The following is a 106,798-nucleotide window of genomic DNA, read 5'->3' as shown; positions in this document are numbered from 1 at the left end:
CCGGCAGGGGGGCGTCGGCCGCCACGGCGCGGGGGGGCGGCGCCCGGCGGGGCGGCGGGGGGGTCACGCCCCCGGGGCGGGGGGGGGGCGCGGCTCCCTGACCCTTGAGCCGGGCCGCGGCGGCGCGGATCAGCATGTCGCGGGCGGTCGCGCCGAGCCGGCGCATGACCGCGTAACTCGACCGGGTCGAGAAGCTGCCGCCGGTCATGCGCAGGCCGTTCACCACGGCGTAGTCGGGGCCCGGCGGCGCGCATTCCACGACGAAGCGCGCGGGCGGCACGTCGAGCTCCTCGCCGACGATCTGCGCCATGCCGGTGGCGATGCCCTGGCCGCCTTCGACGAACGGGCTAAGCAGCTTGACGGTGCCGTCCGGGTGGATCTCCAGGAAGGCGGCGACCCGGGTGCCGGGCTTGGGCGCGATCGCGCCCGCCCCCTCCGCGGGCCCCTTCGCCGAGGCGCGGGCGCTGCGGCCCGACAGGGCCACGCTGAGCACCAGGGCGCTGCCGGCGGCCGCGAGGAAGCCGCGTCGCGACGCCCCGGGGGGTTCGACCACGGTCACGGCGTCCGCGCGGGCCGGTGCGAGAAGCGGGTCCATGCCGGTCTCCTCAAGCTGCAGCCTGCCGCACGGCGGCGGCGATGGCGTTGTAGGTCCCGCAGCGGCACAGGTTGGTCATCGCGTCGGCGATGTCGGCATCGGTGAGGCGCGGCGTCTGCTGCAGCAGGGCGGTCGCCGCCATGACCTGGCCCGACTGGCAATAGCCGCATTGGGGCACCTGCAGCGCCACCCAGGCCGCGACGACCTTCCGGCCGACCGCGTCCTGCTCGACCGCCTCGATCGTCGCGACCGGCTGCGTGCCGACGCTCTCGATCGGGACCTGGCAGGAGCGCGTCGCCTGGCCGTCGAGCAGCACCGTGCAGGCGCCGCATTGGCCGATGCCGCACCCGTACTTGGTGCCGGTCAGGCCGAGCGTATCGCGCAGCACGAACAGTAATGGCGTATCGGGCTCGGCATCGATTGTATGCTGGCGACCGTTGATCGTCAGGTTCACCATGATTGTGTCCGTCCGAATATCGGCAATGCCCCGCGCCATGCTTACGCACGACGACGAGAGCCGCCTACGCCATAAAGGCCACGTTTTCGGACACGGGGCTGGGCGCCGGGCACGGACGCCGGGCCTGGGCGCGGCAGCGTCGCGCCGCCTCACATGACGGCGAGGGGCCCCGCGGCTTGGCGGATCCGCCGGGGGACCGCGCCGTAGACCCGGAGGAACGACCGGCGCATCCGCTCGCGGTTGGCGAAGCCGACCTCCTGGGCGATCGCCTCCAGGGGCAGCCGGCTCTCCTCCAGCATCAGCTTGGCCGCCTCGACCCGGATCGTCTCGACGGCCTTGGCCGGCGAGGTCCCGGTCTCGGCGCGGAACAGCCGCGTCAGTTGCCGCGGGCTCAGGCAGGCCACCGCCGCCAGGTCCTCGGCGGTCAGGGGCTTGCGCAGGTTGTGGCGCGCGTAGGCCAGAACGCTCTGGATCCGATCGGCGGGCGGGTCGACCTCAAGCAGGGCCGAGCGTTGCGCCTGGCCGCCGGACCGGCGCCGCTCCATGACCAGCCCGCGGGCCACCGCGGTGGCGAGATCCCGGCCGTGGTCGCGCTCGACCATGCCGACCGCGAGATCGATGGCCGCCGACATGCCCGCGGAGGTCCAAATGTTGTCGTCGGCGATGTAGATCTTGTCGACGTCGAGCTTGCAGCTGGGATAGCGCGCGCGGAACTGGGACGCGAAGTACCAGTGGGTCGTGGCGCGCCGCCCGTCGAGCAGGCCGGCATCGGCCAGGATGAAGGCCCCCAGGCACAGGCCGGCGAGCCGGCGCGTCGATTGCGCGGCGGCACGGACATAGGCGGCGAGTCCTGGCGCCGTCGTCGGGATGCCGACGCCAGCCGCGACCAGGATCGTGTCGAAGGCCTCCGGCTCGGCCAGCGGCTCGGTGGCGACGGCGCCGCCCAGGCCGGCTCGGAGCCAGCCGCCCTGTTCCGACTGGAGGCGGACGTCATAGAGCCGCTCGCCGGCGTACCAATTCGCCATCTCGAACGGCGAGGTCACGGCCAGGCCCATGAAATCGAAATCGGGGCAGAGGACGAGGCCGATGCGACGGGCCGTTGCCATGGATAGCCGCTCCGCTCCGGCCCGATATCGGTGGTTGTCTTAGCATTCCTTCGGATCGACGCGAACCACCACAGCACATCCTGCGATGCGCGGTGCGGTTTCCCGACCGGATACGGATCATCCGCCGCGCAGACAGGGTACATGACGGGGTGCGGGGCGACACTTGCTCAGGGAGCGCGCGGATCGAGTGCCCCGGCGGCGCGGAGGACGGCCCGAGGTTCGGTTCCAACCGCCTCAGAGCTTGATGCCTTCCAGATAGCCGCGGTTCCAAGTCGGACTGATCAGGATCTCGTTGACGCAAACGGTCGAGGGAAGTCGCGCGACGAACAGGATCGTCTCGGCGAGATCCTCCGATTGCAGCATGCGTCCTTTGTCCTCCGCGGTGACAGGCACGGGCCGCTTGTCGAGGATGGGGGTGGCGACCTCGCCCGGGCAGATGCAGCAGGAGCGGATGCCGTGTCCGCATTCCTCCTGGTTCAGGCTTTCGGAGAGGGCCATGAGACCGTGCTTGGCCGCGGAATAGGCTGGTCCCGTCAGCTTCGAGACGTAGCGTCCGGCCCACGAGGAGACCTGGATGATCAGACCGCCGTGCTGCGCCCGCATCGTCGGCAGCACGGCCCGGGAGGTATAGAACGGGCCGTTCAGATCCACGCCGATCACGGCATCGATGGCGGCCGGCGAGATCTCCCGCCAGCTCCGCTCGCGCACATTGAGACCTGCGGCGTTCACCAGGATGTCGCAACGCCGATAGGCCGTGTGGACCGCATCCCAGGCGCGCTGCACGGCGTCGGCCTGACTCGTGTCGGCTGGAACCACCAGGGCCTCACCGCCCGCCGCGCGAACGCGGTCCGCAGTCCGTTCCAGAGCGTCGTGCCCGCGTCCTGTGAGCGCCAGCCGAACCCCGGCCCGCGCGAGGGCCACCGATGCGGCCTGGCCGATGCCGGATCCGGCCCCGGTCACCCAGGCGACCTGCCCCTCGATATCGCGCAGCATGTGGCGGCTCCCTCTCGACTCTCCTGCATGCGGGGCAGGCTGCGATCCCCACTATCCCTTGCCGATCAACGGACAGCCGCCGTCGGCGAGGGGGCGGAACGCCTGCTCGGCGGGTATGGTGTCGAGGAGCTTGTACAGGTCCCACTCGCCCTTCGATTCTGCGGGTGCCTTGACCTCGAACAGATACATCGGGTGCAGCTTCCGGCCATCGGCCCGCACCGAGCCCCGGCCGAACAGCGGGTCGTCCGTCGGGTTGGCCTTCATCCAGGCCATCGTCGTCTGCGCGTCCTTCGATCGCGTCGCGGCGACCGCCTTGAGGTAGTGGAGCAACCCGGCATAGACGCCAGCTTGGTTCATCGTCGGCATGCTGCCGCTGTGGCGGCGCGCGAAGCGTTCCGAGAAGGCGCGCGTGCCCGGGTTGAGATCCCAGTAGAACGCCTCGGTGAGCACCAGGCCGCGGGCCGTCTGCAGGCCGAGCGAATGGACGTCGACGGCGTAGACGAGCAGGGCGGCGAGCGTCTGCCCGCTTTCGGTGAGGCCGAACTCATGCGCCTGCTTGACGGCGTTGATGGTGTCGCCGCCCGCATTGGCGAGCCCGATGACCTTCGCCTGCGAAGCCTGCGCCTGGAGCAGGAACGAGGAGAAATCCGTGGCGGGAAAGGGCACTTTGGCGGCACCGAGGACGCGGCCCCCGCCCGTCTCGACCACCGCACTGGCCTCGTTCTGCAGCGAGATTCCGAACGCATAGTCGGCGGTCAGGAAATACCAGGTCGTGCCCCCGCGCTTGAGCAGTGCACCGGCCGTCCCATGCGCCAGGGCATAGGTGTCGTAGGTCCACTGGATCGTGTTGGGCGAGCAGGCCTTGCCGGTCAGGTCTGTGGTGCCGGCGCCGGAATCGATGAAGATCTTGTTCTTGTCGCGCGTAACCTGGCTCACCGCGAGCGCCACCGAGGAAGTCGGCACGTCGAGAATCGCGTCGACGCCCTCGCGGTCGTACCATTGGCGGGCGATCGCGGCGCCGACATCGGGCTTGTTCTGGTGGTCGGCGGACACCACCTCAACCCGCACATCCGGGTGGATCTTGGCGAAGTCCTCGATCGCAAGCTGGGCGGCGACGACCGAACCCGGCCCGCCGGTATCGGAATAGACTCCGGACATGTCGTTGAGGACGCCGACCTTCACGTTGATCGACTGGGCCGCAGCCGCCCCGATCGTGGCAGCGTAAACGATCGCAGCGGAGACGACGCAGTTGCGGACCAGCGCCATGACACGATTCCCCCGCGGTGAATCTTTGTTATGGATGTCACGAGGGCACGGCATACAACCCAGCGTCAAGACTGATCGCGCGGATCGAGACCTGTAAACGGCACATCTGCCCGGCGACTTTCACGCAAAGCAACGCGCCATGGGCCGCCCGCCGCCCCAGGCGGGATGCCGAGCAGGGCGGCTGACCTGTCCTGCCGGCTCGAACCCACGGGCCAACTCCATCGGGTCACCGTCGGTGCGGATCGGATCGACCCTCAGCTGCTCGTGACAGCTTTCAGTTCGGTTCGACGGCTTCGCAGAACCAGCAGGCCGGCGACAGCGATCAGGACGAGGACGCCCTGTATGCTCAGGGCCTCCCAGCTGCCGTTGAAGCCGAGATCGCCGACGGCAGCCGGCACGCCGTCATCGTGCACCGAGACCAGCGCCTGCTCCTGGAACTCCTGGATCGCGGCCCCGACGAGCCTCAGCCCCATCACGAACAGGAAGGCCGAGGTCAGGACGAAGATGGGCCGCAGCGGCAAGCGCAGCGCCAGCCATTGCATCGCCCCATACAGGGCCACGAGGGCCAGCGCGGCGGCGCCGAGGCCGCTGAGCAGCGCCCCGTCCCAGCCGCCGGCGGTCCTGGCCAGGGCATGCAGGAACAGCACCGTCTCCGCCCCCTCCCGAAACACCGCCAGGAAGGCGATGCCGGCTAGAGACAGGATGGTGCCCGTCCCAAGCGCCCGGCCGGCCAACCGGTTGAGTTCCGCCTGCCAGGATTTGGGATCCTGCCGCAGGAACAGCCAGCCGCTCATGTAGAACATAAGTCCGGCGGCCAGCAGCATGACCCCGGCTTCGATCAGGTCGTTGTGATTGCCGTCGAAATAAGCTTCGAACACCCACGCCATGGCGAGACTGGCGAGAACGGCAGTGCCTGCGCCGAGATAGATGGGCATGATCCGGTGGGCCGCGTCGGCGCGCCGTAAAAGGGCAGCGAGCGCAGCAACCACCAACAAGGCCTCAAGACCTTCCCGGAACAGGATCGTGAAAGCCTGAATGAACGTCGACCCATCGGTCATGAAAAATCCCCTGCGACTCGTCGATCTGCAGTGAACAACTGTTCGGGATCGATCTCAATGCCCGGGGCTGCTCATTGGAATTTGAAACAATCCAATGTGATCCGGACCATGATGTCCGTGGGCGGCCATGCCCTGGCCGATCGGTGCGGGCGCCCCGCAGTCCTGCGCGCCGACCTGGTTTCCTCGCCGGATATGCCCCCGCCGCTTGACGGCAGCGCCGGTCCGGTTGCCGAAGCGGAGCCCGGTCGGCATGCTGCCGCCCGAAGCGGGCGACGGCGAGCGGTGGGCATGGGACTCTTGGACGGATTGCTGGGCCACGGCACCGAGGTCGATGCCGCATCGCTCGAGCGGCGGCTTGCCGGCATCCTGATCGATGGCGAGACGGCGCGCCTGGCGTTCAAGATCATCCGCGACGTGTTCGTCTTCACGGAACGCCGGATCATCCTGATCGACGTGCAGGGCGTCACCGGCAGCAAGGTCGCGTTCACCTCGATTCCCTACCGGGCGATCGTCCGCTTCTCGGTGGAGACGGCCGGCACCTTCGACCTCGATGCCGAGCTCAAGATCTGGGTTTTGGGCACGCCGCAACCGATCGAGCGCACCCTGAAGAAGGGCGCCGACGTGCGCGGCATCCAGCGCGCCCTGGCGGAGGGCGTGCTGCGCTAGAGCCTGGCCCCGAACGATGGACGCCAGCTCATCGGGGCGCCGCGCCGCTCCGCGATCCGACGGGGGCCATCGCCGCGAACACGCCGTCCCGGCGCACCAGGGCGTGGAACAGCGCCGCCGCGACATGGGTCAGGACCAGCGCGAAGAACGCGAAGGCGAGGTAGGAATGCGCGTTCCAGAGCAGCGTATGGAGGGCGGCGTTCTGCGGTAGGATCGCGGGCAGACGGATGTCGCCGTAGAGCACGACCGGGTAGGCGCCGGCCGACAGCATCGCCCAGCCGAGCAGCGGCATCGCGACCATGAGCCCGTAGAGCCCGTAATGGGACAGGTGTGCGGCGAGCTTCTTCGGGGCGGTGAGGTCCGCCGGCAGGGGCGGCGCCCCGCTTCGCGCCCGCACCGCCAGGCGGACGAGGGCGAGGACGAAGATCGCCACGCCCGGCGTCTTATGGGTCGCCAGCAGCGGCACGTATTTCGGCATGATCGTCGAGACCATGCCGACCCCGATGAAGAACATCGCGATGATGCACGCCGCCATCGACCAGTGCAGGAACCTTTGGACGCCGGTGAAGTGCTTCCCGTCGGCTGTCATCGTGGCGCCTCCGCTGCGGACCTAGGATAGTCCTTCGCCTCCGCGGTGCGCAGATCGTAGGATCGCGCGTAGGCCGCCGAGCGCGCCGCCGGGAACGGGTCGTCGGAGACCCGGATGCCGTCCGGCAGGATCGTCGGGTCGAAGTTGACGTCGCGGCACGGGCCGTCCGCCTCGGGCTCGATGCGCTCGACCACCAGGATGCCGGCCTCGACGCTGCGCCGTCCCTCCGGCCAGGCGCGGCTCGGATCCGCGGTCGGGTCGCCGGGCTCGGCGACGGTGAGGATCAGGCTCCAGCGCTGCGGCGCGGCCGCGACCCGCTCGATGATCTCCCGCTCCAGATAGGCCTCGCCCCGTTTGGCGAGGTCCCCGGGCGTGATCCGCTCGGCCTGCGCCTGCGGACGGAAGGACCAGCGCACCGCCTGCTCGGCGCCGGACGCGTTGATGAGCAGGAAGGCGTTGAGACCGTTGTAGGGCTCCTGCGCGTAGCTCGCGGTCCAGTCGGGGCTCTTGGCCCAGGCGCCGAACGGGGCGAATTCCGGATGCGCGGCGACGAAGGCCGCCATCGCGTTCGGCGCCTTGCTCGCGGGCACCCGCAGCAGGGCGTAGAAGGCCTCCGGGCTGGAGACCGGGAAGACCGGCGCGTTGATCATGGCGGTGCGCCACACCGCGCCGTCCTCCGCCGTGATCTGCAGGCCGAGGCCCCGCACCCGGACGGTGGCGTCCGGCGCGCCGGGATCGGGGGTGCCGAGGTTGAACCGCCCCAGGGCGGGATGGCGCCCGGTCTGGAAGGCCCGGGCCCGCGAGAGCGCGGCACCGTTGCCGTTGGCTTCGAACACGCCCGTGAAGCAGATCCCCTTGGCGTGGTTGCGCCGATACCCGGGAACCGGCCCGTTCGACGGCGCGAGGGCGTCGACGAGCTTCGTCGACGTCAGGCGGTCCGGCGAGAGCCAGCCCGCTGTGTAGGCGAGCGCGCCAATCGCGCCGGCGCAGATGGCGGCGATGACGGCGAGCGAGGCCAGGGTCGAGCGCGGCCCCGACGGAGGAAGCGGCATGCGCGGGTCTCCCTTGGACATCGCCCGGCACCGGCCGCGGACAGCGGAGACGCGGCGACGAGCAATCCCGGTTTCGGCCGTCGGCGAGACCGAATCTCCCCGCGTTCGAGGCCTCGTAGGCTGCCAGAAATTTTGAATTCAGGAAAGCAAAGCCTCGGCGCGCCGCCGAATACGGATCACGTTCGCCAAAAAGACGGCTTTTCGCCCGCGCCGCTCACCCGGCCCGCTGCGCGAGGTGCCGCGCACGCACGGTGCCGTCGATGCGCCGAAGCGCCTGGAGGACCGCGTCCGCCTCCGGCAGCTGCACCGACGCGTCCACCACGACGTAGCCGAAATCCCCGTCGGTCTGCAGGTACTGCGCATCGATGTTGAGCGTGCGGCTGGAGAAGATCGCGTTGATCTGGCCCAGGACGCCCGGCACGTTCCGGTGCACGTGGAGGAAGCGTGCCCCGGACAGGCGCGGCGGCAATTGCACCTGCGGGAAGTTGACGGCGCCGAGGGTGGAGCCGGTCTGCGCGTAATCGACCAGCTTGCGGGCGACCTCCGCGCCGATGCGGTCCTGCGCCTCCTCGGTGGACCCGCCGATATGCGGGGTGAGGATGACGTTGGGGAGCCCCTGAAGCGGCGACACGAAGCGCTCCGCGTTGGATGTCGGCTCGACCGGGAAGACGTCGATCGCCGCGCCGCCCAGGCGCCCGTCCCGCAACGCCTGCGCCAGAGCCTCCAGATCCACCACCGTCCCGCGGCTGTTGTTGATCAGGTAGGCGCCGGGCTTCATCGCCCGGATGCGCTCCGCACTCATCAGGCCGTGGGTCGCGGGCGTCTCGGGGACGTGCAGGCTGACGACGTCGCTGGCCGCGAGCAGGCTGTCCAGGCTCTCCACGGGCTCGGTGTTTCCGTGTCGCAGCTTGTCGGTCAGATCGTGGAAGATGACCCGCATGCCCATCGCCTCGGCGAGATTGGACAGCTGCGAGCCGATATTGCCGTAGCCGACGATCCCGAGCGTCTTGCCGCGGACCTCGAAGGATCCCGCGGCCGACTTGTCCCAGCCGCCCGCATGCGCGGAAGCCGAACGCGGCAGGATGCGCCGGAGCAGCATCACGATCTCGCCGATCGTGAGCTCGGCGACGCTGCGCGTGTTGGAGAACGGCGCGTTGAAGACCGGCACCCCGCGCGCCCGGGCGGCCGCGAGATCGACCTGGTTGGTGCCGACGCTGAAGCAGCCGATGGCGGTCAGCTTGGGCAGCGCGTCGAGAAGCGCGGCGGTGATCGTGGTCCGCGAGCGGATCCCGAGCACGTTGGTGTCGGCGATGCGCGGCGCGTCGGGCAAGCCGATGGCGTGCGACAGCAGCTGGACATCGTCGAGGCCCGCCTGCGCGAAGACCTGACGGGCTGTGGACGCGATATTCTCGGTCAGGACGATACGATCCGTGGGCAAAGCCGGCACCTCTGTGGACGGGAGGGCGCAGATTATCACGTTCCCGGCGCATGGCCCCGCCGGCAACCTTTTTCGATCGTCAAGAATAAACAGAGACGGCGTTATACTAGTTCGAACATCATGACGGTCATCGATTGATCCAACCGGACAAGATCGTGCGGCCCAGTTCGTGCACGGGCCAGCGTCGTGGCGGCTCGGAACGTCAGAGGCCTCTGTCGAAACGAGGATTGGGCGAACCGCTTCCTTGAGGCGGCAAACGGCCCGGGTTAGCTTACGGCTTCAGTCAACCGGCTTGTGTGAGTTGGGTGATGGCGACCTTGAAAAAGCGGCCTTCCTGGATCGATGGCTACAGCCTGACGACGGCGGAAATCCTTTATCATCTCCCCGATTATCCGCATCTGCTCCAAACCTTCATCTGGCAGCAGCTGGATCTGTTTCCCCATCTCCCCGAACTGAAGAAGTTCCTGGCGTTCTGGCAGACCACGCTGGATGGCCCCGTGCATTCGGTGACGGTCATGCATCGTCAGCTCATCAAACCGGCTGACCTGCGCACGGTATCCGGGGAGTTCCTGCTCCACTGACGGGCGCCGCGACGGATCCTGACCCAGCAAACGGGACGGCCCCACCATCCTCGCTGATCCCCGGACCGCCCCGGTCGGCCGCAGGATCCCCGCGGCCGTTCGACATCGCCGGTCCGGCTGCGCGTGCGCGTCCCATCCGAGCCGGATCCCGAACCCAAACGGGCTCGATCGCGTCGCGCAAACCCGGGAAACGGTCCCGGAGACGATCGGCATCATCAGCCGTGACGCGGCCTCCGAATCGCGGTGAGCGCCGCGGCTCAGCCGACCCGCACGGGCCGTGCCGGAACGGCTCCGGCGCAGGCCTGCGCGTAGAGCGCCTCGCAGCGGTCGAGCCAGCGGTCGCGGCTGAACAGGCGCAGGACCCGGGCCTGCGGGACCGTGCGCGGGAGGGCGAGCGCCGCGCCGATCGCCCGGGCGAGGTCCGCCGCGTCCCCGGGCGCCACGAGGCATCCGGCCTCGCCGACGATCTCCCGGGCCGCGCCGCTGGCGAAGGCGGCGACCGGCAGGCCGCAGGCCATCGCCTCGATCGCCACCAGCCCGAACGGCTCGTCCCAGCACGGGGTGAACAGGAACACGGAGGCGCGGCCGATCGCGGCGGCGAGCGCGGGGCCGTCGAGATGGCCGCCGTAGCGGATCGGGCCGCCGAGTTCCGGGGCGATCCGCTCCGCCCAGTAATCCGGCTCCTCGATCGAGCCGTACAGGGTCAGCGGGATGCCGGCCAGCCTGGCCGCCGCGATCGCGTGGTGCGCGCCCTTGATCGCCGCCAGCCGCCCGGACCAGGCGGCGGAGCCGTCGCCGCGGTCCCGGAACGGCCAGGCCGCGGGGTCGACGCCGTTGTGGAGCACCGACACCTCCGGCGGCGCGCCCTCCGGCCACCAGGTCCGAAGCTGGGCCTGCGAGGTTACGGTGATCCGATGCCCGGGGGCGGGGCTGGCGTGCACGAACCCGCGCAGGGCGTCGTAGGGCGGCACGTGCAGGGAGGTGACGGTGGGGACCCGCGCGGTGCGCCGGCGCTCCAGGGGCAGCCGGCTCAGGCTGTTGTTGTGCAGCACGTCGAACCCGCCCGCCGCGATCCGGTCGCAGGCGGCTGCGTAGCCGTCATCGACGTAGGCCCGCAGCCCCGGATCGCCGCGATGCTCGAGGCCCGGGAAGCGGCCCTCGTGATGCTCCGGGACCACGGCGTCGATCGCGAAGCGCGGATCGCTGTCGCAGGAGGCGAACAGCACGACGTCGTGGCCGCGGGCCGTCAGACCCTCGGCGAGGTGCCAGCTATGGGCCTCCATGCCCCCCGTGAAGGGCGGCGCGACCGGGTGGCGGATATGGGCGAGAAGCGCGATCCTCACGCGGTCGCCGCCGCGCCGACCCGGGATTCCAGATACTGGATGACGGAGGCGGAGTTGGTGTAGGGCTGGTGGCTCTGCTGCCCGGTCGCGGCGAGGGCGTCGGCGTCGGGCCGGCGCAGGATCCGGATCGGCCGGTCGGGCGTGTCGTCGATCAGGCCCATGACCCGGAACGCGTAGAGCCAATGGCCCATGGTCCGGTAGCCCCACTTGGCCTCGAACAGCTCGGCGTTGCGCACGACGCTGTCGAGGTGGTGGATCGGCGGCATGTGGTGCGGGTGGTACTGGTGATAGGCCAGCGCGCCCTTGATCCAGGCGATCGGCGTGCCGCTCTGGTCGAGGATCTTGCCGAAATCGGTGTCTTCGCCGCCATAGCCGGTGTAGCGCTCGTCGAAGCCGCCCAGCGCCAGGAACGTGTCCCGCCGGATCGCGAAGTTGAGCGACCAGAAGCAGCGGTAATCGTTGCACAATTCGATGCCGGAGGCCGGCGGGCCGCGGCGGTCGGAATGCCGCTCCGCGCTCGCCGCGAGGTCGGCGTAGCGCCAGGCGCCCGCGGTGGCGCGCTCGGGCAGGTGCAGGACTTCGCCCATCAGCAGGCCGTCGAGCTCGGCGAGCCCGCGTGCATAATCGGCCACGAGGTCGGGGGCCGGGATACAATCGACATCCAGGAAGACGATGCCGTCGCCGCTCGCCGCGTCCACGCCGCGGTTGCGAGCGGCCGCGAGCGGCAGCTCACGCCCCGGAACCCGGATCTGGCGGACCGGGAACGCCGTCTCGGGCAGGTCGTAGGGCTCGTCCTGCATGACGGCGACGATGAACTCGGCGGGCGCCTGCGTCTGGCGCTCCAGGCCGCGCAGCACGTTGCGCAGATGCGCCGGCCGGCCCTTGGCCAGGGTCACGACGGAAACGGTGGACATGCGACGGTCGGGCTCCGGCTGGTGGGGGGACGGGGGCGATACGGGGTTTTGTTTTCGATCGGCCCTCGCCGCGTCCCGGCAAGGGTTAGGCAAGTTCATGAAACACTACGCGTTTCCCCTCCCCCTTGCGGGGAGGGGCAGGGGTGGGGGTGGTGCAGGAGGCACCGTGACGCCCCATCCTGAACCACCCCCACCTCCAGCTCCTCCCCGCAAGGGGGAGGAGAGCGCGTTGCGCAGGCCGTAGGGGCAAGGGGCCGGTCAGGGAGGCGCGACAGGCGCCTCGGCGCCCTGCCAGAGTTCGTCGGTGAGCCCTTCGAGCCAGCCGGCGGCGCGTGCGGCAGCAGCCGGCGGGCAGAGGCCGCGCAGCTCGGACCCGTCCAGGGCGCGGGCGCGGGCCAGGAGGTCGCGCCAGCCCTGGAGGTCGCCGGGCCAGGCCGGAGCCTGGACGGCCGCGCCGAGCCGGACCAGGGCCTCGGCCTTGCGGGTCTGCTCGGCGAAGTAGCGCCATTCCGGCATCACGATCAGGCGGCCGCCGACCCGGGCGACCTCATGGACCGTATTGTCGCCGGCCGAGGCGATCACGATGTCGGCGGCCGCGAGGTAATCGGTGACGGAGGGCACCCAGCCCAGCTCGCGCAGGTTAGCGAAGTCGGTCTCGTGGCCCTCCCGGTGGGTCGGCCCGAGGGTCAGCCACAGGGCGTCGGGCTCGGCGCGCGCCGCCACGGTGAGCGGCGCGTAGGGGGTGCCGCTGCCGCCACCGCCGGTCACCGCCACGACGATCTCGCGCTGCGGGTCGAGGCCGAGCTTCGCACGCGCCTCCGTGCGGTCGGGGATGCGGTCTAGGCTGGTGCACAGGCCGCCGCTGTAGAAGGTCTTGGCGCGCAACGAGGCCGGGTAATCCGCCTGCTCCAGCCGGGCATCGAACGGTGCCAGCATCCCGACGCAGGCCTCGTAGGCGCCGACATGGCCGATATCGGAGCGGTCGCCATGCATCCGGATCTGCACCGCCGGCACGCTGGCGATCCGGGCGAGCAGTGCGATCTCGGCCGAGACGTCGACCACGAACAGGCCGACCGCGCGGTCGTCGAGATGGTCGAGGATGGTCCGCATGGTCCGGCGCATCGGGGCGAGCCCCAGCGGCACGCAATGCATCACCTGCGGGGTCGGCTCGGCGTAGAGGCGCGAGGTCGGCACGGCGGCGCCGATCATGTCGGGCAGCGGCACGATCTCGATGTCGCGGGCGAAGCCGTCGAACAGGTGCGGGCCGGCGGTCAGCACCGAGACCGGGCGGTCGCGGGCGAATTCGGCGGCGACCGCCATGGTGCGGTTGGCGTGGCCCCGGCCCTGGTGGTGGACGAAGAACGCGATCGGCTTCTTCATGGTCTGCTTCACGAGAACAGGGCGCCGGGCCGCCGGGACGCGGCGATCTCCGGGGCGGTCGGCGGGCGGATCACGCGGATCGCCGGGGCGTCGTCGTCCCAGTCGATCAGCCCGGCGGTGCGGAACTGGTCGAGCCAGTAGGTCAGGCACCAGCGACCGTGGCGGGTGCGGAAGCGCGCGGCATTGGCGAGGATCGGCGCGAAATGCTGGAGCGGTGGGACATGGACCGGGTGGTGCTGGTGGTAGGCCCGCGCTCCCGCGACCCAATAGGTCGGCAGCCCGGTGGCGGCGAGGCGGGCGGCGAAGTCGGTCTCCTCGCCACCATAGCCGGAAAAATCCTCGTCCATGCCGCCGACCGAGCGCCAGGCTCGGGCGGACAACGCGAAGGATAGCCCCCAGAGCTGGCCGGGATCGGGCTCGAGACGCAGACCCGTCTCGGGCACCGGGGGCCGGGCCGGGTGGGGGCGGCCGAGGCGGTCGAGGGCCGCGTCGTCGAGGTCGGGGCCGGCTTCCGGCGGCAGGTACAGGACCTCCCCGAGGAACAGGCCCTCCGCCCCGGAGGCGGCCGCCGCGTAGGCGCCGACCAGGCCGGCGGCCGGGATGCAATCCACGTCGAGGAAGATCAGCAGGTCGCCGGCGGCGGCCTCGGCGGCGCGGTTGCCCGCGGCGGCCAGCGGCATCGGCTCACCCGGGACATGGAGATGGCGCACCGGGCAGCCGGGATCGGGCAGGCCGGGAGCCGGCTCGGGCTGCATCCAGGCGATCACCAGCTCGCGCGGGCGCACGCTCTGCCGGGCGAGGCCGCGCATCAGGTTGCGCAGGCACCCGGTCCGGCCGCGCACCAGGGTGAGCACGCTGGTCGAGGGCGCCGGAGGGGGCCGAATGTCAGGAAGCATGGGCCAGCATCCGGCGGAAATGCGCCACGCCCTCGATGATGCCGCGGGCATGCGAGGCCCGGGCGACGTAGGAGTGCTGCAGCGCCGCGTTGCTGGCGAGGTCGTCGGAATAGTTCGCCACGATGATCGCCTGCACCCGGGCGCGCAGCATCTCGACATCGTTGCCGGAATCCCCGGCCACGAACACCGCCCGCTCGGGCAGGCCGTAGAGGGCGCGGACATGGTCCACCGCGGTGCCCTTCGAGGCCGCCGCCGGCAGGACGTCGAGGTAGCGGTCGTGGCTGTGGATCACCCGGGCGCCGAGGCCGGCCTCGGCGAGATGCGCGCTCACCCGGCGGGCGGCGGCGGCCCCGCCGAAGTAGCTCAGCTTGTACGGGCGCTGCTCCAGGGGCCCCTGGGGCAGGAGGTCGTCGATGCCGGCGAGCGCCGCGCGCAAAGCCTCCCGGTCCCAGCCGGCCGCAATGGCCGCGCGCCAGGCGGCATCGGCCGTGTAGGTCACACCGTTGGCATCGAGGTGGTAGATCTCGGAGCCGACCGAGGTGATCATTACCTGCGGCCTCGGGCTCATCTGCTGCTCCAGCACCGCCATGGCGCTGTGGAACGAGCGGCCGGTGGCGACCCCGAAAGCCAGGCCCGCCTGCTGGCTGCGCCAGCGCCGGAAGATGCCGAGGGCCGCCTCGCAGCCGACCAGGGTGTTGTCGATATCGCAGACCAGGAGCTGCCAGGGCGTCCGCAGGGGCGGCTCCGGGGCGAGCAGCGCCCGCAGCAGGGCGTGGTAGCGCGCGGCGTGCCGGTCCCAGTCGTAGGCCGCCGCGGCGCGGGCCCCGCCCGCGACGTAGCGGGCGCGCAGTGCCGGATCGGCCAGGATGCGCAGGCAGGCCCGCGCGATCGCCTCCGGGTCGCGGGGATCGACGAGCAGCCCGTTGCCGCAGGTCTCGACGATGTCGTTGGGGCCGCCGCTGTCGGTGGCGACCAACGGCAGGCCGGCCGCCGACGCCTCCAGCAGGGTCAGGCCGAAGGGCTCGTTGAGCGCCGGATTGACGAAGATGCCGCCGCGCGCGCGGGCATAGGCGTAGATCGCCGGCACGTCGTCGGGCCGGTGTGTCTTCGGGTAGGCCACACGCCCGTAGAGGTCGTAGCGGTCGATCAGCACCAGCAGGTCGCGCATCGTCGCGGCCATGTCGCCGTCGAGGGCGTCGATGTCGCCGCGTGTGCCGGCCACGATCACCAGATTGGCCCGGGCCTGGAGCTCCGGGCTCTCGCCGTAGGCCTGGACCAGGGCCGCGAGGTTCTTGCGCGCCACCGGCCGGGCCAGGGCCAGCAGCGGCGGCTTGGCGGGATCGTCGAGGAAGCGGTCGATCAGGGCGTCGACCCGGGGATGCGGCTCGGCGGCGGCGAAGCGCGCGAGGTCGCTGCCCGGCGGCACGACGCGCACGCGGCCGGGATTATAGGCGTCGTAGCCGGCATACTGGACCTCGGCCTCGTCCCGGGAGGAGGCGATGACCAGGGTGGCCTGGGCGAAGGCCGCCTCCTCGGTGGCGATCCGGCGGACGAGGTCGGGGGCCTGGGCGGCATCCCCGCCGAGCATCGCGGCCTTGACCCGCCCGAGCGAGTGGGCGGTGAACACGAACGGGATCCCGAGCCGCGCCTCCACGATCGCCGCGACCGCGGCGGCGTCGGCGTAATGGGCGTGGATCAGGTCGGGCGCGCGCTCCTGGGTGCCGATCCAGGCGACGAGGTTCTCGGCGAACCGCGCGACCTCCTCATGCATCGCCTCCTTGGACCGGTAGCCCAGCGCCGCGCTCGGGAGCCGCACCAGCCTGACCTTGTCGGAGATCCGCTCTTCGGGCACGGCGTAATCCGGGCCGGGCGGCCCGTGGAACAAGCGCGTCGCCACGACGATCTCGGCCACGCCGAAATCCTGCGCCGAGGCGGCGACGAGATCCAGCAGGTAGCGGATGTGGCCGCCGGTATCCGCGGTGAGGCCGTAGACGACATCGCGCCCGCGCAGGCAGCCCTGCAGGGCGATGTGCAGAACGAACATCAGGCGTTTGCTGAAGCTGTCAGGCGCTCCCCGAAAACTAACTTATGTGAAGAGAGCGTCGTGATCCGTGTTGCCCAGGTCGCACCGAACATTTTTCCCGTTCCCCCAAACCATCACGGCGGCACCGAGCGGGTTGTGCACGATTTGAGCACGGCGCTGCGAAGCTTGGGCGTGGAAGTAACACTGTTCGCATCCTCGGACAGTGCGACAGACTTACCGCGCGTCGGCGATTACCCGAGTCTTGCGGCTCTCGAGCAGCGCCACGGCCGGGTCGCGCCGGGGGTTCCGGCGGCCCTCGACGCGCTGCAGCTGGAGGCGCTGCGGTTGCGGCTGCCCGCGTTCGACATCGTCCATGGCCACGGCGAGTTCGCGCATGCGGCGCTGCTCGGCGCAGCCCGGCGGCGCAGCCTGACCACGGTGCATTGGCGGGTGGACGAGCTCGACCGCGCCCTGTTCTTCGCCGGCTTCCCCGACCTGCCGGTGGCGGCGATCTCGGCCGCGCAGGAAGCCGGCATCCCCGCGGCCAACCGGGCCGGGATCGTGCATCACGGCATCGCCCGGGACCGCTACGCCTTCCGGGCCGAGCCGGAGGCGCATCTCGCCTTCGTCGGGCGCATGACCGACCAGAAGCGCCCGGACACCGCGATCCGCGTCGCCCGGGCGGCCGGGATGCCGATCCGGCTGGGCGGCACCATCGATGCCGGCAACCCGGACTATTTCGACCGGCAGGTGCGCCCGCTGCTCGGGCCCGACGCGACCTATCTCGGGCCGGTCGACGACAGCCAGAAGGGTTCGCTCCTGGGTAGTGCCCGGGCGCTGCTGTTCCCGATCGACTGGCCCGAACCGTTCGGGCTGGTGATGATCGAGGCGATGGCCTGCGGCACCCCGGTCATCGCCTGGAACCGCGGCTCGGTCCCGGAAATCGTCGAGGACGGCGTGACCGGTTTCGTCGTCGCGTCCGAAGCCGAGGCGGTGACGGCGTTGCGAAGAGTCGCGGAGCTGGACCGGGCGTCCATTCGAAGGCGCTTCGAAGAGCGCTTCACCGCCGAGCGCATGGCGCGCGAATACCTGGCCATCTACCACCGCCTCCTCGCCGCCTGATGCGCACCGCCCTCCTGGCCTGGGACTACCCGCCGTCACCCAGCGGGCTCTCCACCGCGGCCCGCGAGATCGCCGAGAGCCTGGCCGAAGCGGGGGCGGACGTGACGGTGTTCACCCTGGACCGGACCGGCCGGGAGTGGGTCGGCGGCGTCACCGTGGTCGGCCTCGCCCTGCCGCCGGAGGGCGGGCTGGCGCGGCTGCGCCGGTGGGGAACGGCCGGCCATCTCGCGGCGCCCCTGGCCTTCCGCAGGGCGGTCCTGACCGAGCACGCCCGGGCGGCGTTCGACGTGGTCGAGGCGACGAACTGGTACGCCCCGGCGGTGCTGCTCGCCGGACGCCGGACCCTGCCGCTGGTGACCCGCAGCTCGACCCCCGCCGCCTTCACCCGCGACGGCACGCCCGGCCTGCGCGACCGCCTCGACGGCGCCGCCGCCGATCGCCTGGAGCGCCGGCCGCACAGGGGCAGCGCCGCGCTGATCGCCAATACGGAGGCGCATGCGGCGGTGATCGCCCGCGCCTACGGTCTGCCGGGACACCAGCCGGAGGCGGTGATCGGCCTCAGCCTGCCGCCGGCGATCGCCGCCGCCGCCCGGGCAGCCCCTTATCCGGACGCGGACGGGCCGGTGCGCCTGCTGTTCGTCGGCCGGGCCGAGGCCCGAAAGGGGTTCGACGCCCTGCTCGACGCGGCGGCGATCCTGGCCGGGGAGCAGGCGCGGGGCACCCTGCCGCCGTTCCGGCTCGATCTCGTCGGGGTACCGCCGGGCGACCTGCCGGCGGACCTGTCCGAGGCCGCCCGCAGCCGCATCCGGGCCCGCGGCCGGATCGACGCGCAGGGCCTGGCCGAGGCCTATACGGGCGCGCACATCGTGCTGGCGCCGTCGCGCTACGAGAGCTTCGGCCTCGTCTACCAAGAGGCCCTCGCCTATGGCCGGCCGGTGGTGGCCTGCGCCGAGGATGCGAGCGCCCGGGCCTTCGTGGGCGTCCCGGGGGCGGGGCCGCTGGCGCAGGCGGCCACCGGTCCAGCGCTCGCCGAGGCCCTGCGCCCGCTCCTGCGCGATCCCGTCCTGCGCTCGGCCTACCGAGCCCGCGCCCTGGAGGCGGCCGGCCGGTTCGACCGGGCGAGCCTGGCGCGCGAGACCCTCGACCTCTACCGCCGGGCGATCGCTCAGGCGCGGTAGGGCTGCAGCAGCGCGTCCCGCTCCTCGGGCCGCCCGCGCCCCGGATCCAGCGCCTCATAGCGTTGCGAGCGCGCCCGGACATGGATTCCGGTGAGCGCGTGGTCGATCGCCCCGTGGAGCGCGATGAAGCTCTGTGGCCAGCCGCTGGGCAGCACCGGCCGCTCGTGCACCAGGCCGGCATAGCGGACGGCCGTGCGGTTCAGCCGGTACTGCACGTCCGGGTAGACATCCGACAGGATGCCGTCGACGCGGTTGCGCCGGGGAAGCCCGACCGAGACGACGTCGCCGGCCTCGGCGAGCGCCGCCAGCGCGGGGAGACGCGCGCCGGTCGCGGGATCGACAGCCTCGTCGGCGTCGAGCTGCAGCATCCAGGGCGCCCGGGCGAGGTCCTGAAGGGCGTTGCGCTGGAGGGCAAAATCATCGTTCAGCGGCCGCGCCGCCACCTGTACCGCGCCGGGGGCGAAACCCGGAACCGCCACGGCCCGGGCCGGGGCAGCTGGCGCGTCGAGCAGGATCGTGACATCCGTGGCCCAGGCTGCCTGCGCCGGCAGGGCCGCCAGCACGGAGTCCCGTTCCGCCGAGCGGCAGATCACGCCGAGCGAGACCAGGCGCTGTTCCGCGCTGTCGAGATCGTACAGGGCACCTTCCGCGGCGCGCAGGCTGTGGGGCTGCAGCAGGGCGGCGCGGTCCTCCGGGCCGAGAGGGCGGATGCCGCGGCCGAGGCGAGTCGCGGCGGTGCGCAGGGTGTAGAGGTCGAGGCCGTAGCCCGCCTCCGGGTCGGGGACGAAGACCGGCGCAGCCAAGCGCCCGGCGAGATCCCACCAGCATCGTTCCGGGTCCGCATCCGGCTCGATCAGGACCCCGCAGGAGCCGCAGGCGGTCGGGAACACCCGCCGACGCCCATCCGGGAAGTCGAGCGACCGGGCGCTCGGGGCCAGCATGGCGGCCGCGCAGACGAAGCACCGGCGCGGACCGGTCACCGCCGGTTCCGGTTTGTCGCGGCGCCCTGGTGGCATGAAGCCGATGCCATACCTTGGCTGTTCCTCACGCCCCCGCCGCCCATGTCCATCGCTATCGATCCCTTGAGCGCGGCACGCGCAGACCCGCGCGCCTCCCTCGCCATCGTCGGTAACGCGCCCGGGATCCGCCCGGCAGCACGCGCCATCGACGCGGCCACGCATGTGGTGCGCTTCAACAACGCTCCCGGCTTCGGCGGGCCCACCGGCTCACGGGTCACGCATCTCGCCCTGGTCAATCGCGGCGGCCAGATGCGCGAATGGCTGGCCGACCCCGGGTTCCTCGACCGCCCGGTGGTCCGGCAGGCCGAGGCCTTCATCCTGCCGTTCCCGATGCTGCCCGCGGAGGCGAACGCGCCCGAGCCGATCTGCTGGACCCGCGAGGCTTTGGCGCTGCTGCGCCCCCTCGGCAAGCCGGTCCATATCCTGCCCGAAACCCTGCACGAAACCGCGCAGCGCCGGCTCGCACCCCATACGGAAGCACGCCCCAACCCGAGCACCGGCTTCCTGGTCAGCCTCGCGCTCCTGCTCGACCGCCCCGCGGGCTCCGGCCCGGTCGACGTTTACGGCTTCGGCTTCGCTGGCTGGCCCGGCCACCCCTGGGCAGCCGAACGGGCCTGGTTCGCCGAGGCCTCAGCGGCCGGGCGCCTGCGCCTCCACCCACCCGTTACGACGGACGCGCCATGACCACGCTGATCACCGTCCTGAAGAGCGGCGGCCGCTACGACGCGACCTGGGTCGCGCGCCTGGCCCGGGGCGTGCGCCGCCACGCGCCGGCCTTCGACCGGATCCTGTGCCTGACCGACCTGCCGCTGGCCGTGGACGGGGTCGAGCGGGTGCCGCTGCGGCACGGCTGGCCGGCCTGGTGGGCCAAGATGGAGGCGTTCCGCCCGGGGCTGGCGGAGAGCACGACCCTGCTGTGCGATCTCGACACCGTCTTCACCGACCCGGCCGACGCCCTGGCCGAGCCCGGCCTCGCCGCCATGGAGGATTATTTCCACGGGGGCCGGCTCTCCAGCGCCCTCCTGCGGTGGCACGGGGAGGAACTCGCCGACCTCTACGCGAGATTCGCGGCGAATCCAGACCACTGGATGACGCCCGGTTCCTGCGGCCCCGTGCCGAACGCGGTGCACGGCGATCAGGTCGTCATCGACCATCTCCTCCGCCGGAACGGTCAGTCTCCAGACTTCATCCAACGGATCCATCCGGGCCTGCTCGACTTCTATGATCCCCGGCGCGACGCCCATGGGCCGGTGGTCATCTTCATCGGTACCGCGAAACCGGATACGGCCGCCGGATCCGTCCACGCCGCATGGACCGATAGCTGAGTGCTGCGCCAAGGCGGTCCGCACGGCCAGGCCATCGTTCGGTGCTTCAGCCGCCGGTTTGCCCTGTTCGGGGCGGACAGGGGCCAGATCACGACGGACCCCGCCGCCGGGGGGCCGCGTCGTCTTCCCCGATGACCCGGCCTCAGGATGCCGGCTCGAAGTGGCAAGGCGATCCGAGACCAGCGGCGCCGCGGCCGCGGTCGGGAGAGCCTCGTCCACGGCCGGCCACGCTTCGATCAGAAGCGGCGGTGCCAGCCCGCGTGCCGGAACTCGCCCCACCGGTGCCCACCCCCATGCCACGCGAAGTGGCGATGCCAAGCGAAACGGCGATGCCAGCTGTAATGCCAGCGGTAGCCGCCCCACCGATGGTAGCCGAACCGGCGGTAGGCGGGGCCGTAGACGTAGGGGCGATAGGCGTAAGGCCGGACGTTCGGCCGGCACCAGCCGTAGAAGTTGCGGTGGAAGCCGGGGCCGCACCCGTCCCGGGCCTCCGCCGCCGGGGCGGCGAGCTGCACACCGGATACGAGGGCGAGGGACATGACGAACTTGCGGATCATGACGCGCTCCATGGGTGCCCGGCACGCGGCCGGACGCGTCGGGTTTCAGGAATGACGGGTTCAGTTCGGCCAGCAGCGACGGCCATAGGGGCCGATGTGGAAGCCGGCCGGGCATGAGCGGCCGCGCACGTAGCCACCCCATTGCCCCCCGGTTCGGCAGCCACCGTAGGGACCGCGGTGGCCGTAGGGGCCACAGCCGCCGTAGACCTGGATGATCTGCGCACCGTCGGACCCGGTGGACATCGCGTCCTGGACCAGCGGCAGGGCCGAGGCGGGCACGGCGAAGGCGGCCAGCAGCACGGCGGGGGCGAGGACCTTCAACATCGACGGACTCCTTCTGCTCGATGGGACCGGGATCGGCGCGATGCCGTCCCGTCCCGTGTCCCGGCAGCGGTCAAGCCGCGTCGGGTTGAGCGAAGGTTCGCGCCCGCGTTGTACCCGGATGTGACGGGTTCGCGCCGGAGCGTAACGTTATGTAACCGCCGCTTGCGCGGTGTTGCCGGCGGTCAGGCCAGGGCCGGCAGCGTCACGACGAGCCGCGCGCCGCCGGACATAGCGGTCTCGGCCACGATGGTGCCGCCATGCGCCTCCGCGATCTGCCGGGCGATGGCGAGCCCCAGCCCGGTCCCGCCGGTCCGGCGGTTCCGGGACCGCTCGACACGATAGTACGGGCTGAACACCACGGATCGCTCGGCCGCCGGAATGCCCGGTCCGTCGTCTTCGACCACGACCTGGCAGGCCGATCCCGACCGCGTCACCGCGACGGCGACAGAGGAGTGTCCGAACTTGACGGCGTTGCCGATGAGGTTGGCGACCACCCGGCGCAGGGCGACGGCGTCGCCGGCCACGGTCGCGTCCGGCACCTCCTCGCCCGTCAGGCTGATGTGGGCCCCCTGAGCGGCATGCTCGGCGACCTCGACCGCCACGATGTCGGCGAGGTCCACGGGCGAGCGCCCGACCTCGGCTGCGGTGCCGCGGGCGAAGCCCAGCGCGGTCTCGATCAGCGCCGTCATCGTGTCGAGATCCTCGACGAGCCGCGCCCGGCGCTCGGGCTCGGCGATGCCCTCGGCCCGCAGGCGCATGCGCGTCAGGTACGTCTTGAGGTCGTGCGAGATCGCGCCGATCAGCATCGAGCGTTCGCCCATGAGGCCGACGATGCGCTCCTGCATCGCCTGCACGGCTTGGGCGAGGCGCCGGATCTCGGGGGCGCCTTGCGGGGCGAGGGCAGGCTCCGCCGCGCGGCCGTCGAACCGGGAGACCGCTTCGGTCAGGCGAGGGAGCGGCGCGAGTTCGTGCCGGGCGCCAACGGTGACGAGGCCGGCGACCGCCACGCCGAGCACGGCCACCCACAGGCTGAGCGGCTGCCCGAGCAGCCACGGCATGAGTGAGTGGTGCCCCTTGATGGCCGAGATGACCAGCGTCCGCCCGTCCGGCAAGCGGTAGGTGGCCTCGGCCAGGCCGCCGATGGACCGGTGCCAGGTACCGGTCCCGGCATCGGCCGGCCCCTTGCCCCGGTAAAGCATGTCGGATTCGGTGAAGGCCCGGATGCCGTCGGTGGAATCCCCGGTGAGACGGTGCAAGCGCGCCTCGAGGACCGGCTCGCGGATCAACGCTGTCGCGTCGGGCGGCGCGTCCAAAATCTCGGCTTTCAGCGCCTCGCCGCTCACGGCGCGCAAGATGGCCGGCCGCTGCGCCGGGTCCGCGTCTTTCAGCAGGGCCATGATGCCCGCCGCCTGGTCGAGGCGGGGGAACCGCGATCCGTAGGGCCAGTGTTCCTGGCTGCGCTGCCAACGGTCGATGCCGAAAGTCGCGACGACGAGGAGCGAGAGTGCCCCCAGCAGGACCAGCATGATCCGCCCGAGAAGGCCGACGCGCCCCATCACGGCGCCCCGGACTTCACTGGCGCCGCCAGAATGTAGCCGGCGTTGCGAACGGTCTTGATCAGGCCGGCGACGGTGCTGCCCGCAGCATCGAGCCTGTGCCGCAGGCGGCTCACCTGAACGTCCATGGTGCGGTCGAAGGCGTCCGCGGTGCGGCCGCGGGTCCAATCGAGGAGTTGGTCGCGCGAGAGCACCCGTTGCGGCCGGGTGACGAAGCAATGCAGCAGGTCGTACTCGGCGCTGGTGAGCGGGATCTCGGCGGCCGGGCCGCCGGTGGTCACCCTGCGGGCGGCGAGATCGACGACGAGATCGGCGAGGCTCAGCCGTTCGGACACGGCCTCAGGGGTTGCGGCGCCGGCGCCGCCGGCCCTGCGCAGGACGGCGCGGATGCGGGCCAGCAGCACGCGGGGGCTGAACGGCTTCGACACGTAGTCGTCGGCGCCCATCTCCAGGCCGAGCACCCGGTCGATGTCCTCGTCCTTGGCGGTGAGCATGACGACGGGCGGGCCGTTCGCCGCGCGCAGACGGCGGCAGATCGAGAGGCCGTCCTCTCCCGGCAGCATCCAGTCGAGGACGATCAGATCCGGCGCGGGACCCGCCGTCAGCAATTGGTCGAGGCCGGCGCCGCCGGAAAGACCGATCACGCGAAAGCCCTCGCCGTCCAGGTAACCGGCGAGCTGGGTGCGGATGTCGTCGTCGTCCTCGACGATGGCGATGGTCGTGCCGTCGGTCATGCCGCGAGGATAGACCGACGCGACGGCGCGGCAACGCGAAAACGACCGCTGTCACAAAACGTTACAAGCTGCCGGCATCGCGCCACATCCGGGAATTGGGCCGACCCGATGGTTCCGCACATCACAGCGGGGTCCCGATGGGCCGTGAGGAAGACGGGCAAAGACGCTGGGTGGAATCCGATCTCGGTCCCCGTTCTGGCCCGGTGTAACCACGCTTCCCGGACAACGTCCGGTCTGGCTCCGGCAAAGGCATGGATCTCAGCCTGCGCAGATGAGATCGACGCGGATCGGATCGGGATCCTCTGCCCCTCCGGAGACGGATCCGACGCCGCGCTGTCGCAACCGCCGACACGGACCGCATCGGCATCGTTGCCGTGTCAGGGGAGTGCTGCCGTCGTGGCTGCCGGGTCGACCGGAGGATGGGCAGATCCAGACTTTGATCAGGTCGCCTGCTCGAGCTTCTCGCGCAGAGCGCTGGGTAACGCGGCGAGCCACTGCTCCTCCTCGCCTGGTTCCGGCAGCACATGGCCGAATTCGAGGACACCGAGGGCCGGGATGTCCGAGATGTAGACCCAGACGTCCTGGTCCGAGATGCCGAGGATCCCGCTGGTCTCCGCCATGATGCGCCGGAGCATCGCGGCCTTTTGCTCCCGGGTCCGGCCCGCCCGGATATCGGCACGCACCCAGACGTGGTCGGGAGAGGCCGGCTCGCCGCCGATGAAGATCGAGCCGGGCTCGACCTTATGGAAGAGGACCTGCACGAAGTAACGCGGAGCGTTCGCCTCGACCGCATGGATGGCCGTGATGCTCGCGACGATCGCGGCGCGCTGACCGGCCGTGAGGTCCCTCGCAGTCGAGAGGGCATAGGTCGGCATGGGCGTTCTCCCGATCGCTGATGCTCGGCGTGCCGCCCGGTCCGCCGGACGACTCCTCGCCGGCCAGCCGCCATCACGCAGTCCGCCGACCGGTGGGACCAAGGCCGTGACGCCCCGCTCCGTTCCGTGCCGGGCTGGCGCCGACACGGAGCGACCGTCCTAGAGGCTCGGGCGCAGTCCCCGAACCGGGCTCAACGCCTCCAGCAGCGCGGCGACGTGCAGGATCGTCGATTCGGCCTGCCAGCTGCCGACGACCTGGACGTTAATCGGCAGGCCCTCGCCGCTCGTCCCGAACCGCATCGACAGGCCGGGCAGGCCGGTGACGTTCAGCGGCACGGTCGCGCCCTGGAGGAAAGTGGCGTCGGTGGTCTGACCATTGATGACGAATTCGGTGACGCCGTGCTTGTGGGCCGGGATCGGCAGGACCGGGGTGATCAGCGCGTCGTAGCGCCGAAAGTAGTCAGCGTAGCCGTCCCGCAGCCGCTCCGCCGTCTGCACGACCTCCACCGGCGAGACCTGGCGGGTGCGGATCAGTTCGGCGAGCCGTGTCGCATCCGAGAAGACGATGCCGGTTGTCATGGCTCGGTGTCCTTCGCGATGAGGCACGGGGGCAGGAAGCTCCGCTGGATTCGGAGCTTCTGTCGGACCGGGGGCGCACTGATCCGGGGCCGGTCTCCGCCCGCACGGATGCGCGGTCGGAGGTGTTCAGGGACGGCCGAGGCTGTCGTCAGCCGTTCGCGAGACGTTCGAGAAGACGTTCGGCGGCGGGCCCGGACGAGGCCGGGTTCTGGCCGGTGATCAGCAGGCCGTCGGCCACCACGTACGGCACCCAGTCTTCGGCTTTGGAGAACCGTCCGCCATTCCGCCGGAGTTCGTCCTCAACCAAGAAGGGAACCACCTGAGTGAGGCCGACGGCCTCCTCCTCGGTGTTCGTGAACCCGGTCACCGATTTGTCCTGCACGAGCGGCGTCCCGCTGGGGGCCTTCGCATGGCGAAGGACGCCGGGAGCATGGCACACGAGCGCGACGGGCTTGCCGGCTCCCAGCGTCGTCTCGATCAGCGTGATCGAGACCGGGTCCTCGGCGAGGTCCCAGAGCGGACCGTGCCCGCCCGGATAGAACACGGCGTCGAACACCCCGTGGGTGACGGCCTCGAGCCGGGTCGTGTTCGCCAGCGCCGACAGGGCGTCCGCATCCGCTTCGAACCGGCGCGTCGCGTCAGTCTGTGAAGCCGGCTCGCTGCTCTTCGGGTCCAGCGGGGGGCGGCCCCCCTTGGGCGAGGCGAGCACGATCTCCGCGCCTGCATCCTTGAACACGTAGTAGGGCGCGGCGAGTTCCTCCAGCCAGAAGCCGGTCTTGCGGCCCGTGTCGCCGAGCTGATCGTGGGACGTCAGCACCATCAGGATCTTCATTGTCGTTCTCCGTGTTCGTCGGGGTGGAAGGGTGGGATTTCGGGGGCAGACCGGTCAGGCCGCGCCGCGCTGATTTCGGATAGCGTTGCGGACGCTGACGCGGTGTCAGCGTGCCTGAGACGGGCGCTCTGCGCGCTGCTCCCGCGCAGCCGCCGTCTCCATGCACCGGCGTTCCGGGCTCGCGCGGCGGATCGCGTCGGCTTTGGCCATGCGGACGGCGCCGATGGTCTCCAGGGTGATCCTCTCCTGCGCCGCAGCCATGGGGATCGCGATCCTGAACGGCGTCGTGCTCACGAGCTACATCCGCAAGCTGGAGCGCGCCGGCCTCGACCCGCGGGAGGCAGCGACCCGGGCAGCCGAGATGCGGCCGCAGCCAGCGATGATGACGGCGCTGGGCTTCCTGCCGATGGCGCTCTCGGCCAGCGCCGGCCCCGAGGTCCAGCGCCCTCCGGCCACCGTGGTGATCGGCGGCCTGATCTCGGCGACCCTGCTCACCCTCGTGATCCTGCCCGCGATCGACCCATTCGTGTCGCGGCCCCGCCTGCCTTTCGGCGGCAATGGGGCTGACGCCGCTCCCGGCCGGATACCGGGCCGATCCGCTGCCCGGACACGGGAGGGCCAGGACGTGTGAGCGCAGCCGCAATGAACACGCCCTCCCCTCGAGTGCGCTCGGGATCCGCCGGCACGGCCGATCGCGAGCGCGGAAAGCAGAGGTTCCTCCGCGGCGCAGTCCATGGGCACGGCTTCAGCCGCTGGACCGGCGGCATCGTGGTTCTCCGGCAGGCTGCGAGCGCCTCGCCTTCAGCCGGACACCACCTGTCAGCACGCGGCGCTAATACGTGGCGAACAGACGCGCGACTGCCTTGGGCTCGGACGTCACGGTCAACGCCAGGGCGAGCAGGATCCGGGCCTTCTGTGGGTTCAGGTTGTCGGCGCTGAGGATGCCGCGGTCGCGCAGGCGTGTGGTCAGCGGTACCACACCGCTTCCGGCCCGGGTCGACATCACCACCAGGATGCCGGCGGCGGCCGCCTCCTCGAGAGCGTCGGCCTCGGCCGGCGGGGTCATGCCCGGGGCAAGCCCGGCCGAGACCAGGCCGCGGGCGCCGGCCGCTCGGAACGCCCGCACGGCGGTACCGTCGGCATCGGCATAGCCGTAGGACACGTCTCTGCGGGGGAGGGCGGGCAGCGTCCGGATGTCGAACGGGGTACCGGGCGCATGGGCACGCTCGGAGCGGCGGTAGTACCGGACGTAATCACCGTCGACTTGGCCGAGCACGCCGAAATCCGGGGTGCGGAAGGTCTGCAGCCGCGCGACTGAGGTCTTGGTGACCTCGCGGGCTGCCTGGATCTCATCGTTGAGCACCACGAGTACGCCCCGGCCGCGGGACGCCGGCGCAGCGGCGGTGCGGATCGCCGCAACCAAATTGAGCTTGGCGTCTGTGGACAGGGCGCTCATCGGCCGCTGCGAGCCGACCAGCACCACCGGCAGGTCGACCGTCAGGGTGAGGCTGAGCGCGTAGGCGGTCTCCTCCAGGGTGGCGGTGCCGTGCCCGATGACGATGCCGGCGAGGTCCGGATGCGCGGCGGCGGTCTGCGCGCACAGCAGCACGAGGTCGCGCCACTCGGCGAACCCGATTGCCGGGCTCGGGACCGCCCGGAACGGCACCGGGATCACATCGGCGACCGCGGCGAGTTCCGGGACCGCGTCCAGGATGCCACCGGCTTCCAGGCGCCGGTCGGTGGCGGTGTAGTCGAGGATGTCGAGGGCGTCGCGCCCGAGGGACGAGATCGTCCCGCCCGTGCCGATGAACGCGACCTTGGGCAATCCCGCCCCGTATCCTGCCGCCATGCCGTGCCTCCTGGCTGCCCGGCCGCCCGCCGGCCCCGCCAGGGTCGTGATGCCGCCTCGCACGGCCGCGGTCGACCCCGTGCGTGCGCAGGCGGGCGATGCGCCGGGCGACGGGACCCTCGTCAGGATGCGCGATTCGGCGCGATCTTGGTCCGAACGGGATCGCGCCGGGCCGTCAGACGCCGGCGGCGACCCGCAGCGGGGCTGCCATTTCCGGTGAGCGGCCCACGGGCTCGGCGTTGCCATAGAGGCCCCGATGCTTCGGATTCGGGCTGAGCCGGTCGGTCAGGCCGATCACCGTCTCGGCCGCCCCAAGCAGGAGCGCGCCATCCGGCGCCAGCTGGGCCGCGAGCCGCGCCAGCACGTCCGACTTGGTCGGCGCGTCGAAGTAGATCAGCACGTTGCGGCAGTAAATCACGTCGAACTGGCCGAGCGATGTGAAGCTGTGCAGCAGGTTGAGCTGGCGGTAATCCACCATGGAGCGCAGGCTCTGTGCGATCTGCCACTGCTCGCCGACCTGGGTGAAATACTTGATCAGCCACTGCACCGGCAGGCCGCGCTGCACCTCGAAGTGGCTGTAGAGGCCGAGTCTGGCCTTCTCGATCACCTCGGTGGACAGGTCGGTGGCCACGATCTCGACCTGCCAGCCGGCAAGCCGGGGCCCGGCCTCCTGGAGCAGCATGGCCAGCGAATAGGGCTCCTGGCCGGTGGAGGCCGCGGCGCACCAGATCCGAAGCCGGCGCTTGCTGGCGTTGCGCACCAGCGCCTCGGGCAGGATCGTGTCGCGGAACAGGTCGAACGGGATGCGGTCGCGAAAGAAGAAGGTCTCGTTCGTGGTCATCGCCTCGACCACGGCGCGCTCGATCGCCCCGTCCTGACCAAGCTTGAGCGCACCGATCAGGTCGCTGAGGGCGGCGATCCCGAAGCGCCGGCAGACCGGGGTCAGCCGGCTCTCGACGAGGTAGCGCTTCTCAGCGGTCAGCGCGAGGCCGGAGCGCTGCTTGAGGAAGGTGCGCAGGTATTCAAACTCGAACTCGGTCATGACGGCTGGCCCGTGATCAGGGCGCGCAGCGCCGTCGCGAGTTCGGGGAGCGGCAGCACGGCCTCGGCAAGGCCGGCCCGGGCGACGCTGCCGGGCATGCCCCAGACGGTGCTGGTCGCCTCGTCCTGGGCGAGGACCGGGCCGCCCGCATCGGTGAGCGCGCGGGCGCCGTTGGTGCCGTCCGAGCCCATCCCGGTGAGGATCACCGTCGCAGTGGCAGCGCCGAAGACCACGGCCGCATCCTTGAACAGCACGTCGACCGCGGGGCGGCAGAAATTCACCGGCGGCCCGTCGGTGAGCCGGATCATAGGACCGTTGGGTCCCGCCACGAGCCCCATATGGCGGCCGCCCGGCGCCACGTAGATCCGGCCCGCCTCCAGACGTTCGTCGGCCTTGCCCTCCGCGGCGCGCAGCCCCGTGCGGGTGGACAGGTGCTCGGCGAACACGGCCGTGAAGATCGGCGGCATGTGCTGCACGATCAGAACCGGCACCCGGCGCAGGGCAGCGGCGCCGATCCCCTCCAGCATCTCGCCCACCGCGCGCGGTCCGCCGGTCGAGGAGCCGATCAGCAGGGCGCGGGGCTGGGTGCGGTTGCGGACCTTGGGCCGGAGGGTGAAGGGTGTGGCCGGGCGCGGCATCGGCGCGGCGGGGGCCAGCGCGGGTGCCGCATGGGCCGGAGCCTGTGCGGTCCCGGCGGACGGACGCCGCGCCCGGGCGCGGGCGGCCCCGAACACACGGACCCGCTCGATCAGCTCGACCCGGAACGTCTCCGAGGTGGTGACGCCACGGTTGCTCTCGGGCTTGGCGATGTAATCCACCGCCCCGAGGGCGAGGCATTTCAGCGAGATGTCGGCGTTCCGCGTGGTCAGCGTCGACATCATCACGACTTGAAGATTCGGGCTCATCGCCAGCATGCGCGGCAGCGCCGTCGTGCCGTCGAGTTCCGGCATCTCGATGTCGAGCAGCACGACATCCGGGTCGTGCTTGGCCATCATCTCCAGGGCGATCCGGCCGTTGGAGGCGGTGCCGGCGAGCTCGAACCCGGCTTCGGCGATCCAGCGGGCGACGAGCCCGCGCACCACGGCGGAATCGTCGGCGATCAGCACCCGGATCGGAGCGGCGGATGTCGTGGATTGCGCAGGCGGACTGCGAAGCGGGACGACCGCGGGGCTCAGGGCCATAATGAATGCCTCAGGTACTGGGTCGCGGTTGAAGTCGGCGTCGGTTCAGGCGGCGTCGGCGACCAGTCCGACCTGTTCGAGCTTGGCCGCCAGGATGTCGCGGTCGAAGGGCTTCATGATGTACTCGTCCGCCCCCGCCCGGAGGGCCCGGGCGATCGCGCCGACGTCGTTCTCGGTGGTGCAGAACAGAACCTTGGGAGCCGCCCCCCCTTCGCTCCGGCGCAGGGCCTGGAGGAAGGTGTAGCCGTCCATGTTCGGCATGTTCCAATCGAGCAGGATCGCGTCGGGCATGTTCGCCGCGCACGCTTCGAGGGCGGCGGTGCCGTCCTCAGCCTCGTTCACATTCATGCCCAGGGCCTCGATGATCCGTCGCGCGACCTTCCGGATCACCGCGGAATCATCGACCACCAGGCAGGTCGTCTCGTGTGGCGCTTTCATACCCCCTCCTCACGCCGCCTTCGCGCCGGCGGCGCTGAAGCCGAGGAGCGCATCCACGTCGAGGATCACCAGCAGGCGGCCGTCGAGGCGGTGGACGCAGGTGGCGAGGTTGCGCCAGCGCGGATCCAGATTGATCGGCACCGCCTCGCGGCTGTCGGCTCCGAGCTTCAGAACCTCGCCGACGCCGTCGACCACGAGCGCGAAGGTCTCGCCGCCCTGCTCCAGACCGATCGCCATCTTGGGGCTGGCCTTGTCGCCCTGCGGCTCGGCGTCGGGCAAACCGAGGCGCCGGCGCAGGCACAGCGCCGTGACCACGCGCCCGCGCAGGTTCAGCAGGCCGACGATCTCGTTGGGCGCCAGGGGCACTGGCGTCACCCCGGAGGGGACGAACACGTCGTGGACCCGCTCGATCGCCAGGCCGAACAGGGTGTCGCCCACATAGACGGTGACATAATCGTCGGTGGGGCCGGTCTCGGCGCCGTTGGCATTGGCAGCCTGCATCAGAACTCTCCGGATTCGATCGTCGTAGGGCGGGCGGCGCCGGGATCAGGCGGCTTGCGAAACGGTGGTGGCGCTGATCTCGGCCAAGGCCGCGATCAGCCCGCTGCGGTCGAACTTTGCCACGAGGTCGCTGATCGCCAGCGACCTCGCCCGCTCCACCGCCTCCGCACCGACTGTCCCCGTGAGGCCGATCACCGGCAGGCCGGCGAGACGCGGCTCGCCCCCCCGCATGGCGGCGACCAGATCGAAGCCGCTGCGGCCCGGCATCTCCAAATCGGTGACCACGACCTCGATGCGCGGATCCGATTGCAGGAGCGTCAGCGCGGCATCGGCGCTCGCCGCGGTGAGGACCTGATAGCCCGCGGCCTTGAGCACCGGGCTCAGCATGTCGCGGAAGAAGGCCGAGTCGTCGACGAGCAGCAGCGTCGAGACCTGCTCCGACTTCTTCGGGCCGCGCGCCCAGTCGTCGTAGGCGAGCGGCAGGAAGTGGGCGATGTTGATGATGTCGGTGGCGCGACCGCGCAGCACTGCCGAGCCGATCAGGTCGGAGCGGTCAGCCGCGATCTCGATATCGAGGCGCTCCTCGACGATGTCGACGATCTCGTCGACCACGAGGCCCATCGCCCGCTCGCCGTCGGAGAACACAACCAGCGCCTGCGTCCCCTCGGAGCTGATCGTGATCGCCGGATCGGCCGGGACCAGCGGCATCAGCCGGCCGCGGTACTGGATCAGCGGGCGGCCGCCCAGCCACTCGACCTTGTCGCACTCGATCTCCTCGAGGCGGGTCACCAGCGAGAGCGGAACGGCCTTGAAGCTGCCGTGGCCACCCTTGAACACCAGCAGCGTGGTCTTGGTATCGCCTATCTCGGACGCCTCGGCCTCCGCGTCGACATCGGCATGGCCGCTGCTGCCCTGGACGCCCTGGGCGACCTGCCGGGCCACGCCGTTGGGGTCGACGATCAGCACCACGGCGCCGTCGCCGAGGATCGTATTGCCGGCAAACATGGGGATGTGTCGAAGCTTGGCCGACATCGGCTTCACGACGATCTCTTCCGTGTGGAAGACCTCGTCGACCAGGATGCCGAAGCGCTCACGCCCAACCTGGGCAACCACCACGAAGCCCGCCTGCTCGGTCTCCGCACCCTGGCCGTCCGATTGCCCGAGCAGGCCGGTGAGGGAGACGATCGGCAGCAGCCGCTCACGCAGGCGCAGCACCGGCGAACCGTTGATGCGCTCGACCCGCTGCGCCCCGGCATCGACCCGCACGAGTTCGAGCACGGCCACCTGAGGCAGAGCGAAACGATGCTCGCCAGCGCGCACGATCAGGGCGGCGACGATGGCCAGCGTCAGCGGGATCTTGATCGTGAAGGTGGTGCCGCGGCCCGCTGTGGTGGCGATGTCGATGATGCCGCCGATGGTCTCGATGTTCGTCTTGACCACGTCCATGCCGACGCCGCGGCCCGACACCGACGTGACCGCCGCCGCGGTCGAGAACCCCGCATCGAAGATGAACTTCGCGACCTGCGCGTCGGTCATCCGCTCGACGTCGGCCTGGGACGTCAGCCCACGCTCCACCGCCTTCTTGCGGATCGCCGCGAGATCGAGGCCCTTGCCGTCGTCGGCGATCTCGATCGTGATCGTGCCGCCCTCATGGTAGGCGGCGAGCCGGATCGTGCCGCGGGCCGGCTTACCCGCCGCCACGCGCCCGGCGGTCGATTCGAGGCCGTGGTCGGCCGAGTTGCGGACCATGTGGGTCAGCGGGTCCTTGATCACCTCGAGGACCTGCCGGTCGAGCTCGGTCTCCGCGCCGACCATCACGAGGTCGATCTGCTTGCCGAGTTCGGCCGAGAGGTCACGCACCACGCGCGGCAGCTTCTGCCAGGCGCTGCCGATCGGCTGCATGCGCGTCTTCATGACGCCCTCCTGCAGCTCGGCCGTGACGTGGGAGAGGCGCTGCAGCGGAACCTTGTAGCTCGAATCCTCGTGCCGGCGGGCGATCTCGAGGAGCTGGTTGCGGGTCAGCACCAGCTCCGAGACCATGGTCATCAGGTGCTCGAGCGTATCCACGTTCACGCGGATCGTCTGAATCTTGCCGGCCGCCGTAGTCTCGGTGGCGACCACGGCCTCGGTGTCGCCCGCCGGCTCGGCCCTGCTCGCATCGACATCGGCCGGCTCGGGCTTGGGCGCCGCAGCCTTGGGAGCGGCCGGCTTGGGGGCCTCGACCTTCGGCACCTCGGCTTTCGGTGCTTCGACGGGGGGCGGAACCGGCGCGGAAACGTCCGCCTCGCCCGGGCCCGGGGCCGCCAGGAAGGCAGCCTCCAGCTCGTCGAGGGTGACTTCGCCCGGCTTCAGCTCACGGGAGACCGGCTCCGGCAAGACCGGCTCGGGCGCGGGGGCCGGCGCGGCCTCGGGCTCCGGCGCGGCGGACGCCATGCGCTCCAACTCCGAGATCAGGTCATCGTCGGAGCCCGCCGGCTCGGTGCCGGTGGCCTCCAGGTCGGCCAGGATCGCCTTGAGACGGTCCAGGGTCGAGAGAATCACCGTGACCGATTCGGAGGTGGCCGGCAGGCCGTCCCGGAAGCGACCCATCAAGGTCTCGGCGGCATGCGCCAAGGCTTCGAGGCGCGGAAGACCGAGAAAACCGCACGTTCCTTTGATCGTGTGGACGAGGCGAAAGATATTCCGAAGTATCGTCTGGTTATTCGGATCCTGCTCGAACCGAACCAGTTCAGCATCGACCGTGTCGAGGTGCTCCCCGCTCTCGGTCAGGAACTCACGAAGCAGGTCGTCCATAGGCGATACTCGTTACACGAAGAGGCTCTCGCGCAACGTACTTACTCACGCGGGGTTAGGGAAGCGTTTCGATCCCTTCCCCACCCCGTGGTTTTCCAGTTTTTTAGGCCAGCGCTGTGTCGGAAGCTTCGTCACCGGCCTCCGCGGGCGCCGCGATCACTGTCGGTGAGGCCGTGATCGTCACTTCATCACCTTCGATGGCGAATCGCACATCCATCGTGGCGGCCCGCGCCACGAGGCCGGCATAGAACGGGAGGATGCCGTGGGCGTCGACGGTGCCGCTCTCGGGGCTGCCGGCCATCAACTCCTCGACATGGGGCGGGATGCGGGCATGCGAGCCCTTGGCCTTGAGCACGAGGGTCGGGGCCTCGCCGTCGCCCGAGACGGTGACGTCGATCAGCCCGCCCCGGGGGATCGCCGAGGTGGCGATCATCACGAGGTTCAGCAGCAGCTTGACCTTGTTCTTAGGAAACAGCGCCTGCGGCGCGCTCCAGGCGAGCTTGGTCTTCTCGTCGCTGAACATGCCCTTGGCTACGCCCTCGGCGTCGGCGAGGTCGATCGAGGCGCCCGCGGATCCCGCCGCCCCGAAGGCGATCCGGGCGAATTTCAGCCGCGCCGAGGCCTGCCGGGCGCTCTTGCCGATCAGTTCGAGGGCAAAAACCCGCATCGATTCGTCATCGTCGTCCTCCAGCACCTCCAGCCCGTTCACGATCGCGCCGACGGGGCTGATCACGTCGTGGCAGACGCGGGAGCAGAGCAGGGCGGCGAGGTCGAGGCCGACGAGCGGCAGGCTGGGGGCGTTCGGGGAGGACATGGTGCGCTCCGGGCGGGCGGATCTGGGGGGCGAACACTCTGCGGGCCGGCTCGTCGCTTCGGAGCCGCCGATCCTTGGCCGCCCGATCAGCGGTCGAGTCCCCGCGAAACATGCCGCGCGGCCCGCCGGTCGGGCCGGGGGCGATGGACCGGTCCGCACGGATAAACGCCACGGCCGGCTTTGAAAAGCGTTACCGGCCGGCACCGGTGCGGGCCGCCCTCGGATCGGGTACGATACCGGCCAACATGCGCGCGTCGCAACGAGGACCGCGAGCCGTCCCGGCGCCCGAGGGCATCGCGGACGGCTCCAGCCAGGGAGGGATCGGCGTGCCACGCGAGACCGCCAGCCGCATCAAGGCCCCTAGCGCGTCGAGCCATTTTGACATGGCTCGACGGGTGATCATGCGGACACGGCGGCTCCATGCAGCCTGAACCCACCCTGCTGGCGCGCCTGCGCCCCGGCCTGCACCTCGCCGACCCGAACGCGGCGCACGCTCGGCTCGCCGAGATCGAGCCGGCCTTCCCGCCCGGCTTCCTCACCCCGGCCTGCCGCACCCTGCTGCTCGGGCTCGCCGACCATTCGCCCTTCCTCTGGCAGGCAGTCACCCGTTCGCCGGAGCGCCTCGTCGCCCTGATGGGGCAGCCGCCGGACGCTGCCAGCCGGGCAATCATCGCCCGGCAGGGCGCGGTCGGCGGCGCCTGCGGCGACAATCCCGACCAGGCCGAGGTCGGCCGCCGTCTCCGCCGGAACCGGGAGGAGCACGCCCTCTTGGTTGCGCTCGCCGATCTGGGCGGCTGCTGGGATCTCGACGCGGTCGTCCAGGCCTTGTCCGATTTTGCCGATGCGTCGGTGAGCGCGGCTACCGACGCCCTGCTCCGGCAGGGGATGGCGGCCGGACGGTTCCGGCCGCAGGACCCGGAGGCGCCGCAGGTCGGCTCCGGGCTCGTGATCCTGGCGCTCGGCAAGCATGGCGGGGCCGAGCTGAACTATTCCAGCGACATCGACCTGGTCGTCTTCTACGAGGCCGAGCGCGCAGCCGCGACCACCGGCGGTGATCCGAAGGCTGTGTTCGTCAAGCTCGCGCAGGGCTTGGTGAAGCTTCTCTCCGAGCGCACCGCGGACGGCTACGTCCATCGCCTCGACTACCGGCTGCGGCCGGATCCAGGCTCTACGGCGGTGGCACTCTCCACAGGCTTCGCCTTCGAGTACTACCAGACGCTGGGCCAGAACTGGGAGCGCGCCGCCTTCATCAAAGCCCGGCCGATCGCCGGCGACATCCCGGCCGGAGCGGCCTTTCTGGCCGATCTCGCACCGTTCATCTGGCGCCGGCACTTCGACTTTGCGGCCATCGCCGAGATCCACGCGATGAAGCGCCAGATCCATATGGTCCGTGGGCACGACACGATCACGGTGGCCGGTCACGACATCAAGATCGGCCGCGGCGGCATCCGGGAGATCGAGTTCTTCGTCCAGACCCAACAACTCGTCTTCGGCGGCCGCAAGCCCGCCTTGCGCGGGCGCCGGACCGTCGGGATGTTGGGCCGCCTCGTCGAAGAGGGCTGGATCGACGGACAAGCGCGCGACGAGCTCACGGAGGCCTATGGCTTCCTGCGCACCCTCGAGCACCGGATCCAGATGATCCGCGACGAGCAGACCCAGCGCCTGCCGACCGGCGACGCGGCGCTCGACGCCCTGGCGCGGTTCGCGGGGTTCGCCACGCGGGCCGATTTCGAGGCGGCGCTGCTCTACCACGCCGGCCGGGTCCAGGCCCATTACGCCCTCCTGTTCGAGACGACGCCCGGAGACGGCACCCCGGAGGACGCCCTCGTCTTCGGCGCGAGCGAGCCCGACCCCGTTACCCTGGAGAGCCTGGCGGCTTTCGGGTTTCGCGATCCCCGGCTCGCCTGGGAAACTGTGCAGGGCTGGCATGTCGGCCGCCGGCCGGCGCTCCAGGCTGGCCGGGCGCGGGAAATCCTGACCGAGTTGCTGCCGAGCCTGCTGCGGGCGCTCGGCGGCACCAACGACCCGGACGCGGCTTTGCTCACCCTCGACCGGGCCTTCGCCCGGATGCCGGCGGTGGCGGAACTCCTGGCGATCCTGCGCTCGCACGCGCGCCTGCGCCTGCTGTTCGCCGACATCCTGGGGACCTCGCCCCATCTCGCCGACACGGTCAGCCTCAGCCCCCACGTCCTCGACACCGTGCTCGATCCGGATTTCGTGGCGCCGATGCCGGCGCCCGAGCAGGTGCGAGAGCAGTACCGAGCGCTGGTCGGGCAGCCGGCGAGCCACGAGGAGGTTCTGGACCGGTGCCGGGACGCCACCCGCCAGATGGTGTTCGTCACCGGCGCGCGGCTTCTCTCCGGACTGATCACGCCTTGTCAGGCCGGGGAGGCCTATTCGGCGATCGCCGAGGCCACGGTCGCGCTGAACCTCGAGGCGGAGGCGCGCCGGTTCGCCCAGGACCACGGCGCCGTGCCCAAGGGCCGATGCTGCGTCCTGGCGCTCGGCCGGCTCGGATCCCAGCAGCTCAGCGCGGTCTCCGACCTCGATCTGGTGTTCCTGTACGACTTCGATCCGGACAACCGGATGAGCGACGGCCCGCGCCCGCTCGACGCGGTGGTGGCCTATAACCGCCTGGCACAGCGCCTCTACGCGGCGCTCACCACCGCCCCCCGCCGCGGCCGGCTCTACGCAGTCGACCTGCGCCTGCGGCCCTACGGCAGCCACAGCCCGCCCGCGGTGCAGCTCAACAGCTTCGTGACCTATCAGCGCGAGGCGGCCGAGCCCTGGGAGCACATGGCCCTGACCCGGGCCCGGGTGGTGGCGGGCGATCCCGCGCTCGCCGCTGCCGTCATGGCGGTGATCGCCGAGACGATCGCACAGCCGCGCGATCCAGCCCGGGTCTGCGCCGCGGCCGGAGAGATGCGCGGGCTCGTCGCGGCCGAGCGCGGACATGCCGGTCCCTACGACCTCAAGCTCGCCCCCGGCGGCCTGTTCGACCTCGATTTCCTGGCTCAGTCCATTGTGCTGAGCCACCCCGAGGTCCAGGCCGACGGATTCGGCCTCGCCGGCGAGGCGGTTCTGCGCCGGGCCGGCGAGCACGGCCTGTTGCCCGCCGCCATGGCCGAGCCCCTGGCCGAGACCTATGGCTTCCTCGACGCGGTCTACCAGTGGCAGCGGCTGGTGATGGCCGATCCCGGTGCGGTCCCCTCACACAGTGCGGCCCGGCAAATCGCCAAAGCTGTGGGCCTGCCGGATGCCCGCAGCCTCGCGGCGGAGCTGCATCGCCACCGGCGCCGGACCTGCGCGCTGCTGGCGCGGATCAAGCGGACGGTGATCGGGGTGCCGGGATCGTGACAGATGTCGGATCGTGACGGAAACACACAGCTTCAGGCACTTCGCGCCCGTTTCTTTCTGGAGCGCTTTCCCACGCGAGGACCACGCAACGGAACCGTTCCCCAGCCGAAACCGTCGACAAGCTCAACCCGCTCGGGCATTCAAGCGGGTGCGGGAGGCGACATGACGGGCGCGGCGATGTTTTCGGGGCCTGAGCGCGAGCGGATCGCCGCGGTGCTCGCCGAGATCGCCTGCGACGCCGGAGAGGTGCTGCGGCGCTATCATCGCAGCCCCTGCCCCCACGCCCTCAAGCCGGACGGCTCGCCGTCGAGCGCCGCCGATGTCGAGGCCGAAGCGCTGATCGTCGCCGCCCTCGCGGCGCGCTTTCCCGGGATCGCCGTCATCGCCGAGGAGGGCACCGCGGCCGACGACCTCGCGTTGCGGCCGGCCCAGAAGTTCTTCCTGGTCGATCCCCTGGACGGCACCCGCGACTTCCTGGCCGGAACGCCGGACTATTCGGTCAACATCGCCCTGGTGGCGGGAGACCGGCCGGTGGCGGCCGCCCTCGTCGCCCCCGGCCTCGGCCGGGTCTGGTGGGCGGGGCAGGCCAGCGTCGAGGCTCCCATACTCGAGGGTCGCCCAGGCATGGGCCGGCCGGTGCATGCGCGCCCAGCGCCGCGGTGCGGCCTCGTGGCGCTGGGGAGCCGACGCCACGGCGACCCCGAGACCGCCACCTGCCTTGCCGCCCTGCCCGTGTCGGAGACCCGCCAATCCGGGTCCGCGCTCAAGTTCGGGCTGATCGCCTCCGGGGAGGCGGATGTCTACATCCGCTGCGGGCCGACCATGGAATGGGATACGGCCGCCGGCGACCACATCCTGACGGCGGCCGGCGGCTGCGTGGTGGTCCCGGGCGGCGGTCCGATCCTGTATGGCCGCTACCGGGCGAGCTACCGCAACGGCCCGTTCGCGGCCCTCGGCGACCCGGATCTGGCCGCCGGCGTCGCCCTCCCCGCCCCCGGCGGAAAAGGCCGGTCGCCGGAGATCCGTCTCAGCGCGGCGCATCCCTGATCGGCACGTCCAGCAGGTCCTGTAGGCCAGGCCAGGCGGCTTCCGCCTGCCGGGCCAGGTCGGGGTCTGCCAGGAACCGGGCGCGCCGCTCCCCGTCCCGGAACAGGTAAAGACGCTCGCCGATCACCGCGAAGACCAAGGGGTCGGCATCGACCAAGCGCCCGTCCAGGATGCCGGCGGCGTCGAAGCCGCCGAGCCGCGGGGTGTAGACCTCGGGGTTGTCTCGGAAGGCAGCCCGGTCGGCGCCGCTGGCGAAGCGCCAGACCCGGCCGCCCCAGGTCAGCTCGAACCGCGCGGAGCCGGCCAGCGGTCCCTCTTTCACGAAGTAGCTGACCGGATCGAATCCCTCGAGCGCCAGCAGCTCGATCATCGCCACCGACGGCTCGGCCGTCGCTGGCACGCAGGCCGTGATCAGGATCGCAACGAGGACCCGTAGCGGCGCGATCCGGCGCAGGCCGAAGATCCCGACACGGATCGAACCCGGAGCGGGGGCGGCGTCAGAGCGCGTTAACCACATCTTGCGGTTTTCCTCCGAAGCTGGTCCGACGTATCGGTCCGCGCCGTCCCGGAGAGCGGGCCCGTCGTGAGGCCGATCCCGATCGGGGTGCGGCCGAGACCGACCCGTGGGTGCGGCGGCCTAGATCCGCCACACCAACCGTTACAGCATCGCCCTGAAAGGTGATCACCGCCTTTCGGAATGATGCGGAGTCGAAGACCGGCGGCATCGGCCCGGATCCGATGCTGCCGTCGAACCGCGCGAGGAGGCAACGATGACGGCACGAGACGAACGCGGCACCCATCGCCGCCATCTGCTCCGCGCGGGCCTCGGCTTGGCACTGGGCACGCCGCTGGCGGGCCTCGCCGGCCTCGGCACGGCGCTGGCGCGCGGCGAGGACCTCGACACACCCGAGACCTTCCGCCCCGGCGAGATCGTGGAATCCGGCCACCGGTTCTTCGGCTCGGTCTCCCGCGGCCTGGCGCTCACCGTCGAGGAGGCGGGGCGCCGCTGGGGTGAGCCGAACGGCTACATCCTCGGCCAGGAGGGCGGCGGCGCGGTGGTGGCCGGCGTCCGCTACGGCGAGGGTACGCTCTACACCCGCAATGCCGGGCAGAAGCACGTCTACTGGCAGGGGCCGTCCCTCGGCTTCGACATCGGCGGCGACGGCGCCCGCACCATGATGCTGGTCTACAACCTGCCGAACGTGCGCGACCTGTTCCGTCGCTTCGGCGGCGTCGACGGCTCGGCCTATCTGGTGGGCGGCTTCGGCATGACCGCGGTGGTGAGCGACCGCATCATCGTGGTGCCGATCCGCAGTGGCGTCGGCGCCCGGCTGGGCATCAACGTCGGCTATCTCAAATTCACCCGAGAGGCGACCTGGAACCCGTTCTGATTGATGAGCGTAGCTTGAGTTCGCCCCGGCAACCGACCTGGGTTAGACTGATCCTCGGCCGGGCCTTCCGGCTGCATGCGCGGGCTGCTCCCTCGTGATCGAAACCGTGATGATCTTCGCGCTGGGTTTCCTGGCGGCGAGCCTGTGCGGCTTGCTACTGCTCCCGGCGCTTAACGCGCGTGCCGCGCGTCTGGCACGGCGACGCGCCGAGGCCCGGCTGCCGCTGTCGCCGGCTGAGATCGCAGCGGAGCGTGACTTTCTGCGCGCGCAGTTCGCCGTGCAGCAGCGGCGCCTGGAACGTCGGGTCGAGACCGTGCAGGCCAAGCGCCACGAGGATCTCGCTGCGATCGGCGCCGGTGCGATGCGGGCCGCCGCCCTCGCCCGCGACGTGGCCGCGCGCGATGCCGAGATCGCGCAAGCGCAGGCTAAGACCCGGGAACTCGAGACCGAGCTGACCAGCGCCCGCGAGGACGGCACCGCGAGCTTCGCCACGCTGCGTGCCCTTGAGGAGGCGCATGCGGACCTCCTCGACAGCCTCCTGGCGGTTCGGCAGGGCCGAGGCGCCGATCAGCCGCAGAGTGAGAAGTCGGCCCTGACGGCTGAGCGCGACGATCTGCGTGCCAGCTTGAAGGCGGCCGAGGAGGCCCTCGCGCAGACTCTTGCGGACCGCCAGAGCGGCTTCGAGGGCGAGAACGCCGATCTCCGCAGGCGGATCACTGAGGTCGCCGACGCCCTAACCGGTTCGAACCGGATGCCCAAGGCGGCGTTTCCCGCTCCGCAGCCCGAGCGCGTCTGACCGAGCCGCAATGGCTGATTGTCACTCAGAAACGTTTGCGGATTGCCTTGTTTCGACCATGCAAAGGCATCATCGCAACCGGGATTGATCCCGACATTCCTGACTCCGAGAGATGGTACGTATCCTCATGCGCCTGAAGCCAATCCTTCTCGCCGTCGCGGCGGCCTCCGCCCTGACGCTTCCGGCCGCGGCGCAGCAGTCGAAGCGCGGCAACGAGACCCTCAAGAAGTACTGCACCGGGGATTATCTCACCTATTGCGGCAACCTGGCCCCAGACGATCCGGCCACCGATGCCTGCTTCCAGAAAAACTGGAAGAAGCTCAGCGAGAATTGCCGCCGGGCGATCGACGCCTACGAGGCCCAGCAGCAGCAGGACGCCCCCGCCAAGGGCAAGCAGGGCGCCCAGGGCACCAAGGAGCGGCGCGGCTGAGGCAAGACCCGGACGCGTGTGGCGGCGCCGCGCTCGCGCCGGCGCCCGGCAACCGGTAAGCTAACGCTCCCGCCGGCCATCGAGCGCCGGCGCCGAGCCCGTCGGACCCGCGCGCGATGCTGTCGTCTCCCGCCCTGAAGCTCCTTGCCGTGTCCGGCCTCGTCGCCCTGGCAGTCTCCGCCTGCGGACGGCGGGGCGCTCTCGAGCCGCCCCAGACGGCGGCGCCGACGCCGACGGCCCAGGCGGGATCCGACGCGGTCAACGGCCGCCGGACCCTGCCGGTCTCGGTCGGCCTCGGCGGCGGTGCGGAAGAGCCGACAGCGGCTGGCGTGCGGTCCGGGGACGAACTTTCCATCGCGGCGGTTCCGCCGGGTGGCACCGGGGCGCCGATCGATTCCAGCCGCGGCGCGAAGCGCGGTTACCGGGTCCCTAAGGAGCCTTTCATTCTCGATCCGCTGCTGTAGACGGCTTCTGCCGGAGCCCCGCCCCGCACCCGTCGATGGGTGCCCGCCGGCAGGCGGCCGGGATGTTTCACGGGAAACACCCCGCGCTCCGGCATGCTGGAGAGACTCGGCCGAGATGCACCATTTCCACTATCGCGAAGGCCGCCTGCAGGCCGAGGACGTCGACCTGACGGGCCTCGCCGCGGAGGTCGGCACGCCGTTCTACTGTTACAGCAGCGCCACCCTGGAGCGGCACTACCGCGTGTTCGCCCAGGCCTTCGCGGGCGACGACGCGCTGGTCTGCTTCGCCATGAAGGCGAATTCGAATCAGGCCGTGCTGCGGACCCTCGCGGCCCAGGGCGCCGGCATGGACATCGTCTCCGGCGGCGAGCTGCATCGGGCGCTCGCGGCCGGGGTCGATCCGGCCAAGATCGTGTTCTCCGGCGTCGGCAAGACCCGGGACGAGATGGTGGCCGCGCTCCAAGCCGGGATCTTCTGCTTCAACGTCGAGAGCGAGCCGGAACTGGCCCAGCTCTCCGAGACGGCCGTGGGCCTCGGCCTGACCGCCCCCGTCTCGGTGCGGGTCAACCCGGACGTGGATGCCGGCACCCACGCCAAGATCTCCACCGGCAAGTACGAGAACAAGTTCGGCATCCCGATCACCCGGGCGCCGGCGGTCTACGCCGCGGCCGCGACCCTGCCGGGCATCGCGATCCACGGCGTCGACATGCATATCGGCAGCCAGATCACCGACCTCGCGCCCTTCGCCAGCGCGGCACGGCTGCTCGCCGACCTCGCCCGGCAACTCCTGGCGGCGGGCCATCCCCTGCGCCACATCGATTTCGGCGGCGGCCTCGGCATCCCGTACCGCGACGACAACGCCCCACCGCCCGACCCCGCCGCCCTGGCCGCGACCCTGCGGCCGCATTTCGCTCCGCTCGGCCTGCGCCCGGTCTTCGAGATCGGCCGGATGATTTGCGGCAATGCCGGGATCCTGGTGACCCGGGTGCTGTACGTGAAGCACTCCGAGGGGCGCACCTTCGTGATCGTCGACGCCGCGATGAACGACCTGATCCGCCCGACCCTGTACGAGGCCTATCACGGCCTGCGCCCGGTGGCCGAGCCGGGGCCGGACACGCCCCGCATCGTCGCCGACGTGGTCGGCCCGGTCTGCGAGACCGGCGACTATCTCGCCCTCAACCGCGAGATGCCGGCGGTGAAGGCCGGCGACCTGATCGCCGTGATGAGTGCCGGCGCCTACGGGGCGGTCCAGGCTTGCACCTACAACACCCGCGCCCTGGTGCCGGAGGTGCTGGTGCGCGGCGACCAAGCGGCCGTGGTGCGGCCGCGGGTCAGCGTGGAGGCGCTGATCGCCCTCGACCGGATGCCGGACTGGCTGGCGTGACCGACGCTCCCATGGGCTCGACGGCCCCGCGGGCGGGCGCCGCGCCGCTACCGCTGTCGATCTTCATCATCGCCCGCAACGAGGCGGATCGGATCGGCGCGACGATCCGGGCGGTACGCGACCTAACCGACGACCTCTTGGTGGTCGATTCGGGCTCCACGGACGGAACCCAGGCGCTCGCGGCTTCGCTCGGCGCCCGGATGATTCACAATCCCTGGCCGGGCTACGGCCCTCAGAAGCGCTTCGCCGAGGAGCAGTGCCGGCACGTCTGGCTCCTGAACCTCGACGCCGACGAGGTCGTCCCCGCCGACCTCGCCGCCGAAATCCGCGCCCTGTTCACCGCCGGCGAGCCGCGCCGGCCGGCCTGGCGAATCGGCATCGCGGAAGTCTTCCCCGGCGAGGGCCGGCCTCATCCCTGGGCCTACAAGCTCACGCCGGTGCGGCTCTACCGCAAGGACCGGGGGCGCTACGCCCCCTCCCCGGTCCACGACCGCGTCGCCCTGGAGCCCGGGGTCAAGCCCGGCCGCCTCCGGGGCGTCATCCACCATTTCTCGGTGCGCTCGCTGGGCGACCAGCTGGACAAGCTGAACCGCTATTCCGACCAGCAGGCGGACGACCTCGAAGCCCGCGGCGTGGTGATCCCCACTTGGCGCGTCTTCGTCGAGCTGCCGGGCAATTTCCTCAAGGCCTATCTCGGCCGACGCCACGTCTTGCGCGGCACCTACGGCTTCCTGACGGCCATGAACTACGCCATGTCGCGCCATCTGCGCATCGCCAAGCACTACGAACGCCGCCGCCGCACAACGACCGGCCCGGATCGGGTTGACCCGCCCGGTCCGACCTTCTAGAGCCAGAGCGCCGGAGACGTGGCCGAGCGGCTGAAGGCACTCGTTTGCTAAATGAGCATACCCCGAAAGGGGTATCGAGGGTTCGAATCCCTCCGTCTCCGCCATTTACCTCATACCGCCGTAAGTCCTTGTCACCGCTCAGCGGCGACTTGCGTCGAATGAGGATATGACCCCGATTTGTCCCCGGGGATCCAGGTGTGGATAAGCCTAGCCTGCAGGTCAGCCGCCCCTCCCGGGGCACGCAGCGGGCTTGGCGGATGCGTCGGGTGATTTGTGTGCCCTGCCGCCCCGCAGCCTTCCGGCGCCGCCTGGCAAAGGAGCAGCGTCCGTAACGCGTGAGCCTTGGCGTTATATCTCGATTGTCGACCCGTCTTCGCTTGTCAGCCAAGATGCCCTGAAGGGTTTTTCGGGCTCCTTTGCCCGTGAAGCCTGGGCCACCTTCCATGCGTCGGAAGGAGCAGGACATGACGCCCAAGGAGATCATCGACCGGCTGGCAGCGATGCCGCCTCCCCCACAAGGGGTCCACCACGTCCCGCCCGTCGAGCTTGTCGCGATGGTGACCAGGATGGGCCGGAGCCTGCGGCAATGGAAGAAAGAGACCCTCGCGGACTTCGCACGGGTCTCGCTGTCGACCGTCGAGCGGGTGGAGCGGGCCGAGCCGGTCGGAGCCGAAAGCCTCGACAGGATCGCCCAGGCGCTCGGTTACGAGCGTGGCGCCTTCACTGAGCCGCGCATTCCCATTCCGCGAGAGGAGGCCGCAGCCCAATTCGTCGAAGAGATGGGCCATCTCGAACCGGTCGCGGTCAGCCCATTCGAGACCCACCGCCAGGTTCGCATGGTCGCCGCATCGCAGGCGCTCCTGATTCACCGTCCGGAGCTGGGGCCGGCCTACGACGCACAGGTCGAGGGACTGACGGAGTGGATGGACGTCGCCTCGATGGTGATGGGGCCGCATGCCATCGGCTGTGGCGAGCCCGACCGGCGGCGTGACCTGTGCAACGACCTGCTCGCCGCGGTCGCCGAGTTCCGACATCGCGGGGTAACCGTCCTTGTCGGCGTCATGGACGCTCCCCTTCCCGGCATGCCTAACTGGAAGGTTGCCATCATCACGCTCACACCGAAGCTGTCCGATCCGGGCGCACCTAAAAGGCGCACGATCCTTGTCGACAAACGATCGGTGCAGCCAGGTCCCGGGTACCTCCCACACCTCGCATGAAATCGCAGGCGGCAGTCGCTCGTCTCCTGTTCGACACACGCCAAAGGACCAAGCCTGGGGCGAGCCTCCCTGCACCTCAAAATCTTGCAAATCTCAATTTGCAAGATTATGTATCGGTGCGTGGAGAGAGTGATGACCAACCCCCTCATCGGACTGCGCCTGAAGGCGCTGCGCGACGAGCACAACCTCAGTCAGGAGGGCGTGGCCGAGATCCTCGGCATCGCCGACCGCCAGACCATCTCGTACATCGAGAGCGGTGAGCGTCAGGCCAAGCCGGAAGAGCTGGTTGCGCTGATCGACCGATTCGAACTCGATCCCGACTATTTCACCGACCCCTTCCGGCTTGTCGGCGAGGGGGCCTTTAGTTGGCGGCAGCTCGACTGCTCACCGACGGCCCTCACCGCCTACCAGCAGCGGGCAGGCCGGTGGCTCGCCGCCTATCGCTCCCTCAGCTCGATGGATGAGCGACCGGGGCCTTCGGAGCGCCGCAGCCTCCGGCTCTGGGAACGGTCAACCTTCGAGCAGGCGATGGCCGAGGGCGAGCGCATAACCCTAGCCTACAAGATGGGCGACGTTCCCGCACGCCGGCTGCCGCAGGTCATGGAGGAGGATTTCGGCATCCTCGTGCTCATGGTCGATATGGAGGACGGGATCTCTGGTGCGGCATGCCGCCTGCCGGAGCTGGACGCTGTCCTAGTAAACCGCAGAGACAACGGGCGGCGGCGCAACTTCGACCTTGCGCACGAATTCTTTCACATCCTGACTTGGGATACGATGCCACCTAAGCCCGTCGAGCGTGCCAGCATGAAGGGCGGCGGCCGCGTCGAGTTGCTGGCCAACAACTTCGCCGCAGCGCTCCTGATGCCGCAACGGCTCCTTGCGCGCTACGGTGAGTGGCGAGATCTCGGAAACGCCGAACGTTCGACCCGACTGCGTGCGGTCGCCGACCACTTCCAAGTCTCGACGCAGGCGTTGCACTGGCGCCTTGTCGCGTTGCGGCTTCTCAGTGCCACAGCCCGTCATCTCGAAGTCGTGCCCTCCGAGGCTCCCGCCAACTATGAAAAGCCGCCGCTTTTCTCCCGGAACTTTGCGCGGACCATCGCCGAAGCCATCGAACGAGGTCGCCTGTCGGTCGGAAAGGCCGTGAAACTGTTCGAACAGTCCCGCGATGAGCTGAGGGCGCTCTTTGCCGCCCACGGCGTCCCGGCGCCGGTCACAATCTGAACCCGGGGCGGCGAGATGGTGTCCCGGGGACAGATCATCCTGATGGACAACAACGCCATCTCTGCCTGCCACGACCTGGGAGGATGGAAGGCGCTCGCCAGCGGCTTCCAATTGGAGACCGTGGAAGAAGTCGCGAGCGAGGCCGGTACAGGTTACCAGCATCGGGAGATCATTGACCCCGCCGAGTTCAGGGAGGTCGTCGCCGTGCACGCAGTCAGCCGGCACGACCGCCTGGCTTGCCAATCTCGGTACGCCGACCTTGGCATGCTCGACGACGGGGAACGAGACCTTTGGGTTCATGCGACGGGTCGCTCGGATGCGTGGATGCTGTGTGGGCCAGACATAGCCAGCATCCGTTTCGGAGTCCGCGCTGGCTACACCGATAGGCTGGTCTCGCTGGAAGAACTCCTGATGAAGATCGGCTACCCAATCAAAGGTGGGCTACGGGAGCATTTTACGAGGAAATGGCTGCAGGCTAGGATCGACGAGTTTTCTCTCGAACTGGCATTCGAGCGGGCGAGAACGGAGGCAAAGCCAGCACCGGCTGGTAAGCGGGGCGGAGCTGCGAAGAGCCGACGATAAGTCCTCAGCTCGTCTTGGCGCGTGCTGACCGGAGCGCCTCCATGGGAAGTATGTTTCGCTGATCCACAGGTAGATCTCCGCATGGCCATCTCTGATTTCGAATTACGCAAACCGAGGGATTGGCAGGCTTTCGAACGCGCGATGCTTGTCCTGTTGAGGCACGAACTCGGCGACGCTGGCACCCAGCTCAACGGTCGCTCCGGTCAGGCGCAGAGCGGCGTCGACATCTCCGGTCAACGTACCTCAGACAGCAGACGCGTCGGGATGCAGTGCAAGCGACATGACCGAAGCCTCACGGAGAGGCAATTGCGCGACGAGGTAGAGCTGGCACTTACATTCAGACCGCGGCTTGACGAATTCATCCTCGCGACCACCGCTGAGAAAGATGTTGCCATCGAGAAGGCTGCCAGGCTGATAACAAAGGAGTTGCGGCGGACCTCGCACCCCATGACGGTGAGCGTGTGGAGCTGGGGCGATATCGAGCAGCGGGCTGCACCTTTCCCGGCCGCAATCAAAGCCTTTGACCCAACTTGGACCTCCTTCGCCGAACAGACGCAGCTAGAAAACAGGAAGGGTTTTCGACGCTTGGGGGATAAGCTCGATAAACTTAGTCCTGTGTTGAAGTACGGGCATGCGAACCCACAAGATGTTCGATTGCTTCAGAGTTTCAGGGATCTGGTCTCGCCTGACGCAATGAGGTTTCTCGCGCAAGCCAACTTCCGCTTCCCCGTATTGCTCTGCGGCATGGTGCCGTTTAATAACATCTCGGAGAACTGGCTCGGCGCGCACTACGAGTTCGTAGACCCGGAGATGCAGCGTGCCTTCGGGCCAGTGATGTCGGCGATGCACGAGTTCGTCGAGCTTGTCGGCAGCCGTATCTTTTCCATGGATGAGAACCCCAACTACGGCTCACCGGTTACAAGTTGGGACCTTGCGTCGGGCACCGCTAGAGACAGGCGGGAGGGCGCCAGCATTATCAACGATACGGCTCACGTCCTTTGGCGGGCGGTCGATAAGCTTGAGCGTTTGGCAAGGTCGAAGGGTCTCTAGGCTGGCTTGCCCAGTGGCCGTCTACCGTTTCGACTTGAGCACTGATGCGTGTTGCTTCAACGCCGTGGTCATCTCGTTCCGAGCCTTCTCCTCGTCACCGCCGCAGGCTTCCAGGAGGGCGTTCCAGGCATTGTCGACGGGCCTGGGCGCCTTGCCCTTCGCCTTCGGCTTCGCAGTCTCACGCCGGAGGACATCCAACGGGTCTTCTGGATCCGCGAGGCTGAGGTCATCCCGGGTTGGATCGGCCAATTCCGTCAACACGCGTTTCGCGAGCGGTCGGAAGGCATCGAAATCGATGTCCGCCACGAAGGTGATGACGTCTTGGTCGTTCACGTTCCAGACGCGGATCCCAGAGAACCTCCCGCCTCGTTCGAGCGGCAGGACGTTGAAGTGCGCGATGCTGTGACGGAGGAGGCGCGGCAGGTTCGCGATGGAGCTCGGATCGACGCGTTCAGTTAGCCCGTCTGCCCCCGTGAGTTCGATCAGCTTGCCGTCCGGGGTGCCCTTAGGATGCTGGACGGTCAGGACCTGATCGAGCCGCCCGTACTCGCTCAGGAGCTTACCGAGGGCTTCAGCCGAGCGCTCATGCGGGAAGACGATGACCCCGATGAGGGAGATCAAGAGCTGTGTGTCCGCGTAGGGCGGGTCTTCTTGGGCTGCCGGGGACAATAAGGCGTGCTCCTCGACATGGTCGAGGTTCGCCAGGATACGCGCGGCGAGGACCTTGAGGAGGGGACCTCTTGGATAGCCCATTTTCGAACTCCTCGATCGTAAGGCCGCGTGATCAGCAAAGGCTCAACGTTCAGACGTCCGGGGCGAGCGCCTATGAAAATTTCGCCTCATCAGCCACCTGAAAACCAGGCACCTTCAGTTTGGAACGAGTTTGGTGATTTACGGTCAGAAGTGATGCAATGCCTGCAATTCCATGCATCGCGGAAGCCTCGATTGATACGCCAATCTCGCACTTGCATCAGGAGGCAAGCGCCAGCAAAATCAGCCACTTACCAATTCCCAGTCGAGCGAGATCAGGGTTTTTCTGTCTCATCCTCTGAGCGGCAGCAGGAAGTGTCCACCTACGAGGCCCGGCCCGAGATCTTCCTGCGCGAGTTGCGCGATGTCTTGGCCGCGCGTGGCGTGACGGCCAGCACGAGCGGGCTGTCGCGCTTCTTCGCCCGCCATGGCATCAGCCGTAAAAAGGGGCTGTCTACGCGGTTGAGCAGGAGCGGGCGGATGTGAAAGCCGAGCGCCAAGCCTGGTTCGATGCCATGCCCGCTCTCGACCCCGACACGCTGGTCTTCCTCGACGAGACCGCGGCCGCCACCAACATGGCTCGCTGCTACGGACGCGCGCCCCGCGGCGAACGCTGCCGGCTGCTCGTGCCGCAGGGGCATTACAAGACCACGACCGTTACCGCGGCGCTGCGCACCACCGGCCTGTGCGCGCTCAGCCTCATGGATGGCGCCACGAACGGCCAGCGCTTACGGAGTTACGTCGCCGACAACCTCGTCCCGGTGCTGCAAGCCGGCGTCACCGTGATCCTCGACAACCTGCAGGCCCACAAGGTCGCTGGCGTGCGCGAGGCGATCGAGGCGGTGGGGGCCCGGGTCCTCTGGCTTTGGGATTGCCCCGTTTCTGTGGACGGTTCAGGGGGCTTGGTCGAATAGCATCTCAGGTGACGGGTCTGATTGGGTTGCCTGGTCGTAGACGACGGGCGAGCGGTATCCGAGCGCCGAGTGCCGGCGGAGTGGGCTATAGAAGCCCTCGATGTAGCTGAAGCAGGCCATTCGGGCCTCGGCCCGCGAGCGGAAGCGGCGGCGGGCGAGCAACTCGCATTCGAGGGTCGAGAAGAAGCTTTCGGCCATGGCGTTGTCGTAGGCATCGCCGACCGAACCCATCGAGGGTCGCACGCCCGCCTCCTAGCAGCGGCTGCCGAAGGCCAGCGACGTGTATTGCGATCCCTGGTCCGAGTGGTGGATCACGTCGCGAGGCCTGCGCCGGGTGACAGCCATCTCCAGGGCGTCCAGGACAAGCTCTGACCGCAGGCGGTTGGCCATGGCCCACCCGACGATCCGGCGGCTGAAGGCGTCGAGCACGATGGCGAGGTAGAGGAAGCCCGCAGCAGTCGGCACGTAGGTGATATCCGCTACCCAGAGCCGATTCGGGGCAGCGGCGGCGAAGTTGCGGTCGACCAGATCGGGAGCTGGGCGCGCTTCTCGATCACGCCGCGTCGTGACGGGGCCACCGCGCCGATGGCAGGCTCCAACGAGACCAGCATCGCGCATCAGCCGGGCGATGCGTTTACGGGAGTGCCGCTCGCGCAGGTCGGCGTGGACGCGTGGCGCGCCATAGGTCTCGTGCGAGCCGAGATGGACGGTGCGGATGCGCTTGAGCAGGGCTGCGTCCGCTATCCGACGCGCCGAGGGCTGCCGGCCAGCCCAGGCATAGTATCCCGCCTTCGACACGCCGAGCATGCGTGCCATGGCAGCGATCGGGAAGTCGGCCTGGTTCGCTTTCATGAACCGGAAGACCCCGACTGCAGAACCCCGGTCTCCCAAGCAAACCAGGCTGTCGCGCGCGAGAGGATATCGCGCTCCAGCTTCAGCTGCCGGTTCTCACGCCGCAGCCGGACGAGTTCATCGCGCTCGACCGCTGTCAGGCCGGGGTCGGCAGGCGGTGGCTTTGCATCACGCCGTCCTTCGCTGCGGTTGACCTAGGCCACCTAGTTGCGGATGCCCTGTGCGGAGGGCTCGAACTCGCGAGCCAAGTCGTTCGGATCACGGCCTGCGCGGACCAGCTCGACCATCTGTCGGCGGAACTCGGCGGGGTATGGGGGCGGCTCTTGGGCATTGGACAAACACCTCACGCGAAAGCGTTCTCGATGTCCACCAAACCGGGGCAATCCTAGTATCCCGTAAGCGGACCTTCGTGCGCCGCTGCGAGCCATTCACGTTAGGATCGTGAACAGGCCAAGGGTGCAACCGCTAAGCTTACCTCCGGCTGACCGAGTGCACTTCGACCTATGCCGGGCTCGAATAGTTCAGATGTACGCTGAGGCGAGGGCCGGCGAGCCTTCGAGGGCGTGGGCGAGCACTTCCAGTCCGTGCGTGATCTGTTGCCGGGTGGAGGGGCCGCCCAGACAGAGGCGGACCGCCTCCGGCGGTGTCCCCGCGACGCAAAAAGGGTCGCTGGCGATGACGCCGAGCCCGGCCGACCGACCTTGGCTGGCGAAGGCCGAGCGCGTCCAGCCCTCCGGCAGCGTGATCCAGACGTGGAAGGCATGCGGATCAGCGGTGTAGGTCGCGGCGGGAAGCATCGCAGTGGCGATGCGCTGGCGCGCGGCCGATTCCTCGCGAACGAACTGCACGATGGCCTCCGCCGTGCCATCCATGATCCAGCGCGTCGCCAATGCCGTCGCGATCGGCGAGGCCATGACCGTGGCGGCGCGCAAGGCGCCGCCCAGCGGCAGGGCGGACCTAGCGCTCGGGGCGACCAGGAAGGCGAGCCGAAGTCCGGCACCGAGGCACTTGGCGAGCCCCGCCACGTAGTAGGTAATCTCCGGCGCGAGTTCCGCAAAACTCGGCGGCGGGGTCGGGCAGATGCGGGCGTAGGCGTCATCCTCGATGATGGTGACGGCGTATCGCCGCGCAACCGCGATCACGGCCTCGCGCCGCGTCCTGGGCAGTGTCGCGGTGGTGGGGTTCTGCAGCAACGGATTCAGGTAGATGGCCTTCGGGGCGACCTTTGTGCAGGCGGCGGCGAAAGCATCAGGATCGACGCCGTACCGGTCCATGGGCAGATCGACGAGGCGCAGGCGCAAATGCGCCGCGAGCGCGCGGATGCCGGGATAGGTGATCCGCTCGGCGCAGATCGTGTCGCCCGGCCGGGCCACCTGCCCCAGGATGCTGAACAGGGCGCTGTGCGCCCCCGGGCAGATCAGCAGACGCTCGCGGGACGTGACGACCCCGCGGCCTTTCAGCCAGCGCAGAGCCGCCTCCTTGTCCTCCTCGGTCCCGCCGAAGCCCTGGTAGCGCAACAGGTTGGTGAGATTGCCGGACAGGTCCACGAACGCGGCTTGCATGCGGGCTTGCAGGGCCGGCGCGTCGGGCTCGGGGGGCAGGTTCATGGTCAAATCGACCGGGCCGATCCGACGCGCGGGCGCAACAGCAGTCGAACGGGGCGGGCGAGCCGGATCGACCACGAAGGTCCCCTGCCCGACGCGTCCCTCGATCAGTCCGCGCTTATGGGCCTCGACGTAGCCGCGTGAAACCGTCGTGAAGTTCAGATCGAGCGCCTCGGCGAGGGCGCGCTGGGTCGGGAGGCGCGTTCCCGCTGTGAGGCGCCCCGTCCGGATGTCGTCGGCCAAGGCCTCCGCAATCGCCAGGTAGTGAGGCTTGCCCCACCGCTTCAGATCCGGCGTCCAGGCCCCGGTCCCTCCGGTCTGCGGTTTCGGTCGTTCGTCTCGCTCAGGCGAAGTCATGCGTGGCGGCCTAGATCATGATGCGATCAATGCTTCATTGTATGGCTTGCAATAGTCGTACCGCGGTCACGCGCCGACTGGGTCCTCGGTTTTATCCATACAATGCTGACAATAACCGATCCGCGATTGTGCATGCGCTGTCGACTATGCGCCCAAGAAACGCTTGATAAATAGGCGCACGGCGCGCCGCCTGATATTTGAGCCGCCAGCATTGATCGCATTATTGTATGAATATCGCTTTGGCGCCTTGTATGGCTGGTTGATCGACATCCTCTGGCACACCGCTTGCCATGTAGGGATTGAGACCGCTCGAAGTTCAGTCTTCCGCGGTCAATCCACCGAGGAGAGAGATCAATGCCTGCTGTGAACCGCGAGCCTCACAAGAAGGGCGACTTCCTGGTCGATTACGAGGAGAAGGTCTTCGAGGACGTCAAGGCCGAGCCGGGCCAGAAGGCTCTGGTCACCTTCCATACCGTCGCGTTCGAGGGCTCCATCGGCCTCGTGAACCTGCTCCAGGCCACGCGCCTGCAGCGCAAGGGCTTCGAGACCTCCATCCTTCTCTACGGCCCGGGCATCACGCTGGGCGTCCAGCGCGGCTTCCCCCGGCTCGGCGACGAGGCCTTTCCGGGTCACCTCAACTTCAACAACCAGCTCGAGAAGTTCATGGCCGAGGGTGGCAAGGTCTATGCCTGCCGGTTCTCGACCCAGGCCCTCTACGGCCACGGGGAGGCCGCCTTCATCGAGGGCATCCGCATGATCAACCCTCTCGACGTCCTCGACTGCATCCTCCTGCACAAGCGCGACAACGCGGTGATCATCGACACCTGGACCGTCTGACCGGCCCTCTGGCTTCCAGTCCGGGACGTCGCATCCGGCGGCCGCGCGCGACGTGGCCGCCGTTCACAGCCGGAGGATCTCCCATGTCAGACAGCCGGATCGTGCGGGCCGCCGCCGTCCAGATCGCGCCCGACCTCGACCGGCCGGAGGGCACTCTGGAGCGGGTGCTCAATGCCATCGATGAGGCCGCCGCCAAGGGCGCGCGCTTCATGGTCTTTCCCGAGACCTTCGTCCCCTATTACCCCTACTTCTCCTTCGTGCTGCCGCCGGCGATGCAGGGCGCCGAGCACCTGCGCCTCTACGAGCGGGCCGTGATGGTGCCGGGACCCGTGACCCAGGCGGTCTCCGCAACCGCACGCCGTCACGGGGCGGTCATCGTGCTCGGGGTCAACGAGCGCGACCATGGCTCGCTCTACAACGCGCAGCTGGTCTTCGACGCCGACGGGAGCCTCAAGCTCAAGCGCCGCAAGATCACGCCGACCTATCATGAGCGCATGATCTGGGGTCAGGGCGACGGCGCCGGCCTTACCGTGGTCGACACGGCGGTGGGGCGCGTCGGCGCGCTGGCCTGCTGGGAGCACTACAATCCGCTCGCCCGCTACGCCCTGATGGCGCGCCACGAGGAGATCCACGCCGCGCAGTTCCCGGGCTCCCTCGTGGGTCAGATCTTCGCCGACCAGATGGAGGTGACGATCCGCCATCACGCCCTGGAGGCGGCCTGCTTCGTGGTCAACGCCACGGGCTGGCTCACCGAAGAGCAGGTGGCGCAGGTCTGCCCGGACGAACGCCTGCGCGGCGCCTGCCGCGGCGGCAACTGCACCGCCATCGTCTCGCCGGAAGGCAAGCACCTCGCGGAGCCGCTGGGCGCCGGCGAGGGCATCCTGATCGCCGACATGGACCTGGCGCTGGTGACCAAGCGCAAGCGGATGATGGACTCGGTCGGGCACTACGCCCGGCCCGAACTCCTCAGCCTGCTCCACGACGACCGCCCGGCCTCGTTCGTGCACCAGCCGATCCGTTCCCAGACCGATTTCCGGAGCCTCGACCATGAGCAGCAGCCCGCTTCCGACGAGCCTTCCCACGTTCCCGCCGGTGGTGGCGGGCCTGGTCGGGATGCCGACGGAGCGCCTGATCAACGCATTGCAGTCCTACGGCGTTAGGCTCGCCGACAGCCGCGCCGGGGCACCGAGCCGCCGCGGCGGGGCCGGTCCGTCGGACCACAAGGCCATGACCATCGCGGGCCGGACCGTGATGGTGCCGGTCCACACCGAGGCCGCCTTCGATTCGCCCTTTCTGGTCCGCCGCCCGGACGACAACGGGGTCTCGGTGATCGAACATGACGGCGTGGTGATCGGGCAGGCGACCTTCCCGGGCAAGCCGCGCTTCTACGCGCTCTCGACCTTCGACGGCGTGCCGTATTCGAAGATCGCCGTTCTGCACGGGCGGGACGTGCTCGCCACCACCGTGCTCCAGACCTGTATCCGCTACGCGAGCCGTACGAAGACCTGTCAGTTCTGCTCGATCGGCCAATCGCTCGCCGCCGGTCGCACGGTCGCGCACAAGACGCCCGAACAGCTTGCCGAGGTCGCCCGCGCAGCCGTGCTCCTCGACGGCGTCAAGCACATGGTCATGACGACCGGCACGCCGAACGCGACCGACCGGGGCGCTGCCGTGCTCTGCGAGAGCGCCTTCGCCGTCAAGGCCGCGGTCGACCTGCCGATCCAGGCGCAGTGCGAGCCGCCGGATGACGACCGCTGGTTCGAGCGGATGAAAGCGTCGGGCATCGATGCCCTCGGCATGCATCTGGAGGCCGTCACGCCCGAGGTCCGGGCCCGGATCATGCCCGGCAAGGCCAGCGTGCCGCTTGAGCGGTACTACGCGGCCTTCGAGGCCGCCGTTCCCGTCTTCGGGCGGGGCCAGGTCTCGACCTACATCCTGGCCGGGCTGGGCGACACGCCGGAGGCGATCCTGGCGATGGCCGAGCGCCTGATCGGGATGGGCGTCTACCCGTTCGTGGTGCCGTTCGTGCCGATCTCGGGCACGCCACTGGAGAGCCATCCGGCGCCCGGCCCCGATCTCATGCACGGCATCCTCAAACCCCTCGCGGACATGCTGGTCGGCGCGGATCTTCGCTCGACCGACATCAAGGCCGGATGCGGGCGCTGCGGCGCCTGCTCGGCGCTCTCCACCTACGAGCGCGCGGGGGCGGTCTCATGATCTTCGAGCCCGTACCAGCCTATTGGCCGAGCCACTTCCGCATCAAGTTCGCCACGAGTTCCTGGGAGCGGAACGCCTGCGCGGCCCTGCGCCGCCAGGTCTTCTGCACGGAGCAGCGCATCTTCAGCGGGGACGACCGGGACGCTGTCGACGCGCATGCGATCCCGATCTGTGCCCTCTCGACGCTCGGCGGCGACGCCGACGCGGTCGTCGGCACCGTCCGCATCCACGAAGCGTCAGAGCGTGCCGGCGCATGGTGGGGGTCCCGTTTGGCGGTCGCCGGACCGTTCCGCGGCACCGCTGCCCTGGGAGCTGGGCTCATCCAGGTCGCGGTGTCCTCGGCCCATGCCCGGGGCTGCACACGGTTCCTGGCCCACGTGCAGGATCGGAATGTTCCGTTGTTCCAGGCCCTGCACTGGACGAGCCTCGAGCAAGTCGCCCTGCACGGGCGGCCGCATCACCTGATGCAAGCGGACCTCGCGGCCTACCCGCCGATGCACGACCCCGAACACGGGCTCGTCACATTCCGCAAGGCAGCGTGATGTCGGCGGGCTTCGACATCCAGTTTCTGGCCGGTCAGATCCGCGACGCGCGCGGGGTCGCACACAAGCGCGACATCGATGCCGTGGTCGAGCGGCTCGGGCTGAACAGCCGGCACGCCGCGGTACCGGTCGGCGACGATTGTGCCGCCATACCGGATGGCGACGGACACCTGCTGTTCGCCATCGAGGGCTTCCTCGACAGCTTCGTCGCGGCCGATCCGTACTTCGCTGGCTATTGCGGCATCATGGTCAACCTCAGCGACATCGCCGCCATGGGTGGGCGCCCGCTCGCGGTGGTCGACGCGCTGTGGAGCCGGGATGCCGCGGCGGCGGATCCGATCCTGGCAGGCCTGTCCGACGCAGCGGCGCTCTACGGCGTCCCGATCGTCGGCGGTCACACCAACACGCGCGCTGAAGCCGGCAACCTCGCGGTCGCCGTGCTCGGCCGCGCTGGCCCAAGGCTGCTCACGAGCTTCGACGCAGCACCCGGCGATGATCTCGTCGCGGCGATCGACCTGCGCGGACGCTTCCGCGACCCATACCCGTACTGGGACGCCTCGACCGGGACGGCGGGCGCGCGCCTGCGCGGTGATCTCGCGCTGCTGCCGGGCTTGGCGGATAGCGGGCTGTGCCGGGCGGCCAAGGATATCAGCATGGCGGGCGTCGTCGGCACCGCCCTGATGCTGCTGGAATGCTCGCATGTCGGCGGCGTCATAGACCTCGACGCGATCCCGCGACCCGCCGGCATCCCGCTCGACCGCTGGCTCACCGCCTTCCCGAGCTTCGGCTACCTTCTGAGCGTGCGCCCGGACTGCACGCCGGACGTCCTCGCACGGTTTACAGAACGAGACATCGCGGTCGCCACGGTCGGTAAGCTCGATGCAAGCCGGGTCGCCCGGGTGCGCGACGCCTCCGGCGAAGAGGCCGTGGTCTGGGACTTCACGGTCAGCCCGCTGATCGGCTGTGGCCAGGACGGCATGGGTGCCGTCCGATGACGACTCTGCGCATCGCCGTCCTGACCCACTCCACCAATCCACGGGGCGGCGTCGCGCACTGCCTCGCCCTGGCCGAAGCCCTGTGCGCGCTCGGGCATGAGGCGGTGGTCCACGCGCCGGATCCGTCCGGGCGCGGCTTCTTTCGCGCGGCCGCCTGCCCGACGGTCTCGGTGGCCGCAAAGCCGGTGGCTGGTACGACGGTCGACCTCGTGCGGGCTCGCATCGACGATTACCTGCGCCACTTCGCGTCGCCCGCCGCCTGCGACTTCGACGTCTTTCACGCCCATTGCGGCATCGGCGGCAACGCGCTCGCGACGCTGAAACACCGCCGCTTGATCCCCGGTTTCGTGCGCACGGTCCACCACGTCGACAGCTTCTCCGACCCGGTGCTGGCGGACTGGCAGGATCGCTCCATTCGTGAGGCCACGCGCCTGCTCTGTGTCAGCCGTACCTGGGCCGACCGGATCGAGACCGATCGCGGTACGGAGATCGGCGTCGTCGGGAACGGCGTGGACCTGGCGATCTACCGAGAGGCGCCGACCGATGCCGACCTGATCGTGAGGGAGCGCTGGGGCCTCGGTGTCGGGCCGGTCGTTCTGAGCGTCGGCGGATTCGAGGCGCGTAAGAACACAGCCGGGATCATCGAGGCTTTCGCGCTCCTGCGCCGACGCCATCGCCAAGCGCAGCTCGTGATTGTCGGCGGCGCATCGCTCCTCGACCACGCCGCCTACGGCGCCCGATGTCGCGCCGCTCTGCGAGCACATGGGCTTGCGATCGGACGCGGCGAGGCGGTGATCGAGACCGGGCCCGTATTGCAAGAGGAGATGCCGGCCTTCTATCGCAGGGCGGCCGTCCTCGCCTTTCCATCCTGGACGGAGGGTTTCGGGCTCTGCGTCCTGGAGGCCATGGCCTGCGGCACCCCGGCAATCGTCTCTCGTCTGCCGCCCTTCACCGAGTACCTCCGGAGCGACGACGCCCTCTTCGTCGATCCCGGCGATGCCCGTGACATCGCCGACGCCATGACGGCCGCCCTGGCGCCGATGACGCGCGCGAGGCTTCGTGCTGCCGGCTTGACCCGGGCCGCCGCTCACGCCTGGCGCGCCTGCGCCGAGCGTCACCTCGATACCTACGCGGCCTGCGCCCGCGTCGAACGGGAGCCGATCCATGCCTGAGATGCACTTCCACATCCGCTGGCCCGATGGCCGGCGCGAGGCCTGCTACTCGCCCTCCCTCGTCGTGAAGGATTTCCTCGCGGTCGGCGAGAGCTACGCCCTCGACGACTTCGTCGAGAAGACCCGCACGGCCCTCACCATCGCGAGTGAGCGGGTGCGCGAGAAATACGGCTTCGCGTGCGCGTCGGCGATGGCCCAACTCGCCCGGATCGAGACCGCAGCGAAGCGGCAGGACCCCGGGGGCCTCGTCACGGTCGAGACCTTCGAGTCCTGAACCCGGCGCCTCCCCTCGAACCATCGCGGAGTTAGAGCCATGACGTCCACGCCCCGTCACGTCCCGGTCGCCATCGTCGGCGGTGGCCAGGCCGGTCTCTCGGTCAGCTATCACCTGAAGCAGCGCGGGATCGATCATCTCGTCTTCGAGAAGCATACGGCCGCGCACACGTGGTCGAGCCAGCGCTGGGACACGTTCTGCCTGGTCACGCCGAATTGGCAGTGCGACCTGCCCGGCCATCCCTACGACGGGCCGGATCCAGACGGGTTCATGAAGAAGGACGAGATCGTCGCGTACCTGAAGGGCTTCGTGGCGAAGGTGAACCCACCGCTCCGCGAGGGTGTCGCGGTCACACGCGTCGAACGGCGCGACGACGGTGTTTTCTCAGTGAAGACCTCGGACGGCGACTACACGGCGAACGAAGTCGTGGTCGCCTCGGGCGGCTATCACACCCCGATCATCCCGCGCATGGCCGAGAAATTGCCGGGGTCGGTCACGCAAATTCACTCGAACCAGTATCGCAACCCGGCCCAACTGCCGGAGGGCGAAGTTCTGGTGGTCGGCTCAGGTCAGTCCGGCGCGCAGATCGCCGAAGACCTGCATCTCGCCGGCCGCGCCGTGCATCTCGCGGTGGGCGACGCGCCGCGCTGCGCCCGGTTCTACCGGGGCCGCGACGTCGTCACCTGGCTCGCCGATATGGGCTACTACGAGATGACCGTCGACAACCATCCGCTGCGCGACGGCGTCCGCGACAACACCAATCACTACGTGACCGGCCGCGACGGTGGCCGGGACATCGACCTGCGCCGCTTCGCCAAGGAGGGCATGAAGCTCTACGGTGTGCTGGAAGATTTTGCCGACGGCAGCCTACGTTTCCGCGACAATCTCAAGCGCTCACTCGACGGGGCCGACCGCACGTACAACGGCATCAACGCGGCCATCGACAAGTACATTGCCGAAAACAACGTCGATGCTCCGGTGCAGGCGCACTACACCCCCGTTTGGGAGCCGGGCGAGCCCATCACCCGTCTTGCCCTCGAAGGCTCCGGCATCACCGCGATCGTCTGGTGCATCGGCTTCACGCCGGACTTCCGATGGCTCGACGCGTCCGTGTTCAACGGCGCGGGAAACCCCAAGCACAAGCGCGGCGTGACGCAGGAGGACGGAGTCTCCTTCATCGGTCTGCCCTGGCTGAATACTTGGGGCTCGGGCCGCTTCGGCGCGGTCGGCCGCGATGCCGAGTTCGTCGCGCAGACCATCCAGACGCGCCTCGGCGCCGAGCGGTTCGCCCTGAAGTTCGCCGTGTAGGTGAGGCGCTCCCGACGCGGCAGCTGGGACGGCACCGATAGCTGCCTCAGCCGGTGTTTGAGACAGCCTAACCATCGCGTTATCTCGGGTGCGGGTTGATCAAGCCTCGAAGCCTGATGCCACGCAGTCGCTCACCTGCGCGTAGGAGAAGGCCTTCGAAGCTGCCCTTCAGGCGTCGTGGCGTTGGATTGTCCCTCCAGCATGCTGCCCGCCCCACATGAGATATGCCGAACCTCTGCGTAGACGGTCTGTTTAAGAACAGGCCATCCAAGACGCTGGGACACCGCTCGTGAGAGTTGATCGCTCAAGCGCCCGATAGAGGCACGGCTGAGTTCTAAGCGGTCGTCCTTACTCGCATTTCCTAGATGCCACAGCCGTGCGAGCGAGCTCCGGCATGTTTCGATCTGGCCGCCGACAAGCGTGCTTTCGCAGCAACATGAGCGCGCGCCCTCGTATCGATCGTCCTTTTTGCAGTAGACTCAAAGTCAAACAATGACACACTCATAGTCGATATGGGAATGCGTACAAATTGATCGCGTTTCCATACAACTAAGACGCTGAAGTCCAACAAAACAATCGATCGGTATCTGCGCCGGGGCTTTCCGGCGAACGGGAACGCGCGGCCTGCGCCCGGCAAGAAGGGGATTGAGGATGCTGAACAGGATCACGGCAACGCTCGCAGGCGCTGCGGCCGTCGCGCTGAGCGCGACGGCCGCCTCCGCCCAAGCCACAACGATCCCGGGCGAGCAGGTCGGCCTCGCCGCCGGCGCGCCGTTGCCCGAGGGCCTCTACGCGGTCGATACCTTCATTTACCGTCGCACCGATCAGCCCTTCTCGCCCGACACCGCGATCAACGTCCCGTTCCTGCTCTGGTCGACCCCGCTGACACCTTTCGGCGGCCGCATCGAAGCGCTCGTCGCTCAGCCCACCGTGTTCGCCTTCACCCGCAACGGCGCCGGCCAGCGAAACAAGGATATCTCGATCAACGTCGGTACCCTCCTTGCCGGCATCTGGGCGTTCGACCTCGGCAACAATTTCGGCGTCAGTTTCCTGGGCGGCGTCCACTTGAACGACCTCGATGCCGGCAGCGGCTCGCTCGGGACCGGCTTGGCTGGCACGCCGGTGCTGCCGCAATTCTCTTCGAACACGTACAGGTTCGGCGTCGCCGGCAGCTACACCGGCGACGGCTGGAACATCACCGCCAATCTGACCGGCAACGTCTACGACACGCCCGGCCGCTTCGGTGGTCCCGTCGGTGCAGCGATCGGTCCAATCCGCCTCTCGGATGCAATTCTGCTGGATCTGACCGCCACAAAGAAGTTCGGCAACTTCGAGATCGGCCCGGTCGCCTACGGTGTCTACAACTTCGACACCAGCCAGTTCAGCGCCGCGAACGGCAATCGCGGCCGCTTCGCCGTCGGCGGCCTCATCGGTTACGATTTCAAGGCCTTCACCGTTCAGGCGTATGTGGCACGCGACGTGGTCACCGGCGCCCAGTACACGAACGCGCTCGGCCGGACCCGAGACAACTACTCGACCGACGGCTTCGTCCGCTTCGTCGTCCCGCTCTACACCCCGCCGGCGCCGGCTGCGGTGGTAGCCCCACTGGTCCGCAAGGGCTGACGTCAAGCGCTCATCCACCACGATCCGTACGCGGCCGTGGTGCACACGGAATCGAAGTGGAAATCCTTCCCAGGGTCCACGCTTCGATAGGGGCCGAGCGGCCCGGTCTCAACAGCTAAACCCGCTCGGCCCCGCTGGCACACGGGGATGGTACAAAGTTGCCGAAACGACCGCCGCGACAGAGGCTGCGGCCCTGTACCAAGTAGGCTGGATTCATCGATTAGTCTTGATCGCAAGTACTTGGACAGCCAACGCCCGCTTTGATTGGAAATTCATCCGATACTAGCCATACCGATATCGGCCAAACCCGGTCTACCGCGTGGCTCTTATTGTTGCCGTCCTGCCTCTCTCTGCGCGACCGGGAGCAAACAACGGGCCTGCATGTTCGACAACGGCCACATGATCCACGAGGGACGGGTTTCGACTCTACGAATGGACCCAACCCCTATGCGAGAGTTCATGGGACCAGTATTCCAAGATGCTTGCCACCAAGCCGCATTTTTCCGCGAGGTTTTCATCGTTGGGACGTGCTAGAAAGACTCAGCAGGCCCGCACAGATCCTGCAGGTTCTGCAGCCCAGATTGCTGTCAAAATTCGCATCTCCAGATCAGGATTGTCCGCAGACCCTATAACTCTTCGGTGTGAGTCCCGTCACCCGGCGAAACGCTGTCGCTAGATGGCTCTGGCTTGAGAAGCCCGTATCCAGCGCGATCGAGGTAACGGTCAGATCCGTCGAGAGGAGCAGGTTTTTGGCCCGCTCCACCCGGCGTGACAGCACGTATTGATGGACCGTCGTGCCCCATTGCCGGAGACAGGCGCGGGACAAGGAGCGTGAGGATACACCGACCTCGCCTGCGATGGCCTCGAGGGATAGATCGTCGGCAAGGCGGTCCTCGATCAGGTCGCGGACGCGCCTCATCTCGCCGCGATCGAGAACCTGCCTGTCTGGCCCCCGCCGCGATGAGCGACCGTTGGCTGTGTAGATCCGAACGAGTCGCACAACCATGGCGTGGACCAACTCGTCGACGTAGAGCGCCGACGAGGGATCCGGCTCCTCCCGCATGATCTCCAGGATAGCCAGCGCCAACTGCTCCAAGAGCGGGTCGGACGTCCCGAGCGGCACGTCGAGCTCGACCTGGGAGGCGGCCGCGCTCCACATCTGGCGTGCGGTCTCGTCGATCAATCCCTGGCGGAGATGCATCGCCAGCATCTCGGAGCGCCCCCGTCTCTGCCATTCGCTCTCGTCATGGGCAGGGATCAGGTGGAACTGGCGGGGACGCAGGGTGCGCGTTTCGGTCGTGCCGCCGCGCCCGATGCGCCGGCGGATCTGCGCGGGACGATTGACGCAGTAGCCGAGGCAGGGGTTGCCGACCGGGTCGAGTGTCCCCGTCCAGGGCTCTACGGCGACGTGCTGCGCGTGGATGTCCCGCCAGCCCCGCCCCGTGCTGCGGGCCAATGCGATGTTCTTCGGCCAGGAGCCGATGTCACGCGTCTGCATCGTCGTGACCGTCATGTCCTCAATCTCACTGACACGCCCCGCCGGCGCATCCTTGCCTGACGATGTCCGGAATCTGTTCGAACCCGGCGTGAATTTGGAAGAACGCGCTCAGAGGCTAAGCGCAGTCTAGCGCTCGAACAAGTCATCGACCGAGAAGATACAGGCATCCAGCCGCCTGTTCATCGGCAGTATTGGCTTATTTTTCGAGCAGATCGCTCGCTTCTCCGGCAGGATGCTCGACCGGACGGGGCGGGCGGGGAGACCGAGCCCGATGTCCTCACTGTTCAGCGAACTCCGGGTTCGCGACGTCACGCTGCGCAATCGCATCGCGGTCTCGCCGATGACCCAGTTCTCGTCGCCGGACGGCCTCGTGAACGACTGGCACCTGGCGCATCTGGGCTCAAAAGCGGCAGGGGGCGCCGCCCTCGTCGTGGTCGAGCAGGCGGCCGTCTCGCCGGAGGGCCGCATGTCCACCCAGTGCGCCGGTATCTGGAACGACGAGCAGAGCGAGGCTCTGGCGCGCATCGCCCGCTTCGTGGCGTCCGTCGGGGCGGTCCCCGGCATCCAGCTCGGCCACACGGGCCGCCGGGGCTGCGTCGAGCCTCCGTGGAAGGGCGGCGGCCATCTACCGGACGACCATCCCGACGCGTGGGAGATGATCGGCCCCTCCGCCGACGCCTTCGGCGGAGCCATGCCGCGGGTCCCGCGCGCCATGACGCACGACGATATCGCGACGGTGACGCGCCAATACGCCGAGGCCGCGCGCCGCGCGCGGGAGGCCGGCTTCCAGTGGCTGGAGATCCACTGCGTGCACGGCTTCCTGCTGTCGAGCTTCTTCTCGCCCCTGGCCAACCGGCGCACCGACGCATACGGCGGCGACTTCGCCGGGCGCAGCCGGTTGCTCATCGAGGTCTTCGAGGCGGTACGCTCGGAATGGCCCGAGCGGCTGCCGCTCTCCATGCGGTTCGGCGTGACGGAGTTCGCGCCCGGCGGCCAGACCATCGACGAGTCGGTCGAATTGGCCCGGCTGCTCGCCCCTCGGGGCCTCGACCTCGTAGACGTTTCCTTCGGCGGCAACTCGGGCCGCGCCCAGACGCCGTGGGACGAGGAGGGGTTCATGGTCCCGGCGGCGCAACGCATCCGGGAGGAGGCGGGCGTCCTGACCGCTGCGAACTGGAACCTCGCCGATCCCGTCTTCGCTGAGGCGATCGTCAAGGAAGGTCAGGTCGACCTCGTCATGCTCGGCCGGCCGATGCTCGCCAACCCCCATTGGCCCGTCTACGCGGCGATGGTCCTCGGCGAGGCGCGTCCCTACGACATGCTGCCGGTCCAGTTCAGCACGTGGCTCAACAAGTATCAGCGTAGCCGCGTCAACAACGGCTTCGGCCGCGTGGTCGCCGACGCTCCGGGCGATGCGCCGAAAGCTGCCGAGTAACCCTCGATCTCACCCCTGTTCGTCCCACTGCTCTGAGCCGGAGTGCGACTGATGCCTGTCCAACGAACACCGACCGCGGCGCCGAACAACGACGTGCCGCAAGCCCGCCTCGGCTGGATCATGGCCGCCATCCAGACGCTGATCTACGGCAGCTTCGTCGGCACCTTCATCGTCTCGCCCGCCACCATGACGCGGCCGATCGCACCCGGGATGGCCGTGACGGTCGGCACCGTCGGCGGTCTCCTCGCCATCCTGTCCACCATGATCCTGACGGGGCTCTACGTCCTGCTCGCCAACCGTTTCACCGCGCGCTGAGGAGGCAGACACCATGCGAAGGTCCATTCTTGCCGTCTCACTGCTCCTGAGCGCCACCGCCCCGGCGCGCGCGGCCGAAAGCGGCGGCCTCAACACCGCAGCGATCGGAATGTTTGTCGGCATTGTTCTCGTAACGTTGGGAATCACCTACTGGGCGGCGCGGCGCGCCCATTCGGCCGATCAGTTCTATGCCGCGGGCGGTCAGATCTCCGGCTTCCAGAACGGCATCGCCCTGGCCGGCGACATGATCTCGGCCGGCGCGCTCCTCGGGCTTGCCGGTCTGATCTGTTCCTCCGGCTTCGACGGCCTGATCTTCGCCGTCGGCTACGCGACCGGCCTGCCCTTCGTCGTCTTCCTGGTAGCCGAGCGGCTGCGGAAGCTCGGGCGCTACACGGTGGCCGATGTCCTGGCGACGCGCTTGTCGGAGACACCGATCCGCATCTTCACCGCGATCGCGACCCTCATCATCGTGATGTTCTACCTCATCGCCCAGATGGTCGGGGCGGGCCAGTTGATCCGGCTGCTGTTCGGGCTCGATTATCTCTATGCGCAGATCCTCGTGGGCGCGCTGATGATCTGCTACGTGATGTTCGGCGGCATGGTGGCGACGACCTGGGTTCAGATCGTCAAGGCGGCGCTGCTGCTCACGGCTGGCATCGCGATCTCGCTGCTCGTCCTGGCCAAGTTCGGCTTCGACTATAATACCCTCGTCGCCCGGGCCATCGCAGTGCATCCAAGGCACGCTGCGATCATGATGCCGCAAGTCTATTCGGGGAGCGTCTGGCAATCGGTCTCACTCGGCATGACACTGATGCTTGGGGCGGCGGGCCTTCCGCACGTCCTGATGCGCTTCTTCACCGTCCCGGACACCCGTGCGGCCAGGGTATCGGTCTTCTGGGCCGTGATGTGCCAGAGTGGTTTCTTCGCGCTCATCTTCGTGATCGGGTTCGGAGCGCTGGCCATCATCGGCGGAGATCCGGCCTATCTCGACGCCAAGGGCGCTATCCGTGGTGGCGGCAACATGGCCACCGTTCATCTATCCCACGCGCTGGGCGGCGACACGCTCATGGGCCTCGTCTCCGCCGTGGCCTTCGCCACGATCCTGGCGGTGGTCGCGGGGCTGACGCTGACGGGCGCCTCGGCGGTCTCGCACGACCTCTACGCCCGCATCATTGGCCGGGGCCGGGCGACGGAGCGCAGCGAGATCCGGGCCTCGCGGCTCGCCACCGTCGGCCTCGGCATTCTGTCGGTGCTGCTCGGCATCGCCTTTCAGACCCAGAACGTCGCCTACATGATCAGCCTCGCCTATGCGGTGAGCTGTAGCTCGACCCTGCCGCTTCTGATCCTGGCGCTGTACTGGGGCGGGCTGACGACCCGGGGGGCGATCGCCGGCGGCGTGATCGGCCTCGTCGGCGCCGTCGCGCTCACAGTCCTCGGGCCACCGGTCTGGGTGAAGGTGCTCGGTAACGCTGCCCCGATCTTCCCGCTCGATCCCCCGACCATCGTCACGATGCCGCTGGCGTTCCTCACGGCCTTCGTGGTCTCGGTCATGGATAGGAGGCCGGTACCGGCGTCGGCCATATCCCCCGCGGTCTGATACCGATCTTGCACGGCCTTAGCGTTCTCGACTGATGCGAGGCCATGTCGGACGCCCGCGATCTGTAACCAAAGCTGTAATTGGTAAGTGTGCCCTTGAGGGAGCTGGGTACGTCCGCTTCACCGGCGCGACTTTCCCAAAGCGGAACTTCAGTTATCGGCCAGTTCCAGCCCCATCAGTAGGGTTTGTGAATGACTGGGTTGGGTGGATTTCCGCCTGTCCGCTTCTGGACGGCTTAGCGATGAAGTGGACGTTGCCGTCGCGCCCTCTCTCGACCCACTGCGGACCCGCGCTTAGGGCCTGCAAGACACCCTAAGCAGGACTTGCTTGCTCCTCGATGATCGCGCCAGCCCGACAATGGACCGTGATCGGTGCGGTGCTTCGCCGGTCAAACAATGTCCACCCGGGATCGCCATCCAGGGTCGAGAACGACGCAACGTGGAAGCCATCCGAGAGCGAGACCAAGATCTCGGGCAAACGCCCGAACGTCTCTACGTTGACGACGTGCTTGCCGATGAGACTGGCGAGCGTCGGCTCCCAGAATTCCTCATCGCTGCCACTGCCGCACACGATGGTGCACGCGTTCTCGATACGCCAGTCGGCCTCGATCATCAGACCGATCTCACCCGAGGGCGCGCTGGGCCTACCGTCTTTAAGCATACGGGTTGTGGGCGTGAGTGCGCCAAACTCGACGAAGAGGGCCGAGCCGTAGCCTCGCCAAACGTGAGCGACGACCAGCCCTTTCGCTGCTGCTCGGAAGTGCTCGATCCAGTCCATCATGCCGCCGATCATGTCGGAGCTGATGAGGTCTGCAAACCACCCCGAGCCGAGGTGGCCTGATGACCGACGGATGTCTCCTTTCGGGGAGCGCCGACAGCCGTCTGCATGACTGGGTTGGGTCGGTAGCAGGCCGTCCGCTTTTCCGGCGGGTCTGCTCCGAAGCGGCCATTCCGCTTACGGCCAGACCACGTCACGTCGGAGCGCCATCGCGCGCAAGACCGGACGTTCGGCTTGGCGCCCAACCCGGTCATTCAATGAGGCACGAACGCTCCTCTATACCGGACATTCGACATCAAGACCGCGATGCTGGGCCATTCGCAAAAGGAGTGTCAAAGTACCTGCGAGAGGAAGCGGCGCGTCCGCTCATCCTGCGCGGACGCGAAGAACGTCGCGGGCGGGCCGTGCTCGACGATCACGCCGCGATCGGTGAAGTAGATGTGGTCGGCGACGTCGCGGGCGAAGTTCATCTCGTGCGTGACGAGCATGCAGGTCATGCCTTCCTCGGCGAGTTCCCGGATCGTCACCAGCACCTCCTTGACCGTCTCCGGATCCAGGGCTGCGGTGACCTCGTCGAACAGCATCACGTCCGGCCGCATCGCCAGCGAGCGGGCGATGGCGACGCGCTGCTGCTGGCCACCGGAGAGCTCGCCGGGATAGGCCTCCTCCTTGCCGGCCAACCGGACCTTGGCGAGCAGGGCGCGTGCTCGGACCTCGACCTCGTGCCTGTCCTGCCCGAGGACGTGGATGGGGGCCATCATCACGTTCTGCAGCGCGGTCTTGTGCGGGAACAGGTTGTACTGCTGGAACACCATCCCGACCTTGCGGCGCAGCGCCAGCTTGTCGAGACGCGGATTCGTCACCTCGATCCCCTCGACCTGGATCGAGCCCGCGGTGACCGGCACCAGCGCGTTGACGCAGCGGATCAGCGTCGACTTGCCGGAACCTGAGGGTCCGATGATGCAGACCACCTCGCCCTTGCGCACGTCAAAGCTGATCCCCTTCAGGACCTCGAAGGTCCCGAAGGACTTGTGCACGTCGGCGAGGCGGACGATCGGCTGATCGGGCGTCCAGCTCGAGGACGGGGTGCTGACCATGGTCGCGCGCATCCTGCTCAGCGGGTCTCGAAGCGGCGTTCCAGGCCGGCGGTCAGCCGGTCGATCGGGTAGCAGTAGAGGAAGAAGCAGAGCAGGGCGAAGCCGTAGAGCGGGGCGAACAGCTCGGGGCGCCCGCCCTCGGCGGCGTGCACCTGCGCTGTCAGGGTCAGCATCTCGGTAACCCCGACGATCGACGCCTGCACGGTCGCCATCGCGATGAGCGCATAGACGTTCATCCAGGGCGGCAGCATGCGCTTCGTGCATTGCGGCAGGATGATGCGCCATAGCGTCTGCCGCCGGGTGAAGGCCAGGGATTCGGCCGCCTCCCATTGCGTGTTCGGCACCGAGCGCACCGCGCCGCGCACGATCTCGGCGACGTTGGCCATCACCGGCAGGCTGAAGCCGAACGTCGCCTTCAGCCAGTCCGGCAGCGGCACGCGGATCCCGAACACCGTGACCTGGAACGGCACCAGGAACATCACGAAGAACAGCAGCACCAGCCAGGGCACGTTGCGGAACACCTGCGTGGCGGACCACGCGATGCGCGGAAGCACTCGGCCCTCGGCCAGCATCGCCAGCCCGAGCCCGATGCCGGCCACCGTGCCGATCGCCATCGCCATGAGAGAGATCGCGACGTTGAAGGCGAAGCCCGTGAGCAGGAGCGGCGCCCATTTGACGACCACGTCCAGCGGGGACAGGGCGGCGGTCCCGGCCTGCGCCCAAGCCGGCAGGGCGACGACGGCAAGGCCGCAGAGCAGCCAGCCATGGACGGGGCGCAGGCGCGCCGGCGGCGCGTTCTCGGGAATCGCGAACGGCAGCAGGACCGGCAGATCGCCGGGCCAGCCTTCCGAGCGCGGGCCTTTGCGATCCGAAGCGCTCATCGGCCGTATCCGGGGATGCGCAGCGCGCGCTCCCAGCGGTGCATGATCCACACGAGCACCCCGACCAGGACCGCGTAGGTCGCCAGCAGCACGAGCATCATCTCGAGGACGTTCTGCGATTCCGACCAGATCTGCTTGACCGCGTAGAGCGTCTCGGGAACCGCGATCGCGTAGGCGAGTGTCGTGGTCTTCAGGAGGTTGATCAGGTTGTTGTTCAGCGCCGGCAGGCAGACGCGGAGCGCCAGCGGCAGGACGACGTGGCGGTAGGCCTTGAACCGGGTGTAGCCGAGCGCCTCGGCCGCCTCGACGGTGGTCCTGGGCACGGCCTCGATGCCGGAGCGGAAGATCTCGACGTTGAACGCCCCCGCGAACAGGGACAGGGATAGGATCGCCCATTGCACGTTGTCGAGGATCGGCGTGCGCAGGCCGTCGGCCGAGCGCACGTCCGGCAGGAGCGTGCCGAGGCCGAAATAGAAGAAGAAGATCTGCACCAGCGGCGGCGTGTTGCGGAACACGACGACGAAGCCGTTGACCAGCCCCCGCAGGAGGCGCGACGGCCCGCTTTGCAGGAGCGCCCCGACCGCGCCGATCACGAGGCTGATCAGGATCGTGCTGATCCCGAGCAGCAGCGTCATCCGCAGGCCGGCGACGTAGCGGTCCCAGTCATACGGGTCGTAGAAGATCGTGAAATTGAAGCCCGTCGTCTCGTAGAGACGCTGGAACCACGCCTGGACCGCCTCGATCATCGCGGACGGACGTCCCAGCTCGTCGAACGCACGCGCATCAGTTGGTCGCGTTCTTGTACTTCTCGTGCATCGCCTTCGAGTAGGCGGTGGGCTCGATGCCCCACTTCCGCTCGCCGGCGACGACGAAGCCGGTCTTCATCCAGTCCTTGGTTGCGGCCTCGACCATCGTCTGGAGCGTGGTGTTGCCCTGCGCGACCGCCATTATCCACGGCGCGTCGAGGATCCCCTTGAGGGGCAGGGCGTAGCCGGACTTCCAGTCGTCGTCGAGCAGCTTACCCTGGAGCATGCTCTGGTCGTAGACGTAGCCGAGGCAGTTGCCCTGCTTGAGCGCGAAGAGCGGCTTCTCGGAGCCGTCGAAGGCGACGATCTCCGCCCCGTAGGTGCGGGCGACGTCCTTGTTGTACCAAGCCCCCGAGGTCGCGCAGAGCGGCTTGCCCTTCAGCTGGGCCCAGTCGGTGATGCCGGAGGTCTTGGGCAGCAGCACGTTGACGAAATCGGAATAGTATTGCGGGTCGATGGCCTGCACGACCCGGCGGCGCTCCGGCTTGTCCGAGAGCGTGGCGATCAGAAGATCGACCTTGCCCTGCTGGAGGAACTCGATCCGGTTGGCCGAGACCACCGGCACGAGTTCGAGCTTCACGCCCAGGCGCTTGGCGAGGTCGGCGGCGAGATCGGGCTCAAGCCCGATGATCGTACCGCTCGGATCCCGGAACCCGAAGGGCTTGTAGTCGGCCTTCACGCCGACGATCAGCGTCCCGCGCTGCTTGATCGCGTCGACGCCGTCCGCGGCCGACGCTTGGCCGGGCACCGCGAGGGCCGAGGCCACCGCCAGGGCACCGAGGGTCAGGAAGGTGCGGATCGTGTGTCGCATCGGCTCGGTCCTGCGCGGATGATCTGATCTTGGCATGGTTTCTAGCAATCCACGAGCCATCGGCCGGCGGATCAACCGAAGCGTGCGAGCGCGAACGGCGTGAGGTCGGGTCGCCCGGCGCCCCCGGAGAGGTCCGCGGCAACGGCCTCGCCGATGCCCGCCGAATGCTTGAAGCCGTGCCCCGAGCAGGCGGAGACCACGAGGACCCGATCCATCTCGGGATGCCGGTCGATGATGAAGCCGCGATCGGGGGTCACCGTGTAGACGCAGGCGGCGGTTCGCACGACCTCCGGGGTGGTGCCGGCCAGCCGGTTCTCGACCCGCAGCCGGTACATCGCGTCGGATTCCGACGGATCGACGCGGCGCTCGACCGCGTCGGCGGTGGTGACGGTGCTGTACTGCTCGGTGGCGACCTTGATGGAGCGCTCCCCCGCCATGGGCGGGAAGCCGTAGAGGTAGTCCGTGTCCCCCGTCCCGTACATCCAGATGAAGACGGGCGAGCGCGGCCCATAGGCGGCTTCGTCTGCCAGGGCGTACCAGTGCAGGAGCTGGCGCCGAACCGTCAGCAGCCGGTCGAACGGCCGGCCGAGGAGCGGAGCGCTCCAGGCGCCGGCCGCGACCACCGCGCGGTCGGCCAGGATCACGCCGTCGGCCGTCTCGATGCGGACGCCGGCTCCCTCCTGCCGCAGCGCCAGGACCTCGCAGCCGGTCCGGACCTCCGCCCCCAGGGCGGCCGCACGGGTGAGTTGCGCCGCGATGCAGCGCTCCGGGAACACGGTGCCGCCGCCCGGCTCGTAATAGGCCTTCTCGTCGCCGGCGAGATTCAGGAATTGCGGGAAGCGGCGGGCGACCTCGGCCCCGTCGAGCACCTCGTGCGCGATCCCGGCCCCTTGCGCGGCGCTGATCGAGCGGCCGACGAAATCCGGCTTGCCGTGGTGGGACGAGATACCGTGACCGGGGGCCATGACCAGAGCGCCGCAGGCGTTCAGCAGGGTCTCGCCCGTTTCCGCTTCCAAGTCCCGCCAGATCCGATGCGCGGCGGTGACGAAGGGGACGTAGTCGCTCCCCTCGCCGACGGCCTGGCGCGTGATCCGGGTCTCGCCATGGCTCGACCCGAGCGCGTGCGGCGGCGCGAAGCGGTCGAGCCCGATCACTGCGGCACCGCGCTTGGCCAGCTGATAGAGGGTGGCGCTGCCCATGGCCCCGAGGCCCAGGACCGCGACGTCGACCCGCCCCGTCATGGCCGCTCTCCCCGCGCACCGCTCCGGCGACGGGACGCGGTCTTCAGCGGCGACAGGCGCAGGGCGGTGGAACCGGGCATCCGGGGGCGATCTCAAGCGGGACGAGGAAGCGTCCCCAAGAATGACGCGCCCCGGTCGTTGCGCTTGACCGCAGCAGACGGTTTCTTTCACGCATGAGCCAATCTGAAGCCTCGACGCCGGACGAAACCCCTTCCGCACCGGGGGATCGTCCGTACGAGATCGGCTTCATCCTCGTGCCGGGCTTTGCGCTGATGTCGTTCGCGTCGGCCTGCGAGCCGTTCCGGGCAGCCAATTACCTCGCCGGCCGGGCCCTCTACCGGCTGCGCTACTTCGCGGAGACGGAGGGCTCCGTCGCGTCCTCCTCGGGCGCGGAGATTCCCTGCGAGGAATTACCGCGCGAGCGTGGTCACCTGCAGACGGTCTTCATCTGCGCGGGCGGCGAGCCGACCGGCTGGAACAGCCCCGCGATCCACGCAGCTTTGCGGCGCATGGCCCGGTTCGGCGTGCGTATCGGCGGCATCTCGGGCGGCCCCTACCTGATGGCGGCGGCCGGCCTGCTGGCGGATCGTGCTTTCACCGTTCATTGGGAGTACGCGGGCGCCACCGTCGAGGCGTTTCCGGATGTACGCCTCACGAGCGCGCGCTACGTCGCCGATGCCGACCGCCTGACCTGCGGCGGCGGCGTCGCCCCCCTCGACATGGCCTACACGCTGATCGCCGAGCGCATGGGGGCGGCGTTCGCGCGCCGCGTCTCGGACTGGTTCCTCCATACGGCGGTTGGTGCCGCCGATGACCCGCAGCGCGCCTCGACGGCCGAGCGTTACGAGGTCCACCATCCAGCCCTGCTCGCCGTCATCGAGACCATGGAGAAGACGGTCGAGGCGCCGCTCGGCCGCCGCGCCATGGCCCGCCTCGCCTCCGTTAGCGAACGTCACCTCGACCGCCTCTTCCTCGACAAGCGGGGCCTGAGCTTCTCGGCCCAGTACCGAGCGATCCGCCTCGCTCATAGCCGCCGCCTGCTGCGTCAGAGCCCCCTCCGGATCGGGGAGATCGCGACGGCCTGCGGCTTTTCAAGCGCAGCCCATTTTTCACGAATCTACAAGTCTCATTTCGGCTGCAGTCCATCCTCGGAACGTTGAGACGATATAAAACTAGAGAACCGTCAAGCTCGATTTCCGGGGTGATCTGACATGTGGCGCCTTAAGGATTTCGTCAGTTGAGACATGGGTCGAACTGGCCACAAAACGACTCGATCTCTAAGTTGCCGGTTGCCAATCCGTGATGCACGGCAGCGCCACCTCGGCGCAAAAACGCTAAGGTGCAAGCTATTAAATCATGTCTGCTTCGACTGTCCGCTCACCTGAAAGTCGATATTCCGCTTTCGGACAGCCTTGGTCATTCAAAGCCGCTCAGATTGCCAGCATGCGGGCCTTCTGAAGGTCCGAGAAGGGTGCAGGCTGTGTGAAAACGTGCTGATCTGATAGAGTAAATTCCGATCTCGAAGGTCGGGATGAAGCGCTTCATCGCAGGTGAGGACCGTCAGCAGATCACGCTGCTTCCCGATTGCCTGGACGACTATATCACCGGCGACAATCCGGTTCGCCTCGTCGAAGTGTTCGTCGATGAGCTCGATCTGACAACGCTTCCCTTCGCGGGCGCCGTTCCAGAGGCAACGGGCCGTCCCGCCGACCATCCGGCGATCCTGCTCAAGATCTATCTCTACGGCCACCTCAACCGCGTCCCATCGAGCCGGCGCCTCGAACGCGAGAGCCAGCGCAACATTGAGCTGATCTGGCTGACCGGTCGGCTGATGCCCGACTTCAAGACGCTGACCGACTTCCGCAAGGATAACGGTCCGGCAATCCAGGCCGCCTGCGCACAGTTCGTGGTGCTTTGCCGTCGGCTGAACCTGTTCAGCAACGCCGTCGTCGCCATCGACGGCAGCAAGTTCAAGGCGGTCAATAACCGCGACACGAACTTTACCACCGCCAAGGTCGAGGCGCGCCTGGCGCAGGTCGAGGCGAGCATCGGCCGTTATCTTGCGACGCTGGACCGGGCCGACCGCGAGCCGAGCGACATCGCCGAGGCGCGCACGACGCGGCTCAGGCAGAAGATCGCGGGCCTGCGCGAGCTGATGCAGGTTCTCCGGGCACGAAGCCGGCAGGTCGAGGCCGCAGTTGACGGCCAGGTCTCGCTGACCGATCCCGATGCGCGCTCCATGGCGACCCGCGGCAAGGGCACCGGCATGGTCGGCTACAACGTCCAGGTGGCCGTGGATGCCGAGCATCACCTGATCGTGGCACACGACGTGACCAACATCGGGAGCGACCGGGCGCAACTCGCGCCGATGGGGCTTCTGGCGCAGGCGGCGACGGGATGCGACACGCTCACGGTGCTGGCCGACCGGGGCTACCTCAACGGCGAGCAGGTCCTGGCCTGCGAAGGCACAGGCGTGCTGCCCTGCGTGCCAAAGACCCTGACCTCGGGTTATGCCAAGCGTGGCCTCTTCACGGGCCAGGACGTCGTCTACGACGCCGAACAGGATCACTACACCTGTCCGGCCGGCCAGCACCTGACCAAGGGGCCGGCCCGGTCCGATCGCCGGGCCGAGGGCGACGAGATGGACCACTACCGCAACCTGACGGCCTGTCTCGATTGCGCGCTCAAGCCCTGCTGCACGCCGGCGGAGACGCGCCGTGTCAAACGCTGGGTGCATGCGGGCGTCCTCGACGCGATGCAGGCGCGGCTCGACCGGATGCCGGACGCGATGAAGATCCGTCGCCAGACCGTCGAGCACCCATTCGGCACACTGAAGGCCTGGATGGGAGCGACCCACCTCCTGACCCGGATCTCGGCCAAGCTCAGAACAGAGATGAGCCTGCAGGTTCTGGCCTACAACATGAAGCGGATGATCCAGATCTTCGGGGTCGGTTCGCTGATGGCGGCGCTCCGGGCCTGAAGGCCACCCCTTCGCTCTGCGACACTCTCAGGACCTTCGCCCTGAACCTGATGGATCTGTGTTCTCACACGGCCTCGGTCGAGAGCAGGCTCACCGACGATGTCCGCTTCCGTGGATCGCCGCCCTAGAGCAGACTGGCGAAAATCCACCCAACCCAGCTGGAGGCCGACGCCTCTCGTGAGCCCGGAAGCGGACCTTCCCAGGGCACACACAGGGTCGCACACGGCGGCGGACTATCACGGCCCGCCTCGTTCCGAAGCGTATGTTATGCGAATATTGTCTACGGGCTTGATAAATGCGGCTTTCGTCGAAATTGGGTCGGAATCGACGCGTGTGGGCCAGTTTCTTGTGTTAAATTGGAATCGAGGATCTCCACTTTATCTCATCATGTCGCATCGTTTGGGCCCCCTCCCCTCTCCGACCATATCTGACCGTCGCTGCTGATCGTCAGCGGAAGAGACCGCTTATCAAGCTGCTCGATCTCACCTTCGAGTTCTCCATCCCGGCGGCCTCTGCCAAGGACGCTGGGGCCGAGCACATTGGAGCGGTAAGCTCGGCGGGGAGGCCGACGATCCCCGCCGAGCGCAGGACGCCTCAGAACCTGAGGGTGAAGGCGCCCCTTGCGGCGTGGTCCTGGGCGCGGGCGCCGATCTGGCCGGTGTAGGACAGGCCAAGGCTGGCCGCCGGGGTGAGCATCACCGCCAGCCCGGCCTCCGCCACCAGCGCGTCCCGGTCGATCGGCAGGCCGGCGCTCACGAACCGCGCCCCCGTGCCGCGGAACGCCAGAACCGCGTTCGGGACGAGGTTGCCGAAGGTGCGCCGATAGCCGGCGAGCGCGTGCACCGACACCGGCAGCGCCGCCTCCGGATCGAGCTGCGCCTCGGCGCGCACGCCCGCGGTCGCGGTCGGCAGCAGGCTGGCGCGGGCCGACCCCGTCAACGCCGCCGCCCCGCCCTGCTCGGCGAAGCGGTCCCGGCCCAGCGCCACCGCCCCGGCGCCGACGAACGGCTCCAGCACCGAGCCGGCGCCGAGCGCGATCCGGTAGCCGGCCTCGCCGAAGCCCTGGACGCTGCGCCCGCCGGTGCGGGCGGTCGGCGTGTCGGTCAGGCCCGGGAACGCCACCACCCGGCGCAGCCGCGCCGGCTCGTCCGCCGCCAGCGCCCCGAACCGCAGCACCGCCGGACCCGCCTCCAGGCTGCCGTAGACGCCGCCGAAGGTGCTCGCGAGTGTCCCGGTCTGGACCTGGCCGGGGCTGGCGAGCGTGGTCTCGACATGGCCGCCGGCCACGCCCAGCCGCAGGCCGCCGATCCCAAAGGTATCCAGGCGCGCGTCGACGCCCATGACGAAGCCCGCGCTCTGGCGCGACAGGGCGGCGGCGTTGCCGTCGGCGCGGACGTGGCCGAGGCTGCCCAGACCCTGGCCCCACAGGCCGACCACCCGCGGGTCGAACACCCGCGCCGGAACCGCCACCGGCTCCACCGGCTCTCCGGGCCGGTCGGCCGTGTAGGTCGCCGGCAGGCTGCCGTAGTCGCGCAGCTCAGAGGCGCCCCCCCAGCGCAGCCGGTCGAGCACCGCCTCGCGGGTGAGGCCGGCCGTGGCGAAGGCGGTCGAGGCGAGGCTGGCATGGGCGTCGCCCGCCATCCCGGCGAAGGCCGCCCGGGCCTGGCCCGCCGACAGGGTCGCGACCGCGTCGTACAGGACCGAGCCCACCGCCCCGGCCTGCACGGCTGCGGCCGCGGCGCGCTGGTTGCGGGTCCGGGCGACCGCGGCGAAGTCGAGGTCGTTGCGCGCCAGGGTCAGGGTCACGGCCCCGGGCTCGTAGCCGAGGAACGGGGTCAGGAACGCGAAGGTGCTGGTGACGCCGTCGAACCGGCCCCGGATCCCGCCCGCGGCACTCAGGATGGTGTATCGGGTGCGCGGCGCGTAGGTGCCGGCGCCGGCCACCGCCTCGACCCGGGCGCCAGCCACCGTGGCACTGCCGCCGACCGCGACCCGGTCGGCCTGGCCGTCGGCGGTAGCGTCGACCCGATAGACCGAGCCCGGCGCCAGGGTGAGGTTGCCGGCGACGCGGATCAGGCCGAGGGGGCTCGATCCAGCCCCCGGGGCGGCGCCGGGGCTGAGCACGCTGCCGGCGCCGAGGCTGAGGCTGCCGAACCAGCCGTCGCCGGTGAGCCGGCTGCCGCCCCCGAACGTGAGCGCAGCGTTAGGCAGGGCGCCGGTGACCGCGAGGTCGCCGCCCTGGATGGTGATCGGCCCGGAGAACGTGTTGAACCCGGATAGCGTCAGGGTGCCGGCGCCGACCTTGGTCAGGCTGGTCGGCCGGCCGCCGTCGACGATCTGCCCGGCATAGTCGGTCGAGCTGCCGTCGGTGCCGACGGTGATCTGGCCGTTGCCGAGGGTCGCGCCGGCATTGGTGCCGGTGAGCGAGCCCACCGTCAGGGCGGTGCCGCCGAGGTCGAACGCGCCGTCGTTGGTCAACCGGGTTATGCCGGTGGTCGGGCCGGTGAGGGCGATGACGCCACCCGGGGCGTTGCTCACCGACCCGGCGAGCACGCCCGCGGCCTGGACCAGGCCGGTGTTGGACAGGCCGCCGGTGAGCGTGGCTGTGGTGACCAGGGTGCCGGCGTTGGCGAGCGGGGCCGAGACGGTGGTGAAGCTGCCGGTGTTGACCAGCGTGCCGCCCGGGGCGTTGACGCCATCGGCGGTGTAGGACCCGGCATTGACCAGGCGGCCGGTGTTGACCAGGTCGTCGACGACGCTCCCTTGCGCCGCGATGGTGAGCAGGCCGGCATTGGCGACGCTGCCGGCGACGAGGCGGCCGCCATCGACTACTGCGACGGTGCCGGCGTTGGTGAGGCCGCCGGCGAGGTCGTAGCGTCCGGAGACGATCAGGCTGGCTTGGGCGGCGTTGGCGAAGCCAACATCGGAGGACACCGGCCCCGTGACGGCGATCTGCCCGGCGTTGCGGATCGCGCCGTTGAGGGCGCCCCCGGTGGCGGTGAGCGAGCCGGTGTTGGTCACCCCGCCCGCGATAGTGCCGCTGGTGAGCGCGGTGCCGGCATTGCTCAGGCCGCCGGCGAGCGTCCCGGCATTGGTCAGCGTGGTGCCGGCCAGGGTCAGCACTGGAGAGGCCAGGCTGGCGCTGGCGGTGAGGTTGAGGCCGCCGCCGGCGACGGTGGTCAGGCCGGTGAAGCTGTGGGCGGCGGTGAGCGTCAGGGTGCCGGTGCCGAGCTTGGTCAGGTTGCCGGGTCCTGAGATGGTGCCTGCAAAGGTAACTGCGTCGGCGCGGTTGAACGCCAGGGTGCCGGCATCGGCGACGTCGCCGACGAGGCTACCCGTGGTGCCGCCATTGCCGACCTGGAGGGTTCCGACCGCGATGGTGGTGCCGCCGGTATAGGTGTTGGCGCCGGTGAGCGTGAGCGTTCCGGCGCCGCGCTTGGCGAGGGCGCCAGTTCCGGAGACGGCGCCCGCGAAGGTGGTGTCGTCGGCGCGGTTGAATGCCAGTGTGCCGGCATTGGTGATGTCGCCGACGAGGCTGCCCGAGGTGCCGCCGGCGCCGACCTGGAGGGTTCCGGCCGCGATGGTGGTGCCGCCGGTATAGGTGTTGGTGCCAGAGAGCGTCAGGGTACCGGCCCCGGCCTTGGTCAGGCCGCCGGTGCCATCGATCGTCCCAGCGAGGCTGGTGGAGGAGCCGTCGCCACCGGCGGTGAGCCGGGCGGTACCTAGCGCGACGCGGCCCTGGCCGGCGAGGGAGCCAACGGTCTCGCTGTCGGCGAGCGCCAGGGTGGCGCCGGCGCCGACCAGCACGGCGCTGCGGTCGCCGATGGCCTGGCCGCCGATCGCCCGCAGGGTGCCGGCCGCGATGGTGGTCGGGCCGGCATAGGTGTTGGTGCCGGAGAGCGCGAGTGTGCCGACGCCGAGCTTGGCCAGGCCGCCGGATCCGGCGAGCGACTGGCTGAGGGTGAAGGTGTTGGCCGGGTCGGCGATATCGAGTCCGCCGCCGCCATTCGCCCAGGTGATTGGCCGGTCGGTGGCGGTGAAGTTGGTGCCGGTGACCTGAAGGACGCCGCCGTCGAAGCTGAGCGGGGCCGCGGCAGCGCCGAGGCTGGCGTCGCGCGCGACCGAAAGGATGCCGCCGGCGAAGGTGGTGCCGCCGGAATAGGTGTTGGTCCCGGTGAGCGTCAGGGTGCCGGCGCCAAGTTTGATCAGGCTACCGCTGGTCGGGATCGACGCGAACGAGGCGATGCGGTTGGGCTCGACCTGAACCTCGGCCTGCCACTCTGCCGCGATACCGGCAGCGACCTGCGCATACTGGGCACTGTTCGGGTCTGCAAGATATTCTGCCAACCGGTCACCAATAAATGCCCGTTGTTTTGGCGATATTTTATCGAACGGCCAGTAGTACCAGTATCTGCGGCTATCAAGGAACGAGCCAAAAACCCTGATTCCGATAGGGTTCGCATCGTTCGCTTTGACGGAGTCGAGGAAGGCGTCTTGGCGCCCGCTGCGTAACGCCTTGACGACGCTGTCGAGGGTGGCGCGGGTTGTCGGTATGGAGGCCTGTAGAGCCGTGATATTGAGCTGCGGATCCAGGGCCGCCTTGCGGGTCGGCCAAGCGGCGGCTTCTGCGTCGTTCTCCTGCTTGCGTTGGACCAGCGCGTCCTCTGAGATATCGTTGGACCAGGTGTCCATCGTGCCGGCCGGAAGGTTGGCCGCGACGGCCCCGAGGAACTGCCCGGGGCCTTTCATGGCCTTGTTGAGGTCGATCACGCCCCAGCCCCAGATGGCGTTAGGGGCGTTGGGATTGGCGTCCGGAACGCCATCGACCGCGTTGCGGTGATAGGCGGTGGTGAGCAGGACATCGCGGGCCTGCTGGTTGGTCATGTAGGGATAGCGCTGCATGATCACGGCGAGCGCGCCGGTGGCATGCGGCGCGGCCATCGAGGTCCCCATCACCGCCGTGTAGCCGGTCTGGTGCGCAGGATCGATGTTCCAGTGACTCGGCGGCCAGACATCTTTCGAAGTCGAAGGCGGTACGGTGCTGACGATCGCAGTGCCGGGTGCGGCGACATACCAATATTTTGAAACCCCTGCTTTAACGGTATACCAATCCAATGCCACGCTTCCGGGGTCGAAGCGGCCATCATTGCCTTTTCGAACGGCTCCCACCGCAACCCAGTTCCGTTCGAGATCCGGCTGAAAATACGGTATAGCCGCTCGAATGTCTGGATTGGCGGTGTGATTATTTCCGGCAGCAAATACCAATATGGGGTCATATTGCTTGACGACATCTCTCATTGCGTCGAGATGAGTTTTTTTGTCCAAGAAATTTAAATAGGAACTCCTTAGTCCGACGAGAGTGTTATAGTTATCTGACGGTGGTGAATTTCCCCAGGATGTATTGATCGCGCGGGCACCGGCCGCAGCCAGGCTACCGTAAGCATTTTTGAAATATGCGTAATCCGCATTGGCCCCGTACGTCATCTCGTCGGTAGCCTGTGTGTTGGTCACGTAGACATTCGCGTTGAACGCGACACCGTGCATGCCGACCCCGTCGCGGGAAGCCCCGATTGTCCCGGTCACATGTGTCCCATGGGGATCGTTATAGGCAGGATTGTACGTACCAGGAACGTTATAGGGCTGATCACTGGAGAAGCGTGTGGGCCGTGGAGAGCGGTCGATCGGTCTTCCGAACCAGTCCATGAAGTAGAACCCGTCCGCACTGAATGTCCCCGTCAGGGTCAGCGGCTTGACCCGGCCATCGGCGAATTCCGGGTGGGCGCTGTAGACACCTGAATCGACCACCCCGACGGTGACGCCTAGGCCGGTATAGCCCGCCGCGTATGCATCGGCCGCATGCATCGCCTCCAGACCCCAATCCGCCCGGTACTCCGGCGTGCGCCAACTCGCGGGGTCGGTGCTGGCCAAGCTCTGGGCTAGGGCGTGGTGCGAGACCGAGGCTCCCAATGCCGCGAGGCCGAGGGTCGAACGGCGCAGTACGGTCGCGATCATTCGCCGACGATCAGATCCACCACAAGCAGTGCTATCGACATAGGCTTGTCTACGCATCTTCAGCTGCTCGATTTCCCGCAGAAATGAAAACAACGCCGTTGTTCGCCGTGAGAGATCGTTGCTGATCACACCTAACGGCGGCGAACGGTGTGAATTGGCGTAGATTAAATCTCAAAAAATACCCTGATCAAGCAAGATTTTGCAATCTGTAAGTATAATAATAGCCAAAAGTGTTCGTATTTATATGTCAATAACGACCAGAAATGCTTCGAGATGCTTCCGACGATGTCCCGGCTACATTATATAATGGCATGCTTCTTGCTTGCTTCCGCAGAAGTACCATGAGCCGCCGTCGTGGCCGTGCGCGGGGTAGAAGATGTTTCCGTACGCCGTGTGATTTAAATGCCACGACATGGCACTTCGGTTTGCGGTCAGACCAATTGCTCTTGTCCGAACAACACTACGTCTCCCGCCGCTGAACGGCGGCACGGGACCGCTCAGCAGTGAACACGAGGAGGTTCGCAGCGGCAGCGGCGTGGGAGCGGATCCGCACCTGTCGTAAGTGCGAACGGGCCTGGGTCTACGGGCTGCCGCCCTCGGCTGCCGAGCTTGCCACTCCATACCGAAGCGGGTCGCCGATCCTTGCCTTCATCAAGTCCTGTCCCGGCGACGCCCGGAACGGCGTGCGCGTGCATCCGGGCTATCGTGGTAGCGCTCGCATCCCGGAAGGATCTGATCGGTCGTGTCCCCTGGCGTGGTGTCGCTCGCGGAGGGCCACCACGATCACCGGCTTGGGCCGGGACGATCAGGCTGCCAAGGTCGGCAGGCTGACGAGGGGATCATCGCCGATCGGGGCGATGCCTTCCAGGGTGATGTAGCGGGACCGCTGGACGGCCCATTCGTCATTCTGCTCCAGCAGGATCGCGCCGATGAGGCGGGTGATGGCTCCTTCGTTGGGGAAGATGCCGACCACCTCGGTCCGGCGCTTGATCTCGCCGTTCAGGCGCTCCAGCGGGTTCGTGGAGTGGAGCTTGACCCGGTGGGCGGCCGGGAAGCCATGTAGGCCAGCACGTCGGGCTCGGCCGTATCCATCAGGGTCGCGAGCTTGAGGACCTTCGGCCGGAGCTGATCGGCCACCCGCCGCCACTGGAGCCGGGCCGTTTCGGCGTCATCCTGGGCGAACGCCGTGGCGATGAAGGTGGAGACGACACGCCGCCCGCTGCGCCCGGCATGGGCGAGGACGTTGCGCATGAAGTGGACGCGGCAGCGCTGCCAGGTCGCGTTCATGACCTTGGCCACCGACGCCTTGATGCCCTCATGGGCGTCCGAGATCACCAGCTTCACACCGCGCAGGCCCCGGCGGGCAAGCTTGCGGAAAAAGTCCGTCCAGAACGTCTCGGCTTCGGAGGGGCCGACATCCATGCCCAGCACCTCACGACGGCCATCACTGTTCACGCCGACCGCCACGATGACGGCGACCAAGACGATGCGTCCGTCCTGGCGCACCTTCACGTCAGTCGCATCGATCCAGAGATACGGCCACTCACCTTCGATCGGCCGGTCGAGGAACGCGCCCACGCGTTCGTCGATCTCCTGGCAGAGCCGGCTGACCTGGCTCTTCGACACACCCGTGCCGCCCCATGGCTTGGACGAGATCATCGACCGAGCGGGTCGAGATGCCCTGGATGTAGGCCTCCTGGATCACAGCCGTGAGCGCTTTCTCGGCCAAGCGTCGTGGCTCCAAGAAGCTGGGGAAGTACGAGTCCTTGCGCAGCTTGGGGATGCGTAACTCCACCGTGCCGGCGCGCGTCTGCCAATCCCGATCACGGTAGCCGTTGCGCTGGACCAGCCGCTCGGCGCTCTTCTCGCCGTGAGCCGCGCCAGTCAGGCCCCCACCTCCAACTCCATCAGCCGTTCGGCCGCAAAGCCGATCATCTCGCGCAGGAGATCTGTGTCGGCGCTCTTCTCCGTCACGCCGCGACGGCTCATCATCTCGTCGGTCATCGAGGGTCTCTCGGGTTCGGGGTTGGTACTCGCAACCCGACCCTACCCGGCAACCGCCGATGACCACCCCGCGAGAGATCCCGTCTGCTACAGCGCTGTATAGGGCGCGCAGCCGGGCTCTCCTGCTACCGGCGAGCTACACCACCACCCGGGACACGACCGGGATAGGAGCGATGACGCGCTACGATTTTGCCCGGGCGCTTGTTCCGTGTAGGCTAATGAGGGCGCGTGCAAGTCCATCCAGGGACGATGTCATCTCGACTCTGGGCAGACCATCTGCGGTCCAGTATTGTATTTTTACCGTACCCCTGTCACGGATGTGGCGGATCATCATGGGGTCGACCGGCAGGAAGCCGACGCAAAGACTGGCGTCGCAAGACGTGAGACGCAGCACGGTCTCACGGCCTCCGAAATCCAGCGTGACCGTGTGGGCGGGGAAGTCAGTTACCGGTGCGCGCACCAAAAAAACCGGCTCGCCCGACGCGGTGGCAGCGATCGACCAGCTAAACGCAAGACGGCCGTCTGAAGCAGCGATTGATTGCACGATGTTGCAAACCCGACGACCTTTCGCCTCATCACAGATCGATGTCCAGCTCAGGAACCGTTCGAGGACCCGACGAATGCCCGGGCCAACCGGGGCCCCGTCGACGGGCTTCACTTGGTAAGCGGGCTCGGCGACAGAGGCGATCGGCTGATCCTCGGTGAGGCTGCCACGCAGGAACGCTTGCGCCTGAGCCGGCGATAGCAACCCGGCGCCGATCATGAGCGCGATCGCGTAGCCCAGTAGCGATAGCGTCCGCGGCAGCCGCACGTTCGGCATCTCAGTTCAAGGTGAAGCTTGCGCCGGCGCCGATCCCGAAATCGCGGCCCGCCGCGACACCGGTGGCGTTCACCCGCGCTGTCCCGTCCGGCAAAGTGTATCCGACGCCAAAGGACGCGGCAGCCTCGCCGCGCCACGCGCCTCCGCCGGCGGCGACGCTGAGTTTGCCCGGCCGGTCGTCGAAGCGGAGGGCCGCCGCCGCTAGACCGATCGCTGCGCCGCGCCGCGCGTCCGCGCGAGCCTCGCCGACTTGTCGATTGAGATCGACCAGCTGACTGCCGAAGGTGCTCAACTGCTTCTGCAACGGTGCCACGGCGGCATCGGTGTAGGCGGTACTCGCGGCCGAAGCCGTCGCGATGCTTCGGTCGGTATAGGCGTTGGCCTCGGCTCTGGCCTGTGCCACCTGCCCGGTATTGGCGCCATCGGTGGCGAGCACGCCCGCCGCAACGTTACGGATCAACACCGGCTGGTTCGGGTCGCTCCCGGCGAGCGTCATGGTCTGACCGCGGCCGCCGGTGGAGGGATCGACGTCGTATCGGACCCCGAACGTGTCGACGGCGCCGAGGGCGGCGCCGACGCTGGCGTATCTCTGACCGCCGATCATGTAGCTCGGCGCCGTGACACTGCCATCCGCTGCGACGCCGGCCCCGCCACCCAGCGCGCTGGCCAAGTTGGCACCCAGTGTTCGGACTTGGCGCACATTCACCGCGTCGGTGTCCTGGGTTCCGCCGGCCACGTTGGTGATCTGGCGTTCCGCCCCCTCGGCCCCCCCCCAGATCGCGCCCTGTGTCGAGTTCACCGCGACGCCGGAGAAGGCCTCGGCGGCCCCGGCCATACCCGCACGATTGGCCACCGCACCCGCCCCGAGGGCGACGCCCCGGTCTGCGGTCACCGACGCCGCAGGACCGATCGCGACGGAGTCGGCGCCGATGGCCTGTGCCGCAGCGCCGGTGCTCCGAACGGCGACATAGCGGCTGCCGTTGGTGCTGAGATTCGTTACCGCCGCGTCGAGGCCGCCAAGGGCGTTCCCGACGCTGTGGTAGCTCGTGCCCTGGATTACATAGCTGGGGGCGGTCAGCGTCCCATCGCCGGCAACCCCAGCGCCGCCGCCCAGAACCGAGGCCAGGGAGGCGCTGACCGCATAGATCTGGCCGCCGTTGACCGCTTGAACGCTGCCGGCCGCAATCTGGCCCGCCCCGACCCCCGTCAAAGTCCGCGCCGTGCCACTCTGGTTGGCAAGAGACACCCGTGTTCCGTCCGTGGCGCCGCCGATCGAGATGGCGCGCGACGTCGCATCCTGTCGCACGAGACCCGAGGTCCCGTTTTGCAGATCGGAAACGCCGCTACTGACCGCGTAAAGCTGGCCGCCGTTGACGGCCTCGGTCGAGCCTGCCGCAACCAGGCCCGACGCGACGCCACGCAGGGAGACGGCCGTGCTGCCGCCCTTGGCAAGATCAATCACGTTCGTCGGGTTGCCGCTGCCATCCGGTACGTACTGGACGGCAAGAGAGTTGCTCGCCGCGAGAGCCGAACCGACATCGCGGTAGATCTGCCCGCCGACATTGTAGCTCGGCTTCGTGAAGGCCCCCGTCGCCGTGTCGTACGCTGCGCCGCCGCCCAGCGCGTCGCTGCTCGAGCGGAGTTGACCCAGCGTTGCCGCGTCATTGTCGGTCGTCCCGGCGGAGAGGCCGGTGAGCCGACGGGCACCATTGGTCCCGGTGAAATCGACGACGGCGCCATCGGTGCTCTTCCCGACGCTGATGGTACGGGTGGCCTGATCCTGCTGGACGAGTCCGATGCTGCCGTTTTGAAGCGCAGCGACTTTCTGGTTGGTCGTGTAGAGTTGGCCGCCATTGACGGCATCCGTCGAGTTGCTCGAGGTGATATTGCCGGGTCCGACATTGTGAAGCAGCACCGCCTCACCGGTGTTCGAACCGACCAGGGTCACGTCATTCGACGGTACGGCTGGGTTCGCGACGGTCGGGCTTGTGGCGGTCGCATAGCGCAGCGGCAATTGTGAAAGCGCAACGGCACCATTGTCCGTCGTCGCCGGAGCCAGGCCGGTGATCGAAACCGCCGATCCGACCGCACCGCCGCGGGTCAGATCAATGCTGGTCAAGCGCTTGCCGCCGCCATCCGTGTCGTAGCGCAATGCCAAGCTGTCGACTGCCCCCACAAGATCAGGAATCGTGCCGTATTTTTGTGACCCGAACGAATAAGTCGGCGGCGTGTACGTGTTGGATGCAGCGTCGAACGTGCTTCCGAGCGTGGTGCCGAGTGTGTTGCCGAGGCCCCTGAGCTGACGCACGTTGACCGCATCGGTGTCGTTCTGGCCACCCGCAACGTTGGTGATCTGTCGCTCGGTACCGGAGGCGCCGACCGAGAATTCCGTGTTGGCCGAACTCAATGCGTTGCCGCTATACGCCTCCGTGCCGCTAATCGTCCCGCGCAGGGCCATGGCGTTCGCGCCGACTGCAACGGACTGTTTCGACGACGCTTTGGCGCCGCTACCGATTGCCAGTGCCGAACCACCTTGGGCGGACGTGTTGTCACCAATGGCAATGTTGCTCGCCGTCGAATTACCGCCGTTCTCCCCTGCGACGGATAGGCGGCCGATGGCCAGTGCATCCTGGCCGTAGGCACTGGCGATGAAGCCCTGAGCGAACGAGAAGTCACCCACGGCATAGGATTGTCGTCCGAGAGCGATGGCGATATCGCCCGACGCCTGGTTGCTCGTGCCCAGCGACAACGTCGAACGACCATTCGCCGTGTTGCCGTAGCCGATCGCGACCCCGTAGGCGCCGTTGGCGGCGTTGCTGGTTCCAATCGCGGTCGAGTTGTAGTCCGCGTTGCCCGCAGCATTGTTATAGCCAATGGCCACACCGCCGCCGGTGCTGACCGTCGATCGCAATCCGAGCGCGGTACCCGACGGGATCGAGCCGGCATCCGACGTCTCGTTGGGCGGCGTCGTGCTGCCGTTGGAGCCGCCCGCCGGGTTACCGCCCGTCGCGGCACCGCTTATGCCAGTGCCGCTGCTGTCGCGGTAATTGATAATTCCCTGGACTTTCTTCGCCGACTGAGCCTTTGCGCCGGAGCCGATCGCGACAGCGCCGGCTCCGGCCGCCGACGCGTTGAGCCCACCGGCGAACGATCCGGCACCACCGCCGCTCGCGCCTGAGCCGATCGCCGTTGCGTCGGCGCCGCCGCTGTTGGCGTTGTAGCCCCCGGCGAATGAGCGATCACCGCTGGCTGTCGCTCCGGGCCCGATCGCTGTCGCATTATTGCTATCGTTGGGAACGGATCCGCCACCTGCCTGATAGCTTTGAGCGCGGGCTGATCCGGTCAGAAGCAAGCCAAGACCGAGTGCAACGGCGGTCGTATTCAATAAATCTCGGCGGATACACCTGGAAAGCTCTCTATAGGTGTGGCTCATATTCGCTTTGCCGAAACTCAGAGACTTCATTCGATCATTTGGCCGCACCGCATCCCGAGATACGGCCGCCGGCGAACTAATCGCTACTATTTTATACGACCGTCGTATCTAAGTTATATTTGGCAGCTTTCACCGCCGTTATAGATACGTATAGTAGATGAACAAATGGTTATTATAACTAATTCTAACTCTTGATCCTCCAATCGTTAATGCGATAGCATCGCCGGCGATGACGGGAGCAAAGTATGAGGCTTTTATCCGCACCGCCGCCAACACCGGCGCGATTGCCCTCAAGATTTCGTCAGATGAAAATATTCGATGCCGACTGGTGTGCTGATATTATTCGTTAAATATCGGCGCTCTTCAGCGGTGTGCGCATTTCCGGACGTCATAAGCCCGGCTACTCAAAGTTTGCCTGTGCCGATTTGATCCGCGCTCTGTCGAAGGCCGCCCGTCCGCCATATCAATCTGGTCGATCAGCATGGGCTTGGCGAAATAATAGCCTTGCGCGCAACGGATCTGCGTTGCGCCGAGGAGGTAAGCGACCTCCTCGTAAGTCTCGACGCCCTCGGCGACGATCGACATCCCGAGCGCGAGACCCAAGGATTCGATGGCTCTGAGCAAAATCTGACTGCGTGGTCGGTTGTGGATGTCGGTGATGAACGACCGGTCAATCTTGAGCTCATCGGCGGTGATCTCCGCAAGGGCAGCGAGTGACGAGTAGCCCACGCCGAAATCATCGATCGAGACACGCGCCCCGACGGCCCGGATGCAGGGAAGAACCTCGCGCTGGAACAAACCCTTTGTGAAGAAGGCCTCTTCAGTGAGCTCAAGCACGAAGCGGCCGGCCAGGCCGGTTTTGCCAAGGGCCTCGCAAAACTTGGTCATGAACGGAACGTCACAAGCCTGCTTCGCCGCGATGTTAAGACTTATCGTGACGTCGACCCCAAATATCTCATCGATTCGATGGATGCTGCGGATCGTTTCCGATAATATCTGCAGCGTTATCTCGTTGATCAGACCGAGCTCGATAGCGAGGCCAATGAAATCTCCCGGTGCATGAATGATCCCGAGCTCGTCGCGCCACCGTAGGAGTACCTCAACGCCCAGTACCGCGTGCGTGCGCATATCAACTTTGGGTTGGAAGGCGCAACAGAAGCAACGATCGCGAATGGCCAGACGCAACCGCTGCTCGACCGCCATGCGCTCGGTTGCGATGTGGCTCATCGTCTCCTCGAAAAGGCTGACGCCTCCCTTCGCGCAGCCCTTGACTTGGTACATCGCATTATCGGCTTGGCGGCGGAGGATCTCGTACGTCGAGCCGTGGTCCGGGAACAGGCTCAGGCCGATCGACGCCGACGCGAAGATCTCATGGCCGTCGATAAAGCACGGCTGTTTCAGGCGCTCGGAAATCTCCGTGATCTCCGCCAACGTCGTCGCCCGATCCGTGATCGGGTTCAGCAGCAGCACGAACTCGTCGCCGCCAAGGCGTGCCAGCATGTCGCTGGGGCGCAGAGCGCCACGGATACGGTCGGATACCCGGCGCAGCAAGGCATCGCCCGCGGCGTGGCTGTAATAATCGTTGATGTGCTTGAAATTGTCGAGATCGATGAAGGCGAGGGCGAACCGGTCGGTCGGGCCGGCCTGCGCAATGAGATCCTCCACGCTCTGCTCGAACATGGTCCGGTTGGGCAGGCTGGTGAGCGCGTCGATGTAGGCGCGATTGATCAGATCGCGCTGCAAATCGTGGTGATGCGTGACGTCGATCAGGGACGTCAGCGTGTAGGCCTCCTGTTCGACGAGCACGCTTTGCGCCTGAGCCTCGACCATGCGCGCACCGACCTGCTCCACCATGAGCCTGTCGGGATGCAGCAGGGCCCCCCTTGGGAGGTCATGGAGAGCCCGTGGTCCGAGCTCTTGGGCAGCGGCGTTTGCGAGGATACAGCGACCCTGGCCGTTATGGACCACGATCCCGACAGGTAGCGCCTGGATGGCAATTTCCAGCAGGCTCTGCAGATGGGTGACAGATGGCTCGGTCACGATCACCCCTGCTGCCAGAGGGACTTGGCAGTACGCAGGCCAGCTTCGGCCGCGTGTTCGACGCCGTCGAGCGGGCGCCGGAGCAGCCGGCGATGGACTTGGTCGATGGCGCTTCCGTTGCCGCCATCGGCGGCCGGGTCGCGACTCAAGCGCGCCGCGACCGACTGATCGGTATCGACCCCGCTCGCTTTACTCATGGTGGCCCCGCGCCAGCGTTCCACCACCGCGCCGACGAAGCCCGCGGCCGCGATCGCCGCGCCGTTGTCCATGAGCCGCGCGCTCATATCGTTGCGCGGCTGGCGCTCCGGCGGAAGCGGGGTAAACTTGAACCGCGCCGGCATCGGCACGCCTTCGCCGAACGCAATGACCTCACCGGTACCGAGGGACGGAACGAAGGTGAGCAGGTTCACCGCGTCGGACACGGCAGCTGCCAGGAAGGCCTGGTCACGATCATTGGTCATTCGCATAGCGAAGAGCGTGCTGCATTGCGACATGATCGTCGGGTCGAGTTCGGCCGGGCGCTGCGTGACGAGACCGAGGTAAACCCCGTGCTTGCGACCTTCGCGTGCGATGCGCGAAAGCGCGCGGCGCGTCGGCGTAAAACCGATTGACCGGTCGGCGGAGGCATAGCGGTGGGCTTCCTCGCACACGAACAACAACGGGATTGCGCCCTCGCTCCAGATGCCGAACTCGAAGGCGAGGCGGCAGAGCACGCACACGACGGCGTCGACGATCTCCATGGGGAGCCCCCCGAGTTGCATGATCGTCATCGACCGGCCGCCTGCCTCCAACCGGAACAGGTGCGCGAGGATCTCGCCCATCATGTCGCCGCCGACGTTGGCGTTTTCGAACATGAAACCGTAGCGTGGATCGTTGCGAATGGCCTCGATCCGCGTGATGAGCCGATGGTAGTGCATCCGCGTGACGCGGTTTTCCAACCGCCCCATCCGCTCATCGATCAATGCGATCAGATCTTGAAGCACGTACGGAACTGGCGTGTCGACCGTGTAGCCTGCGTTCTTGCCGTTCGAGCGCTTGATGGTCTGTCGCTCGGTCGCCTCTTTGTACTGAGCATATTTGAGCTTCGCGAGCGGAATGACGTCCGCTAAGATTTCGATCTCCTCGTCGACCGGAGGTCGGCCGCCGTAGATCACGTCAGCGATCTCTTCCAGGTTGAAGAACCAGAATGGAAGTTTGAGATTGCGGGGGGTGATCACGTTCGCCTGTTCGCCAAAGCAATTGGCGTACTCGTTGTGTACATCGAGCAGGAAGATGCGAACCGTCCTCTGCGAACGCATGACTTGGTCGAGAATGACCGCGACGCCGCTGGATTTTCCGACGCCTGTTGTCCCTAGGACAGCAAAGTGTTTCGAGAGAAGGTCGTCGATTTTGATGGAGGCCGGAGTATCCGGGTCCTGGACCAATGTGCCGACCGCCGCGACGTTCGACGCGGACACTTCGTATACCACGCGGAGATCGGCCGGTGGGAGCAGAGCGGCCTCGTCGCCGATCGCCGGATAGCAGGCGACGCCGCGGCGGAACCGCTTCGCGCCCATCTCGACGATGAGCTCGCCCAACAGATCCAGGCTGGCATAGGCGCCAGATGGTCCACCGCGATCGCCGCCCGACGACAAGGCGGTAATGACACCGACCAGCATGGCGCCGCCGGCTCGAATCTGAACGAAATTCCCGACCGTCGCGCGAACATTCGGACGCCCTTCCCCGCTCAGCAATCGAAGATGGACCTTCGAACCATCGATCGATGTCACGAGGCCCATCTGAGAAATCGGCGTGTCAGGGCGAATTGTCACGTCGTAGCTCAGCATTTCGCATGTCCTCAAGCGCAAAAGTTGCCCATGCTTTAGAGTCAGCCTGCTTAATTAACGCTCAATAGTAATATACGGCGAGTTCGATGGTTAATTTACTGTTTTGCGCTCGCCTGCCGATTGTTTAATCGGTCGATTTCAAAAAGCAGCTCACGGTCGGCGACGTGGCAGGTTGATATGGGCCTCCCTGGTTGAATAGGCGGACTGTTGAATTAGCTACCATATTCTGGAAATGAAATTTTATAAATGTGATACTTAGAATCAAGATGCGCAATTCATGCCTATCATAGCAATGCTAAGTAATGTAAAACAATGATGGTTTCCCCGTTATCGGTATCGGATGCGCAGCTGAAGTGGCGCTGTTGGTCGTGATGTTGCACCCAGCGCGAAAGCGACAGGCCGACATCGATATCCCGCGGGTAGAAACCGAAAACTTCGACGGCCATGATGGACCGAGTGTTTATTTCGCGATCGATGGCAAAGCATGGTGTGAACATCGACGAGGTCCTCACCAGCCGGAGCAGCGTCATGCAGTCTTCCACGAGCCGGCAGCCGATCGACACGGGCGGCTGGAGCGCGTCTGGCTCGGTCTGAGGCAGCGACGACGTGAGGAACGCGCGGCTGGCCATCTGCTCCTGCGTGGCAATGGGGGCTGAAAGCTTGGAACGGCTGGCCAACTGACGAGCGGCCCGGGAATCAGCGTCCATCCTGGATAGATACGGCGGACCAGGCCGGGCAGCGTGAAATAGCGGGGCAAGTCCAGGTTCAGGTGCTCGAGGACGGTCCGTTCCCGCCCGTTTGAGATCTTATCACCAGGCAACAGCCTGTCCTGCTGACCTCGACGGGATGCAGCCCGGCCTGCCGCTTTTCACAAAAATCCAGATATTTTTACCGGTATCCCGCGTCACGAAACCTACCGAATGGCCGGATATGGCCGTAAGCGGCCTGTCCGCTTAGAAGTAGGCTTGCATCAAAAGCGGACGGGCCCTTACCGACCCAATGTGGTCGACGAAGTCATCGTCCTTCCTGAAAGCGGATCTGAGCGTCCGCCGGCTGGATGACAGGTCGATCTGGCCGCCTCGCATCGAGGGGTGTCGCAGCGCGGGCCTCAGGCGCGACGTCTACGGTCCGCCTGTCGCGCCGGCATCTGGAAAGACACCAGTGCCGCGGCCGGGATCGGCCTCCAGGTCGCGGTCCAATTCTCCAACGTGACCGGATCGGACCGATGGACGAGGTCGAGGAACGCCAAGCCGGCTTCTATCGTCGTACGCTTGACCAAGGGGTTCAGCCGGCCGCCGTTCCAGAGGGAGCGGTCGGTGAAAATGCTGTGCGAACCGCCCTGGAACACGATGAGCGCTTTTTGTGGCGTCGGAATCGCAGCGTAGACGTCAATGCGTTCCTGGACCGGCAAGAAGCGGCCGGGGATGCGGATCGTGTCCTACGTCGTGGTCACGTGGAGGGTGGGAACCTCGACCGACGCTAGAACCGCTGCGAGATCGGTCTCGCCGTAGAAGGGTGGCGCCGAGATGACGATGCTCGCCGTGAAGCGCGTGTCCCGGTATCCGATGGGCTTCCCGTCGCGGATCACCTGGGCGCCGGTGAGGATCAGGGGTGTTCGCCCCGTAGGAGTGGCCGGCCGCGACGATGCGTTTCCGGTCGATGGCGGCATGGAAGGAATTCTCGCGGCTGAGCAGGCGGTCGAGGCCGAAGCTTACGTCCCGCGTCCGCTTGATGGCCTCGCACTCGTCGGCCGCTCCGTCGAGGCGGTCGAGGAGCAGGATCAGATTACCTCCCACAGAGTCTGGTCGCTGCCGACATGCTGGATGTGCAGGCTGGCGGTTCCCCGCGCCGACCATCCCTCGCCAAGGTCGCTGTAGCTCTTCCGCCAGCCGCCGAGCCCATGGGAGAAGACGATCAGCGGGACCGGTCCCTGCCGGTCCGAGGCGGCAGGACAGTAGAGCCTCGCCGGCACCGCGCGGTTACGTGACGGGTCGACCCACTCGAAGTCGATGAGCCGTGCCTCGGCGGACGCCGTCAGCGCCTCTGCCGGCAGGGACGTAAGGCCGCCCTCTGCACCCGCTGCCAGGGCCATAGTGCCGAAGCGCCGGCGGCTGATGCCACGATTGCTTGGAGCTTAGTAGGCGTCCGAGCGTGGCGGGACGTCGGCGATGATGGGCATGAACGTCTCATGATGTTCGACGGCAGGTTGATCGGGCCGGAGCCTTACGGCCTTCGTTGGACGCCTGGAGGGGCAGCGATGGACGTCTAGTCACTATCCGGAGGCGCTTACGGCACGCCCCGTTCAAGACAAGCCATGGGAAGCTGCTACCCCGCGCCTATGATGGGGGCGACGGAGGACCTCGCCGAAGACCGGGGCACATCCGCCGTTCGGCAAGTGCGTGCACGACCATCTCCCCACTGCGCCCCCGGACGACATGCCGCCTCAAGGCCTCCGCCTCGATGCCGTCCGGAAGCACGGGCATCCTGCAGAGGACGGCTTCCGAGACGAGCACGGACCGCTTCGTCTCTCGGCACAAGCCTTCCAGTCGGACGGTCGCGTTCATGACGTCGCCGAAGTAGGCGATCATGTGCCGATCGACCCTTATCTTGGGCGTGACCACACTGCCGCCATGGAGCGCGGCACGGAGTTGCGGGACGAAACCAAACCTCCTGACCCATCGGTCGCGGTCATCGCGGAGCGTTCGTCGGATCACGAAGACGCAGTCGACGCACCTGGCCCGCTCAACGCCGCGCATCAGCGGCCAGGAGATAATCACGTGATCGCCGACGTAGTCGTCGATAGCGGAGACGATGTGCGTCAGTCTCGATGGGGGACGGTGACGACGATTTTTCCGAACTGTTCGTTCGATTCCATGTAGGCGTGCGCTTCGACGATCTCGTCGAGCGTGAAGGTCTTCGCGATGACCGGCTTCAAGCTACCGCCGGCGAACCCATCGCGGATGAATGCCGATGCACGGGCCAGCCGCTCTTTGTCCCGGATGAACTCGAACAAGGTGTAGCCTCGCAGCGTGAGGGCCTTCTGCATGGCGGCAATGACCGGGAACGGCGTGGGCGCGGTGGCGAGCGCGCCGTAGATGAGGATGACGCCGTGGTGGCTCATCGCCTCGGCGAGCTTCTCGACCTGGGGGCCGCCGACCGGGTCGAACACAAGGCGCGCGCCCTGACCGCCCGTCGCGCGGTTGACCTCGACCACGAGATCCTCCTCGGACGTGACGATCACGCGCGCGGCGCCCGCGTCTTCCAACGCCGCCGCCTTGGCGCGCGTCCGGGTCGTCGCGATCGTGATGGCGCCGACGCTGTTGGCAACCTGGATTGCCGCCAGTCCGACGCTGGAGGACGCGGCGGGGATGATGACCGCATCGCCTTGTCGGAGATGAGCGATGTCGATGAGCGCGCCCCACGCCGTGAGGTAGGCCATCCATACCGCCGCGGATTCGAGCGCCGAGAGGCCGTTCGGGCGTCGGACGACACTGTAAGCCGGCACGATGGCCGTCTCGGCGTAGACTCCGTAATCGTTCATGGAAAAGGCCGGGACGACGCTCACGGAATCGCCCGGTGCGAAGCCGTCGACGCCCTCTCCCAGAGCCTCGATGGTCGCGGACGCTTCGTAGCCGAGACGCGCGGGCAAACGCGGAGCCTCGAGGTAGGCGCCCGACCGGAACATCGCTTCGGCGCGATTGAGGCCGATCGCCTCCACGCGTACGCGCATCTCTCCGCGCTGCGGATCGCCGACCGGGAGATCATCGAACTGCAGCACTTCCGGTCCACCGGTCCGATGGAATCGAACCACCCGTGTCATGGCGATGTGTCCTTCCCCGGTTGCGCTGCGGGCGCGAACGGACCCGGCAGCGGGCGCGCGGCGCCCGCTGTCGAGCGGATGGAAGCGCCTGGAGGAGGCGCCTCGTTATCCGCCGGCAACTCAGGCCGACAGTTTCGTCGTGTTGTGCGGATCGATGACGAACTTCTTGGGCGAGCCCTGGTCGAACATCCGGTACGCTTCGGGCGCCCGTTCGAGCGGGATGACCTCGACGTTCACGACCTTTCCGAGATACGGCATGCGATCCCAGAGGATCGCCATCATCAGATCGCGGTTGTAGTGCATGATCGGCGCCTGACCCGCCGAGATGTGGGGCGACTTGATCCAGGCCTTGCCGAAATCGATACGATACGTCCCGGCTTTGGCCTCCGCGTCGACGGCCTCGGGATCGCCCGCCGTGTAGATACCGGGCGCGCCGACGGCGCCGTTGGCCCGAACGACCGTGATCATCGCGTTGAGGACGGCGGCCGGATCCTCTCCGGCGCCCGGTCCGTTCCCGTGCGCCTCGAAGCCGACGGCATCGACGCCGCAATCCACCTCCCGTTCGCCGAGGATCGCCTCGATCTGGTCGGCGAGCGGTGTCTCGGAGGACAGATCCACGGTCTCGTACCCGGCGTTCTTTACCAGCGCGAGGCGCTTGCTGTTGGTATCGCCCACGATGATGCAGGAGGCGCCGAGGAGATGGGCGGAGGCGGCGGCGCACCGGCCGACGGGGCCTGCGCCCGCGATATAGACCGTCGAACCGTATTTGACGCCGGCCTGGATGCAGCCGTGAAAGCCGGTCGGCAGAATATCCGAGAGCAGGGTCAGGTCCTTGATCTTGGACAGCGCCTGATCCTTGTCGGGAAAGCGAAGCAGGTTCCAGTCGGCGTACGGCACCATGAGATAGTCCGACTGTCCGCCCTGCCAGCCGCCGAGATTGAAGCCGTAGGCGCCGCAATCGACCGCATCGTTGACGTTCATGCAGGTGTCGGTGTGGCGCTCCTTGCAATTGCGGCACCGCCCGCACGAAACGTTGAACGGGACCGAGCAGAGGTCGCCTTTCTTGATGAAATGCACGTCGGGCCCGGTCTCGATCACTTCGCCCGTCATCTCGTGGCCGAGCACCATGCCCGCGGGAGCGGGGAACCGGCCGCGGTAGATATGTTGGTCGCTGCCGCAGATGTTGGTGGTGACAATCTTGAGGATCGCCCCGTGCGGCGTCTTGTTGCCCTTGGGATCGACGAGCTTCGGATAGTCGAAGTTCTGAATCTCGACTTTTCTCGGGCCCATGTAGGTAATGACGCGATTGCCTGAGGCCATGACGGTCTTCCTTCCTTCTGGTCTGGATAGAACCGGTTGGATCCGGTGATCCCCTTGGCGCGGTGTCTCAGAGCAGCTTCGTCGCAAGTACGTCGAGCATTTCGATCCGGGGTGGCGCGGCGAAGAGCTCGGGTGTTCGCTCTCTCAAGGCCGCCGCCAGCAGGCCGGAGAGGTGCGCTTGCCGTCCCGCTTCATCGGGAAACGCGTCGAAGATTCCGAACGTCGAGGGGCCGAAGCGGACGCCGAACCACGCGATGGTTCCCGGTTCGTTTTGAACGATGGGCTGGCCGTTTCGCAGAAACGCCTCGACCTCCGCTTCCTTCCCGGGCTTGGCGTCGAGGATGACGAACAGTGCAAACTTGACCATGTGCGTATTCCTTCCGGGTGGGCCGGGGGGAAGCAGGCGTGAACGCCGTTCTCGGACCACGTTGGAACTGATCCCGGGGCCGCCAGAATGCCGAATATGATTACTATGGCGCCATGGATGAAGATCGAAAACCGGATCTAATCTGGCGAATGCTTCAAGATTGCTGCATCGGACGATGGGTGCGGGTCCAATGCCTCCGCCAGTCTTGCAGAATTCGTCCCAGCGCGTACCCTCGGTCGGAGCGGCGGAAGAGCGTTAGATTAGGGGGGCACGCACATTGCAGCCCTGACGCCGGTCAGTTTGACGTCACGTTCGACCATCCGCCGCGCATTCATCGGCAATCTGCCGGCGGATGGCGTCGGGCTGTGCCCGCAGGGCTCGCAGAACCGCCTGCAGCACGTGCCGCAAGCCGCTGACCTGATCGACGAGATCGAGCACGACCGCGATACCCTCGTCGTTGATCCCAAGATCATGCTGCAGATCTCGGATCAGTTGGGCCCTGGCTAAATCGATCTCGCAGTAATGCCCGACGCCCTCGCGGAACGACGGGACGAGCGAGCCGGTCTGGAGCCAGATCTGAAGTCGATCGGGGCGAAGATCCGCCCGGGCTAGAAATTCGCGCTCGTCCATACCATCCCCCTCTTCACAAACCCCGAGGCCACTCGGCGACCAGTCGTTCGAGCTCGGGATCGGGCCTGTCCGGCAGCTTGATCAGCAGCTTGACGTAGGCGTCGCCGGCTGTGCCGTCCGTCCGCGGAACGCCCTTGCCCTTGAGGCGCAGCACTTTTCCGGAATCGCTCCACTTCGGAACCGTCACAGTCACCGGCCCCGCAGGGGCCGACACCTCGATCCGGCCACCGAGCACCGCCTCGCGCAGCGGAACGCCCTGTTCGAAATGGATGTCGTCGCCCTCGCGTCGGAAGACCGGGTGCGGAAGGACGCCGATCTCGATCAAAGCATCGCCAGGCGGCGCGCCACCCTGACCCGGTTCCCCCTTGCCGCGCAGGCGGAGCGTCTGTCCATCACGTATGCCCGGCGGGATGCGGACGTCGAGCGTCGAGCCGTCCGGCAGGGTCACCAGGCGGGTGGCGCCGTTGACCGCATCGAGAAAATCGAGGCTCAGCTGATAGCGCACATCGGCGCCACGACGCTTGAGCGTCGACCGACCCCGGCGTCCGAAGATCTCGGAGAGGATGTCGTCGGCATCGAAATCCGCAAAGCCCGCATCGCTCGTATAGGCTTGGTCGGCCGATGCCTCGGCAAAGTCGCGATAGTAGCGCTGTCGGGGCCGCTCGACGCCCGAGATGTCGATCTCGCCGCGATCGAAGCGCGCGCGCTTATCCGGATCGTTCAGCAGATCGTAGGCGCGCGACACGTTCTTGAACTGCTCTTCCGCCTCCGTATTGCCGGGGTTCAGGTCGGGATGGAGCTTGCGCGCGAGCTTGCGGTAGGTTTTCCGGATCGCCTCCGGAGAGGCATCGGTCTTCACGCCGAGAATCGCATAGGGATCGTCGCTCAAGGCTTCCTCCCTGCGCCGTCTTGCGGCGAAGCGCGCAACCCGTTGGGGAAGGCGCCTAATTAATGCTGCTTCGACGTCGCGTTCTCACGGTGATCGCCCCAGGACGCTCCGCGGCGGGTCACGATCACGCGGGCCGGTCGCAGCAGCCGGTCGTGAAGGACGTAGCCCTCCTCCATGACGTCAGCGACGGCCCCAGGCGCAATCGATGGGTCGTCGACCTCCATCATGGCCTCATGCCGCGATGGGTCGAACGGGGCGCCAAGGGCATCGACCCGCTGTACGCCGACGCGCTGCAGGACTCCCATGAGCAGCCGCTCCGTGGCCCGCACCCCATCGATGAGCGACGCGCCCTGGGACGAGGGCTGCTCCGATGCGACGATGGCCCGGCGCAGATTGTCCAGAACCGGCAGAAGCTCGCGGGCGAGGCTGGTCACCGCGAATTGCCGCTCGTCCTCCAGATCGCGCTTGGCTCGACGCCGCGTATTCTCGGCTTCAGCCAAGGCCCGCAATGCGCGGTCCTGAAGCGCGGCGTTCTCGGCCTGCAGCGCTGCGGTCTCGCCCGCGCCCGACTCGGGTGCCGCGCTCGCCACGGGGGCATCCGGGGGTGAGGGCTGCTTGGCGGATGCGGTCGGAGAATCCGCGTGATCCAACGGTTGCTCGGCCATCCCATGCCTCCTTCCAATGTGGATGATGTCAGGCTGCTTGAGCCAAGGTCGAGCCGTTGACGGTGATCTGTCCGTTCAAGACTAGAACCGGGACCGTACTACCGTCCTTGATCACACCCGTGAGCAGCATCTTGGCCAGCGGGTTCTGCAGATGGCGCTGGATCACGCGCTTGAGGGGACGTGCGCCGTAGACCGGATCGTAACCGGCATTGGCGAGCCAGTCCTTGGCCGGGTCCTCGATGTGCAAGGCGATCTTCCGCTCGGCCAACCGTCCTTCGAGGCCTTCGAGCTGGATGTCGACGATCCGGCGCATGTCGCTGCGGCCCAATCGGTTGAACAGGATGATCTCGTCGAGCCGGTTGAGAAATTCCGGCCGGAATGCTCTGCGCACGACCTCCATGACCTGCTCGCGGGCCGCCTCGGCCGGCTGGCCCTCCATCAGGGCGGCCAGGAACTCGGCGCCGAGGTTCGACGTCAAGACGATGATCGTATTGCGGAAATCGACCGTGTTGCCCTGCCCGTCCGTCAGCCGCCCGTCGTCGAGCACCTGCAGCAGGATATTGAAGACATCCGGGTGGGCCTTCTCGACCTCGTCGAAGAGGATCACCTGATAGGGTCGCCGCCGGACCGCCTCCGTCAGAACGCCGCCCTCCTCATAACCGACATAGCCAGGCGGTGCGCCGACGAGCCGCGAGACCGCGTGCTTCTCCATGAATTCGGATATGTCGATGCGCAGCATCGCCCGCTCGTCGTCGAACAGGAATTCAGCCAGTGCCTTGCACAATTCGGTCTTGCCGACCCCGGTCGGCCCGAGAAACAGGAAGGATCCGATAGGCCGGCCCGGGTCCTGCAAGCCCGCGCGGGCCCGCCGAACCGCGTCGGACACGGCGACGACCGCCGGTTCCTGGCCCACGACACGCTGCGTGAGCTTGCTCTCCATCGCGATCAGTTTGTCGCGCTCGCCCTCGAGCATCCGCGTGACGGGAATGCCCGTCCAGCGCGAGACGACGGCGGCGATATCGTCGGCCGTGACCTCCTGCTTGATCAGCCGGCCCTGGCCCGCCTGCATGGCCTCCGCGAGGCGCTGCTCCAATTGCGGGATCACGGCGTAGAGGAGTTCGCCTGCGCGGGTCAGGTCGCCGCGGCGTTCCACCTGCTCGAGCTCGATCCTGGCCTGCTCGGCGCGCTCCTTCAGCTGCTTCATCTCGCCGAGCTTCGCCTTCTCGGCCTGCCATTGAGCGGTCAGCTCGGCCTGCTTCTTCTCCAGCGTGCCGAGCTCGTCCTCGACCTTGGTCAGGCGCTCCCGAGCGCCCGGATCCGTCTCCTTCTTCAGAGCTTCCCGCTCGATCTTCAACTGAATCACCCGGCGGTCGATCTCGTCGAGCTCCCGGGGCTTGGATTCCGCTGCGATCCGGAGCCGGCTCGCGGCTTCGTCGACCAAGTCGATCGCCTTGTCGGGGAGGAACCGGTCCGCGATGTAGCGGTGGGACAGCGTGCTGGCGGCGACGATCGCGTTGTCGGTGATCCGCACGCCGTGATGGAGCTCGTACTTCTCCTTCAGGCCGCGCAGGATGGAGATCGTCTCCGCGACCGAGGGTTCGCCGACGAAAACCGGCTGAAAGCGGCGGGCGAGCGCGGCGTCCTTCTCGATATTCTTGCGATACTCATCCAGGGTGGTCGCCCCGATGCAGTGCAACTCGCCGCGGGCCAACGCGGGCTTGAGCATGTTGGAGGCGTCCATCGCCCCCTCGGCCTTTCCGGCGCCGACGAGGGTGTGCAGCTCATCGATGAAGAGGATTACGTCCGCCGAAGCCGTGACCTCCTGAAGGACAGCCTTCAACCGCTCCTCGAACTCGCCCCGGTACTTCGCGCCGGCCAGGAGAGCCCCGAGATCGAGGGACAGGAGACGCCGATCCTTCAAAGTGTCGGGGACGTCGCCGTTGACCATGCGCTGGGCAAGCCCCTCGACGATCGCGGTCTTGCCGACGCCCGGCTCGCCGATCAGCACGGGATTGTTCTTGGTCCGGCGTGAGAGAACCTCGATGGTTCGCCGGATCTCCTCGTCGCGTCCGATGACCGGATCGAGCTTGCCCTGGCGGGCATCCTCCGTGAAATCGCGTGTGTACTTCCTGAGCGCATCGTAGCCGTCCTCGGCCGACGCGCTGTCGGCTTTACGCCCTTTGCGGAGCTCGGCGATCGCGCCGTCGAGTGCCGTCGGCGTCACGCCCGCCTCGCGGAGGAGCTCGCCTGGCCTGTCCGGAGCCTCGGCCAAGGCGAGCAACAGGTATTCGACCGTGACGAAGCTGTCCCCGGCCCCGCGCGCGCGCTCCTCGGCCCGGTCGAACAAGCGCGCGGTTTCGGGCGCCAAGAAGATCTGACCGGCCCCCCCGCCCTCGACGCTCGGAAGCTTTGCCAGGTCGCGGTCCAGCGCCGTCGCGAGCGCATCCGGGCGGCCGCCCGCGGCCTGGACCAACTGCTTGGCCAAGCCGTCTTCGTCATTGAGCAGCGCCTTCAGGAGGTGCAGCGGCGTAAGTCGCTGGTGGCCGTTGCGCTGAGCCAAGCTCTGCGCAGCCTGGATCGAGCCCTTGAGGTGATCGGTGTAGGTGTCGATCTGCATTGCTGACCCCCGATGATTGACGCTCGCGGCGCGGCAAGGCCTCCCATCCGGCTCGGGCGCACGGAACTGGCGCGTCCGAGCCGGCATCCATGTCGGTCGAAAGCGCTTTAATGGGCGCCCTGGTCCCGGCGACCGTGCTCCTCGAATTCCGCGTCGACCACCTCAGACTGCGCGCCGTTTCCACCGTCACGTGCGCCGGCTCCTTCGGGCGGAGCGCTCACGATCTGCGCCAGCTGCTGAGCCAGCTGCGACAAGCGCTCGGTCGCCTGCTTGATGCGGTCGACGACCTCGCTGCCGATCGCCTCACGCAGAGCCGCAATCGCCTCCTGCAGCTCCGTCTTCAGACTGCTTGGTACGCGCTCGCCGGCCTCGTCTCGGCTGCGCTCGGCGGTATAGATCGCCGCGTCGGCTTGGTTGCTCGCATCGGCCAATTCTCGGCGCCGCTTGTCTTCCTCGGCGTGGGCCTCGGCTTCCCGCACCATGCGCTGGATCTCGCTCTGTTCCAGCCCGCCCGAAGCCTGGATCCGGATCTGCTGTTCCTTGCCGCTGGCTTTGTCCTTGGCCGCCACGTTGACGATGCCGTTGGCGTCGATGTCGAAGGTCACCTCGATCTGCGGCGTGCCACGGGGCGCCCGCGGGATGCCGACGAGGTCGAACTGGCCGAGCATCTTGTTGTCGGCCGCCATCTCGCGCTCGCCCTGGAAGACCCGGATCGTGACGGCGTTCTGGTTGTCCTCGGCCGTCGAGAAAGTCTGGCTGCGCTTCGTCGGAATGGTTGTGTTGCGCTCGATCAGCTTGGTCATCACACCGCCGAGCGTCTCGAGGCCGAGCGACAGCGGGGTCACGTCGAGCAGCAGCACATCCTTGACGTCACCCTGGAGCACGCCGGCCTGGATCGCGGCACCGATGGCGACGACCTCATCCGGATTGACGCCCCGATGGGGTTCGCGCCCGAAGAGGTTCTGGACCGTCTCTTGGACCTTCGGCATCCGGGTCTGGCCACCGACGAGGACGACCTCCGCAATGTCGGACGGCAGCACGCCAGCGTCTTTGAGTGCCGCCTGGCACGGCCCGATCGTGCGCTTGATCAGGTCGTCGACGAGAGCTTCGAGCTTGGCGCGCGAGAGCTTGACGGTGAGGTGTTTCGGACCCGCCTGATCGGCCGTGATGAAAGGCAGGTTGACCTCGGTCTGGGTCGCCGAGGACAGCTCGATCTTGGCTTTCTCGGCGGCATCCTTGAGACGCTGCAGCGCGAGCTTATCCTTCGTCAGGTCGATGCCCTGCTCGTGCTTGAACTCGGCCGCAAGGTATTCGACCACGCGGTTGTCGAAGTCCTCGCCGCCCAGGAAGGTGTCGCCGTTCGTGGACTTCACCTCGAACACGCCCTCGCCGATCTCCAAGATCGAGACATCGAAGGTGCCGCCACCCAGGTCGTAGACAGCGACTCGGCCGCTGCCCTTCTTGTCGAGGCCGTAGGCGAGCGCTGCGGCCGTCGGCTCGTTGATGATGCGCATCACTTCGAGGCCGGCGATCCTACCCGCATCCTTGGTGGCTTGGCGCTGCGCGTCGTTGAAGTAGGCCGGGACCGTAATGACGGCCTGCGTGACGGGTTGCCCGAGCTTCAACTCTGCGGTCTCACGCATGCGTTGCAGGACATACGCGGAGATCTGGCTGGGGCTGTAGGCTTTGCCCTTGATCTCGACCCAGGCGTCGCCATTCGGTCCGGGTACGATCTTGTAGGGCACCATCGCCATATCTTTTTCGGTAATCGGATCGTCGTAACGCCGCCCGATGAGCCGCTTGATGGCGAAAACGGTGTTTCCCGGATTGGTGATCATCTGCCGCTTGGCCGGTTGCCCAACCAAAACTTCCCCGGACTCCGTGAAGGCCACCACCGACGGAGTCGTGCGCCCGCCCTCGGCATTTTCAATGACATTGGCTTTGCTGCCATCCATCCAAGCGACACAGGAGTTGGTCGTGCCGAGATCGATGCCGATCGCTTTTGCCATGGGGGATACTCCTTCGTGCCTGCGCGTTGCAGACCGATCGAAACCGAGTCGGTTTCTACTGCCGAGGGCTGCGTGCGGCGGTGAGCGGATGCTAGATCCTGCTTGGCTCGATGATCTGATGCCGATCAGTTTTTCTGAGATATATTGAATTTTGCGAGAGATAATATTTGTAGGGCTCGGCGTATGACCGGTCGTGGCGCCGGCCGGCACCGGCGTCGGGGGCTTATGTTGACAGGACAGCGCACAGGTCTCGCGCTGATCAGCAGTGTGAGGGAGCGACGATCGCGTTGAGCCTATCACCCGGGGGAAGGTGTTTGGGCGGGATCTTCTATCTCCGAGAGCGCGAGCTAATGCCTGAAACGCACAGACTGAATGGCATCCGCCAGATGCTGATAGTCGAACGGCCCATCATGCCGATGGCCGTTGATGAAGAATGTCGGAGTTCCGTTGACGCCGCTTCGAATGCCGCCCTGAAAATCCTGCGCCACCTTCGGTGCATAGGTGTTCATGGCAAGGGCCGCCTCAAGACTGCGCTCCGACAGGCCGAGCGCCCGGGCCGCGTCCATGAGGAACAGCAGGCTCAACTGATCCTGATGCGCGTAGATCGCGTCGTGCATGGCCCAGAACTGGCCGTGCGCCCCCGCGAACTCGGCGGCTTCCGCAGCCGGCCCCGCTTGAGGATGGATCTCGGTCAACGGGAAATGGCGGAAGACGTAAGTGAGGTCGTCGCCGAAATGCTTGCCGAGCCGCAGGACCTGAACATGCGCGAGGCGGCAGTATGGACATTCGTAGTCGCCGTATTCGACGAGCACGACCCGCCCGTCGGCACCACCCCGGATGTGGTCAGCTGCCGAAACCGGCACTCTAAGTTCGGCCATGGCTTGTCTCCTGGTTCTCGAGCCGATCCAGCGCATCGAGAATGCCGTCCGCGCCGGGGTTGACGGCGATCGGGGAGCGGTAGCTCCAGAAGATGATCCCGTCCCGATCCAGGACGAAGAGCGCCCGCTCGCAGACACCTTCGCCATTGCGGTAGGCGCCGTATTGCGAAGCGACGGCGCCCTTCGGCTCGAAGTCCGCGAGCAGCGGAAAATGAAGGTGGCGTGTCTCGGCGAAGGCCTGATGGCACCAGGCACTATCGACGGAAATTCCGACGACTGCGGCGTCGTACTTCCTGAATTCCGGCAGCACCTGATTGTAGAGCGCCATCTGATCTCCGCAAACGGGGCTCCAATCCGCAGGATAGAATGCCAGAACAATAGACCGTCCGCGCAGGTCGTCGAGCGACAACGTCTGGTCGGGTGTGACGTGCAGCGTGAAATCGGGCGCCGAAACCCCGGGCGCCAAGAGCTGTCCCATCAAGAGCTGTCCCATCCGGAATCTCCTCGAAAGCCTGCAGAGCGGCCAGTCCGCACCTGACCTCCGCGTGTTGATCGCTGGCGTTACCAGGACGGGCGAAGACGAAGGGGGATCTTGCTTCAGGTGGGCCGCGTCGCCCTGACGGGCGTCAGTCCCTTGCGGTTTCGTGTGCCTGCGCCCGGAAACGGGTCCCAGGCCGCACAGGGCGGCACTCATCGGTGCCCGGACGGGTCCGGGATAGTCCCTAGGAGCCCTCCGCATTGTGCGAAATGCGACAATGCCCGATCTACGAGGCTCACGAGGGGGGAGCATCATGCTGCAGTATGGTCACGGCGTGCCCGCTCCCGTCCCGCACGAGACCTGGGCACCCGCCTTGGACCGGGCCGCCGGCGACCTCACGCTCGCGCACATCACCCCGCTGGGGCGGGTCGATCATCACGCTCCGGGCGCGACCCTATACGCCGAAGGCGATAGCGGAGATTTCGTCTATGGCGTGATTGCTGGGATGGTCCGCACGATCAACGTCAGCCGCGACGGCCATCGCGTCGTGCGCGGGTTCCATCTCTCCGGGGAGTTCTTCGGGATGGAGCGCGCTCACCTGCATGCTTCGTCTGCCGAGGCGGTCAGCGACACGTGGGCCGTACGCTGTTCCCGCTCCCGGTTGGACGCGCTCGCGGCGTCGGACTCGCAGATCGCGAATGCGCTCTGGTCGTGGCTGCTTCGGATGGCGGCGCGCGCCGAGGATCTCTCCGTGCTCGGTCGCGCCAGCGCCGCTGAGAAGCTCGCGTATTTTCTCATCGACTTCATGGGCAGGGTTTCGGCTGCTCGATCGATCGAGCTGCCGATGTCGCGGACCGACATCGGGGATTACCTCGGCCTCTCGAGCGAGACCGTGAGCCGGACATTCACCACGCTGCGCCGCGACGGGCTGATCACCACGCACGGGCGCTACGTGATCCTCCTCAATCCGGGCGCCCTCCAGCGCATGAGCAGCGGGCTGATGCGCCGGCCGAGCTAGCGCGCTCGCCGCCGAACCGGCATCCGCTTCGGCGGCGAGCGCTTAGAAACAAGGACGTAGAGCCGTTCCTGATTGCAGCGCGGTCGGGAACGGCTCTAGAGGCTGTTATGGACCTGGGTCGGGCTGATGCTCAGATGAGCGGGGATGAGCGCGACCCGCAAGCTGTATCCGTCCGATGTTTCCGATGAGGAGTGGGCGCTGGTTGCGCCCTACCTGACGCTGC

Annotated in this window: 93 protein-coding genes, 1 tRNA gene and 3 pseudogenes; 36 read left to right on the top strand and 61 right to left on the bottom strand. The window is 67.8% G+C overall.

All coding sequences use genetic code 11. The features are described from left to right. The 6 genes from AO398_RS07095 to AO398_RS07070 form a co-directional block, all read right to left on the bottom strand. A partial coding sequence (locus AO398_RS07095; RefSeq protein WP_244498691.1) for a molybdopterin cofactor-binding domain-containing protein occupies window positions 1–595 on the bottom strand: 595 nt, incomplete at its 3' end. A gap of 10 nt (window positions 596–605) precedes the next feature. Then, window positions 606–1,052, bottom strand: coding sequence for a (2Fe-2S)-binding protein (locus AO398_RS07090; RefSeq protein WP_058191312.1), 447 nt, complete (start codon window positions 1,050–1,052; stop codon window positions 606–608). Window positions 1,053–1,201: 149 nt separating this feature from the next. Continuing rightward, the gene (locus AO398_RS07085) at window positions 1,202–2,158 is read right to left on the bottom strand and encodes a GlxA family transcriptional regulator (RefSeq protein ID WP_058191311.1); all 957 of its coding nucleotides are present in this window, start codon (window positions 2,156–2,158) and stop codon (window positions 1,202–1,204) included. 234 nt (window positions 2,159–2,392) lie between these two features. Then, window positions 2,393–3,151, bottom strand: coding sequence for an SDR family oxidoreductase (locus tag AO398_RS07080; RefSeq protein WP_058191310.1), 759 nt, complete (start codon window positions 3,149–3,151; stop codon window positions 2,393–2,395). 51 nt (window positions 3,152–3,202) lie between these two features. Further along, window positions 3,203–4,417, bottom strand: coding sequence for an ABC transporter substrate-binding protein (locus AO398_RS07075; RefSeq protein WP_058191309.1), 1,215 nt, complete (start codon window positions 4,415–4,417; stop codon window positions 3,203–3,205). Between the two features lie 254 nt (window positions 4,418–4,671). Then, a complete protein-coding gene (locus AO398_RS07070) occupies window positions 4,672–5,475 on the bottom strand; it encodes an FTR1 family protein (RefSeq protein ID WP_058191308.1) in 804 nt (267 codons plus the stop codon). A gap of 288 nt (window positions 5,476–5,763) precedes the next feature. Between AO398_RS07070 and AO398_RS07065 the strand changes: the two genes are divergently transcribed. Then, window positions 5,764–6,141 carry a PH domain-containing protein gene (locus tag AO398_RS07065; RefSeq protein WP_058191307.1) on the top strand — a complete coding sequence of 126 codons (378 nt, stop codon included), beginning with the start codon at window positions 5,764–5,766 and terminating at the stop codon, window positions 6,139–6,141. Window positions 6,142–6,169: 28 nt separating this feature from the next. Here AO398_RS07065 and AO398_RS07060 read toward each other — a convergent pair whose 3' ends face one another. The 3 genes from AO398_RS07060 to serA form a co-directional block, all read right to left on the bottom strand. Continuing rightward, window positions 6,170–6,730, bottom strand: coding sequence for a cytochrome b (locus AO398_RS07060; RefSeq protein ID WP_058191306.1), 561 nt, complete (start codon window positions 6,728–6,730; stop codon window positions 6,170–6,172). After that, window positions 6,727–7,782 (bottom strand): catalase family peroxidase, encoded by a 1,056-nt coding sequence (locus tag AO398_RS07055; protein WP_058191305.1) that lies wholly within the window; start codon window positions 7,780–7,782, stop codon window positions 6,727–6,729. Before AO398_RS07055 ends, AO398_RS07060 begins: the two co-directional genes overlap by 4 nt. Before the next feature lie 214 nt (window positions 7,783–7,996). After that, window positions 7,997–9,229 carry a phosphoglycerate dehydrogenase gene (gene serA, locus AO398_RS07050; RefSeq protein ID WP_058191304.1) on the bottom strand — a complete coding sequence of 411 codons (1,233 nt, stop codon included), beginning with the start codon at window positions 9,227–9,229 and terminating at the stop codon, window positions 7,997–7,999. A gap of 299 nt (window positions 9,230–9,528) precedes the next feature. Between serA and AO398_RS07045 the strand changes: the two genes are divergently transcribed. After that, window positions 9,529–9,801, top strand: a complete 273-nt coding sequence (locus tag AO398_RS07045; RefSeq protein ID WP_058191303.1) for an aspartate-semialdehyde dehydrogenase — start codon at window positions 9,529–9,531, stop codon at window positions 9,799–9,801. Window positions 9,802–10,058: 257 nt separating this feature from the next. Here the strand turns inward: AO398_RS07045 and AO398_RS07040 are convergent, their stop codons facing one another. From AO398_RS07040 to AO398_RS07020, 5 genes are all read right to left on the bottom strand, one after another. Next, complete coding sequence (locus AO398_RS07040) at window positions 10,059–11,144, bottom strand: glycosyltransferase (RefSeq protein WP_058191302.1); 1,086 nt, start codon at window positions 11,142–11,144, stop codon at window positions 10,059–10,061. Continuing rightward, the gene (locus AO398_RS07035) at window positions 11,141–12,058 is read right to left on the bottom strand and encodes a galactosyltransferase-related protein (RefSeq protein ID WP_058191301.1); all 918 of its coding nucleotides are present in this window, start codon (window positions 12,056–12,058) and stop codon (window positions 11,141–11,143) included. Before AO398_RS07035 ends, AO398_RS07040 begins: the two co-directional genes overlap by 4 nt. 258 nt (window positions 12,059–12,316) lie before the next feature. Then, window positions 12,317–13,438, bottom strand: coding sequence for a glycosyltransferase (locus AO398_RS07030; protein WP_058191321.1), 1,122 nt, complete (start codon window positions 13,436–13,438; stop codon window positions 12,317–12,319). Window positions 13,439–13,446: 8 nt separating this feature from the next. Then, window positions 13,447–14,334, bottom strand: coding sequence for a galactosyltransferase-related protein (locus tag AO398_RS07025; protein ID WP_058191300.1), 888 nt, complete (start codon window positions 14,332–14,334; stop codon window positions 13,447–13,449). Further along, window positions 14,324–16,378: an HAD-IIB family hydrolase gene (locus AO398_RS07020; protein WP_058191299.1), complete on the bottom strand. Its 2,055-nt coding sequence runs from the start codon at window positions 16,376–16,378 to the stop codon at window positions 14,324–14,326. The genes AO398_RS07025 and AO398_RS07020 overlap by 11 nt, the downstream gene beginning before the upstream one ends. Before the next feature lie 60 nt (window positions 16,379–16,438). Here AO398_RS07020 and AO398_RS07015 point away from each other — a divergent pair, with 60 nt between their 5' ends. Both AO398_RS07015 and AO398_RS07010 read left to right on the top strand, forming a co-directional pair. Next, complete coding sequence (locus AO398_RS07015) at window positions 16,439–17,479, top strand: glycosyltransferase family 4 protein (RefSeq protein ID WP_058191298.1); 1,041 nt, start codon at window positions 16,439–16,441, stop codon at window positions 17,477–17,479. Continuing rightward, complete coding sequence (locus tag AO398_RS07010) at window positions 17,479–18,657, top strand: glycosyltransferase family 4 protein (protein ID WP_058191297.1); 1,179 nt, start codon at window positions 17,479–17,481, stop codon at window positions 18,655–18,657. The genes AO398_RS07015 and AO398_RS07010 overlap by 1 nt, the downstream gene beginning before the upstream one ends. Here AO398_RS07010 and AO398_RS07005 read toward each other — a convergent pair. Further along, window positions 18,645–19,673 (bottom strand): hypothetical protein, encoded by a 1,029-nt coding sequence (locus tag AO398_RS07005; protein WP_058191296.1) that lies wholly within the window; start codon window positions 19,671–19,673, stop codon window positions 18,645–18,647. The genes AO398_RS07010 and AO398_RS07005 overlap by 13 nt on opposite strands. Window positions 19,674–19,718: 45 nt before the next feature. Between AO398_RS07005 and AO398_RS07000 the strand changes: the two genes are divergently transcribed. Both AO398_RS07000 and AO398_RS06995 read left to right on the top strand, forming a co-directional pair. Then, window positions 19,719–20,360 carry a hypothetical protein gene (locus AO398_RS07000; RefSeq protein ID WP_058191295.1) on the top strand — a complete coding sequence of 214 codons (642 nt, stop codon included), beginning with the start codon at window positions 19,719–19,721 and terminating at the stop codon, window positions 20,358–20,360. Continuing rightward, entirely contained in the window at window positions 20,357–21,001 is a 645-nt protein-coding gene (locus AO398_RS06995; protein ID WP_058191294.1) for a hypothetical protein, read from the top strand. The genes AO398_RS07000 and AO398_RS06995 overlap by 4 nt, the downstream gene beginning before the upstream one ends. 236 nt (window positions 21,002–21,237) lie before the next feature. On the opposite strand, the gene AO398_RS06990 is transcribed toward AO398_RS06995, so the two are convergent. The 7 genes from AO398_RS06990 to AO398_RS06960 all read right to left on the bottom strand — a co-directional run bounded on the left by AO398_RS06990 (window position 21,238) and on the right by AO398_RS06960 (window position 26,458). After that, entirely contained in the window at window positions 21,238–21,558 is a 321-nt protein-coding gene (locus AO398_RS06990) for a hypothetical protein (RefSeq protein ID WP_058191320.1), read from the bottom strand. Between the two features lie 60 nt (window positions 21,559–21,618). Next, entirely contained in the window at window positions 21,619–21,882 is a 264-nt protein-coding gene (locus tag AO398_RS06985) for a hypothetical protein (protein WP_058191293.1), read from the bottom strand. Window positions 21,883–22,064: 182 nt separating this feature from the next. Beyond that, entirely contained in the window at window positions 22,065–23,438 is a 1,374-nt protein-coding gene (locus AO398_RS06980; protein ID WP_058191292.1) for a HAMP domain-containing sensor histidine kinase, read from the bottom strand. Next, window positions 23,438–24,172 carry a response regulator transcription factor gene (locus tag AO398_RS06975; protein ID WP_058191291.1) on the bottom strand — a complete coding sequence of 245 codons (735 nt, stop codon included), beginning with the start codon at window positions 24,170–24,172 and terminating at the stop codon, window positions 23,438–23,440. The genes AO398_RS06980 and AO398_RS06975 overlap by 1 nt, the downstream gene beginning before the upstream one ends. A 440-nt stretch (window positions 24,173–24,612) precedes the next feature. Beyond that, a complete protein-coding gene (locus AO398_RS06970; protein WP_058191290.1) occupies window positions 24,613–25,047 on the bottom strand; it encodes a tautomerase family protein in 435 nt (144 codons plus the stop codon). 159 nt (window positions 25,048–25,206) lie between these two features. Then, window positions 25,207–25,626 (bottom strand): amidase family protein, encoded by a 420-nt coding sequence (locus tag AO398_RS06965; protein WP_058191289.1) that lies wholly within the window; start codon window positions 25,624–25,626, stop codon window positions 25,207–25,209. A gap of 148 nt (window positions 25,627–25,774) precedes the next feature. Next, window positions 25,775–26,458: a type 1 glutamine amidotransferase domain-containing protein gene (locus AO398_RS06960; protein WP_058191288.1), complete on the bottom strand. Its 684-nt coding sequence runs from the start codon at window positions 26,456–26,458 to the stop codon at window positions 25,775–25,777. A 160-nt stretch (window positions 26,459–26,618) separates the two neighbouring features. Here AO398_RS06960 and AO398_RS06955 point away from each other — a divergent pair, with 160 nt between their 5' ends. Then, entirely contained in the window at window positions 26,619–27,089 is a 471-nt protein-coding gene (locus tag AO398_RS06955) for an efflux RND transporter permease subunit (protein WP_280139117.1), read from the top strand. A gap of 201 nt (window positions 27,090–27,290) precedes the next feature. Here the strand turns inward: AO398_RS06955 and AO398_RS06950 are convergent, their stop codons facing one another. The 7 genes from AO398_RS06950 to AO398_RS06920 all read right to left on the bottom strand — a co-directional run bounded on the left by AO398_RS06950 (window position 27,291) and on the right by AO398_RS06920 (window position 35,076). Further along, window positions 27,291–28,307, bottom strand: a complete 1,017-nt coding sequence (locus AO398_RS06950) for an asparaginase (protein ID WP_058191286.1) — start codon at window positions 28,305–28,307, stop codon at window positions 27,291–27,293. Window positions 28,308–28,482: 175 nt separating this feature from the next. After that, entirely contained in the window at window positions 28,483–29,349 is an 867-nt protein-coding gene (locus AO398_RS06945) for a protein-glutamate O-methyltransferase CheR (RefSeq protein WP_058191285.1), read from the bottom strand. Beyond that, the gene (gene cheB, locus AO398_RS06940) at window positions 29,346–30,530 is read right to left on the bottom strand and encodes a chemotaxis-specific protein-glutamate methyltransferase CheB (protein ID WP_058191284.1); all 1,185 of its coding nucleotides are present in this window, start codon (window positions 30,528–30,530) and stop codon (window positions 29,346–29,348) included. Before cheB ends, AO398_RS06945 begins: the two co-directional genes overlap by 4 nt. Window positions 30,531–30,575: 45 nt before the next feature. Then, window positions 30,576–30,968 carry a response regulator gene (locus AO398_RS06935; RefSeq protein ID WP_058191283.1) on the bottom strand — a complete coding sequence of 131 codons (393 nt, stop codon included), beginning with the start codon at window positions 30,966–30,968 and terminating at the stop codon, window positions 30,576–30,578. A 9-nt stretch (window positions 30,969–30,977) separates the two neighbouring features. Continuing rightward, window positions 30,978–31,469, bottom strand: coding sequence for a chemotaxis protein CheW (locus tag AO398_RS06930; protein WP_058191282.1), 492 nt, complete (start codon window positions 31,467–31,469; stop codon window positions 30,978–30,980). 45 nt (window positions 31,470–31,514) lie between these two features. Then, window positions 31,515–34,262, bottom strand: coding sequence for a hybrid sensor histidine kinase/response regulator (locus tag AO398_RS06925; protein ID WP_058191281.1), 2,748 nt, complete (start codon window positions 34,260–34,262; stop codon window positions 31,515–31,517). Window positions 34,263–34,365: 103 nt separating this feature from the next. Further along, window positions 34,366–35,076: a histidine phosphotransferase family protein gene (locus tag AO398_RS06920; RefSeq protein ID WP_058191280.1), complete on the bottom strand. Its 711-nt coding sequence runs from the start codon at window positions 35,074–35,076 to the stop codon at window positions 34,366–34,368. 420 nt (window positions 35,077–35,496) lie between these two features. Between AO398_RS06920 and AO398_RS06915 the strand changes: the two genes are divergently transcribed. Beyond that, window positions 35,497–38,433, top strand: coding sequence for a bifunctional [glutamine synthetase] adenylyltransferase/[glutamine synthetase]-adenylyl-L-tyrosine phosphorylase (locus AO398_RS06915; RefSeq protein WP_058191279.1), 2,937 nt, complete (start codon window positions 35,497–35,499; stop codon window positions 38,431–38,433). Between the two features lie 162 nt (window positions 38,434–38,595). Further along, on the top strand, window positions 38,596–39,480 hold the full coding sequence (locus AO398_RS06910) for a 3'(2'),5'-bisphosphate nucleotidase CysQ (protein WP_058191278.1): 885 nt from the start codon (window positions 38,596–38,598) through the stop codon (window positions 39,478–39,480). On the opposite strand, the gene AO398_RS06905 is transcribed toward AO398_RS06910, so the two are convergent. Then, window positions 39,461–39,997 (bottom strand): YHS domain-containing (seleno)protein, encoded by a 537-nt coding sequence (locus tag AO398_RS06905; RefSeq protein WP_058191277.1) that lies wholly within the window; start codon window positions 39,995–39,997, stop codon window positions 39,461–39,463. The genes AO398_RS06910 and AO398_RS06905 overlap by 20 nt on opposite strands. A 253-nt stretch (window positions 39,998–40,250) precedes the next feature. Between AO398_RS06905 and AO398_RS06900 the strand changes: the two genes are divergently transcribed. From AO398_RS06900 to AO398_RS06850, 11 genes are all read left to right on the top strand, one after another. Further along, window positions 40,251–40,871, top strand: coding sequence for a DUF1134 domain-containing protein (locus tag AO398_RS06900; RefSeq protein ID WP_058191276.1), 621 nt, complete (start codon window positions 40,251–40,253; stop codon window positions 40,869–40,871). A 109-nt stretch (window positions 40,872–40,980) separates the two neighbouring features. Further along, window positions 40,981–41,667 carry a hypothetical protein gene (locus tag AO398_RS06895; RefSeq protein ID WP_058191275.1) on the top strand — a complete coding sequence of 229 codons (687 nt, stop codon included), beginning with the start codon at window positions 40,981–40,983 and terminating at the stop codon, window positions 41,665–41,667. 127 nt (window positions 41,668–41,794) lie between these two features. Continuing rightward, entirely contained in the window at window positions 41,795–42,097 is a 303-nt protein-coding gene (locus tag AO398_RS06890; protein ID WP_058191274.1) for a hypothetical protein, read from the top strand. A 116-nt stretch (window positions 42,098–42,213) separates the two neighbouring features. Continuing rightward, window positions 42,214–42,561 (top strand): lipoprotein, encoded by a 348-nt coding sequence (locus AO398_RS06885; protein ID WP_082643161.1) that lies wholly within the window; start codon window positions 42,214–42,216, stop codon window positions 42,559–42,561. 115 nt (window positions 42,562–42,676) lie between these two features. Continuing rightward, window positions 42,677–43,945 carry a diaminopimelate decarboxylase gene (lysA, locus tag AO398_RS06880; RefSeq protein ID WP_058191273.1) on the top strand — a complete coding sequence of 423 codons (1,269 nt, stop codon included), beginning with the start codon at window positions 42,677–42,679 and terminating at the stop codon, window positions 43,943–43,945. 11 nt (window positions 43,946–43,956) lie between these two features. Next, entirely contained in the window at window positions 43,957–44,793 is an 837-nt protein-coding gene (locus AO398_RS06875) for a glycosyltransferase family 2 protein (RefSeq protein ID WP_058191272.1), read from the top strand. Between the two features lie 12 nt (window positions 44,794–44,805). Next, window positions 44,806–44,897: transfer RNA gene (locus tag AO398_RS06870), tRNA-Ser, on the top strand. Between the two features lie 360 nt (window positions 44,898–45,257). Further along, window positions 45,258–46,010, top strand: a complete 753-nt coding sequence (locus tag AO398_RS06865; RefSeq protein ID WP_152997444.1) for a helix-turn-helix transcriptional regulator — start codon at window positions 45,258–45,260, stop codon at window positions 46,008–46,010. A gap of 132 nt (window positions 46,011–46,142) precedes the next feature. Next, window positions 46,143–47,234, top strand: a complete 1,092-nt coding sequence (locus tag AO398_RS06860) for an XRE family transcriptional regulator (protein WP_058191270.1) — start codon at window positions 46,143–46,145, stop codon at window positions 47,232–47,234. 42 nt (window positions 47,235–47,276) lie between these two features. Next, a complete protein-coding gene (locus tag AO398_RS06855; protein ID WP_152997443.1) occupies window positions 47,277–47,816 on the top strand; it encodes a hypothetical protein in 540 nt (179 codons plus the stop codon). Between the two features lie 81 nt (window positions 47,817–47,897). Then, on the top strand, window positions 47,898–48,866 hold the full coding sequence (locus AO398_RS06850; RefSeq protein WP_058191268.1) for a restriction endonuclease: 969 nt from the start codon (window positions 47,898–47,900) through the stop codon (window positions 48,864–48,866). Between the two features lie 21 nt (window positions 48,867–48,887). Here the strand turns inward: AO398_RS06850 and AO398_RS06845 are convergent, their stop codons facing one another. Next, window positions 48,888–49,619, bottom strand: a complete 732-nt coding sequence (locus AO398_RS06845; protein WP_058191267.1) for a HEPN family nuclease — start codon at window positions 49,617–49,619, stop codon at window positions 48,888–48,890. 312 nt (window positions 49,620–49,931) lie between these two features. Between AO398_RS06845 and AO398_RS06835 the strand changes: the two are divergent. Then, window positions 49,932–50,479: pseudogene (locus tag AO398_RS06835) on the top strand (IS630 family transposase); the annotation flags it as partial. 30 nt (window positions 50,480–50,509) lie between these two features. Here AO398_RS06835 and AO398_RS06830 read toward each other — a convergent pair. Further along, window positions 50,510–51,669, bottom strand: a pseudogene (locus tag AO398_RS06830) (IS3 family transposase). A gap of 234 nt (window positions 51,670–51,903) precedes the next feature. Beyond that, on the bottom strand, window positions 51,904–53,343 hold the full coding sequence (locus AO398_RS06825) for a PLP-dependent aminotransferase family protein (RefSeq protein WP_058191265.1): 1,440 nt from the start codon (window positions 53,341–53,343) through the stop codon (window positions 51,904–51,906). Between the two features lie 354 nt (window positions 53,344–53,697). Between AO398_RS06825 and AO398_RS06820 the strand changes: the two genes are divergently transcribed. From AO398_RS06820 to AO398_RS06780, 9 genes are all read left to right on the top strand, one after another. Beyond that, the gene (locus AO398_RS06820; protein WP_058191264.1) at window positions 53,698–54,180 is read left to right on the top strand and encodes an MSMEG_0572/Sll0783 family nitrogen starvation response protein; all 483 of its coding nucleotides are present in this window, start codon (window positions 53,698–53,700) and stop codon (window positions 54,178–54,180) included. Window positions 54,181–54,263: 83 nt separating this feature from the next. After that, entirely contained in the window at window positions 54,264–55,340 is a 1,077-nt protein-coding gene (locus tag AO398_RS06815; RefSeq protein WP_058191263.1) for a Nit6803 family nitrilase, read from the top strand. Next, entirely contained in the window at window positions 55,294–56,397 is a 1,104-nt protein-coding gene (locus AO398_RS06810; RefSeq protein ID WP_058191318.1) for an MSMEG_0568 family radical SAM protein, read from the top strand. The genes AO398_RS06815 and AO398_RS06810 overlap by 47 nt, the downstream gene beginning before the upstream one ends. Next, window positions 56,394–56,939 carry an MSMEG_0567/Sll0786 family nitrogen starvation N-acetyltransferase gene (locus tag AO398_RS06805; protein WP_058191317.1) on the top strand — a complete coding sequence of 182 codons (546 nt, stop codon included), beginning with the start codon at window positions 56,394–56,396 and terminating at the stop codon, window positions 56,937–56,939. Before AO398_RS06810 ends, AO398_RS06805 begins: the two co-directional genes overlap by 4 nt. After that, on the top strand, window positions 56,939–57,934 hold the full coding sequence (locus AO398_RS06800) for a sll0787 family AIR synthase-like protein (protein ID WP_058191262.1): 996 nt from the start codon (window positions 56,939–56,941) through the stop codon (window positions 57,932–57,934). The genes AO398_RS06805 and AO398_RS06800 overlap by 1 nt, the downstream gene beginning before the upstream one ends. Beyond that, window positions 57,931–59,106, top strand: a complete 1,176-nt coding sequence (locus AO398_RS06795) for an MSMEG_0565 family glycosyltransferase (RefSeq protein ID WP_058191261.1) — start codon at window positions 57,931–57,933, stop codon at window positions 59,104–59,106. The genes AO398_RS06800 and AO398_RS06795 overlap by 4 nt, the downstream gene beginning before the upstream one ends. After that, entirely contained in the window at window positions 59,099–59,380 is a 282-nt protein-coding gene (locus tag AO398_RS06790; protein WP_058191260.1) for an MSMEG_0570 family nitrogen starvation response protein, read from the top strand. Before AO398_RS06795 ends, AO398_RS06790 begins: the two co-directional genes overlap by 8 nt. A gap of 39 nt (window positions 59,381–59,419) precedes the next feature. Next, window positions 59,420–60,688 (top strand): MSMEG_0569 family flavin-dependent oxidoreductase, encoded by a 1,269-nt coding sequence (locus AO398_RS06785; RefSeq protein WP_058191259.1) that lies wholly within the window; start codon window positions 59,420–59,422, stop codon window positions 60,686–60,688. Window positions 60,689–61,339: 651 nt separating this feature from the next. Beyond that, window positions 61,340–62,311 (top strand): transporter, encoded by a 972-nt coding sequence (locus AO398_RS06780; RefSeq protein WP_058191258.1) that lies wholly within the window; start codon window positions 61,340–61,342, stop codon window positions 62,309–62,311. 607 nt (window positions 62,312–62,918) lie between these two features. On the opposite strand, the gene AO398_RS06775 is transcribed toward AO398_RS06780, so the two are convergent. Further along, entirely contained in the window at window positions 62,919–63,824 is a 906-nt protein-coding gene (locus AO398_RS06775; protein ID WP_058191257.1) for an AraC family transcriptional regulator, read from the bottom strand. Between the two features lie 256 nt (window positions 63,825–64,080). On the opposite strand from AO398_RS06775, the gene AO398_RS06770 reads away from it, so the two are divergent. The 3 genes from AO398_RS06770 to AO398_RS06760 are packed head-to-tail and all read left to right on the top strand — an operon-like array spanning window position 64,081 to window position 67,156. Further along, complete coding sequence (locus AO398_RS06770; protein ID WP_058191256.1) at window positions 64,081–65,244, top strand: NADH:flavin oxidoreductase/NADH oxidase; 1,164 nt, start codon at window positions 64,081–64,083, stop codon at window positions 65,242–65,244. A 51-nt stretch (window positions 65,245–65,295) separates the two neighbouring features. Further along, window positions 65,296–65,559 carry a DUF485 domain-containing protein gene (locus tag AO398_RS06765; RefSeq protein WP_058191255.1) on the top strand — a complete coding sequence of 88 codons (264 nt, stop codon included), beginning with the start codon at window positions 65,296–65,298 and terminating at the stop codon, window positions 65,557–65,559. Between the two features lie 13 nt (window positions 65,560–65,572). Next, entirely contained in the window at window positions 65,573–67,156 is a 1,584-nt protein-coding gene (locus AO398_RS06760; protein ID WP_058191254.1) for a cation/acetate symporter ActP, read from the top strand. Window positions 67,157–67,468: 312 nt separating this feature from the next. Here AO398_RS06760 and AO398_RS06755 read toward each other — a convergent pair whose 3' ends face one another. The 6 genes from AO398_RS06755 to solA form a co-directional block, all read right to left on the bottom strand. Then, window positions 67,469–67,936 (bottom strand): hypothetical protein, encoded by a 468-nt coding sequence (locus tag AO398_RS06755; protein ID WP_058191253.1) that lies wholly within the window; start codon window positions 67,934–67,936, stop codon window positions 67,469–67,471. A gap of 329 nt (window positions 67,937–68,265) precedes the next feature. Continuing rightward, on the bottom strand, window positions 68,266–69,030 hold the full coding sequence (locus tag AO398_RS06750; protein ID WP_280139116.1) for an amino acid ABC transporter ATP-binding protein: 765 nt from the start codon (window positions 69,028–69,030) through the stop codon (window positions 68,266–68,268). A gap of 17 nt (window positions 69,031–69,047) precedes the next feature. Next, window positions 69,048–69,911 carry an amino acid ABC transporter permease gene (locus tag AO398_RS06745; RefSeq protein WP_058191251.1) on the bottom strand — a complete coding sequence of 288 codons (864 nt, stop codon included), beginning with the start codon at window positions 69,909–69,911 and terminating at the stop codon, window positions 69,048–69,050. Then, complete coding sequence (locus tag AO398_RS06740; RefSeq protein WP_058191250.1) at window positions 69,908–70,657, bottom strand: amino acid ABC transporter permease; 750 nt, start codon at window positions 70,655–70,657, stop codon at window positions 69,908–69,910. Before AO398_RS06740 ends, AO398_RS06745 begins: the two co-directional genes overlap by 4 nt. A 37-nt stretch (window positions 70,658–70,694) precedes the next feature. Then, window positions 70,695–71,528 carry a transporter substrate-binding domain-containing protein gene (locus tag AO398_RS06735; RefSeq protein WP_058191249.1) on the bottom strand — a complete coding sequence of 278 codons (834 nt, stop codon included), beginning with the start codon at window positions 71,526–71,528 and terminating at the stop codon, window positions 70,695–70,697. A 71-nt stretch (window positions 71,529–71,599) separates the two neighbouring features. Further along, on the bottom strand, window positions 71,600–72,769 hold the full coding sequence (solA, locus tag AO398_RS06730) for an N-methyl-L-tryptophan oxidase (protein WP_058191248.1): 1,170 nt from the start codon (window positions 72,767–72,769) through the stop codon (window positions 71,600–71,602). Window positions 72,770–72,942: 173 nt separating this feature from the next. Between solA and AO398_RS06725 the strand changes: the two genes are divergently transcribed. Together AO398_RS06725 and AO398_RS06720 are read left to right on the top strand one after the other, a co-directional pair. Then, window positions 72,943–73,929, top strand: a complete 987-nt coding sequence (locus AO398_RS06725; protein WP_082643159.1) for a GlxA family transcriptional regulator — start codon at window positions 72,943–72,945, stop codon at window positions 73,927–73,929. Window positions 73,930–74,300: 371 nt separating this feature from the next. Beyond that, window positions 74,301–75,749 (top strand): IS1182 family transposase, encoded by a 1,449-nt coding sequence (locus AO398_RS06720; protein ID WP_058191247.1) that lies wholly within the window; start codon window positions 74,301–74,303, stop codon window positions 75,747–75,749. A 594-nt stretch (window positions 75,750–76,343) separates the two neighbouring features. Here AO398_RS06720 and AO398_RS06715 read toward each other — a convergent pair. From AO398_RS06715 to AO398_RS06620, 21 genes and pseudogenes are all read right to left on the bottom strand, one after another. Then, complete coding sequence (locus AO398_RS06715; RefSeq protein WP_244498692.1) at window positions 76,344–81,611, bottom strand: autotransporter-associated beta strand repeat-containing protein; 5,268 nt, start codon at window positions 81,609–81,611, stop codon at window positions 76,344–76,346. A 955-nt stretch (window positions 81,612–82,566) separates the two neighbouring features. After that, window positions 82,567–83,765 (bottom strand): annotated as a pseudogene (locus AO398_RS06705) (IS256 family transposase). 181 nt (window positions 83,766–83,946) lie between these two features. After that, window positions 83,947–84,585: an invasion associated locus B family protein gene (locus tag AO398_RS06700; protein WP_058191245.1), complete on the bottom strand. Its 639-nt coding sequence runs from the start codon at window positions 84,583–84,585 to the stop codon at window positions 83,947–83,949. 1 nt (window position 84,586) lies between these two features. Beyond that, complete coding sequence (locus tag AO398_RS06695) at window positions 84,587–87,970, bottom strand: YadA-like family protein (protein ID WP_160329314.1); 3,384 nt, start codon at window positions 87,968–87,970, stop codon at window positions 84,587–84,589. A gap of 411 nt (window positions 87,971–88,381) precedes the next feature. Next, window positions 88,382–90,064: an EAL domain-containing protein gene (locus AO398_RS06690; protein ID WP_244498689.1), complete on the bottom strand. Its 1,683-nt coding sequence runs from the start codon at window positions 90,062–90,064 to the stop codon at window positions 88,382–88,384. Further along, entirely contained in the window at window positions 90,061–91,884 is a 1,824-nt protein-coding gene (locus AO398_RS06685; RefSeq protein ID WP_058191243.1) for an ATP-binding protein, read from the bottom strand. The genes AO398_RS06690 and AO398_RS06685 overlap by 4 nt, the downstream gene beginning before the upstream one ends. A gap of 284 nt (window positions 91,885–92,168) precedes the next feature. After that, entirely contained in the window at window positions 92,169–92,591 is a 423-nt protein-coding gene (locus tag AO398_RS06680) for a hypothetical protein (protein WP_152997440.1), read from the bottom strand. Between the two features lie 401 nt (window positions 92,592–92,992). Beyond that, on the bottom strand, window positions 92,993–93,295 hold the full coding sequence (locus AO398_RS28150; RefSeq protein ID WP_152997439.1) for a hypothetical protein: 303 nt from the start codon (window positions 93,293–93,295) through the stop codon (window positions 92,993–92,995). Between the two features lie 27 nt (window positions 93,296–93,322). Next, window positions 93,323–93,553, bottom strand: coding sequence for a hypothetical protein (locus AO398_RS28145; protein WP_152997438.1), 231 nt, complete (start codon window positions 93,551–93,553; stop codon window positions 93,323–93,325). Window positions 93,554–93,664: 111 nt separating this feature from the next. Then, window positions 93,665–93,976, bottom strand: a complete 312-nt coding sequence (locus AO398_RS28140; RefSeq protein WP_152997437.1) for a hypothetical protein — start codon at window positions 93,974–93,976, stop codon at window positions 93,665–93,667. Window positions 93,977–94,220: 244 nt separating this feature from the next. Then, complete coding sequence (locus AO398_RS06670) at window positions 94,221–94,661, bottom strand: hypothetical protein (RefSeq protein ID WP_244498688.1); 441 nt, start codon at window positions 94,659–94,661, stop codon at window positions 94,221–94,223. Between the two features lie 41 nt (window positions 94,662–94,702). Then, a complete protein-coding gene (locus AO398_RS06665; RefSeq protein ID WP_058191241.1) occupies window positions 94,703–95,704 on the bottom strand; it encodes a zinc-dependent alcohol dehydrogenase family protein in 1,002 nt (333 codons plus the stop codon). A gap of 120 nt (window positions 95,705–95,824) precedes the next feature. Further along, complete coding sequence (locus AO398_RS06660) at window positions 95,825–97,024, bottom strand: alcohol dehydrogenase catalytic domain-containing protein (protein WP_058191240.1); 1,200 nt, start codon at window positions 97,022–97,024, stop codon at window positions 95,825–95,827. A gap of 67 nt (window positions 97,025–97,091) precedes the next feature. Continuing rightward, window positions 97,092–97,391 carry a hypothetical protein gene (locus tag AO398_RS06655; protein WP_058191239.1) on the bottom strand — a complete coding sequence of 100 codons (300 nt, stop codon included), beginning with the start codon at window positions 97,389–97,391 and terminating at the stop codon, window positions 97,092–97,094. 306 nt (window positions 97,392–97,697) lie between these two features. Further along, complete coding sequence (locus tag AO398_RS06650) at window positions 97,698–98,021, bottom strand: chaperone modulator CbpM (protein WP_082643155.1); 324 nt, start codon at window positions 98,019–98,021, stop codon at window positions 97,698–97,700. 13 nt (window positions 98,022–98,034) lie between these two features. Next, a complete protein-coding gene (locus AO398_RS06645; RefSeq protein WP_058191238.1) occupies window positions 98,035–98,910 on the bottom strand; it encodes a J domain-containing protein in 876 nt (291 codons plus the stop codon). A gap of 59 nt (window positions 98,911–98,969) precedes the next feature. Next, window positions 98,970–99,500: a nucleotide exchange factor GrpE gene (locus AO398_RS06640; protein ID WP_058191314.1), complete on the bottom strand. Its 531-nt coding sequence runs from the start codon at window positions 99,498–99,500 to the stop codon at window positions 98,970–98,972. A 103-nt stretch (window positions 99,501–99,603) separates the two neighbouring features. After that, window positions 99,604–102,192, bottom strand: coding sequence for an ATP-dependent chaperone ClpB (gene clpB / locus AO398_RS06635; protein WP_058191237.1), 2,589 nt, complete (start codon window positions 102,190–102,192; stop codon window positions 99,604–99,606). Between the two features lie 107 nt (window positions 102,193–102,299). Continuing rightward, window positions 102,300–104,201 (bottom strand): molecular chaperone DnaK, encoded by a 1,902-nt coding sequence (gene dnaK, locus AO398_RS06630; RefSeq protein ID WP_058191236.1) that lies wholly within the window; start codon window positions 104,199–104,201, stop codon window positions 102,300–102,302. A gap of 347 nt (window positions 104,202–104,548) precedes the next feature. Beyond that, complete coding sequence (locus tag AO398_RS06625; RefSeq protein ID WP_058191235.1) at window positions 104,549–105,079, bottom strand: DsbA family protein; 531 nt, start codon at window positions 105,077–105,079, stop codon at window positions 104,549–104,551. After that, entirely contained in the window at window positions 105,066–105,572 is a 507-nt protein-coding gene (locus AO398_RS06620; protein WP_244498687.1) for a redoxin domain-containing protein, read from the bottom strand. Before AO398_RS06620 ends, AO398_RS06625 begins: the two co-directional genes overlap by 14 nt. A gap of 358 nt (window positions 105,573–105,930) precedes the next feature. On the opposite strand from AO398_RS06620, the gene AO398_RS06615 reads away from it, so the two are divergent. Beyond that, entirely contained in the window at window positions 105,931–106,575 is a 645-nt protein-coding gene (locus AO398_RS06615; RefSeq protein WP_160329313.1) for a helix-turn-helix domain-containing protein, read from the top strand. Window positions 106,576–106,798: the final 223 nt, after the last annotated feature.

Origin of the sequence: Methylobacterium sp. GXS13, assembly GCF_001455965.1 — a bacterium.
GTDB lineage: Bacteria > Pseudomonadota > Alphaproteobacteria > Rhizobiales > Beijerinckiaceae > Methylobacterium.
Note: the sequence above shows the minus strand (reverse complement) of the source record. Positions and strands in the feature narration are given on the sequence as shown.

What these genes read in the sequence shown, in the direction of transcription:
- AO398_RS07090 (WP_058191312.1), bottom strand. Translation starts at nt 1,052, where the DNA reads ATGGTGAACCTGACGATCAACGGTCGCCAGCATACAATCGATGCCGAG.
- AO398_RS07085 (WP_058191311.1), bottom strand. Translation starts at nt 2,158, where the DNA reads ATGGCAACGGCCCGTCGCATCGGCCTCGTCCTCTGCCCCGATTTCGAT.
- AO398_RS07080 (WP_058191310.1), bottom strand. Translation starts at nt 3,151, where the DNA reads ATGCTGCGCGATATCGAGGGGCAGGTCGCCTGGGTGACCGGGGCCGGA.
- AO398_RS07075 (WP_058191309.1), bottom strand. Translation starts at nt 4,417, where the DNA reads ATGGCGCTGGTCCGCAACTGCGTCGTCTCCGCTGCGATCGTTTACGCT.
- AO398_RS07070 (WP_058191308.1), bottom strand. Translation starts at nt 5,475, where the DNA reads ATGACCGATGGGTCGACGTTCATTCAGGCTTTCACGATCCTGTTCCGG.
- AO398_RS07065 (WP_058191307.1), top strand. Translation starts at nt 5,764, where the DNA reads ATGGGACTCTTGGACGGATTGCTGGGCCACGGCACCGAGGTCGATGCC.
- AO398_RS07060 (WP_058191306.1), bottom strand. Translation starts at nt 6,730, where the DNA reads ATGACAGCCGACGGGAAGCACTTCACCGGCGTCCAAAGGTTCCTGCAC.
- AO398_RS07055 (WP_058191305.1), bottom strand. Translation starts at nt 7,782, where the DNA reads ATGCCGCTTCCTCCGTCGGGGCCGCGCTCGACCCTGGCCTCGCTCGCC.
- AO398_RS07045 (WP_058191303.1), top strand. Translation starts at nt 9,529, where the DNA reads ATGGCGACCTTGAAAAAGCGGCCTTCCTGGATCGATGGCTACAGCCTG.
- AO398_RS07035 (WP_058191301.1), bottom strand. Translation starts at nt 12,058, where the DNA reads ATGTCCACCGTTTCCGTCGTGACCCTGGCCAAGGGCCGGCCGGCGCAT.
- AO398_RS07030 (WP_058191321.1), bottom strand. Translation starts at nt 13,438, where the DNA reads ATGAAGAAGCCGATCGCGTTCTTCGTCCACCACCAGGGCCGGGGCCAC.
- AO398_RS07025 (WP_058191300.1), bottom strand. Translation starts at nt 14,334, where the DNA reads ATGCTTCCTGACATTCGGCCCCCTCCGGCGCCCTCGACCAGCGTGCTC.
- AO398_RS07020 (WP_058191299.1), bottom strand. Translation starts at nt 16,378, where the DNA reads ATGTTCGTTCTGCACATCGCCCTGCAGGGCTGCCTGCGCGGGCGCGAT.
- AO398_RS07010 (WP_058191297.1), top strand. Translation starts at nt 17,479, where the DNA reads ATGCGCACCGCCCTCCTGGCCTGGGACTACCCGCCGTCACCCAGCGGG.
- AO398_RS07005 (WP_058191296.1), bottom strand. Translation starts at nt 19,673, where the DNA reads ATGCCACCAGGGCGCCGCGACAAACCGGAACCGGCGGTGACCGGTCCG.
- AO398_RS07000 (WP_058191295.1), top strand. Translation starts at nt 19,719, where the DNA reads ATGTCCATCGCTATCGATCCCTTGAGCGCGGCACGCGCAGACCCGCGC.
- AO398_RS06995 (WP_058191294.1), top strand. Translation starts at nt 20,357, where the DNA reads ATGACCACGCTGATCACCGTCCTGAAGAGCGGCGGCCGCTACGACGCG.
- AO398_RS06990 (WP_058191320.1), bottom strand. Translation starts at nt 21,558, where the DNA reads ATGATCCGCAAGTTCGTCATGTCCCTCGCCCTCGTATCCGGTGTGCAG.
- AO398_RS06985 (WP_058191293.1), bottom strand. Translation starts at nt 21,882, where the DNA reads ATGTTGAAGGTCCTCGCCCCCGCCGTGCTGCTGGCCGCCTTCGCCGTG.
- AO398_RS06980 (WP_058191292.1), bottom strand. Translation starts at nt 23,438, where the DNA reads ATGGGGCGCGTCGGCCTTCTCGGGCGGATCATGCTGGTCCTGCTGGGG.
- AO398_RS06975 (WP_058191291.1), bottom strand. Translation starts at nt 24,172, where the DNA reads ATGACCGACGGCACGACCATCGCCATCGTCGAGGACGACGACGACATC.
- AO398_RS06970 (WP_058191290.1), bottom strand. Translation starts at nt 25,047, where the DNA reads ATGCCGACCTATGCCCTCTCGACTGCGAGGGACCTCACGGCCGGTCAG.
- AO398_RS06965 (WP_058191289.1), bottom strand. Translation starts at nt 25,626, where the DNA reads ATGACAACCGGCATCGTCTTCTCGGATGCGACACGGCTCGCCGAACTG.
- AO398_RS06960 (WP_058191288.1), bottom strand. Translation starts at nt 26,458, where the DNA reads ATGAAGATCCTGATGGTGCTGACGTCCCACGATCAGCTCGGCGACACG.
- AO398_RS06955 (WP_280139117.1), top strand. Translation starts at nt 26,619, where the DNA reads ATGCACCGGCGTTCCGGGCTCGCGCGGCGGATCGCGTCGGCTTTGGCC.
- AO398_RS06950 (WP_058191286.1), bottom strand. Translation starts at nt 28,307, where the DNA reads ATGGCGGCAGGATACGGGGCGGGATTGCCCAAGGTCGCGTTCATCGGC.
- AO398_RS06945 (WP_058191285.1), bottom strand. Translation starts at nt 29,349, where the DNA reads ATGACCGAGTTCGAGTTTGAATACCTGCGCACCTTCCTCAAGCAGCGC.
- cheB (WP_058191284.1), bottom strand. Translation starts at nt 30,530, where the DNA reads ATGGCCCTGAGCCCCGCGGTCGTCCCGCTTCGCAGTCCGCCTGCGCAA.
- AO398_RS06935 (WP_058191283.1), bottom strand. Translation starts at nt 30,968, where the DNA reads ATGAAAGCGCCACACGAGACGACCTGCCTGGTGGTCGATGATTCCGCG.
- AO398_RS06930 (WP_058191282.1), bottom strand. Translation starts at nt 31,469, where the DNA reads ATGCAGGCTGCCAATGCCAACGGCGCCGAGACCGGCCCCACCGACGAT.
- AO398_RS06925 (WP_058191281.1), bottom strand. Translation starts at nt 34,262, where the DNA reads ATGGACGACCTGCTTCGTGAGTTCCTGACCGAGAGCGGGGAGCACCTC.
- AO398_RS06920 (WP_058191280.1), bottom strand. Translation starts at nt 35,076, where the DNA reads ATGTCCTCCCCGAACGCCCCCAGCCTGCCGCTCGTCGGCCTCGACCTC.
- AO398_RS06915 (WP_058191279.1), top strand. Translation starts at nt 35,497, where the DNA reads ATGCAGCCTGAACCCACCCTGCTGGCGCGCCTGCGCCCCGGCCTGCAC.
- AO398_RS06910 (WP_058191278.1), top strand. Translation starts at nt 38,596, where the DNA reads ATGACGGGCGCGGCGATGTTTTCGGGGCCTGAGCGCGAGCGGATCGCC.
- AO398_RS06905 (WP_058191277.1), bottom strand. Translation starts at nt 39,997, where the DNA reads ATGTGGTTAACGCGCTCTGACGCCGCCCCCGCTCCGGGTTCGATCCGT.
- AO398_RS06900 (WP_058191276.1), top strand. Translation starts at nt 40,251, where the DNA reads ATGACGGCACGAGACGAACGCGGCACCCATCGCCGCCATCTGCTCCGC.
- AO398_RS06895 (WP_058191275.1), top strand. Translation starts at nt 40,981, where the DNA reads ATGATCTTCGCGCTGGGTTTCCTGGCGGCGAGCCTGTGCGGCTTGCTA.
- AO398_RS06890 (WP_058191274.1), top strand. Translation starts at nt 41,795, where the DNA reads ATGCGCCTGAAGCCAATCCTTCTCGCCGTCGCGGCGGCCTCCGCCCTG.
- AO398_RS06885 (WP_082643161.1), top strand. Translation starts at nt 42,214, where the DNA reads ATGCTGTCGTCTCCCGCCCTGAAGCTCCTTGCCGTGTCCGGCCTCGTC.
- lysA (WP_058191273.1), top strand. Translation starts at nt 42,677, where the DNA reads ATGCACCATTTCCACTATCGCGAAGGCCGCCTGCAGGCCGAGGACGTC.
- AO398_RS06875 (WP_058191272.1), top strand. Translation starts at nt 43,957, where the DNA reads ATGGGCTCGACGGCCCCGCGGGCGGGCGCCGCGCCGCTACCGCTGTCG.
- AO398_RS06865 (WP_152997444.1), top strand. Translation starts at nt 45,258, where the DNA reads ATGACGCCCAAGGAGATCATCGACCGGCTGGCAGCGATGCCGCCTCCC.
- AO398_RS06860 (WP_058191270.1), top strand. Translation starts at nt 46,143, where the DNA reads ATGACCAACCCCCTCATCGGACTGCGCCTGAAGGCGCTGCGCGACGAG.
- AO398_RS06855 (WP_152997443.1), top strand. Translation starts at nt 47,277, where the DNA reads ATGGACAACAACGCCATCTCTGCCTGCCACGACCTGGGAGGATGGAAG.
- AO398_RS06850 (WP_058191268.1), top strand. Translation starts at nt 47,898, where the DNA reads ATGGCCATCTCTGATTTCGAATTACGCAAACCGAGGGATTGGCAGGCT.
- AO398_RS06845 (WP_058191267.1), bottom strand. Translation starts at nt 49,619, where the DNA reads ATGGGCTATCCAAGAGGTCCCCTCCTCAAGGTCCTCGCCGCGCGTATC.
- AO398_RS06825 (WP_058191265.1), bottom strand. Translation starts at nt 53,343, where the DNA reads ATGACTTCGCCTGAGCGAGACGAACGACCGAAACCGCAGACCGGAGGG.
- AO398_RS06820 (WP_058191264.1), top strand. Translation starts at nt 53,698, where the DNA reads ATGCCTGCTGTGAACCGCGAGCCTCACAAGAAGGGCGACTTCCTGGTC.
- AO398_RS06815 (WP_058191263.1), top strand. Translation starts at nt 54,264, where the DNA reads ATGTCAGACAGCCGGATCGTGCGGGCCGCCGCCGTCCAGATCGCGCCC.
- AO398_RS06810 (WP_058191318.1), top strand. Translation starts at nt 55,294, where the DNA reads ATGCCGACGGAGCGCCTGATCAACGCATTGCAGTCCTACGGCGTTAGG.
- AO398_RS06805 (WP_058191317.1), top strand. Translation starts at nt 56,394, where the DNA reads ATGATCTTCGAGCCCGTACCAGCCTATTGGCCGAGCCACTTCCGCATC.
- AO398_RS06800 (WP_058191262.1), top strand. Translation starts at nt 56,939, where the DNA reads ATGTCGGCGGGCTTCGACATCCAGTTTCTGGCCGGTCAGATCCGCGAC.
- AO398_RS06795 (WP_058191261.1), top strand. Translation starts at nt 57,931, where the DNA reads ATGACGACTCTGCGCATCGCCGTCCTGACCCACTCCACCAATCCACGG.
- AO398_RS06790 (WP_058191260.1), top strand. Translation starts at nt 59,099, where the DNA reads ATGCCTGAGATGCACTTCCACATCCGCTGGCCCGATGGCCGGCGCGAG.
- AO398_RS06785 (WP_058191259.1), top strand. Translation starts at nt 59,420, where the DNA reads ATGACGTCCACGCCCCGTCACGTCCCGGTCGCCATCGTCGGCGGTGGC.
- AO398_RS06780 (WP_058191258.1), top strand. Translation starts at nt 61,340, where the DNA reads ATGCTGAACAGGATCACGGCAACGCTCGCAGGCGCTGCGGCCGTCGCG.
- AO398_RS06775 (WP_058191257.1), bottom strand. Translation starts at nt 63,824, where the DNA reads ATGACGGTCACGACGATGCAGACGCGTGACATCGGCTCCTGGCCGAAG.
- AO398_RS06770 (WP_058191256.1), top strand. Translation starts at nt 64,081, where the DNA reads ATGTCCTCACTGTTCAGCGAACTCCGGGTTCGCGACGTCACGCTGCGC.
- AO398_RS06765 (WP_058191255.1), top strand. Translation starts at nt 65,296, where the DNA reads ATGCCTGTCCAACGAACACCGACCGCGGCGCCGAACAACGACGTGCCG.
- AO398_RS06760 (WP_058191254.1), top strand. Translation starts at nt 65,573, where the DNA reads ATGCGAAGGTCCATTCTTGCCGTCTCACTGCTCCTGAGCGCCACCGCC.
- AO398_RS06755 (WP_058191253.1), bottom strand. Translation starts at nt 67,936, where the DNA reads ATGATGGACTGGATCGAGCACTTCCGAGCAGCAGCGAAAGGGCTGGTC.
- AO398_RS06750 (WP_280139116.1), bottom strand. Translation starts at nt 69,030, where the DNA reads ATGGTCAGCACCCCGTCCTCGAGCTGGACGCCCGATCAGCCGATCGTC.
- AO398_RS06745 (WP_058191251.1), bottom strand. Translation starts at nt 69,911, where the DNA reads ATGAGCGCTTCGGATCGCAAAGGCCCGCGCTCGGAAGGCTGGCCCGGC.
- AO398_RS06740 (WP_058191250.1), bottom strand. Translation starts at nt 70,657, where the DNA reads ATGATCGAGGCGGTCCAGGCGTGGTTCCAGCGTCTCTACGAGACGACG.
- AO398_RS06735 (WP_058191249.1), bottom strand. Translation starts at nt 71,528, where the DNA reads ATGCGACACACGATCCGCACCTTCCTGACCCTCGGTGCCCTGGCGGTG.
- solA (WP_058191248.1), bottom strand. Translation starts at nt 72,769, where the DNA reads ATGACGGGGCGGGTCGACGTCGCGGTCCTGGGCCTCGGGGCCATGGGC.
- AO398_RS06725 (WP_082643159.1), top strand. Translation starts at nt 72,943, where the DNA reads ATGAGCCAATCTGAAGCCTCGACGCCGGACGAAACCCCTTCCGCACCG.
- AO398_RS06720 (WP_058191247.1), top strand. Translation starts at nt 74,301, where the DNA reads ATGAAGCGCTTCATCGCAGGTGAGGACCGTCAGCAGATCACGCTGCTT.
- AO398_RS06715 (WP_244498692.1), bottom strand. Translation starts at nt 81,611, where the DNA reads ATGCATGCGGCCGATGCATACGCGGCGGGCTATACCGGCCTAGGCGTC.
- AO398_RS06700 (WP_058191245.1), bottom strand. Translation starts at nt 84,585, where the DNA reads ATGCCGAACGTGCGGCTGCCGCGGACGCTATCGCTACTGGGCTACGCG.
- AO398_RS06685 (WP_058191243.1), bottom strand. Translation starts at nt 91,884, where the DNA reads ATGCTGAGCTACGACGTGACAATTCGCCCTGACACGCCGATTTCTCAG.
- AO398_RS06680 (WP_152997440.1), bottom strand. Translation starts at nt 92,591, where the DNA reads ATGGACGCTGATTCCCGGGCCGCTCGTCAGTTGGCCAGCCGTTCCAAG.
- AO398_RS28145 (WP_152997438.1), bottom strand. Translation starts at nt 93,553, where the DNA reads ATGCCGCCATCGACCGGAAACGCATCGTCGCGGCCGGCCACTCCTACG.
- AO398_RS28140 (WP_152997437.1), bottom strand. Translation starts at nt 93,976, where the DNA reads ATGGCCCTGGCAGCGGGTGCAGAGGGCGGCCTTACGTCCCTGCCGGCA.
- AO398_RS06665 (WP_058191241.1), bottom strand. Translation starts at nt 95,704, where the DNA reads ATGACACGGGTGGTTCGATTCCATCGGACCGGTGGACCGGAAGTGCTG.
- AO398_RS06660 (WP_058191240.1), bottom strand. Translation starts at nt 97,024, where the DNA reads ATGGCCTCAGGCAATCGCGTCATTACCTACATGGGCCCGAGAAAAGTC.
- AO398_RS06655 (WP_058191239.1), bottom strand. Translation starts at nt 97,391, where the DNA reads ATGGTCAAGTTTGCACTGTTCGTCATCCTCGACGCCAAGCCCGGGAAG.
- AO398_RS06650 (WP_082643155.1), bottom strand. Translation starts at nt 98,021, where the DNA reads ATGGACGAGCGCGAATTTCTAGCCCGGGCGGATCTTCGCCCCGATCGA.
- clpB (WP_058191237.1), bottom strand. Translation starts at nt 102,192, where the DNA reads ATGCAGATCGACACCTACACCGATCACCTCAAGGGCTCGATCCAGGCT.
- dnaK (WP_058191236.1), bottom strand. Translation starts at nt 104,201, where the DNA reads ATGGCAAAAGCGATCGGCATCGATCTCGGCACGACCAACTCCTGTGTC.
- AO398_RS06625 (WP_058191235.1), bottom strand. Translation starts at nt 105,079, where the DNA reads ATGGCCGAACTTAGAGTGCCGGTTTCGGCAGCTGACCACATCCGGGGT.
- AO398_RS06620 (WP_244498687.1), bottom strand. Translation starts at nt 105,572, where the DNA reads ATGGGACAGCTCTTGATGGGACAGCTCTTGGCGCCCGGGGTTTCGGCG.